We start from the raw sequence: 113,554 nt of genomic DNA, 5'->3' as shown, positions 1-113,554 counted from the left end.
CTCCAGGCGTGCGCAAAGACCGTGCGGATCTGGCACTCGAAGAAGTAGCTGCCGTTGGCAGGCATGTCCGGGTTGAAGACATGCTGATACTCCTTGACGGCCTCATTCTGGATGGTTCGCAGGATGAGGTGCCGGCTGGAGTAACCGTACGTGCCCGATTCGATGGAACCGATGTCCTTCTCGCGGTCTCCACGGCAGTCGAAGAGCTGGCGCTGCCTCTTGATGATGTTGGCTACGGCTGCGTTCTCGGCAGGCAATTTGGTGATGACTCGGATGCCCACCATGTCATTCAAGGTGCGGAAAGGGTCCGGGAATTTGAGTACACGTGGGCCGCCCGGCTCCAGAGGATCATCCGTGCGTGAGATTTTTTCGCGGAACGATTCCACTGTTTTGGTCCGCCCGGTAACAAACAGGGGAGTGACCTCGGCGTCGTTGAGCATGTCCCTTAGGGTCAGCAGCACATCCCGCGTGACCCGCTTCAGGGCAGGGCGAACACGCTCATAGAGCGCCACGTTCGCGTCCACTGCATCGCGCTGGTCCTGGTCCAGGCTGTCCCAATTGCTTGCCATGCCCCCAGCTTACGGGGCGGGTCCGACACTGGCGCGGGCCACCCGCCGTCGGGGTGCCCTAGCCAAAGTTGCGGGACGTCACGATAGGCTCGGTACAAAGGAGGGCGCAATGTTGCGGCACAAGTACAGCTACGGCGAACACCCCAGTCAATGGGGCGAACTCTTCATACCCGAACCGAACAACGGGAACCATCGCGGCGCGTCAGCCGTCAAGGGTGGTGTCGCGGTGGTGATCCACGGCGGCTACTGGCGCTCACAGTACGGCGCCGAGCTCGGCGAGCCCCTGGCCCGCGACCTCGCGGCGCATGGAATTACTGCCTGGAACCTTGAATACCGGCGGGCCGGCAACGGCGGTGGTTGGCCCCATACATTCGAAGACATCCTGGCCGGCATTGACCATCTTGCCGAAATCGCCGGAAAGCACGAGCTCCACCTTGGCAAGGTAGTGGCCTTGGGTCACTCCGCCGGCGGTCACCTGGCTGTATGGGCCGCCGGACGGCAGCGCCTCTCGGCCATCGGAACGCCCGACGCCGACCGTCAACTGGTGCGTGCACCGGAGGATAATGCCGTCCACCTGACGGGCGTCGTCAGCCAGTCCGGCTTGCTGAACCTGGCTGCAGCCGAAAAACTGAACCTCAGCAACGGTGCCGTCTGCAACCTCATGGGCGGCGATTCTGCAAGATACCCCAAAAGGCATAAATACGCGGACCCCATGAGTTCCCTGCCTATTGATGTTCCGGTTTTCGCCGTCCACGCTACCGACGACGAGGACGTTCCGGTCAGCCAGTCCGAGGCCTACGTCGCCGCGGCAACAGCAGCGGGCAGCGCAGCGCAATTGCTGCGTGTCCCCGGGGATCACTTCGATCTCATAGATCCAAAGGCCGTGGCTTACAAGAAATGCCGCGAATTGGTACAACGCCTGCTCTCCTGAATCACTGGTAGCGCCCACCCTTCCTCTGGCAGAGTGGTCCCATGCTGACTGTGATTGGCGAGGCCTTGGTTGACGTTGTGCAGCGCCCCAGCGGAATCGAGGCGCACGTTGGCGGCAGTCCGCTCAACGTCGCCGTTGGCTTGGCGCGTTTGGATCACCCCGTGCAGTTCATCGGGCGTTTTGGCCAGGACGCGTACGGCGATTCCGTTGCGGCGCACCTGCGGTCCAGTTCCGTGATGGTCCCCCTTCCGCCCGACGGCAAACCCACGAGCATAGCCACGGCAGTGATCGACGACGACGGCGCCGCCACCTACACTTTCGATCTCACCTGGGATTTGCCGGGCCTCGGAGAGCGGTTGCCGCTCATGCTGCAGGGGGCCACTTTGCTGCATACGGGTTCAATAGCCACGGCTTTGGAGCCCGGTGCCGCGGACGTGCTTGCAGCCGTCGAGCATGCCCACCCGAGCAGCACCATAAGCTTCGATCCCAACTGCCGCCCCAGCATCATTACCGATCGCGATTACGCACGGCGGCAGGCCGAACGCTTCGTGGTGCTCTCCGACGTCGTGAAGGCTTCCGACGAAGATCTTGAGTGGCTCTATCCGGGCATTGATCCGCTGGAATCGGCACGCCGTTGGTTGTCGCTGGGAGGTACGGGAGGACCCGCGCTGGTGGTGGTGACGCGGGGCGCGCGTGGTCCGTGGGGAATCACGGCCATCGGCGAGACCCAGGTCCCGGCGCCTAACGTGACGGTGGTGGATACGGTTGGTGCCGGCGATTCGTTCATGGCGGGGCTGCTGTCAGCAATAGTGGACCGCGGGCTGGACGGTGCGCAAAACCGTGGGGCACTCAGAGCCATGCCGGCTGAAACCCTCGCCGCCATCATGGATCATGCGACCCGTGCCGCCGCGGTCACGGTGTCCCGCGCCGGCGCCAATCCGCCCACACGGGCTGAGCTCAACCACCGGGCTGTTGCCAGCTAAGACTGTTCTCAGCCAGAACATTTGCCGGTGTAGTCCGGCCAAGAGGAGGTGCGCATGCAAGACCATGAATTGCAGGTTGCGAGCGAGTCATTCAACGACGGCGATGCTCTCGGCCCCGATCAGCGGAGCGGGATTCTGGGTGCGGGCGGCCAAGACATATCTCCCCAGCTGAGCTGGAGCGGAGCTCCGGACGGAACCAGGAGTTTCGCGGTCACCATGTGGGATCCCGACGCTCCCGGCCCTGGGGGCTACTGGCATTGGGCCGTACTTAATATTCCTCCTGAGGTATTAAGTCTTCCGGCCGGTTCCGGGGGCAAGGGCGGCCACGCGTTGCCTGCCGGTGCGTTCCAGTTGAAGAACGACGGCGGCCGCAGCGGCTATGTTGGGGCGGCGCCTCCCAGAGGGCATGGACCGCATCGTTACGTAGTGGCTGTACATGCGCTGGACGTGGAGGACCTGGCAATCGAAAAGGATTCCGAGGCGCGCATACTTGCCTCAGTCCTTCCTGCGCATACGTTGGCGCGCGGAACCATCACTGGCATGTTCGAGCGTTAGCTGCGGCAGTTGGGTTCTCAACAGCCACGTAGACTGACATGATGCGCCTCGTAGCAAGTGATATTGACGGCACCATCCTCGGTCATGACGGCAAGATCAGTGATCGGACCGTCAAGGCATTCAAAGCATGCCGGGACGCCGGGGTGGAGCTTGTGTTCGTCACGGGCCGCCCCCCGCGGTGGTTGTACCCGCTTCAGGAACAACTGGGGCACAGCGGTATCGTGATCTGCTCCAACGGCGCGGTGGTCTGGGACCTGGAAACCGAAAAGCCCATTTCTTCCTGCACATTGGATATCACCTCCATTTTTGAAGCGCGACGCATCATCAAGTCCCTCCGGCCGGATGCTTTGTTCGCCGTGGAAACGCTGACTGGTTTCCAACTGGAGCCGGGCTTCCTCGAGAACGAAACAAGCGAGCTGCTTGCGGAGTTCACCCCCGCACCGCTGGACCAGACGCTGACGGCGGATGACGCCGTCGTGAAATTCCTCGCCATAACCCGCAAAGGCACCCCGGACGAATTCCTTGCCGAAGTTCAGCCTGCCGTGGCCCATCTGGTCAGCACGACGCACTCGGCACCGCGCACCGCAATGCTCGAGATGTCCGTGCCCGGCATCAACAAGGCCGTCACCCTCGCGAAGTACGCCGAGTCTCTGGGGATCGACGCCGCCGACGTCGTTGCGTTCGGGGATATGCCCAACGACATCGAGATGCTCCGCTGGGCCGGTCACGGCTACGCGATGGCCAGCGGCCACCCGGAAGCGATCCTCGCTGCGGGGCAGCAGGCGCCCCACTTCGACGACGACGGAGTGGCGCAGATCCTCGAGGCGAAACTAACGGAGCAAACGGTCTAGCTACTTCAGACACGAAAGACACGTGGCTGCGTCACGGGTGGCGCACACCCTGGCCTGCCAGCACGGCGCGGTAGCCCTCAACGTAAGTGGGGAAGGCGAACTCGAAGCCAGTTCCGCGCAGCCTCTGGTTGGAGCAGCGCTTGTCCCCGGGGCCGCCGTGTTGGTCTTCCGACGCCATTGGTGGTTCCGGGTTTCCCATTTCCAAAGCAAGAAACCGCATGACGTCACCCATCTCAGCCGCGTGGTCGTCCACGCCCACGTAGACCTGATAAGGGTCCTGATCCATCGTGGTGAGGTGCACGATCATGGCCGCGGCGTCGTCCCTGTGAACACGGTTGGTGTGCCGGGGCTGCGCCGGAATCACGGCTTGCCCTGACCGGACTTGGTCGATCAGCCGAGTCCGCCCGGGACCGTAAATGCCGCCGAGCCGAAGGACGATGGGTTGAGTTTCCGTTTCCCGACTGCGGGCATGGAGCATATTTTCGGCCTCCACCAGGACTTTGCCACTGAAGCGCGTGGGCTCGGTGGGTGTGGTCTCGTCCACCACCGCTCCGTCGGAGTCCTTGTAGACGGCGGTGGAGGAGACGAACAAGATGCGTTCCGGTTCAACAGAATCACGAACCAAGGCGTCCAGAATATTTCGGAGGCCGTCTATGTACGCGGCCCGGTATGCTTCCTCGGTGGAAGAATCGGCGGCGATGGCGACCACAACGATGTTCACATCTGCTGGGATGACCGGGACTCCACGTGCGAGGTCTGCGCGCATGCCTCGTATCCCCGCCGGGAGCTTTTCCGGGGAACGGCGAAGCCCGATCACGTCATGGCCCAGCTCTGCGAAACGCAGTCCTGCTTCGGTTCCAAGGTCGCCGCACCCGGCAATCAATACAGTCATGCCACTAGTTTGGCAGCCCTGATGCTCCGCAAAGCTGTCACCAACTTCCCAGTCTCCATACAACCCGCGTTCAACTTGCGCCCGTAGGCTCTCAGCCACAGACACGTTTTGCTTGTTGGATGTAGGGGAATCATGGCCAAGCGTAGGATCAACGATTTCAACACCGCTCCGTTGCGGCGGATCGAACCGGACCACCACTGGAGGTCGCTTCGCCAAGGCGACCGCGTGAGCGTGACCCTAACGCCCGGGTACCAATCGGCCGGCATAGTGGACGCCGTTACCGGCGACGCAACGGCAGTTTGGGTGGAGCTCGACGGCGGTCGCGGCCGTACGCTGGTGCACGTCAGCGATGGGGTGGCCGTGGTCCCACTGGAGAAGGTGACGGTCACCGACGAAGCGTAGGTGCCTATGCGCAATGGGCTACGCTTCGGGTGTGACGCTGCCATATTTCCTCCGCAAGGATGGCACTGTGGGCCCGGTGGCCTTTGCCCACCGGGGATTCTCCCTGCATGGGATGGAGAACTCCTTGACTGCGTTTAGGGCCGCGGTTGAGCTGGGCACTTTGCACCTTGAAACCGACGTACACACCACTTCAGACGGCGTCCTGCTCGTTTTCCACGATTCTTCCCTGGACCGGGTCACGGATTCATCCGGGCGGATCGCCGAATTAACGGCAGACGAGGTAGCCAAGGCCCGCATCGGCGGAGTGGAACCTGTGCCGACTTTTGACGAGCTCGTAGCTGCTTTTCCCGATGCCCGCCTGAACCTGGACGTGAAGGACTGGAATTCCGTTAAATCGATGGCCGAAGCCATCGAGAAGCACGGCATCCATGACCGGGTGTTGGTGACGAGTTTCTCCGACCGGCGTCGTCGTGCAGTGTTGAAACTCCTCAGCCAGCGGACCGCTTCTTCGGCTGGAAGCACCCCGACGGCGCTTTTCGTACTTCTTGGATCCGTGCTGCCGGCGGGCCTGGCCCGCAAGGTGCTCACCGGCGTCGACGCTTTCCAGGTGCCGGTCCGATACGGCCGGTTTCCGGTGGTAACTGCCGGTTTTGTTCGTCGCGCGCACCGCGTGGGCGTGCAGGTTCACGTCTGGACCATCAACGATTCCGCCGAGATGGAAAGACTTCTGGACCTTGGCGTTGACGGAATAGTGTCCGACCGGCTGGACCTGCTGAAGGACGTCATGGTGCGCCGGGGGCAGTGGGTTTAGGGCGACGCTTCGCGTCGAAGTGGCATTTGATGACAGTCCCAGGCTGCAACATTGTCATCAAATGCCATCTCGGCGGGCTTCGATGGCTGCCTTACGGACCTGGCTGGCCCGGATCCGCTCGAGATCGAACTTGGCTCCGCGATCGAAAGTGAAGATGCCATTCTTTTCCTGGAAGACATCCGTCAGCTGCGTATAGCAGTAACCAAACATGTCCGGGTTATCCAGGAGCACGCCACATAGTCCGTCGAAACGGGCGTAGAACTCTTCCTCGCTGCTGACGCGCTGGCCGTAACCCCACGACGTCGATACATCCGTTCCGAGGCCGGCTTCTGCCGCGGCTTGGCGAGCCTCCGTTTCGTTCCACCAAGTACCGCCGAATTCGGACACCAAATATGGCTGGCCAGCATAAGGCACGGAGTATTCCTCACCTTGTGGATTCCGGTTTACAAAAGGCTTCCCGTCCGAAAGGCCCTGCTGCTCAATCCGGAACTGCTCCGGATTCTGCTCGTAGGAATGGGAATCGTAAATGTCGGTTTCGCGGATGCGGTGGGAGTATCCGGATGCATCGATGACAGGCCGGGTGGGGTCGGCCAATTTCGCGGCAAGGAACATGGCCTGCGTGACGTCATCCAATACCGTGAGCCGATCGTGCAGGATCTGGTGTGTTTCGTTGAGGGGGCACCATCCGATGATCGAGGGATGGTTGAAGTCGCGTTGAAGCACCTCAAGCCATTGGGCTACGAAACTCGCTGTTGGCTTCTGGTTCTGGCCAATGGTTCCTCCTCCGGAGACGCCCCAGTCGCCGAACTCGCCCCAGACCAGGTAGCCGAGCCGGTCTGCGTGGTAGAGGAAGCGCTCTTCGAACACTTTCTGGTGGAGTCGTGCACCGTTGAATCCTGCCGCCATGGACAACTCGATGTCTTTGACCAACGCAGCGTCATCCGGCGAGGTCATGAGCGACTCCGGCCAATATCCCTGGTCCAGCACCAATCGCTGGAACACGGACTTGCCATTTAGACGAACCACTTTGCCGTCAAGGGCAACTGAACGAACGGCCGCGTAACTGCTGACACGGTCAACGACTGTTCCGGCAGCATCCCGGACTGTCACCTCAAGGTCGTAAAGGAAGGGGTCCTCAATGCACCAAGGGCGCAGGGATCCAGCGGGAATGCCCAGGCACAATGTTGGCGTGAGATCCAAGTCGGCTCTGGCCGTAGATTCCACATTTGTACCGCCCTCATCGCTGAGGACAGCAGTCACCGTGTGCCCTGCGCGGTTCTGGCTGATCGGAACCTCAATCGTGATGCTGGAACCGGCCAGGTTGGGAGTCATTCGGAGGCGCTTAACGTGGACCTCCGGGACAGCTTCCATCCACACCGTCTGCCAGATTCCCGTGGTGCGGGTGTACTGGCAATGAGTGTTGTTGTACCAGGTTGCCTGCTTGCCCCGTGCCTGCATTTCGTGCCGCGAGTCACGTGCACGGACAACGATGACCGCTTCCGTGCCGGGCTCGGCCACTCCACCAAGATCGGCGGTGAAGGGGGTGAAACCACCCCTGTGGCGGGCCACTTCAATGCCGTTGACCCAGACAGTCGCGTCGTGGTCCACGGCGCCGAAGTGCAGGAGGACGTTCTGGCCGGCCCACTCCTGGGGGATGGTCACCGTACGTCGGTACCAAACAGCTTCCATGAAATCCACGTGCTCAATTCCGGAAAGAACCGATTCCGGGGCAAACGGCACCAGGATCTCACTGGTGAGCTCGTGCCTGGCGAGTCCGCGCTCCAAACCCGAGTCGCCGGCGTCGATCTCAAAACCCCAGGTTCCGTTGAGGTTCATCCAGTTCGCGCGGAGAAGCTGGGGACGGGGATGCTCGGGCTTGGGAACGGCTGGCATCATCTTGGGCTCTGTCAACGCATCTCCTTCGGACGGGGAAGGGTTCAATTTCCAGTCAAGCGCATCACCGGAAAATGCGCACCCACCCGCCGGTGCACGTGAGATGGTGTTTCTACCACCAGCCGCCGCGCGAGGAGAATGACGTGACGAGTTACCGCTTGGCCATCATTGATGACTATCAGCAGGTTGCCAGTGACTACGCCCCTTGGGATTCGCTGCTCGACGACGGCGTGAAGGTCAGCGTTTTCAGCGCACCTTTTGTTTCCGAAGAGCAGGCTGTGGCAGCTTTGGCGCCGTTCGACATCATTGTGGCGATGCGCGAACGGACGCGTTTCCCGCGCCGGGTGCTCGAGTCATTGACCAACCTGAAACTGCTTGTGACCACGGGCATGGCCAATGCTGCGATCGACCTTGAGGCTGCGTCGGAGCGTGGCATCCTGGTGTGCGGAACGGGCGGTTCACCGGCAGCGGCACCGGAGATGACGTGGGCGTTGCTGCTCGCTTTTGCCCGCAACCTGGTTGTGGAGGAAAACTCGCTGAGGGCAGGCGACTGGCAGACCGCCGTCGGGTTTGAACTCGAAGGAAAGACGCTGGGAATCGTCGGCCTCGGCAAGATCGGGAAGCGGATTGCAGGCTACGCGAAGGCCTTTGGCATGGATGTTTTGGCGTGGAGCCAGAACCTGACGGCGGAGGCGGCCGAGGCTGCCGGTGCCCGAAGGGTGGGCAAAGAGGAGCTGTTCCGGGAGTCCGACGTCGTGACCTTGCATCTGCGTTTGTCTGAGCGGACGGAAGGCATTGTTGGCGAGGAGGAATTGCGGCTGCTTGGACCTGAGGGCGTTCTGGTCAATACCGCACGGGGGCCGCTGGTGGACGAGGCAGCGCTGATCCGGGCGCTGGAAGAGGGCTGGATTCGTGGCGCTGCAATGGATGTCTTTGACGAGGAGCCCCTGCCCGCCGGACATGCTTTGCTTCATTCGTCGCGAACTGTGCTCTCGCCGCACATCGGATATGTGACGCACGAGAGCTACCGGCAGTTTTATGGCGGGGCATTCGAGGACGTCAAGGGGTGGCTTGAGGGTTCCCCGCTACGCGCCCTGAACGAGTGACGCAATCTTCGTAACCGGCAACCGCTTTCCGGGCAAAGCTGGCAAGATGGACCCATGCGTATCCTCATCGCCCCGGATAAGTTCAAGGGATCCCTCACCGCCGCGGAAGCCGCATCAGCCATGGCCGAGGGCGCACTGCGCGTCTATCCGGACGCCGTAACCACCCAATTTCCCGTAGCTGACGGTGGTGAAGGCACACTCGATGCCGCTATCGCCGCCGGTTACGATGAGCGGAACCACGCCGTTGTGGGTCCAATTCTCAAGCCGGTCGGAGCTTCCTGGGCCATCCGCAAAGATTCTTTCGGCGGAGCCACAGCCGTCATCGAAACCGCCCAGGCTTCCGGCCTTGCCTTCATGGAGCCCACCCCCGAGAATTCTTTGCGGGCCCACAGTTACGGCTGCGGACAGCTCATCGCTGCGGCGCTCGACGCCGGGGCCACCGAGATTGTGCTGGGACTTGGCGGTTCGGCAATGTCCGACGCCGGTAGTGGCGCCTTGCGTGCGCTGGGGCTTAAGCCCTTGGACGCTGCCGGGAATGTGGTGCCTCTTGGCGGAGGTTCGCTCGCCGACGTCGTTGCCCTGGATGTCTCCGGACTGGACCCGCGGCTTTCACAAGCAAAGTTCCGGATCGCCGTCGACGTCCAAAACCCGCTGTTCGGGCCGGAAGGCGCCGCTCATGTTTTCGGCCCCCAGAAGGGAGCCGACGAAGATGCTGTTGAAAGGCTCGACGCCGGCCTCCGCAACTGGGCATCGCTCCTACGGGAAGCCACGGGCCGGGACGTCAACGTTCCGGGAGCCGGAGCGGCCGGCGGGTTCCCGGCGTCGTTCCTTGCCTTTACGGACTCGGCGCTTGAAGGCGGCTTCGCGCTGGTGGCCGGGCTGACCGGCTTGGCTTCGCACCTTAGCGAGGCGGACCTGGTGATTACGGGCGAGGGTTCCATGGATGAGCAGTCGCTCACCGGCAAGGCTCCAATCGCCTTGGCCGACGCCGCAAGCGTCCATGGCATTCCCGTGGTGGCTGTGGCAGGCCGAATCACGGTGACGCCGGAGGATCTCGCCAAACACGGGATAGTAGCTGCGGCCCAGTTGTTGGACGTCGCACAGCGCAAGGATGGCGTTCCGGATGTCGCAGATGCCGTTGCCAACGCGGCCAAGTACGTTGCGTGGGCTACCAGCCAGGTGCTTGAGGGGGCGTAGCTCCTTGTCGTCGGGCGGGACTACTGCCTGTAGCCTTCGACTTCGCTGATGGGACGCGGTTCGGCGTCGTCGGGATTCTCACCAGCACGCTTCTTGGCCCGGCGCTGGCGGAGCAAGTCCCAGCACTGGTCGAGTTGAGCCTCGAGCTGCGCCAGGCGTGCGCGGCTGCCGTCGCCGTCCACGTCGTCCTCAGTTCCCCCGCCCACCGCTGCGTCACGCAGCCGGTGCTCCTCTTCCACGAGTGACTGAATCCGTTCCAGAAGATCCTGCTCGTCCATGGTTCGCGCTCCTCGGTTCACTTGGTAGTTGGTTATACCGAACGTAGTCCGGCTGGCGGGGTGCGTCTACGGGTGGCCGACGGCATACTTGGGACATGAAATTCACCACGACCATCGTCGGCGATGGCAACAAGGCCGGCATTGAGGTTCCTGAGGACGTAGTTAGTGCGCTTGATGCCGGCAAGCGGCCCCCAGTGGTTGTGACCATCAACGGCCAGAGCTATCGCAGCAGCATCGCGGTGATGGGTGGGAAATACATGGTGGGTGTCAGTTCCGCGAACAGGGACCTGACCGGCGCGTCCGCTGGCGACACCGTGGACGTGGACCTGGAAGTGGACACGCAGCCACGTGTGATCGAGGTTCCGGACGATCTTGCTGCGGCCCTTGAGGCTGAGCCCGAGGCCAAGGCCTTCTATGGAACGCTGAACTACAGTGCCCAACGCCGGTACGTGGAACCAATTGGAGACGCCAAGACGGAGGAGACCCGGGCTCGGCGGATCGCGAAGGTTGTTGCGGACTTGAAGGCCCGGAAGAAGTGAAATCAGCTTTGCGGTCCGCGGGATGAAGAGCGCCGGCGGCCGTCTCCTTGCCGGACTCGAGCTCCACCGCGACGCGGCCCAGCCCCTGCATCGGCAACTCTACGGGCAATTGCGCACCCAGATCCTGACAGGATCGCTGCCAAGCGGAACCCGCCTGCCCTCCACCCGCACGCTGGTGGCTGAGCTGGGAGTTTCCAGGATCACGGTGGTCTCGGCGTTCGAGCAACTCACCGCCGAGGGCTTCCTGCGCTCGCGCGCGGGCGACGGCACGTACGTCGACACCTTATGGAGTGACCACGCTCCGCGGCAGCCATTGACCCGGCCACCGCTCTCCGAACGCGGAGCGGCCACCTCTTCACGGGGCGCCGGTCTGTCCGGGGACGCGCCGCACGCCTGGGCACCCACCGAGTCGGAATCATTCGTCGCCAGCCAGGTGGCGGCCTCGGCCTTCCCCGCAGCTACATGGAAGCGCCTCCTGGGGCGCCATGCCGGCAGCACAGAGCAGTTCATGAACGGGTACGGCGATCCGCATGGCCACCGTCCCTTGCGGGAAGCGATCGCGGACTACGTCAACGATGTCAGGGGTCTGGGGTGCACGCCGGAACAGGTCATCGTCACCTCCGGTGCCCAGCAGGCGTTCAATGTGCTCGCGGCGCTCCTCCTGGACGCCGGCGACACCGTCGTCGTCGAGGACCCAGGCCATATTTCCGGACGGCTCGCCTTCCAGTCCCAAGGCTGCCCGGTCCAGGGCGTCCCCATTGACGCGGAGGGGGCGGTCCTTCCGGACGAGTTCGACGGCGGGTCCCCGGCTCGTCTTGCCTGCCTGACTCCAGCGCGGCAGCATCCGCTCGGCACGGCAATGAGTCCGGCACGGCGGGCGGAGTGGATCGCCTGGGCGGAACGAAACGGAAGCTGGATCGTGGAGGATGACTGCGACAGCGAACTTCGCTACCGCGGTAAGGCTCTTCCGACGCTGTTCGGACTGGATCTGAGCAGGCACGTCATCACTGTGGGCTCGTTCAGCAAGGTACTCGCGCCATCCATCCGGCTCGGTTACTGCGTGTTGCCGGAGGATCTGGTGGAGCCGTTCGCCTCCGTATCTTCCATCATTGGCCGGCCGCCCGCGACGGTCCTCCAGGCGGCCCTTACGGACTTCCTCTCAGAAGGGCATTTGCATGCACATCTGCGCCGGACCCGGCGTCTGTATGCGGCTCGCCAGGACGCCCTGCTCGAAGCGATCGATCAGCGATTAAGCCACCGGATCCAAGCAGAACGCGTGGATGCGGGCCTTCACGTCATGGGCTGGCTTCGGGAACCTTCGGACGATATCGAGGTGGCCCGAGGGCTCGCAGCGGGTGGCGTGTACACCTACCCCCTCGGCGAATACCGGGTAACCCGGCGCCTGCCACCGGCGCTGCTGATCGGGTTCGCGGGGACCGCTGAAGATCATATGGCTGAGGCGGCGGGCAGGATGGCCGCAGCGTGGGATCGCTGGGAGAAGCTCGGCGCAACGCCCTGAATGGACTTAACGGCAGTGTCCATAATGGATCTTTTTCGGCGTCCATTACCCACGTACAAATGGTGTGTGACAATCCCCACCGCCCCTCGCACGCCCCCCAAGGAGCCAACCATGCCCCCTGCCGACACTCGATTTCAGGCGCTCCTGAAACCTCGCCTCAATGAAGAGGAGATCGACTCCCTGCCGCGACTGACCGACGAGCTCGCCCGAACCCTGATCGACCGAATCGACGGTGCCCGACTGTTCGGCCATGCGTACGCTCTCCTGGGCAACCTGACTTATGGAAACTTTTCGCCCGACGACGTGCTCGATTTCGCGCATCGCCATGGCCTGGCTGGTGTGTGCATACACGTCCTCGATGGCGAGGAGCGGAGCCTGGGCCGGATGAGCGATGACCGGTTGCGCCAGTTCGCGGACCGCGCCCGCAGCCTGCGTCTCAGTACCCACCTGGAGATCAGCACCACCGCGCGAGCGGACGTCGAGGAGGCAGTCCGCATTGCCGGGATCCTCGGCGTCGAGAATATCCGCATCTACTCGCGCTTCGAAGGCGCACTCTCCGATGTCCTGACCCGGATAGAGGAGGACCTGCGTTGGCTCGCTGAGCTGGCTGACGAGTACGGCCTGCATTTCTCCTTTGAGCAGCACGAGGAGTTGCGATCTACCGAGATTGCGGGGCTGTTGCGCCGCATTTCGCACCCGCGACTTCACGCAATGTTCGATTTCGGGAACATGATCAACGCCTGTGAGAGGCCGATGGACGCCCTGTCAACGCTCGCACCGCACATTCTTCAGGCACACTTGAAAGGTGTTCACATTCTCCCCGAGGGGGACGGGTTTGGCCACCGTGGTGTACTCCAGGGAAGTCCGGACGACGACCTGCCCGGCGCGCGGATGCTCTTCGAGCTCTTGATGCTTGGCGAAGACGAGCCGCAGGTCATCGCCCTGGCTCTGGAGCAGGAGAACCTGTACTACGCGCCTGCATTCCGGCACGCGGGTGAGGGAGAGGACCCCTTCATCCCATATCGCGATTTCAGTACCACCGGAATCCCTGCCGGGTGGACCAAGGAGGAACTGCTCGCTGCCGAACCCGGCTGGGCCGATGACCAGGTGAAGTATGTGAAAGGCCTGCTCGCCTCATTGCGCGATGTTGCTGTGTCGCAGCTGGAATCAAACAAGTCCTTGGAAGGTGAAAGATGAGCGCGATAGCCCCCGGGAAGACCACGAAAAGCACCGACTGGAGCAAGTGGGTCCGCTTTGCCTTGCTCGTCATGGCCGGCGGCACGATCTATAAGCTCTCCAACCTCAAGGACGCGTTCTACGTTCCCATGCAGGAAGCCATGGGCCTCAGCCATACTGAGATCGGGACGCTGCTGAGCGTTAATTCGATCGTCGCAACAGCCCTTTTCGTCGTGGGCGGATACCTCGCGGACCGCTTCTCCACGCGGGTCCTCATCCCCCTCGGACTCGTTGGCTGCGGGGCGCTGGGTCTGTTCCTCAGCACCTTCCCCGGATTCAGCACGCTCCTGGTGGTCTTCGCGCTGCTCGCCGTGTGTTCCGACTGCCTGGTCTGGCCGGCGCTGCTGAAGAGCATCCGCCAGCTCGGTGGTTCCAAAGAACAGGGGCGGCTCTTCGGCCTGCTCGAGGGCGGGCGCGGCGTAGTGGACACTGCAGTGGCCTTCTCCGCCCTGGGAATCTTCGTTTGGCTCGGTTCCGGGATTGGTGGCTTCCGCGCCGCCATCGCCTTCTACGCAATCCTTGATATCGCCGTCGGTGTGCTTCTGTTCCTGCTGCTTCGCAACCAGACAAGTGAGAATCCAGCGCCCAGGAAACAAAAGGCGGGTCTCGCTGAAATCTGGCGCGCGGCGAAGCTGCCCCAGCTCTGGTGGGTGAGCTTCACCGTGTTCATGGTGTACGTCGTCTACTGCGGACTCACGTATTTCATCCCGTATCTGACCTACGTCTACGGACTTCCCGTCGCGCTGGTCGGTGCTTACGGCATCATCAACCAGTACGGCCTGAAGATCATCGGCGGCCCGATCGGCGGCGTCCTGGCGGACAAGGTGTTCAAGGGCGCCAGCCGGTACATCCGCTTGGCGTTCCTGAGCCTGATCCCGGTGGTAGGGGTCCTGCTGCTCCTTCCGTCAGATCCGGGGAGCCAGATTCCGGCGATGATCGTTACACTGCTGTTCTCACTCATCATCTTCACCATGCGCGGCGTGTTCTGGGCCCCGATGGATGAGGTTGGAATCCCCGAGGAGACCAGCGGCACCGCCTTCGGGATCGCATGCCTCGTGGGTTATGCGCCGGGGATGTTCGCTTTCATCGTCTACGGCTCCATCCTGGATGCCAACCCTGGAGCCGCCGGTTACCACATCGTGTTCATCGTCCTTGCGGCGCTTGCCGTCGTGGGGGCGATCGTCTCAAGCGGACTTGTGAGGGCCGCGCGGGCCCGGCGTGCCGCCGTCGAGGTCCCTTCACTTTCCGAGACGCAAACAATTTCCTAAACACACACGACGACGGAACCCCCGCCTGCCGCGGGGGTTCCGTCGTCTCGTTACGACAGCAGCAGGTCAATCCCTTCGCAGGCTGTACGTGCTCACAACGTTGCCCTTGCTCGTGGCGTACTGGTCCTCGAGGACGAGCCTGTTCAGGGGGTCGCCGTCCTCGAAAAGCCGCCGTCCGCTGCCTGCCACCACGGGGTGTGTCATGAGCGTCAGCTCGTCCAGGATCCCTGCGAACAGCAGTTGGCGTACCACGGAGATGCTGCCGCAGACTGCGATCTCTCCGCCGTCACGCCCTTTCAGGTCAGTGATGAACTGCTCCAGCGGCCCATCGATGAGGTGCGAGTTTTCCCATTCGAGAGGCTCGGAGAGAGTGCGGGATGCGACGAACTTCTCCACGGGGTTGATGAAGGCTGCAAAGTCTTCGTCCTGCGACGCATTCGGCCAATATCCGGCCCACTCCTGGTAGCTGACGCGGCCCAGAACCACCGTATCCACGGTGTTGATCATCTTGGTCAGGCCCTTGCCCAGCTCGTCGTCGAAGCTGTCGAACTGGAACTTGAACGGGTCCTGAACTACGCCATCCACGGAGTGGAACAGGCCGGCGGTAACTTTTCGCATACGTGCCTCCAAAGGTTGTCAGGCATCACGCTATGTTGTGTCCTCGTGCTTGGGAAGCCCTCGGGAGTGTGGCGCTAAGCGGTTTGGCCAGCGTGCTGGCCCTCGGAGATTTCCTCTACTACCTTGCTGTTGAACGCCGGGAGGTCGTCCGGGTTCCGGCTGGTGACAAGGCCTTGGTCCACGACGACTTCTTCATCGGTCCAGTTGGCGCCTGCGTTCTTCAGGTCGGTTTGTAGCGTGTGGTACGAGGTGACGTTGCGGCCCTTGACCACGCCCGCATCGATCAGGATCCAGGGTCCGTGGCAGATGGAGGCCACTGGCTTGTGCTGCTCGAAGAAAGCCCGCGTGAAGTTCTGGGCATCCTTGTCCACGCGGAGGTGATCGGCGTTTACCACGCCGCCGGGGAGTACCAGGGCGTCAAAGTCCGATGCGTTGGCATCGGCTACTGCGAGATCGACGTCGAAGGTGTCACCCTTTTCCACGCCGTTGAATCCCTGCAGCTTTCCCTTTGAAAGTGCCACGAGCGTTGGCTGGCCGCCCGCGTCCTTCACGGCTTGCCAGGGGCTGGTGAGTTCAACCTGCTCCACGCCGTCCGTCAACAGAAATGCGACCTTCTTGCCTGTGATGGTGTGTTCTGACATTGTTCCTCCTCCATTGCGCGGCGGATTGCTTTTGAGCGCGGGCCGCCGCTGTGAGAGTTGTTTGTCTGACCTGTTCAAGCCTAGGGAAGGTCATTTTAGTAAGCAAGCTGAGTATTAATTTTGCCGCTGGAGCGATTGATTGATGATCGAATATCGATAGAATCATATTGTTGATCGATAAAGGAGACTCGATGGGAAAGCTGGCAGTCCTTGCACTGCGGGTTGTGATCGCGATGGTTTTGGCGGGCTCACTTTTCGTTCAAGTGTGGATGGTGCCCTTGTTCTCGGCCGACCTCGTTGAGGCTGGCGCCCCTGACGGTCCACGGATCGCGCTGTTGGTGATCGTGGTCCTGGGGATTCTCTGTGTGCAGGTTGTTGCCGTCTGCGTATGGCGTCTGCTCACGATGGTGCGCCGCGGAACGGTCTTTTCCCATGCGGCCTTCCGGTTCGTGGACGTCATCTTCGGGGCTGTTTCCGTTGCTGCTGTGTTGATGTTCGGCATCGCGGTGATCTTGGCTCCGGGCGATATTGCCCCCGGGATTGTGCTGTTGATTTGCGGGGCTGCGCTGATGATCGGCGGTGTGGCACTTCTCGTGCTGGTGCTGCGGGCGCTGCTTGCCCAGGCCGTTGACCGCGACGTCGAAGCTGCCCGCTTGCGCTCCGAGCTCGACGAGGTGATCTGATGCCCATCATCGTGGACATCGACGTCATGCTGGCCAAGCGGAAGATGCCCGTGGGCGTGCTTGCGGAGAAGGTTGGGATTACGCCGGCCAATCTCGCTGTGCTGAAGAACGGGCGGGCAAAGGCGGTGCGGTTTACCACCCTGGAAGCACTCTGCGAAGTCCTTGAATGCCAGCCGGGGGACTTGTTGCGGTGGGAGGCTGGGGTAGAGGAGGGGCGCGGTCAGGTGGAGTTGGAAGACGACGCCGGAAGCGCCCGCCTTGTGGGGGATGGCCCGACGGCCTAGCGTGGCAAACCTGTTACGCGAACCTCTACTTCCCCTTCTTCCCCGTCCTCTTAGCCGCCGCATTCATAGCCGATTTCACCGCAGGCGGCAGGCCCGCCGTCTCCATTTCCGGTTCAGCCACGGTCCCGCGCCAACGGGCCAGGCCCTTCATGCCGTGGTAAATCACCAGCGCCGCAGCAGACCCCAAAGCAATGCCCGTGAACTTCAGCTCGCCAATAGTCCACGTGTAATCCGCAATACCGATAATCAGGGCAACAGCGGCCGTCGTCAGGTTGATCGGATTGGAGAAGTTGACCTTGTTCTGGACCCAGATCTTCACGCCGAGCACGCCGATCATGCCGTACAGCATGGTCGCGGCGCCGCCGAGTACGCCGGGTGGGACGGTCGCGATCAGTTCGCCGAATTTCGGGGAGAAGCTCAGCAGGATGGCGAAGATTCCCGCCACCCAGTAGGCCGCCGTCGAGTAGACCTTGGTCGCGGCCATGACGCCAATGTTCTCCGCGTAAGTCGTCGTACCGGAACCGCCGCCCAGGCCGGCAAGTACGGTCGCGGCGCCGTCAGCCATCAGCGCGCGGCCGGAGACGCCGTCGAGGTTTTGACCGGTCATCGCGGCCACCGACTTTACGTGGCCCACGTTCTCGGCCACCAGCACCAGCACCACTGGCACGAACAGGCCCACCACGCCGAGGTGGAATTCGGGCGTCTGGAACAGGGGCAAGCCCACCCACGCGGCCGCGTCCATCTTTTCGTAGCTGACCTCGCCGCGCATCATCGCCACGAGATAACCCACCACAACGCCCACCAGGATGCTTAGGCGCCCCAGGATTCCGCGGAAGAGGACGCTGACCAGGATGATCGTCACCAGGGTTACCAGCGCGGTGACCGGCGCGGCGTCGAAGTTGTTCTTCGCTGCAGGCGCGAGGTTCAGGCCGATCAACGCCACAATCGCACCGGTGACGATCGGCGGCATGAGCCGGTTGATCCATTCGGCACCAAACTTCTGGACGATCGCCCCAATAAGCGCCAGCACGACGCCGGCAAGCACCACGCCGCCCAGCGCGCCACTAACGCCGTACTGCTGCTGCGACGCCAGGATCGGTGCGATGAACGCGAAGCTCGAACCCAGGTAGCTGGGCACGCGGCCCTTGGTGATGATGAGGAAAAGCAGCGTGCCAAGGCCTGAGAAGAGCAAGGTGGTGGCGGGCGGCATGCCGGTAATGATCGGAACCAGGAACGTCGCGCCGAACATCGCCACGACGTGCTGCATGCCGATGCCAATAGTGAGGGGCCAGGCAAGCCGCTCATCGGGGGAGACTACGTGGCCGGGCCGGATGGACTTCCCGTTGCCGTGGAGCTTCCATTTGGTGCCGAGCATGCTCATGGCGGGGCCTTCCTCAGAAGAGTATTTGGGATTCGGTGCAACATTACCGCCATTGTGGGGCCCGCTCTACGTGCCTCGCGCGCTAAATGGGGCGCAAAACGGGCCTCGCAACGCAATGAATCAGACACGCGGAGTCATGCACTGTGCGCAACGTCACGGGCCGTCATGGGAAGAGGACAAGGGAACTTGAAGTTGCAACCATGGAAAGCAGAAGTGCCCAGCCGCCCCCAAGGCAAGGGCCCAGCGAAAGGTTCACGAATGACGATCGCCCACGAAGAAGCAGTCATTGACGCCGCAGCAGTCGACGCCATTTTTGCCGAAGCCCGTACCGCGAACAGCTTTGCCGGTGAGGTCACCGACGAGCAGGCCCGCGCCATCTACGAGCTCACCAAGTTTGGCCCCACCGCCTTCAACTCCCAGCCCCTCCGCGTGACCTACGTCCGCTCGGACGAGGCCCGCGCCAAACTGGTTGACGCGCTCTCCAAGGGCAACCAGGCCAAGACCGCCTCGGCTCCGCTGGTCGCCATCCTGTCCTACGACACCGATTGGCAGGGTCAGTGGGACAAGTTCCTCCCCGCCTACGGCGCCCCCAAGGCCATGTACGATGCCGACCCCGCCTTCGCCGCAACCACTGGCAACAACAACGCCCACCTGCAGGCCGGCTACTTCATTCTCGCCGTGCGCTCGCTCGGTTTTGCGGCCGGCCCGATGACCGGCGCTGATTTCGCTGCCATTGACGCCGAGTTCTTCCCTGCCGGCGACCAGAAGAGCTTCCTGGTGGTCAACATCGGCCAGCCCGGCCCGGACGCCTGGGGCGAAGCAAAGCCGAAGTTCGCATACGAAGAGGTTGTTCGTACCGTTTAGTCTTTCCTGCTGTTCCGCCGATGCTCTCGCAGGCTGTGATGTGCGAGAGCATCGGCGTTTAATGGCCACGATGTGAGCGAGGATCCGGGGGGTTTGGATGTTCTCTCACTTCCTGCGGCTTTTTCGGCATCCCTCTCGCAGATCCCGTCAGTTCTGACCCGCTGAGTGGCAAACTATGCCTATGCGGAACCTCATCTGGGTGGCATTTACGGAGCCCGTGCGGCCAGGGCTGGTATTTCCGCGCAGCGACTGGCCGCTTCACATCACGTTGTTAAGGTTCGACGTCGGAACTGACGTGAGTGCCGACGTCGCCAATGTCCTCGCTGACTTGGCCGAAGCACCCGTCCAGGGAGCGCTCGGAACGCCACTGATCATTGGCGAAGAAGCGGGCTTCGGCCACATGGGGTCGATTCCCGTGAGCTTGGTGGAACAAAACCCGCTGCTCCAGGGCCTGCACGAGGAACTTTTCGACGCCGTGGTCAGCGTGGGCGGGCGCATCGCTACGCCGAACTACGTCCTCGAACGCTACCGGCCGCACATCTCGCATCACGACGGCAAGCGCCCAAAGCCGGGAGACGTCGTCGTGCTTGACCAAGTGGCACTGGTGGACATGGCGCCGGAAGGCAACCACACCATCCGACGCATCCTCAGGCTCTGGACGCAGGACGCCGCAGAAGCTGAGGACTCGCAAACCGCCTAAGGGGGTTATAGGACAAAACGTGTGTATGGGAGGGGCTTGCATTCCAGTGATCGCGGGGGAAATCCGGGTTAGCTAAGCTTTTGAAGCTTAGGGTGGCTGGGGTGCTTGCATATCTCCGGAGTGTTTGATTTGTGGTCGCGGGCTGGTTCGGAACGGGAAAACAGCTGCCGGGAAGCAGCGGTACCGGTGCCTGGAGTGCGGGGCGAGCCGCTCGGGTGAACGTCCCGATGTGAGCCGCCGGGCTGAATTGGATGCGTTCCTGGGCTGGCTGCTGGGCACGTCAAACCAGTCCGCGGCAACCTCGTTCGGCACCGCCCGTTCCTTCCGGCGCCGAACAGGGTGGTGCTGGAACATCGCCCCGAAGATTCCGGCCACGGGCGAGGTCCATGACCAGGTCCAGGTCGACGGGATTTATGTGGGCTCGTGGTGCTGTTTGATCGCTGTGGCCGGGGATTACGTGCTGGGTTGGCAGTGGTGCGATACCGAGAAGAAGGCCGCGTGGGCTGCCCTGCTCGCACGGTTCCCCGCCCCCACCGTCGTGGTCACCGATGGTGGCTCCGGCATCGCAGCGGCCCTGTCCGAGTGCTGGAGTGAGACCGCGGTTCAGCGGTGCCTGGTCCACGTCCAACGCAACGTCCGCACCTACCTGACCGGCCGGCCCAGGACTGAGGCGGGCAAGGCGTTGCTGCGGCTCGGGCGCGCCCTAACGAGGATCACCACCGCGGCCGAAGCCGCCGCGTGGCTGGGCGGGCTCCATGACTGGCACCAGAGCTACGGGAACCTGGTCAAAGCCCGCACCTATCGCAACGGCAGCGCCGTTGTGCCCGGGTGGGTCAGGGCGAATCAAACCTGGTGGTACACCCACGACAGGCTCCGTAAGGCCTACCGGCTGTTGGAACGGCTCAGCCAGGCCGGGACACTTTTCACCTACCTGCGCGCCGAGTTCGCCGGCCTCCAGATCGCCTCGACCACCAACCGCATTGAAGGCGGCACCAACGCCCAACTCCGGTTACTGCTGCGGGCCCACCGGGGCATGAGCGAAGAGCACCGCAAACGGGCGATCGAGTGGTACCTCTACCTCCACAGCGAACAGCCCCTGCCACCGGCGAAACTCATCAAAGCCCAGCACCACCACCCGGCCAAGACCGAAACCAGGACCCCGATCGAGCAGGAACCCGGGCCCGAGCTCTACAGCACCGGACTCAGCGCCGAGGAAGGCCTCTGGGACCGCAAAGGCTGGGCCGGACGCACATGACACACCCGGGATTTACACACGTTTTGTCCTATAACCCGCCTAAGGACGTGAATCAGAGGCTACGCAATTACCCCATCCACCAAAGCCTTGGCTTCCTCCTGCACCTTGGCCAGGTGATCTGCGCCCTTGAAGGACTCGGCGTAGATCTTGTAGACGTCCTCGGTGCCGGAGGGGCGGGCCGCAAACCATGCGTTTTCGGTAACAACCTTCAGGCCGCCGATTGAAGCTCCATTGCCGGGAGCTTCCGTGAGCTTGGCGATGATGTCTTCGCCGGCAAGGGAAGTAGCGGTGACGTCCGCGGCGGAGAGCTTACCCAGCTTGGCCTTTTGCTCGCGAGTGGCAGCGGCATCGATTCGGGCGTAGACCGGTGCGCCGAACTGGTCCGTGAGTCCCTTGTACAGCTGCGACGGGGATTTACCTGTGACAGCCGTGATTTCCGAGGCCAGCAGGGCCAGGAGGATGCCGTCTTTGTCCGTGGTCCACACACTGCCGTCGCGCTTGTTAAAGGAGGCGCCGGCCGATTCCTCGCCACCGAACGCGCCCTCGCCAGAGAGCAGGCCCGGCACGAACCACTTGAAGCCGACGGGAACTTCAACCAGCTTGCGCCCGAGCCCTGCAGCTACGCGGTCGATGATCGAGGACGAAACCAGCGTCTTACCGACCACGGATTCGGGATTCCAGCCGCTGCGGTTGCGATACAAGTAATCGATGGCGACAGCGAGGTAGTGGTTCGGGTTCATGAGTCCACCGTCCGGCGTGACGATGCCGTGGCGGTCGGCGTCGGCGTCGTTACCCGTGGCGACGTCGTAGGCGGCGGTACCATCCGCACCCAGTGACATGCGCTTGATGAGTGAGGCCATCGCGGAAGGCGAGGAGCAGTCCATGCGGATCTTCTCGTCCCAGTCCAGGGTCATGAAAGCCCACTGTGGGTCCACAGTGGGGTTCACGACCGTCAGGTTGAGCTGGTGGCGCTCACCGATCTCGCCCCAGTAATCAACGGACGCACCGCCCATGGGATCGGCGCCGATGCGGACACCAGCGTTGCGGATGGCGTCAAGGTCAAGGACGGAAGGGAGATCATCAACATAGCTGCTGAGGAAGTCGAACTTTCCGGTGGTGTCCGCGTTCAAAGCATCGTTCAACGGAATGCGCTTGACGCCGCGGAGGCCGTTCTCAAGGAGCTGGTTGGCGCGTTCGGCGATCCAACCTGTGGCGTCGGTGTCGGCCGGTCCGCCATGCGGGGGGTTGTACTTGAAACCACCGTCGCCGGGCGGGTTGTGGCTGGGGGTGACCACGATGCCGTCAGCCTGGGGTGTGCCCGGTGCGGCTTCGCGGTTGTACTTGAGGATCGCGTGGCTCAGCGCCGGCGTCGGGGTGTAACCGTGGCGGGCGTCCACCAGGACGGTCACGCCGTTGGCGGCCAGTACCTCCAGTGCGGAGTTCTGCGCGGGTTCGCTCAGGGCGTGGGTGTCGCGCCCGATGAATAGCGGCCCGGTGATGCCCTGGCGGCCACGGTATTCAACGATTGCCTGCGTGATCGCGAGGATGTGCGGCTCGTTAAACGACGACTTCAAGCTGGATCCGCGGTGGCCCGACGTTCCAAACGCTACGCGCTGCGCGGGATCGCCCAAATCAGGGGTGACGTCGAAGTACGCGTCCAGCAGGGCTGTGATGTCAACAAGGTCCTGGGGAAGGGCAACTGTGCCCGCTCGGCTAGCCATGTCGTCCAGCATGCCAGACCACCGCGCCCCCTGACAGGAAATGTCCCGCGATCCGGCCCCTGTGACGCAGAATGGCGGCGATGTGGCGCCGGATGAGCCAAAGATTTACCTCGCGTTTACGAGCGGCGGCTTTAGTGGGAGGATTCCGCCCCGGTCGCCCGTCCCACACCCCGGGATGCCTGGCCCGACACTGGGCGGAACCGGAAAGCGGGTTGCCTTATGCGGCGCACGTGGCGGCGGTAGGGTGGGAAACAAGGACTTAGCGAGGGGGATTCCCATGTCAGATCAACCATCCAAGGGCAACGAGGACAAACCGGCGGGCTACGAACCGCCGCAGTACATCCCGCCGGCCGAATTCAGCGCGCCGGAGCAGACCTCACAGACTCAGCCGCTTCCGCCGTACGATCAGGGCGCCTACACGCAGAACGCCCAGGGCCAGGACGACTTCTACACGCAGCCGCTGCCGCCCACAAGCCAGGGCGGCGCCAGCCAGAGCCCCGCCAGCCAGAGCGGCGCCAATCAGGGCGCAGCCAGCCAGGGCTCGTACACGCCCGGTGATTACAGCCAGCCGGGCCCATCGCCGTATGGCCAGCCCCCCAGCCCCTATAACCAGAGCCAATACAACCAAGGCCAATACAACCAGAGCCCGTACCAGCAGCAGCCCTATGGCCAGCAGAACCCTTACGGCCAGCCCGCGTATTACGCCATGCCCACGCAGCCCAAGGGCCTGAGCATCGCGAGCATGTGCTGCGGCATTGCCACGTTTGTTGGTTTTGGGTTCTTCATCCTGCCGCAGATCGCAGCTGTGATCCTTGGCCACCTTGCCCTCAACCGCGAACCGGCGGGCAAGGGCATGGCGATTGCCGGCCTGATCATGGGTTACGTCGGCGTGGCGATCACAGTGGTCGTCTTGATCTTCTTCTTCGCCGCGATCGGGGCTTCAAGCAGGTACAACTACTAGCAGGTATAACTACTAGGCAGCAGCTGCCGCTACCAAGCAAACGCGTACGACGGCGACCCTTACGTCAGGTGGGATTCCCACCGAACGTAAGGGTCGCCGTCGTTGTTAAGCGCACACTGGATCGGTCACCCGCCGCCAGCTACCGCACGCCGCCCATCAGCTTCTTGATAGCCGGGGATCCAGCAGCGAGTGCCATAGCCAACACCACGGCCACGCCGCCAATGCCCAGGAAGTACGGGAGTTCGTCGTCGGGGTTGTAGAGGCCGGCAAGGATGCCGGCCAGCGTGGTGCCCAGGGAGACGGACAGGAAGAACAGCGCCACCATTTGGGTGTGGAAAGCCTGCGGGGCGAGCTTGGTGCTCACGGACAGGCCAATGGGGGAGAGGAAGAGTTCTGCCAGGGTAAAGAGGAACAGGATTCCCACAAGCGCCAGCAGCGGGGTCTTGCCGTCGCCAGCCAGCGGGATGAAGCAGAGGAAGGCCAGACCCATGATGAGCAGGCCTGCCGAGAATTTCAGCGGGGAACTTGGCTGTTTGGTGCCCAACTTGGTCCACAGGGCAGCCATGACGCCGGCGAAGATGATGATGAACACCGGGTTGATGGACTGGACCCAGGCCGCCGGCATTTCCCAGCCGAAGAGGTTGCGATCCAGTTTCTCTTCGGAGTACACGGCAATGAAGGTGAACTGCTGCTGGAACAGCGCCCAGAAGGCGGCCGATGCGATGTACAGCGGGATGAACGCCAGCACGCGTTTGCGCTCCAGACCTGTGACTTTGGCGCTGCGGAAGATCAGGAAAAGGTAGATCACCGAGGCACCGATGGCAGCGTAAGCCATGCTGCGAGCCAGGTTGTCGGCGTTAACCGTGCCCGTGCCGAGCAGTACTCCTATGATCACGAGGATGCCCAGGAAAATCAGCCCATACCGTGTGCGGTCAGCAGCCGGGAGCGGGTTGGGAACGCGGTGGGCTTCCTCGGGGAGCTTGCTGCGGCCCAGCGAGTAGATGACAAGCCCGATCGCCATGCCCACGGCTGCTGCGCCGAAGCCCCAGTGGAAGCCGTTGCTTTCCTGGAGCCAGCCTGTGACCAGGGGGCCGATGAGTCCGCCGATGTTGATGCCCATGTAGAAGATGGAGAAGCCGGCGTCGCGGCGTTCGTCCTTCTCGCCGTACAGGCTGCCAACCAGCGCGGTGGCATTGGCTTTCAGGCCGCCGGATCCGATGCCCACCAGCACAAGGCCGGCTATCAGTCCGGGAATACCGGGCAGGAGAGCCAGGGCAATGTGGCCCGCCATGATCATGAAGGCCGAGCCGAAGAGGACCTTTTCGGAACCGAAGATACGGTCTGCGAGCCATGCGCCCAGGATGGTGGACAGGTAGACGCCGCCGCCATAAGCACCAACCAAGCCAGCGGCGAGGCCCTTGTCGATCGACAACCCGCCTTGCTCGGCGCTGAAGTACATGTAGTAAAGCAGGATGCCCTGCATGCCGTAGAAGGAGAATCGCTCCCACATCTCCACGGAGAAGAGGCTGGCCAGCATCTTTGGGTGGCCGAAGAATGACGTATCGCCCGATGGTTTTTGGGGCGTAGCCGTGGTTAGAGGTGTGCTCATTTCCTCAATGCTGGCATTGACTGCGGGCATTGTCACATCGATGGATGCCCATGGCAACCACTTTCCATATGGTAGACAACCACCCAAGCCCGCTTACTGAAAGGCCTCCAAAACCGCCGCGAGCTGAAGAAGCTGCAGTTCAGAACCGGGTTTACCGATCACCTGGATGCCCATCGGAAGGCCGCTCGTTGTCACATGGACGGGGATGCTGATCGCCGGCAATCCACACACATTGACCATGGAGGACCAAGGCGCGTACTCGCATTGTCTTCTGTAATCCTCGTCTGCGTCGCCCGCCCATTCGCTGGGCCAGGGCTCACTGCTGTGGCCGCCGCCCGTGAACCAGCCGATCGGGCGTGGCGTCTGAGCCAGCGTGGGCATGAGGATGACGTCCAACTGCGCATATTGTGCGATCGTGTCGTGCTCGAACTGCCGCAGGAAAACGAGGGCCTCATTGACCTTCAACGCGCTGCGCTGCTGCGCACGACGACGGAACGTCCGGGTGAGCGGGGTCAGGAGCGCCTCGCGCTGGGGTGCTATCCGGGCGCTCCCGACGCCGGCAGTCCAGGCGGCGGTGAACGCCTCCGGGTAGCGGTTGTCGTAGCGCATCTCCGCTTCCGCGACGCGGTGGCCGGCCTCCTCAAGCAGCTTGATTCCCCGCGCAAGGCCGTCCAATGCTTCCTGTTCCACCTCGAAAGGGAAGACTCCGGCCCACGGGCTATCCAGGCTTACGCCCACTTTCAGTGGCGTTGGCGCCTGGCCAACGTTGGCGAGATAACCGCCGTCGGGCGCTTGTTCGCGGGGGACCAGCGCGTCCATCAGCAGGGCAGCGTCCGCCGCCGTACGTGCCAGCGGTCCGGCGACCACCAATTTAGCTGCGTCACCCGCGTTCGCTCCGGATGGCACCATGCCGCGCCCCGGCTTGAGCCCCACCAGGCCACAGGCGCCTGCCGGAATCCGAATGGAACCGCCGCCGTCCGTCCCGGGAGCGAAAGGAACCATGCCTGCCGCCACGGCCGCTGCGCTTCCGCCCGAAGACCCTCCGGAACTTCGGCTTAAGGAGTGGGGATTGCGCGACGGCGGTGCGATGCGGTTTTCGCTGTACGCGGTGAGCCCGAACTCCGGAACCTGGGTTTTGCCCAGCGAGATGGCGCCTTGGCCTTTCAGGGTGGCTGCGAGGGCGCCATCCTCAGGTGCGGGTTTGTGCTCCAGGGCGGCGCTGCCGTGGGTGGTGGGAACGCCGGCTACGTCCGTGAGGTCTTTGAAGGCGAGTGGCATGCCGTGCAGGAGGGGCAACTCGGAAAGGCGGTGCGCGCGGGAGAGCTGCGCGTGCAGGTTGTCCGCCGTGCCGGCGTCGGCCATCGCTTGCTCTGCGGTAATGGTAATGAAGGCGCCCAAGTGCCTGTTGCGGGCCTCGATGACGGACAGGAAATGGCCGGTGGCATCCCTTGCCGACAGCTCGCCGGTCGCGAGGGCATCCCGAAGCGCCACAGCGGTCAGGGCTTGCAGGGAAAGATCAACCAAGGAAACGAGACTCCAACCGTTCCTCCACAGCGATGGCGTCCACGCTCTCGCCAGCACCTGCAGTGACGCGGAAAGCGGCCTTGTTCTTGACTTCGGACACTACCTCCACGAGCTCGGTGCCCTGGTAAACCAGCCCCACGCCGTCGTCCGTGCAATGCGCCTCTCCCAGCGTGCCGTTGGCCACGAGCTTGTGGATGGCAGGAGCGCGGCGGGGTTCGGAGTCATAGTGGACGCCGTTGGCGTAGGGAAGGAAGCCAAGCGCATTGGTCACCGGCTGCAATTCAGGGCCGAAGGAATCCGTCACGCCGCTCTTGAACCAACAGATGGAACCCGCGGAAACCCCGGCCAGGACTACGCCGCTTTCCCAGGCCTTCCGCAAAATGCCATCCAGGCCGTGTGCCCGCCATACGGCAAGCAGGTTGACCACCGAACCACCGTGGACCCACACCACGTCCTGCTCCAGAAGATGCGCTTCAGGGTCCTCAATATTGGGCATGGTGAAGAGATTGAGATGAGCGAAATCAAACCCGGCAATGCGGGCTGCCTGATCCATCTCTGCCGCCCACCAGCGTTGGTCACCTGATGCAGTACCGATGTGGGTCACGCGGGGTGCGCGCCCACTCACCCCGGACAGCTCCACGGCGTAGTGCATGAGGTGGTCGAACTCGATGCGGGTCCGGCTGCCAGGCTTGTAACCGCCGGATGTTGCGAGGATGGTGGGTTGGCCAGCCGCCATGGTCCTGCTCCTAACAGCCGATTCAAGGGAGTCTCTGCGTCCCAGTCTTAGTGCCGCAATCGCGGGGCGCAAGCGACGTCCCGCTTCGCGGCTGCTGCGACTAGGCTGGATGATGATCTGAATCGATGGGAAGGAACCGCCATGAGCGACTTCGAAACCGTGCCTGTGGGCGATATTCCGGCTGATGCCAGCATCCTGGACGTTCGCGAGGACTATGAATGGGTTGCCGGACACGTTGAGGGCGCACGGCATATCCCTATGGACCAACTGCCGGCCCGCTTGGATGAACTTGATCCCGATGACGACCTCTTCGTCATCTGCCGTACCGGTGGCCGTTCCTTCCGCGTAGTCCAGTGGCTGGTGGGCCAGGGCTACTCTGCCGTGAACGTGGCCGGTGGGATGGACATGTGGTTCGAAGCCGGCCGGCCAATGGTGTCGGACAACGGTCTCAAGCCAGTGGTTCTCTAACCTTCGGCAGCCCGACCCGCGCATATAACCAGCAAGGAATATTCAATGTCAGCACCGACCTATACGTTCCTGGGCCCTGAGGGAACGTTCACGGAGACCGCCCTCATGCAGGTCCCTGGCGCCGCTGATGCCTCCCGCATTCCTTGCACCAACGTAAACACGGCCCTCGAGCGGGTTCGCAACGGTGAGGCGGACGCCGCCATGGTTCCCATCGAAAACTCGGTGGAGGGTGGCGTGACTGCGACCCTGGATGCCATTGCCACCGGCCCCGAACTCCGGATCATCCGCGAGGCCCTGGTGCCTATTACGTTCGTGCTGGTGGCGAGGCCCGGCGTCGTGCTTGCCAACATAAAGCGCATCTCCACGCACGGCCACGCATGGGCCCAATGCCGCCTCTGGGTGGAGGAAAATATTCCGAACGCGGATTACGTCCCCGGTTCCTCTACCGCGGCAGCGGCCATGGGACTCCTGGAAGGAGACGCCCATTACGACGCCGCCATTTGCGCACCGTTGATTGCGGGGGAGCAGCCTGGGCTTAACGTTCTGGCCGAAAACATCGGCGACAACCCGGATGCAGTCACCCGCTTTATCCTGGTGAGCCGTCCGGGTCCCTTGCCCGAACGCACGGGTGCGGATAAGACGACGGTTGTTGTCCCGCTGCCGGAGGACCACCCCGGTGCCCTCATGGAAATCCTTGACCAGTTCGCTTCGCGGGGGGTCAACCTGAGCCGGATCGAATCGCGCCCCACCGGCCAGTACCTTGGCCACTATTTCTTCAGCATCGATGCCGACGGTCATGCGTCGGATTCCCGTGTTGCTGATGCTTTGGCAGGTCTCCACAGAATCAGCCCGGCAACCCGTTTCCTTGGCTCATATGCGCGCGCCGACAAGCAGGCTGCGGTGGTTGCCCCGCATACTTCGGACGCTGCCTTCGCCTCCGCTCATGCGTGGGTTCAATCGATTCTTAAGGGCTAGGCTGCGCTGGGTCCGGCGCTAAATTATTGAACCTTCAACCCCTTTCGCGTTGATGCAACTGTGCGTATGCTTGCCTGATCCATAAACGATGGATGAATGCCCAAAAGAAGGGAGCGGTCATGTCTGTCCACCGGGATGACAAAGACGGCCAAGGCATGATCGTCAATCCCAAGCCTTCCGGCGAGAACAAGGACGACTGGGACGGCGACGAAGCTGACCGCGCGGATCGACTCCGTTTTGAAGAAGAACAAGCGATGATCCGTGAGCAGGCCGAGGCACGGGCCGCGGCGAAGGCGGCGGCCGAAGCAGCCGCAGCAAATGCGGCCCAACCCGAAAAGGGTGCAGTCTAGAGGGTTTGAGCTTTCGGTACCCGCACCAATAGCGAACCCGGCTGGACCTGGACGGTGACCTCCGTGGCCTCGCCCGCGGGGTCGCCGTCGAGTTGCGTCGCCATGGGTTCCTGGCTGCGGATGGTGACCTTGCCGGAGCGATAGAAATTCATCACCGGCAAATTCCGTTTGTGCTTGAACAGGATCTTCGCGTACATCGCGATCCATCCGAACGCGCTGCGCGGGCTCATGACGACGATGTCCAGCATGCCGTCGTCGATCATGGCTTCCGGAATGAAATCGATGCCGCCAGGAATCAAGCCGCAATTGGCGAAAAGCACACTCCGGATTTTCCGGGCCTGTTCCGGCTGGTCATCCATGGTGATGGTGACACGCTTGCGGCGGCCGGGCAGATGCCGGACTCCGGCCTCTGTATAGGCCAGCCAACCCACGGTCTTCTTCAGGTCTTCCTTGGTATCGCCCACAACCTCGGCATCCAGGCCCATACCGGCGATCACAAGGAACGTGTGGGTGGACGATTCTCCCGTAATGCCGTTGTCTATGGCCATGCTTGCGGTATCAATAAAGCGCTGGTGCCCAAAGAGGGCGATCTGGATGCAGTCGGCGATGTCGGTGACGTCCAGTTCGACGTTGCGGGCCAGGAGGTTGCCGGTGCCCAGCGGAATGAGGCCCATCGCCACGCCCTTATGCGCCAGCGACTCAGCCACCACACGCACTGTACCGTCGCCGCCGCACGCAAGAACGACGTCGGCCCCGTACTCCAGCGCCTGGCGCGACTGCCCGTAACCAGGGTCCTCCACAGTGGTTTCAAAGAACTTCGGGCTGTCCCAACCGGCGAGGTCGCAGGCATCGATAATCGCTTGGCGGGCCTCGAGAGACTTGTTTTTCACCGGGTTGAGGATGACCGCAACCTTCTGGTGCCCTGGCTCCGGCTTGTGGGTGTCCTCCCGAACCGCGCTCCTGATGTGACGGGCTCTCAACCGGCGCACACCCCACCAACTGGAGACGGCAAACGCCACGCCCCCAGCGAGAATCACGTACAGGATCCAGTCGCTCATGGTGCTCCAACACTATCGTCCTGGGCGTGCACCGCAGATTCGATACTCTTGTGTGGTGATCGACGTAAAAGACCTCAGCGAAAATCCGGACAAGTTCCGTGCCAGCCAGCGCGCCCGTGGCGCCGACGAGTCTGTTGTGGACGCGATCATCTCCGCAGATTCCGATCGCCGTGCGGCGCTGATCCGCCATGAAACCCTCCGCGCCGAGCAGAACGCCTTCGGCAAGAAGGTTGCCCAGGCAAAGGGCGAGGAAAAGCAGGCCCTGCTGGCCGAGGTCAAGGAACTGGCCAACTCGGTGAAGGCCGCTTCCGCTGAAGCTGCTGCCGCCCAGGCCAAGCAGGAAGAGCTGCTCCGCGCCATCCCCAACCTGATCGTCGATGGCGTTCCCGAGGGCGGCGAGGACGACTACGTTGTGGTCAAAACGGTCGGCACGCCGCGCGAATTCACGGATTTCGAGCCGAAGGACCACTTGGAAATCGGCGAACTGATCGGCGCGATCGACATGGAACGCGGCGCCAAGGTCTCGGGCGCGCGCTTCTACTTCCTGCGTGGCGTGGGTGCCCGCTTGGAAATGGCGCTGCTGCAGATGGCCATGGACCAGGCGATCGAGGCTGGCTTCGTCCCGATGATCACCCCCACCCTGGTGCGTCCGGAGACCATGCAGGGTACCGGATTCGATGTAAAGCACGACGCCGAGATCTACCGTCTCGCTGAAGACGACCTTTACCTTGTGGGAACCTCGGAGGTGGCCCTCGCCGGCTACCACGCGGACGAGATCCTGGACCTCTCTTCCGGTCCCATCCGCTACGCGGGCCAAAGCTCCTGCTACCGCCGCGAGGCCGGTTCGCACGGCAAGGACACCCGTGGCATCATCCGCGTACACCAGTTCAACAAAGTGGAGATGTTCATCTACACCACGGTTGAAGAAGCAGCCGCGGAACACGAACGCCTGCTCGCATGGGAAGAGGAAATGCTGGCCAAGTGCGAGCTTCCCTACCGGGTGATCGACACAGCTGCGGGCGACCTCGGCATGTCCGCTGCCCGCAAATTCGATTGCGAAGCCTGGGTTCCTACCCAGAATGCCTACCGCGAGCTCACGTCCACCTCCAACTGCACCACGTTCCAGGCCCGCCGCCTCAACATCCGCGAACGCGTGATCAACGAGGAAGGCGTCGCCAAGGGCACCCGTGCCGTGGCCACCCTGAACGGCACCCTGGCCACCACCCGCTGGATCGTGGCCCTGTTGGAGCACCACCAGAACCCGGACGGCTCGGTCAACGTTCCCAAGGCCCTGCAGAAGTACCTTGGCGGGCTTGAGGTTTTGCCGGTCCTGTAGGTTTCGGCGCGGATCCCCGTCTTACGGACAATTCACCCACGCGCGCGAGGGTGAATTGTCCGTAAGGCGGGGTTTCTTGTCCGAGGAAGACCCGCTGCTTCGAGTTTTGCGAGGATCTTCTCCGGCCTGATTGCTGTTGCCCAGTCCCACCGCACCACCTGGAAACCCATGGCACGGAGCCTGTCTTCTCGTTTCTTCTCTTTGAGCACGGCTTCACGTGCAGTTCCACCGTTGAGGTACTCGTCATTGAGGTACTTTGCATCCCCGTCGAACTCGCCAATAATCTTCAGCTTCCGCCAGTAAAAATCGGGCCGGGCAACGAATCCCAGGGCGTCATGGAATTCGGTCTGAAGCTCGGGGGCTGGAAAACCAAGTAGATGCATCTGGGCACGGCTCAGGGACTCACCGGCTGAGCCCGAGCGAGCGTCGGCGAAGTCCAGTACTGAGCTGACCCACCTTCTCTTGGCGCCGGATGCCAGCCTTCCCCCTGCATGATGCAGCTCTTCGACGCTGGCGGCCGAAGTTCCGAACCTTGCTTGGCTGATGGCATGATCCGCTAGAACCACCGCCCGTGCGAAGGGAAGCCGGGCCATGACGTCAGCCGCTGTTGAGTGAAGGTCCGCGACGGTTAGTCCTTTCAATTGCACTACGCCTACCTGGTAGGCATGGCGATAGAGTCCATAGCTCCTGATGCCTTCCAATCCTGTGCTGCCAGACTTCGCGTCTGCGGCGGCCTTGGTGGTGGGTCGTCTGGAACCAGCGTGGCTGGACGCCGAATTGGCCACGTGGATGTGCGTTGGGATTCCGACGACTTGTAAGCCCCAAAGTACGGCTGCTGTCTCATAGCAGAAATGGGCAGAAGGGAGTTCCAAAGCTACTGCCCTGGCAGTCGCGGAGTAGCGCTCCCAAGGCTTCAGGGAGATCCATCGGCTCTTGTCCATATAGACCCCTTTGCGCACTCTCACCAGTTCACCCTTCGTAAATCGCCTGCTGAGGGAACGGATATCTCCCGTGTTGGCTCTTTGTTGGGCGGACACCAGGAACTCGGTTGTTTCTTTCATGGAAACAACTTTTGACGGCGCAGGGGGTGAGTGGGCCTGACAGGTGGGGCTATGTGGAAAAGCTCATCGCGTTTCACCCTCCACCGGACAATTCACCCACGCGCGCGAGGGTGAATTGTCCGTAAGGCGGGGTCTCGCGAGGAAGGGTGGCGCCCATGGGGTGGCCCGGAGTGTTCACGCGGCGTTAATCCCTTGCTGTGTCCTCGGTCCTAGTGCGGTGTCAGAGGTGTCTGCTCTACTGGAACCATGACTATTTTGACTGACACTCCAGTTGCTGGCATCGATGACCAGCCAAATGACAACAACAAACTCATGATCGCATTGGACGTTGACGGTACGCTCGTGGACCACGATGGCCACATGTCCCCCGAGGTTAGGGCGGCTGCACAGGCGGTGGTCGCGAGCGGGCATGACGTCATGATCGCCACCGGCCGGTCGCTGAATGCCACCTTGCCTATCATCGGGCAAATCGGCTTGGAACGTGGTTACGCGGTGTGCTGCAACGGCGGCGTTACTCTCCGGCTGGATCCCACCCTTGAAACCGGCTATGAGATCATCCACAAGGCAACGTTCGATCCTGCTCCGGCGCTGAAGGCCCTGCGCGAACGCCTGCCCAACGCGAAGTACGCGCTGGAGGATGAAGACGGGAACTTCCTCTCCACGGAGCGCTTCCAGGATGCCAGCTTTGGCGTCGAGGCAATCGGCGTGGACTTCCAGACCATGTTGGAGGCCACGGCGGTACGCGTGGTGGTCTTCAGCAGCGACAACACTTCTGACGACTTCAATCACGCCATCCGCCACATCGGCCTTTCCGGCGTGACGTACTCGGTTGGCTGGACTGCGTGGCTGGACATTGCCGCGGAGGGCGTGACCAAGGCCAGTGCGCTTGAGGCCCTGCGCAAGAGGATCGGCACGCAACAGGCCAACACGGTGGCGGTGGGCGATGGCCGCAACGACATCGAGATGCTCACGTGGGCCGGCAGGGGAGTGGCCATGGGCCAGGCTCCCGAGGAAGTGATCGCCGTTGCGGATGAGGTCACCGCGTCAGTATTCGACGACGGCGCCGCCCTGGTTCTGCGCAGCCTGCTGTAGCAGCCGCACGGCTAAGCCCGGAGGCGGCGCGGGCTAGTCCACCCGCCCCCGCCAGGCACCGGTTTCGTGGCCGCGGTCCTCGATGAATTCCTTGAATTTGTCCAGGTCCGCGGCCACCTGCATTTCGTCGGCGGAGAGCGCTGCGCCGGCCTTCTCCACGAATCCTTCGGGCTCCCATTCCAGTGTCACGTTGACGCCGCAGTGCTGGGGTCCGAGGTTGTCGAAGCGGACTGTGCCGGCGTTGCGCGGTGCGTCGATGCTCTCCCACGCAATGACGGTGTCCGGAACTTGTTGGGTGATGCGGGCATCGTATTCGCGCCGGACTCCGCCGACCTTGGTTGAGAAGTGCAGCGTTGAATCGTTGATCTGGCGGACATTCTCCACGCCGCTCATGAACTCGGGAAACTTTTCGAACTGGGTCCACTGGTTGTAGGCGACCGAAACCGGTACCTCTACCTCGATGGCCTTCGTGACGGTTTGCATCAGTGACACCTCGCTGTGGATTGTTGTGGTTTTGGTGGGGGTTAAGTGAAATGGGTTTGAACAGGGCCGCCGCCGGCTGAGTCGACAATTGCCTGTGCAACGTCCCGGAGCTTGACGTTCCGGTTACTGGAGGCCTTTTTGATGAGCTCAACCGCTTCAGCTTGGCTGCACCTGTTTTGGGCGATGATGATGCCTGTGGCTACGTCGATGACTGTCCGGGATGCCATGGCGGCACGAAGGTTGGCGGCGGTTTGGCTGTGCTGCGCAATCAGCACGGCCAATTGCAGGCCCTTGGATGCCTGCTGAACGTAATCGGTGGCGCGTTGAACGGCGGCCTGCTCGAAGCCGCTGGGGCGTTCGGAGTAGAGGTTCAAGCCTGCCCGTGCGGTGTCATCCGTGAGCGGGAAAGGAACGGCGAGGACAGAATGAACACCGTTCGCCAGGGCTAGCTCGTTGTACTCAGGCCAGGTGTTGTCTTTTTCGAAGTCCGGAACATGCACCAGTGTGCCTTCCCTGCAGCAATGGACACATGGGCCGTCGGCGTACTGGTACTGGAGTTCGTCGAGCATCTGCGCCCGTTCGCTGCTGCTTGCCACTGTGGCCGCGGCCCGATGCCGAAGCAGTGTGATGCCACAAAATACTTCGTTGTCAGGTTTGGTGAACATGGCCGCTGAGTGGCGTGCCAGCTCGGCCAGGAAGGCCTCCACGTCCGGTGTATCCAGAAGCAGGTCCTGGATTTCCGCTGCTACAAGATGCGGTTCGGTGAGTTGTTGGTTTTCCACGTGGATCTCCGATCCCTGGAGGAGGCTACCCTTCGAGCGTAGTCCTGAATACCCGTTGAAAGCTAATAGTAAGTGTGCTTCTCTTTTTAAGGAGTCTTGCCGTGGGCTCACTCACTTCAGCAGGTCTAAGGATTGAAGCCACATGCGACAAACCCGACCACACGACGTCCAAATCCGACCTCCTGCGCCGGAAAGTGCCATCCGTCAAAGCTTCCAGGACGGTTTGGTTTTGGACCATCTCAATCTCGCAAAATCGATTGCCGCCCGGTATTCCGCGCACACGCACGACCTCGACGACGTCCGGCAGGTTGCGTACATGGGCTTGATCAAAGCCGCACGGGGATTTGACGAAAGCAAAGGCGTCAGCTTCCCTGCATACGCCGCCCCGACCATCGCCGGTGAGGTCAAGAGGTATCTCCGCGATCACTGCTGGGTAGTGCGGCCACCGAGGCCCATCCAGGATGTGCGGCGCCAAGTGCTCGCCCGGACCGAGGAACTGACGCAAAGCCTGCAGAGGACTCCGACGCCCGAAGAAGTGGCGGCGGACCTTCGCCTGGAACCTTGCCAAGTCAGGGAAGCCTTGATGGCCGGCACCAGCAAACGGCCGGATTCCCTGGACGCTCCCGCTGCGGAGGGCCGCGACGGACTGCAAGCATGCGTTTCCGCTTTCGGATCTCCGACGGAGCGGCTGGAGGACGTGCTCGCCCTTCGAAACGCAATCCGGGGCCTGAGCGCGGAGGACAGGCACCTCCTCTATCGCCGCTACTACCGCGAGGAAACCCAGTCCACCATCGCGGAGGCACTGGGCATGTCCCAAATGCAGGTCTCGCGACGGCTTTCCAAGATCCTGGTGTCCCTGCAGACACAGCTCCTGGACGAGGAAGCACGCCTCCAGGACGGAACGGCGCCTTAACAAGCGAAAGCAACAGCCGAAACCACCAAGAGCCCAGGACTCAGCAGCCCAACCCGTCCACCGCGTCCAACACATCACGGACGGTCACGGCAAGGAGCGCAGGATCGGGATTGGCGGCGAAAACGTCACCGCGGCGAAGTTCGACGGCGGTAAGGACCACGTGCGGTCCCGGCGGCGGACCCCATTCTTCAGCGGGAGCGGGGCCGAACAGGACCACGGAGGGCCGGGCATACGCGGACGCCAGGTGTGCGGCGCCGGTGTCCGCGGAAACGACGAGCCGGGCATCCGCAATGGTCGCCGCGAACTCTGCGAGGCCCTGCCGCCCGGCCAGCACGCCGCCGTCGAGGTTTGTTCCTTTGAGTTTTGCCAAGGCGGCGGTCTCCACTGCCCGCCCGCGCTCGGATGTGCTCCCGGTCAGCACGACGTCGTGCCCTGCCCGGGCGAGCTCGACGGCCACTTCGGCGAACCGCTCTATGGGCCAGAGCCTGCTGCCATACGCGGCGCCCACATGGATGACCGTGGCGCCAGGCCGGGGCGAGGGAACGCTCGGCCTGTTGAGCCGGTAATCCAAGGGATCGGCGTCGACGCCGTGCCAGTTCAGGAGGCGGGTCCAGCGCTCGCGTTCAGGGATGCCGGTTGTCCATTCAGGTCCGTCGAGCCCGGGAGCTTGGTACGCGAGCACCCGCCTTGCCCGAAGTTCATTGATGCGCTGCCGGCTTTCGGGTCCGTTTCCGTGCAGGTTAACGGCGATGTCGACGGCGCCCGGGGCGACGTTCAGTGGATCATCAAGGCCCGGCGTGGGGAGATGGTCGATGCCGCCCACCAGTTCCAAGGCCTCCGCAATCCAGGCTGGCGCCGCATACAAAATTCGATGCTCGGGGAATGCCCGGCGCAGGCCGCGAAGCGCCGGAACGGCAACAAGCAGGTCCCCTAGTTTCAAGGCGCGCAAGGCCAGCAGCAGGGGTTGTCCGTTCATTTCGGCTGTGTCCATGGTGGCCTCCCGCTAGGAGTCTAGCGGCCAACGCAGGTGCTGGCCCCGCAGGGAAACTTCTCGTCGTCACGCTGTTTAGTGTCGGGAAAACTGGGGAACGTTGCGGGTATGGGAGGAACTGGAACGTTGAAAGCGGTCCTGTTTGACCGCGATGGAACGCTCGTCGTTGACGTGCCCTATAACGGCAACCCGCAACTGGTGCGGCCCATGGATTCTGCCCGTTCGGCTCTTGAGCAGGTACGCCGGGCGGGACTGGCGACAGGGGTGCTGAGCAACCAGTCGGGTGTTGCCCGTGGCCTGCTGACGTTGAATCAGGTCCACGCCGTGAACCGGCGCGTTGAGGAGCTTCTGGGCCCGTTCGATGTGTGGGAAATCTGCCCGCATGGCCCGGCCGATGGCTGTACCTGCCGCAAGCCTGCGCCGGGAATGATTCTCGCCGCATGCAGCACGTTGGGGCTGCACCCGTCCCAGGTGGCCTTCGTTGGGGACATCGGTGCCGACGTCGAAGCAGCGACGGCAGCCGGCTCGCGGTCCGTACTGGTGCCCACCCACGTGACGCGGTCCGAGGAAATTGAGGCGGCGGGGGTGGTCGCGGAGAACCTGTTGGCCGCCGTCGGGCTGTTGCTGGATGCCGCGACAGGCACGACAGGAGGGGAATTCCCGAAACCCGACGCCAGGCAGGATTCACCCGTATGAGCCGCGTCCTGGTGGCCCGACTGGACAGCATGGGCGATGTGCTCCTCGCTGGACCCGCCCTGCGTGCCGTGGCGAATGGAAGCAGGCCGGACGGCAGCAGACGCAACGATGTCGTTCTCCTCTGCGGCCCCGAGGGCGCCGGCGCGGCGGAGATGCTTCCCGGAGTCACCCAGGTCCAGACGTGGCCGTGCCCATGGATCGTGAATCCCGCGCCCGCCGTGACGCCCGAGCTGACCAATGGCCTGATCGAGTTCGTGCGCAGCTCCAGGATTGAGGAAGCCGTGATCCTCACGTCCTTCCATCAGTCCCCGCTTCCGTTGGCACTGTTGCTGCGGCTGGCAGGCGTCAAGCGCATCACGGGTGCCTCCACTGACTACGCCGGCTCCCTGCTGGACGTCCGGTTGAAACCCGGGGAAGACTTCGCCGAGGACCAGCCCGAAGTTGTGCGGGCGCTGGGGATTGCGCAGGCAGCAGGTTTCCAGCTTCCCCGGGGCGACGACGGCAAGCTCCACATCAACCCGCTGGACGAACCCGGGGAGCTGGTGGATGAACTCACCCAAAAGGGTCCGTACATCGTGGTCCACCCGGGCGCAGCTGCTCCGGCGAGGGCGTGGCCTGCACTCCACCACGCTGCCACCGTGGAACTCCTTGAAGCGTATGGGCACCGGGTGGTGGTCACGGGAGGGCCGGGCGAAACATCGCTGACGGCAACCGTGGCAGGACCCTCGGCACACAATCTCGGTGGCACCACAGACTTGCGGACACTGGCAGCGGTACTCGCGGGCGCCGCCGTCGTGGTCACCGGCAACACGGGTCCCGCCCACTTGGCGGCAGCTGTCGGAACTCCGGTGGTGTGCCTGTTTTCCCCTGTGGTTCCTGCGATCCGCTGGGCGCCCTACGGCGTTCCGATGGAATTGCTCGGCGACCAGGAAGCAGCATGCAGGAACACGCGGGCACGCATCTGCCCGGTACCGGGCCACCCGTGCCTTAGCTCAGTTACCCCGGAACAAGTCCTTGAGGCCGTGGAACGGCTGTTGGGGGGAGTGTCCTCGCTCAGCACCCGAAGAAAGGTGTGGAAACCATGAGGATCCTGGTCTGGCATGTCCACGGAGGATGGATGGAGGCCTTCGTCAGGGGCCGGCACGAATACCTCCTTCCGGTAGAGCCCGACGGCGGTGCGTGGGGTTTGGGGCGGGGCGGCAGGGAGTGGCCGCTCGCCGCGCAGGAGATTGACCTGGACACCGTTGATCCGGACAGCGTGGACGTGGTGGTCCTGCAACGTCCGGAGGAGATCGCCGCGGTTGCCCGGAAGCTGGGTCGAAGGCCTGGAGTGGACCTGCCTGCCGTCTTCGTTGAACACAACACGCCCAAAGGCGACGTCCCGTTCACTCTCCATCCACTGGCCGATCAGCACGGTATCCCCGTGGTTCATGTGACGCACTTCAACCAGCTCTTCTGGGACACGGGATCCACGCCAACAGTGGTCATCGAGCACGGCATCCCGGATCCCGGCCGGCTTTATACCGGTGAACGCGAAGAGATGGGGGTGGTGGTCAACGAACCCGTCCGTCGCGGCCGGGTGACGGGCACGGACCTCCTTCCGGGCTTCGCCGGAGTAGGGCCGCTGCGGGTGTTCGGGATGGGGACGGAAGCCCTGCCCGAAGCACTGAACCTGAAGGGGTTCGGCCTGAGCGAGGAGCGCCTGCGGATTTCCGGGGACGTACCCGCGCCCCGGCTGCATCAGGAACTCGCCCGCTGCCGGCTCTACCTGCATCCCCTCCGTTGGACATCCCTCGGGTTGGCCTTGCTCGAAGCCATGCACCTGGGAATGCCGGTCCTGGCACTGGCGACCACTGAGGCGACCCGGGCTATCCCGCCGGGAGCAGGTCTTGTTTCGAACAACGTGGACGAACTCCAACGGTTTGCGCGGTGCCTGCTGGACGAGCCCGGTGACGCCTATGCGATGGGGATGGTGGCCCGGGCCGCAGCCTTGGAACGCTATGGGCTCGGGAAATTCCATCAGGCCTGGGACGAACTCCTGGCGGATCTCCCCACGGCCCGCCCTTCGCTTGCCGATACCGGCCTTCCTGAAAAGCAGATCCCCGAAAAGCAGGTCCCGAATAAACAGCTCCCCGACACGGAACGCCGCCCGCAACCCGGTTCGGAGTCCGTCAGCCATGACACAGAGAGGACGCACCCATGAAAATCTCCATGGTTTCCGAACACGCCAGTCCATTGGCCGCCTTGGGAGGTGTGGACGCCGGGGGGCAAAACGTCCATGTGGCGGCCCTTTCATCAAGTCTTGCCAGCCGTGGCCATCAAGTCACCGTGTACACGCGGCGGGATGACCCGGATCTTCCTGCAAAGGTGCAGGTTGCGCCGGGACTCACCGTGGTCAACGTTGACGCCGGCCCGGCCCGCCACATCCCCAAGGACGAACTGCTTCCTTTCATGGGTGAGCTCGCCGACGGCATCTGCCGGGACTGGGCCGGCTCGGTCCCGGACGTTGTCCACGCGCACTTCTGGATGTCCGGGCTGGCCGCGATCCAGGCTTCCAGGCGGGCCGGTGCCGCCGAGCCCATTGCCGTGGTCCAGACCTTCCACGCACTGGGTTCGGTCAAGCGCAGGCACCAAGGTTCAGCGGACACCAGCCCACCCGCGCGTGCATGGCTGGAACCGTGGGTAGGGCGCACGGCGGACTGGGTGATCGCCACCTGCCCTGACGAGGTCTTTGAGCTCAAGGCGCTGGGCATTGGCAGGTCGAGGATTTCCATCGCACCATGCGGGGTGGACCTCAACCTCTTCCCGGGCACTGGAGAACCAGAGAATAAGTCCCGCACGCACCGCATCCTCAGTGTCGGCCGCCTGGTTCCCAGGAAGGGCGTGGATCTGGTGATCCAGGCACTGCCCCTCCTTGCTGAAGCCGGTTTCGACGACGTCGAGCTCCTCATCGTCGGAGGCTCCGGCGACGCCCTGAACCTGGAAGAGGATCCGGAAGCCCAGAGGCTTCGCGCCTTGACCAAGGAACTCGGCGTGGAGGACAAGGTCACCATGCGGGGACAGGTACCGCGCGACGCCATGCCCGGAATCTTCCGCAGCGCAGACGCCGTGGTCTGCACGCCGTGGTACGAACCGTTCGGCATCGTTCCCCTCGAAGCCATGGCCTGCGGAGTGCCCGTAGTGGCCGCGGCCGTCGGCGGACTCCGGGAGACCGTCGTCGACCAGAAAACCGGACTGCACGTACCGCCGCGGGACCCGGAAGCAATCGCCGACGCCGTGGGGCGGCTCCTCGCCGACCCCGCCTTGCGTGCCGAAATGGGCCGGGCCGGAAACCGCCGCGCCCGCTCGCGCTACTCCTGGGACCGCATCGCCGCGGACACCGAGAAAGCGTACCGGTCCGTCTTGGCCGCGGGGTTGTCCCGGCAAGCCGGAGAAGGCCTGGAACCACTGGAAGGAACAGCGCTGTGACTACAGAATCGACAGTTCCCAAGAGAATCACGCGGAACACGCAGCCCGTCCCGGATACCGTGCCCGCAGGCTGGAGCGGGTCTACAAGCTCAACAAACACCCGTGAACCACAGATCGCCTCAGAGGTCGCCGCACACCTGGACAACGTACTGCCAGCGCTCGAGTCCCTGCGCTCGCAGGCCGCCCGCCTTTCCGAATGGGGAACCGAGCTCGCCCACCGGCTTCTGTCCGGACAACGGCTGCTGGCCGCCGGCAATGGGGGATCAGCGGCCGAAGCCCAGCATCTCACCGCAGAACTCGTAGGCAGGTTCGACGCCGAACGCGCACCCTTCTCCGCAATTTCCCTGCACGCCGAAACCTCCGCCCTCACGGCACTGTCCAACGACTACGGCTACGAGGAAGTCTTCGCCCGCCAGGTCAGGGCACACGGCCGGGCAGGGGACGTCCTCATCCTGCTCTCCACGAGCGGGCGCAGCCCCAACCTCCTGTCCGCCGTCCGGGCAGCAGGAGAACGCGGCATCACCACGTGGGCGCTGACCGGCGCCGGGCCCAACCCCCTGGCCGAAGCCTGCGACCAAGCCATCACAGTGGACGCCATCGCCGCCAACGCCCAGGAAGGCCACCTCATTGCTGTCCACGCTGTATGCCGCGCCTTCGATGCGGAGGTCGCGAGGAGGACGCGTCCGCGCCCGGCCGGGGACGGAGCCCAGCCATGAAAGTGACAGTCGTAGGTGACGTCCTCCTGGACGTGGACATCAACGGCACCGCCACCCGGCTCAGCCCCGACGCGCCCGTACCCGTTGTGGACGTTGCCCATATCCGGCGTCGGGCAGGTGGCGCGGGCCTCGTGGCTACCCTGCTTGCACGCGACGGTCACGACGTCGCCCTGGTCACCGCGGTATCGGACGACGACGGCGCCAGCCACCTCAGGCGCGCCCTGGCCGGTGTCGCCATACTCACCGGAGCCCCGCTCGCCCCAACGCCCACCAAGACCCGCGTGCGTATTGGGACCCACCCCGTGGTCCGGTTCGATGAAGGATGCGCACCTGCCCCTTCCCCGTCATGCACCGCGGAGATGCTCGCTGCCATTGCCTCCGCGGAAGCGGTTATCGTAGCCGACTACGGCCGCGGAATCGCGGCAAACCCCGACATCCGCACTGCGCTCGCCGACTCCGCCCGCCACGTCCCGGTGGTGTGGGATCCGCACCCTGCCGGTTCGGAGCCGGTCCCGGGTACCGCCGTCGTAACGCCCAACCTCGCAGAGGCGCGGGCCGCTGCGAAGGCGGGCGGGCGGCATCCGTCCAAGAGCACTGCGGAGGACGCAGGGAAACATTTGCTGGATCGCTGGGGAAGCCGTGCCGTCCTGGTCACGACCGGCGAAGAGGGCGCGGTTTTGGTGGAAGGTGCGGGGCCGGGCAGGATCATCCCCGCCCCAAAGACAATCGTGGACGATCCTTGCGGAGCCGGAGACCGCCTGGCGGGGAGCCTTGCCGTGTATTTGGGTCTGGGACTCGCGCTGCCTGCCGCTGCGGCCAGGGCTGTCGAGGATGCCTCCGCGTTCCTCGCGAAGGGCGGAGCCTCCTCCCTGGCCATGGATACGAGTACGCCCGACGCAGTAAATGGCAAGCAGCCTGGCAAGGCAAAGGGGAGTCCCGTCGTCGAGCTTTTTGGCCGCTTTCCGGGCGTGGAACCGGGCATCCAAGGCCTGGAACCGGGAATCCAACTCGCGCGGACAATCCGGGCGGGTGGCGGGACCGTCGTCGCGACCGGCGGCTGCTTCGACCTCCTCCATGCCGGTCACGCACGCACGCTGGCCGCGGCCCGGGACATGGGGGACTGCCTCATCGTTTGCTTGAATTCCGATGAGTCCGTCCGGCGTCTGAAGGGCCCGCACCGGCCGATCGTCAGGATGGAGGACCGGGCAGAGCTCTTGCTCGCGTTGTCCTGCGTTGATGCCGTGGTGGTCTTCGACGAGGACACCCCCGAAGCCTGCCTGAACCAACTCAGGCCCGATATTTGGGTCAAAGGCGGAGATTACGAACCCCATGAATTGCCGGAAGCCAGCCTCGTGGCTGCGTGGGGAGGGCGTTGCGTAACGGTGCCCTTCCATCCGGCCCGCTCCACCAGCGGCCTGGCTGAAGCACTCGCCAAAGTCAGCTGAACGGAAGTCTCATCCAAGAATCGACCACCGAAAGGAACCGTATGAACACGCAAACTCCCGGCCGCGTCATCGTCACCGGAGGCGGCTCGGGCCTCGGCGCTGCAATCGTCGATGCCATCCGCGACGCCGAAGGCACTCCCTTCGTCTTCGACCGCAACATCAGCAACGTATCCGGCGCGAAAGCCCTTGAAGTCGACGTCTCCAACCGTGAATCAGTTGAAGCGGCTGTGAAGGAGGCAGCCGAAAGCCTCGGCGGCCTGGATGGGGTGGTGACGGCCGCGGGCATCGACCGCTGTGGCAAACTGGCGGACGTTCCCGCAGCCGAGTGGGAAAAGGTGATTGGAGTGAATCTCCTGGGCACCGTTTCCGTGGTCCGTGCGGCGCTGCCCTATTTGAAGGAATCCCGGGGCCGGGCGATCACCATAGCATCAACCCTCGGCTTGCGTGCACTGCCGGACGCCACGGCGTACTGCGCCTCCAAGTTCGGCGTCATCGGATTCAGCCGGGCACTGGCCGCCGAAACCGGGGGAGTCATTGGTGTCACCACCATCATCCCGGGCGGCATGAAGACACACTTCTTTGATGACCGCGATGAACAATACAAGCCGCAGGACGACTCCAAACTCAACGATCCTGCGAATGTGGCGCAAGCCGTGGTGTTCGCGTTGTCGCAGCCGTTTGGCAGCGAGGTCCGCGAGCTCCTTATTTGCCCCGCAGAAGAAGGCTCGTGGCCATAAGGTCATGCACGTCCTGAACAACGTCGGCCACGGCGATGCCCCGGATCAGGGTGTCGTCGTGGCCGCAGTGCTGTGCAGACCAGCCCACCTGGGTCACATCGGCCCCACACACCGGGCACTCGGTCACCCACGACATGTGGACGCGGTGCAGGCTCCGGCCCCGGGGCCCTGCGTTGAAGACGTTGCCTACCCAGAAGATCCCCACGGTTGGTGTTCCAAGGGCTTGCGCTAAATGCCGGGGACCGCTGTCGCTGGCAAGCATTACGGTGGCCGCGTCCAGGAGCGCGGCGAGTTCGCCGATCTCCAGTTCGCCGGCAACTGAGCGCACGGCATCTTTGTCCTGAACTGTCAGTTGCCTTGCCGCGAGTTCCGCCACTTCCTGGGCCAGCGCCTTTTCGGAGCGGTCACCCACCACCAACACCTGCGCGCCTTCCTGGGCGATGGTCGCGGCAGCTTCAGCAAAGTACGACGCCGGCCATCGCCGCCGCGGATCGGTGGCACCCGGGTGGAGCACCAGGAGGGGACGCCGTTGGTTGAGCAGGCTTTCGACGCTTTGTTGGTGTTCGGGCAGGGGCCGCAAGGGTGGAGAAATGATGGTTGGCACCCCCGCCAAGCCCGCTACCTCAAGCCATCGATCAGGCTCGTTTTGGTAGTAGATGTAATCGAGATTCCGTTCCAGGGGCTCGGCGTCCTTTGTTCGGGTGCCCACCGTGTGCCGCGCCCCCAGACGGAGCAGGAAAGGGTTGGAGTACCGGCCACCGCCATGCATTTGCAGCGCGAGGTCGAACTTGCGGGCGCGCATGGCTGAGCAGAATTCTTCCTGGGCAAGTCTGTCGTCGGTGTCGTCGTTTTGATCGCCGTCTTTGTGGTGGCGGTCGCGGACGCCTTTGGCGAACGGGAGAATTTCCACCTCGTCAATGGGCCCATCCGTCCCGGCCGCCAAAGCCGCATGGATCGGCGTGCCCAGGAGCGTGATCGCGGCTTCAGGATAGGCCGCTTTCAGGGCATAGAGCGCCGGATATGCGTAAATCACATCGCCCAGGCCGCCACCCCTCAGGACCGCAATCCTTTCCACATCCGGGAACTTTTCCAGCACCGGGCCAACGCCCAAATTCGGTTGAACAGCCATCTGGACTTCCCTTCGTCAAAGGTGCTGGAAAACTACCGGACCCGGCGTGTGAACCGCGGGCTGCGGGGTACCTGAGGGGAGCAGGAACATGCCGCCTCTACCGGAAGGTACCCAATGGCACGCCTATCCAATCAAGAAGGTTTGGCCGAATGGCTGCCGCGCCGCCTGGCCGAAGAACGGCCCGTTGTGACAGTTGTCGGCGACGCAATCCTGGACGGTTGGTGGGACGGGCTGATTGAGCGCTTTTGCCGCGAAGCTCCCGCCCCAGTGGTCCAGGTCAAGCGCCGCGACTTCGCCCCCGGAGGAGCGGCCAATACTGCCATGAACCTGGCGGCCCTTGGCGCGGACGTCAGGTTTGTCTCGTTGGTCGGCCAGGATTCTGCGGGTCAGGAACTCCTTGGGAGACTCGCTGCTGCCGGCATCGACATATCCGGCGTGGTGCAGCAGCCCGGCATGGTCACCACCACCAAGTTCCGGATAAGCAGTGCCGGCCAAGTGATGCTTCGCCTGGATGACGCCGCCACAGAGGTCCCTTCGGAGGGCCTTCAGGAGTTGGCGGCCACCATCCCGGGAGCGCTGGCGGGGTCCAACGCCGTGGTGTTGTGCGACTACGAGGCCGGGGCTTTGGAGGGGCCGGTGCGTGCAGCTTTGATGAATGCCCTTGGACCCTCCCGTAGTCTCCGGACTGGTTCCCACCCCGACTTCAGCCACAGGCAAGGCACCCTGCTGGTGGTCGATGCCCACCATCCTGCCCGCTGGGCCGAACTCAAGCCGGATCTTGCCACCCCGAACGCCCAGGAAGCTGCCGGGCTGCTGGGAACTGAACTTCCCGGTGGCGCTGCACGTTGCCCGTTCGTGGAAGCCCACGCGGACCAGCTCATTCGCGCCTCAGGTGCGGGCGCCGTCGTCGTGACTTTGGACCGTGACGGGACGCTGACGCTGCGTTCCAGCGATCCGGACGCAAGCGGTGACGATAATAACGGGTCCCGCGCCAACCACCGAACCTGGGCCAGGCCCGAAGCCGAGAAGCAGGCCTCAGGTGCGGGCGACACGTTCGTTGCCGCGCTGACCTTGGCCCGGGCGGCCGGGCTGCCCCTGACTACCAGCGTTGACCTTGCCCAGGCCGCGGCTGACGTGGTGGTCCACCGGCCTGGCACCTCCGTCTGCACCACCGAGGAACTTGCCCGCCACCTGGGCGGCTTCGCCGATACTGCGTTGACTGCCGATGAATTGGCCAGGCAGGTGGAAGCGCACCGCAGGGAGGGCCGGAGGATCGTTCTGACCAATGGGTGCTTCGATGTCCTGCATCGCGGCCACACCCGCTATCTGAACCAAGCCAAGCAGCTGGGCGATGTCCTGGTGGTGGCCCTCAACAGCGATTCCTCGGTGCGGCAGCTGAAGGGACAGGACCGGCCCGTGAATCCAGAGGCGGACCGTGCCGCCGTGATCGCCGCGCTCAGCTGCGTCGATCACGTCACTGTATTCGACACCCCGACTCCCATCCCGCTCATCGAGATGCTGCAGCCCGATGTGTACGCCAAAGGCGGTGACTACACGCCGGAAATGCTGGCCGAGACCGCGGCCGTGGAACGCTACGGCGGCACGGTGACGATTTTGGATTACGTTCCCGAACACTCCACGACGGCGGTGCTGGAGCGTATCCGGTCCACGGGGGAGAATCCCCATGCCTGACGGGGAATTGCAGGAGGGGGAAGGGAGAAACTCATGCGCATAGTCATCACGGGAGCCACGGGCAACGCAGGTACGGCATTGCTGAAGCGGTTGCAGGCTGCGCGCTCGGAAGAGGGCGCGGATCTTGACCTCGTCGGGATAGCGCGACGCGGACCTGACAAGAATGCAGCCCCGTACAACGCAATGAAGTGGCACACGCTGGACGTCGGGGACTATAAGGACCGGGAAGCACTGGAGAACGCGTTCACAGGTGCCGACGCCGTGGTCCATTTGGCCTGGCAGATCCAGCCAAACCACAATCGCGAACTTCTGCGCCGGACCAACGTGGCGGGAACGGCGCACGTACTTGGCGCCGCCCGGGAGGCCGCCGTGAAGCACGTCGTCTGTGCCTCGTCCGTGGGTGCCTATTCACCAGCCCCCAAGGATCAACGGACCAAGGAAAACTGGCCGGCAGGCGGTATCAGGCGATCCCATTACAGCGTGGACAAGGCAGCTCAAGAGCGGCTTCTGGATGGCTTTGCCAAGGAAAATCCGGACATCGTAGTGGCTCGGCTACGCCCGGCACTGATCTTCAGCGCGGAGGCGGGCAGTGAAGTGGGCCGCTACTTCCTGGGGAGCGTTCTCCCACGGCTCATTCCCCGCAAGCCATGGTTGCCCATTCTCCCCATTCCCAATGAGCTGATATTTCAGGCCGTTCACGCCGACGATGTCGCCGATGCCTACTGGCGTGTGCTGGAACGTCAGGCAGAAGGCGCATTCAACATCGCCGCGGAGCCCGTGCTGGATCCCAACGCCCTCGCCTGGATCCTCAACGCACGGCGGCAGTTGCCCCTACCGCTCCCGGTGCTGCGCGCCGTCGTCGAGGTCAGTTGGCGATTGCGCTTGCAGGTAACCGACGGCGGCTGGGTGGACATGGCGGCGGGCGCACCCATCATGGACACAAGCCGTGCGCATAGTCTGCTTGGGTGGATGCCGCACCGCTCATCATTGGAGGCGCTGACGGAAGTGCTGGAGGGTCTCGGTGCCGGCAAGGGGCAGAAGGCCTCGCCACCGTTGACGCCACGCTGATTCCTGACGTTTGTGGTACTAGTCGGCAGGGGATACCACCGTGATGATCCTGCGCAAACTCATGGCCACAGACGCCGCCGCGTTCACCGAAGCCTGGCCAGCTGCAGCTTCCGTGACTGCATCCCCGAGTTCCGAGACCCGGTGCTTGGCTTCCGCCAAGTGGCTCTCCAATTCCCCGGCTTCCCCATCACGCCACTGATCAATCACGCGGGATACGGCCTCCAGCGCCTCGGACAGGTTGGTCAGGACGCTGTCCGGGATGACGGTTCCCGCGTCCTCCTCCCAGATCACGCTGGCCAGGACGTCGGTGATGTCCTGGACATGGAAGGTCAGCCGTTCCACTATCCGCAAACCAGCCAAATCACTTGGTAGGCGGCCAGCACGACGTCGGGACCTGGGGTTCGCTTTTGCACTCAGTTCCGCTTCATGAACGGCAGTACGCACGGCTGCGGCCGTTGCTGAGAGTTCGCCGCTGCGGCTCGCCCAGGCTTCGTGGTTGGGCGGCCAGGATTCCTCCATCGCGCGCGCCATGTCTTTCAACTGTTGGGACAAAGCCCGTTGATGTCCGGCCAAGGCGGGGTCAATTCCCTCAAGATGCAGCGGCGGAAACACCAGCCAGTTCACGGCGAAGCCAACGGCAACGCCCATGGCCATCTGCAGGACGTAGGCAAAGGAGAAGCCCTCCGCATTGGAATCCCCGAGGACGAGTACGAACAAAGCAGCCATGGGAACCCATTCGGAGGCGGTGCCCAGCCGGGGGAGCCCGCCGATGATCACGCCCAATCCCACCACCACGGCAACGGCCAACGCAGTGGGCGCTGCCACCGTGGTCACCGCAAAAGCCATGCCTATACCCAAGGCCAAGCCCATGAGGCTCTGCAGGCCATGTCTGGCGGAGTCTGCCACCGTGGGATGCATGCTCACGAGGGCGCCGAGCGGTGCGTAGTAGGGGTAGGAGGCAGCAGGACCCGGCATGAAGGGTGCGAGATACCAAGCGACGCCTGCCGCCGCGGCAGTTTTGGCCGCAAACAGGAGTCGGTGACGGGTCACAGTTTTTCGGAGCGCGGGAATCAGCCGCCGCCTGGTGGGCTTGTGGCTCATTGATCCAAGGTAGGCGGGTCATACGCTGCGTGTCGAGCTGGGATTTCGATCAGTATGTGGCGATTGAACCACCGGCAAGCGGGTACACACACATTGATAGTAACGATACTTACTATCCCGGCTGCTGTCCGCAGCCTGCCAACTGTGGAAAGAGAGCGACAATGACTGAGAGCCAATCGCCGCAGGACGGAAGCTTCGCGGCGCCACGGACTGGGGTCCCCGCCGGGACCGAGCCTTACACGGGAAGTTACCTGGACTCACCGGTCGAAACCGACACCACCGGCATGGAAACAGATGCCGGCGCCGGAACTACCGGTTACGGGAGCACTACCACGGGATCCGGAACGACGTCCGGCACGGGAAGCGTCGAATCGGCCAAGCACGAAGCCGCCGAAGTGGCCGGCACAGCCCGCGATGCTGCTGGCGGTGTGGTTGAAACAGCCAAGGCCGAAGCCGGAAACGTGGCGCAAGAGGTCAAAATGAACGCCCGGCAATTGCTGACGCAAACCAAGGGCGAGTTGACCGATCAGGCCGCTACCCAGCAACAGAGGGTCGCCGAGGGCTTGCGGTCCATCTCCGACGAGCTATCCACCATGGCCAATGCCAGCCAGGACGGCGGAGTCGCCACGGACCTGGTCCAGCAAGCGGCCCAGCGCTCCTCCTCGATTGCCCACTGGTTGGAAAACCGGGATCCGGGTTCACTCCTGGATGAGGTAAAGAGCTTTGCCCGGCGTAAGCCCGGCACGTTCTTGCTGCTGGCTGCCGGTGCCGGCGTCCTCGCCGGACGTTTGGGCCGGGGAATGGCGGACAACTCGCCCATGACGGGAACGGGCACCTCGGATACCACCACCCGGACCCCGCGCGCCCAGTACTACCCAACCCAGGGTGGCGCTGTGTCACCTCCGGCAGTTGATCTGCCAGGGCCCCAGACGACAACCGCTGGATACGGAACGACGGGTGCCGGGTATGGAACGACAGCTGCTGGAACGGGTGCTGGATACGGAACGACAGCTGCTGGAACGGGAGCTGGAACCGACACGGGATACGGCGCGGGCACCACGGGTGGCCTTGAAGGATCAACCATGCCCTACCCGGAAACCGATGCCGGTGGCGTGAAGGCCCAAGGAGATCCGCTCGCACGTCCCGATGCTCCCAGCGATCCCGATGATCCCGTCTATGGAGGTCCCCGATGAGTAGTCCTGCCGACCTTCCTCCCACCGAAGCCCATCTCAAAGCCGAATCCGTACCCCTCGGCGAGTTGCTGAGCGATCTGACACGCGACGTCTCCACGTTGATGCGGCAGGAAGTTGAGCTGGCCAAGGTAGAGCTCAAGGAATCGGCCACCAAGGCCGGAAAGGGTGCAGGGATGATGGCCGGAGCCGCTTGGGCCGGGCATCTGACCGTGCTTTTCCTTTCCCTGGCTCTTTGGTGGGCCTTGGGTCAGCTCATAGGCCTGGGATGGTCCGCCGTTGTTGTAGCGGTCATCTGGGGCATAGTCGCAGCGGTGCTGGCCTCGATGGGGCGAAAGGAATTGAACGCCATCAAAGGCATGCCGCGCACCACCGAGACAGTCAAGGAAATACCTCCAACCTTCAAACCGAATACTGAGGAGACACGATGACGCAGAATCCCGACGCCCTGCGCGCCGACATCGAACAAACTCGCAGGCGGCTCAGTACCAACGTTGACGCCGTAGCTGACAAGGTCACGCCCTCGCACATCGTCAACCGGAGGGTAGACAGGATCAAGACGGCCGTGTTTGGCGCCCGCGACGATGTTCAGGACAGGGCGGGCCATGTTGCCCATCAGGCCCAGGACGCTGTTTCCGGTGTGGTCTCGGACATTGGCGACGCACCGCAGGTGATCACACGAAAAGCCCAAGGCAACCCCATTGCTGCCGGCTTGATCGCCTTCGGCGCAGGTCTGCTGGTTTCGGCCCTCATCCCACCGTCGGACAAGGAACGCGAGGCTGCCCAGGCAGTTAAGGAAGCAGCCCAGCCGCTGACCGAGGAACTGGGCCACGCCGCCCAGGAGATGGCCGAACACCTCAAGGAGCCGGCGCAGGACGCTGTCCAGAACGTCAAAGACAGCGCCACGGAAGCTGCTGCCAACGTCAAGGACGAGGGCCAGGCGGCTGCTGCAGATGTGCAGGACCGCGCCGCGATGGCCAAGGACAACCTCGGCAACCAGTAATCGCGTTACCCACCCAACTAATACGAAAGTAGGGGTGGATTAGGCTGCGGTGACCGGGGTGATGGTGACGTTGTAGCCGAGGTTGTTGAGTTGTTTGATGGCGCGGTTCATGGCTTTGGTCGGGTTGATCCTGTTGAAGTGGTCGGCGCCGGGGTCGTTGTAGATTTCGCCGGTGCTGAGCATGTGCCAGGCTGCGGTGAGGATGGAATGTTCGACGGCGACAAGGGCTTTATTGCCTCCAGCACGGGCTGTGATGCGCCGGTATTTCGCGGCGAGGTAGGTGTTCTTGGACCGTGTGGCGGACATGGCCGCGGTGCCGAGTGCTGCTTTGAGGTATTTGTTGCCGGGCAGGATGTGTGTGGATTTGAGGTGTCCGGCGGATTCGTTGGCGCTGGGGCAGACCCCGGCCCAGGATGCGAGCCTGCCCGGGGTTTCGAAGACGGTCATGTTCGCGCCGGTTTCGGCGATGATCACTTCGGCGATCCGGTGGGAGACTCCGTGGATGGTGGCCAGGGCTTCCCTGGCGCCACGAAAGGGTTCCATCGCCTCCTCGATCCGGCCAGTGAGCGCTTCGATGGTGCGGGTGTGGGCATCGATCTGGTCCAGGTGCAGCCGTGCCATGAACGCGTGGTGGGGTTTGAACCTGCCGGTGAGGGCATCGACTAGGGCCGGGATTTTCGAACGCATCGCCCCGCGGGCCATTCCTGCCAGAACGTTGGGGTTCCGTTCGCCGTTGATGAGGGCTTCGAGCATGTCCCGGGAGGAGACCCCGGTCAGGTCCGAGACGACGGAGGAGAGTTTGATCCCGGAACTTTCCAGGAACTTCTCCAGCCGTTGGATTTCCCGGGCCCGGTCCCTGGTGGCGATGGCCCTGGCCCGGGTCAGGTCCCGCAGATCGCGGATTGGTTCCGGTGGCACGAACGAGGCCCGTAAGAGCCCGTGCGCGGCCAGCTGGGCGAGCCACGCAGCGTCGGAGACATCGGTTTTGCGTCCCGGGATGTTCCGGGCGGCTTTGGCGTTGACGAGCATCACCGGCAGGGTTTCTTCGAGTAGGTAGAAGAACGGTTTCCAGTAATCGCTAGTCGCTTCCATCACGACAACGGTGACATGTTCGCGTTCGAGGAACTCCCGCAGTTCCAAGATCGCGTTCGTGGTCGCACCCCAAGTGGTTATCTTCGACGTATAGGTCCCGACCCGGGACCCGGGCACGCGCAGGCAGACCTTCGCGTCGCGTTTGGAGATATCCATCCCCGCGGTGCGTTCGTGAACAATGTCCATCTTCTTCCCTCCAACACAGCGCATTCGGTCATGGATGTGTCTGTCTCGGGGAGGACTGGGGAATATTCAGGAATCTAATACTCGTGCTCGACGGCAACAATCCACGGTTCCCGTGGACGCCCTCCACACCAAGCTGAGTCACGGGCTCAAGGCACCAAGTTGGCCCGGCATCGACCGAGACGGACACCATCTATGATCCGCCCACTACACCCGCCCTGACCACAGCCACGGCGCGTCGAACGCATACTTTCCTACTGCACGGCGCGCCAGCGGCGCCCACACGCTGAGTCGCAGCAGATGCCGTTTTGAGGGCCCAAAAGGGCATTAGCTGCGACTCAGTTGGGTTCGCGTTGCTGCGCGCCGTGGGACCGCGAAAGTATGCGGGGTTGGCTCGCCAGGGCTCTGGAGGGCTTTGGCCTTCCGGATAGATCATTGGACTGTCCGTCTCGGTGAACGCCGACCCAACTATGAGCAACCCTCTTAGGGCCATGCTCGACCCTAGAGAAGCGATAGCCTCCAGCCGGTCACCTCGTCCTGGGGTAACCAGCCCGCGCATATTAGTCTGACAACGCCGTCGCCAACGACACGCCGCCCCTCCCGAGGCCGAGACCCGGACCAAAAGGAAGCGACCCCGGAAACCAAACCGGGATCGCTTCCCCACGCCGTTGACAAAACGAACTACATATTAGTTGGGTTAGTGTGTGCGTCAGGGGACCATTCTTACCGTGCCGCCGATGGTTAGCACAGCTGATCCGGCGCGACCCCCGATGAGGACCCTGAAGGAAAGCTGATCTCCATAGGTAACTGTTTCATAGTTCCTGACGTTGCTAGTGCTCTTGCCGGCAAGCATTCTTGAGATCTGATAGCTCTAATTTGCATTGTTGTAAAAGCAGTTATTCCTGATCTGGAACGCGTCGTTTGTATCTGAGAACCGATAATTGCCCATCCTGCAGCTGATGTTCTGATTAATGGTCGGACCGTACACGAACGGCGGTGTAACGGCCCCTCGCGGCTCTATCAATTGCGTATCACCTAATGTGGACTTGACCTGACGGGCGGCATTCTCCGAGAGGGGCGCATCGAACTCGATCCTCAGAGTTGAGTCGGCGGCCGCATTGGTGTCATTGAAGATGACGACCTGTGAGACCGTAGTGTCGTCCGCCGAGGCGCTGGGCACGGCTCCTAGAAGCAGCAGGAGCACTGCTGCGACCAATCCAAAGAATGTCTGCTTGAACTTAGTGCTTTGATAGCGCATATTTCCCCCAAACTAAGTGATTATCACCGATGTCACTCGAATCACCCGACGTAGTAGGTAACACCGCGCGGATGTAATCTAATGACAGAACACCCCGTTACGGCAGAAGTGTTCACAAGGGAGTGGCGCCAGGAGGCTTTTTATGACGGTCAAGATTGTCGAAATTATTAATCACGTCTTGCGCGACGTTGTCTCCAGCGGGTTTGAGCCGCCCCGCATTCATGACGTGGATTGGTACGACGACCCGCGGGTGCTTTCAGTCATGATTTACAGCGCCCGTGATTCCACAGGACGAGGCATTTCAGTCTTGGGTGAACTTTCGCGCGCTGGTCAGCTCGCGTCCGTGGCCGATCAGATTCAGGAGTGGGTCATTGAAGAGAATAGAGCGACTTGCAGCAACTGGCCCCAGTGCCCTCAACACCCAAATAACCACCCCCTAACGCCCCGCGTGGTCAGTGATCAGGGTGTCTGGACCTGCCCGGCATCGAATAGGCCGGTCGCCGCAATCGGTGAGCTGTTTACAGGCAGCACTAAGCCGGGGCTGTAGTCAGTTACCGCACTTCGAGGATCATCTGCAGCAGACGGGCTGCCGCCGGACGGGCAGCGTGTTCCTCCACCCACTGCGCACGGGCAAGTGCTTTGCTGACAGCCTGCGTCGTGATGCCGAGTTCCTGGGCCACGGCCTTTTGCTGGCCACGCACTCCGGGGGTGAGGAGGTCCAGCACCCGCCACTCCGCCGCGCTTCGGTGCTGCACAATATGCCCGAGAAGTCGCAATACTGCTTCGGCTTCTGCCGCCAAAGCTGTGAAGGGACCATCAACGGCAACAGGGACACGTTCCTTCCCGTTGCGGAGGCGGTCAACAGCCCGCCGGGCATAGACAAGACCGTGCCCGGAAGCGTCCTTGACAAGGTTGGGAAGGGGCTCGTTGATGGGCCCCACTCCGATTCCTACATACCATTGGCCGGTCCGGAGGGCGATCAGTGCTGTGTCAACAGCTTGGTGGCCGGACTCGACGATGCCTTGCACCTCATCCTCAACCGAACGGTCGAAGTCGAGCCGTGCCGGAATATGCCGCAGGTCCTTGAGGAGCCCTGGCACGAGATCGCCGTCGCGGCGGCTGTCGCGTTGGTTGATGGTCAGAGTGAACATAGTGGATCACATGCTACCGGCTGGTAGCCGCTCTGCAAGGGCTTGTTTTCCTTAAAATTTTTCTGTCGAGGATGCCCGCTCTGCGGCCGCCACTTTGGGGTCCGGGACCGGCTGCCGGCCCTCCGCCACACCGGATCGGCGATCAAGAGCAGCAAACTTCGGATCCCACGTATCGTCCGAGCTCCCGCTGAACGCCGCAAGAATCAGCATCACCACGAAGAACGGGAAGAAGGACCAGCAGATAGCGCGCCACCCGCCCAACCAGGCACCCGCCGTCGTGCCGTCCTTGATACGTACCGAGCGCATGCCCGCGGCAGCATCGCCGACGCTGCCGGCAGTACCCCAGATCATGCCGTAAACGAACAAACCAACGAACCAGAGAACAACGTAGAGCGTCAACCAGAAGCCGTCGTTGAAGGCCAGAAGTGAGCCACTGTTCATCATGGCATTGCGTGCAACTGCCACTATTGCAGCCAGGATGCCATAGCCTGCAAGGAACACGATCGCGTCAAGGATGCGACCCCAGAAGTGGGCCCCTCCGGATGCTTTCACGAAGTAGGCGCCGGTCCCGGGATGGCGGCGTACAGGGCGGCCGTTGAGGGCATCAACCAAGCCAGTAGCGGTCTGGGACTTCGAATTGCTCATGCGTCAGGCCAGCCCAGCCAGCCCACCGAGGACGCGGGCAAGCGTCGGCGCGGATGTCTCTTTCAGCTCAAGGGAGACAGATTCGCCTTCCACCCGCGGAGTAAGCACGTGCACGCTGCTGGGGCCGGTGTAGACGGTGACAGTTGGAAAGTCGTTCGTATCAGAATTGAAGACCACCACGTTGCTGGCCGCCTGCGTATCGGCCAGGGCCGTTGCGGCATATTCTTCGAACCCGGCCTCAGAGTAAACAGTGGGATCGGTGTCGCGGTTGGCCGCTGTGTTCGGGTCAACGAATTCCGCCAGGCGCGGAGCCAACTGGTCCCGGGTGACAACAGTGAAGCCGTGCAGCCCGCCTTCATCCACTTCTTCCAGCAGCACGCCGTCGTCGTGGATGTAGCCGTAGAGCCAGCGCTTGCCGGTGGAAACGGTGCGTTCCACTGAGACCACGCTGCTGCCACTGCGACGCAGTGTCAGGGCGCCTGTGATTTCCTCCGTGGCGTGCAGACGGGTGGGTTCGGTCTCGCCTTCAAAGATCACAGGGTAGACGAGTTCCTTGGCGAGCAGCCCACGAAGGGCCACGGCGCACATCAGCTCCTTGCTGGCATCCTGCGAAGTGAGCCACGGAAGGGCCACGATTTGCTCGTGCTGGACGCCGTCCAAGGCAACAACCTCTTCATCTGTCAGCGTCGGCAAGGCCTTGCCGGTGGCGCTTGCCGAGGCCAGGACTTTCGCTGCAGCCTGTACGTCCCGCTCGGTCCAATTCATGGTGCTGGTGGTCATCCGAATATCCCTCCGACAAAGTTTCCGACTGACTTGGCGGCATTACCGACCCCGTCTGCCACCTTACTGCCTACATCCTTGGCGAAATTGCCTACTTCCCGGGCGCCGTCGGCGATATAACTGCCAGGGTTCCGGGCGAAGTTGCTGATGGAATCCCAGTTGTCCGCCACCAGGTTCCCCAGCGCCCAGGCGCCGGCAACGATGCCCGCGCCGATCACGATTGGCGCGCCAATGGGCCCCAGCAAAGCTGCGCCGCCGGCCGTCATGAGCATGATGCTGCCCACCCCGCCCACTACGGACAGGCCGCCGGCTACCCGGTCTCCGGTACCGCGCCAGCCGTCGTGCTCCGGACTGATCATGTCGCTGATACCGCCAACAATGTTCAGCGGGGCCGCCAGGGCCCCGGCGACGCGCAGGCCTTTCGAGAACTTGCTGGCATCCTGGAACGCTTGGCTGTAGGGAATGTTGGCCTTCAGGTCCGTGATGACATCAGTGACCTTCTCGCCGCTGCGCAAAGCGCTCAAAGCATCCCGCAGCACCGTACCGCCAGCCCGCCAATTGGTGAGTACCTCGCGGGTCTTGACCCATTCGGCATGTCCGAGCTTCCCGTACTTGTAGGCGGTCCAGAGCTGCGCGCCCAGTTCCTTGACGCCCGTTGCGGTTTCGTAGACATCCGTCAGGACGCCCACCGACGTACCCGAACCGTCATTGTGGCTGGCAAATTCCTGCTGGTTGGCGTGCTTCTTGAGCTGGCTCGCATTGTCCCTGAGCATGTTGGCGGCCTTCACCAGGCTCTGCCTGTGCTGGCTGTTCCAATCGCTCTTGAAGACCGTGGCGTCGCGGCCCTGCCACGCCGTTGCGGAGTTGATGGCGTTGGATAACTGCGCGCTCTGCAGATTGATGGCATCGGCAGCCTTGCCCATGACGCCGGCCAGACTGCGAAGCTGCGCAATGTCCGCGCCGTAGAACCCAGCCATGTGGTACCCCCTGTTACATGCGTCGTAAAGTCTCGTCCCAGCCTAGGCGGACCCCGAAGATGCCGCGATGGGGAGCAGTGCCCATCAAAGCAACGCGGGGTCACTTAGGGCCCATGCTTTAGCCAATAATGGGCCGTATCTGACCCCGCGTTGCTTAAAGCACGACGGCGGCTGGTGCTGTTCACAGGGAACAGCACCAGCCGCCGTCGTAAGTGTTGCTAGTGGCCTTCGGCCGAGAAGCGCTTGATGGAGGCTTCCAGCTCGGCTTCGGCAGCGGCGCGGTCGCCCCAGCCTTCAGCCTTGACCCACTTGCCGGGCTCCAGGTCCTTGTAACGGGTAAAGAAGTGCTCGATTTCCTTGATCAGGAATTCGCTGACGTCGCTCACTTCCTGGATGTGGTCGAAGCGTGCATCCACCGGGACGCAGAGGACCTTGGCGTCTCCGCCGCCGTCGTCAGTCATGTTGAAAACACCGATGGGGCGGGACTCAACGATGACGCCGGGGTGGAGGTCGAAGTCCTGCAGGAGCACCAGTGCGTCCAGGGGGTCGCCGTCTTCGCCCAGCGTGTTCTCGAAGAAACCGTAGTGCGTGGGGTACTGCATGGAGGTGAAGAGGACGCGGTCCAGGCGGACGCGGCCGGTTTCGTGGTCAACTTCGTACTTGACGCGCGATCCCTTGGGGATCTCGATGGTCACGTCGTGCTTCATGGCGTGCTCCTTGACGGGTGTGGGTGGGGCGCGGCAGGCGAAAGTGCAGCCAGCGCCGCCGACTACTATTGAGGATATAGCGAGAGGCCCGGGTTTCTTGAACCGGCGGCGACATTTTCAGGACTGACAGGACCAAGCAACTTCCATGATGGGCGTTAAAAACGGGGGTGCCCGGAAGTGGGTGTCCACGGCGTGGGGGCGCTTGAAGTGGCCGATGCTGTTGACGTTGGTCCTGCTCTGCCTGGGGGCGATCGTGGTGGCCGGCATGGTGCCGGGACTCCTCACCGCACCCAAGCCGTCACCCTCCGCGCCATCATGGCAGCAGGAGCCGGACCGGCTGTCCGAGGCCAATGGCGTGCTTCCTTTGGACCCCGATGCCCCCGTGCCCGTCCCGGCTGAGCTTTCGCGCCTTGTGAATGACGCCCTGAAACCCGTCGGCGCCGGCAGCATTACGGGCATTGTCATGGACGCCTCCACAGGCACGGTCCTGTTCGACCGCGATGCCAACGCCAACCGAATCCCGGCGTCGAACATGAAGCTTTTGACCGCCGTCGCTGCCTTGAAGGCGCTCCGTCCCGAATCACGCTTTACCACCCGTGTGCTGGCCGGTAGTGAACCCTCGACCGTTGTGCTGACGGGGGGAGGGGACGTGCTGCTCGGCGGAGGCGCCTCGGATCCAGAGGCCGTGATGGGCCGGGCGGGACTTGCAACCCTGGCCTCCGATACTGCCGCTTCCTTGGCTACCGCCGGGGTCAAAGGGCCTGTGACCGTGCAGGTTGATGATTCGCTGTTCAGCGGCGCGCCCCTCAATCCTGCGTGGAGCCTGGACGACGTCGCGGCTGGCGAAACCGCCCCCTTGTTTTCCCTCGCCCTGAACTCCGGGCGCTACTCACCAACAGTCACCACCGGGCCGCGCCCCCAGGATTCGGCCGTCACCACCGCCCAGGCTTTCGCCGAACAATTGGTGGCTGCCGGCGTCCAGGTGAGTCCCGGCGTCGAACGTGGCAAGGGCGTCCCGGCCAAAGTGTTGGCTGCAGCTGAGTCCGCCACTGTGGGCGAGCAGGTGGACCTCATGCTGGAGACCTCGGACAACTTCCTGGCAGAGGCGCTTGGGCGGATGACCGCCATTGCGTCCGGACAGGAAGCGACGTACGACGGCGCCACTTCAGCCGTGCGCCAACGGCTGGGGGAGTTGGGAATCGCCACTGATCCCAAGCAGTTGCAGTTGGCCGATGTTTCCGGCCTTGCCTTGGAGAACCAGGTGTCTGCCCGCCAGTTTGCCGAGGTAGTCCGTGCCATTACCAGCGGACCGGACCTGAGCCTTCGGACCGCCCTGGATGGATTCCCGGTGGCGGGCCTGACGGGCACCCTGGATGACAGGTATGTGGATCCGAGCACAGCCCAGGGTGCGGGCCTTGTCCGCGCTAAAACCGGGACGCTGAACACTGTCATCGCGCTGAGCGGGTACGTGGTGGATGCTGATGGACGCCTGCTGGTGTTCTCGTTCATCGGCAATGGGCTGGACCCGGGCGCGGCTGGAAACAAGGAGGCGATGGACCGTTCGGCCTCGGTGCTGGCCTCGTGCGGCTGCCGCTAGCACCGCTGGGGAACAGCAAAATCCCGCCGCTCCGCGCGGAGCGAACTTAAGGGCCCTTTGTCAGGGTCATGTGGTGTGATGGACCGTATGGTGTCATCTGCCCGAGATTCGTCAGCAGGGGCCCCGTCCCTGATCAATTGGGACCTGGCCGCCTCGACGGCTGCCCGGCTTACCCCGCCCGGCCCGGCACTGAGCGCTGGGGAAATCGGCAAGGCGGTGGAGAACCTGCGCTTCAATGCCGATATCTCCGTGCCTCATGTCCACGACATCACGGGGCTTGAAGCGGCGCGGGACCTGCGGGATTCGCACGTTCTCGTGGTGGACCGTGCCTCGTGGTCCAAGGCCAACACCCAGAGCTTCTCCGTCATGCTCCAGCCTGTTCTGGCGAAAATGCTGGAGTCCCGCAACAGCCTGTCCCTGACACCTGCTGCCGCTGCGGCCAGCGGCGCCATCACCGGCAGCCAACTCGGCGCCATCCTTGCTTTCCTGTCCAGTAAAGTCCTGGGCCAATACGATCCGTTCGCGGCCTTGGCCCCGGAAGCCCACGTTCCTTCGGGCGGGCGGCTACTCCTTGTTGCACCCAACATCATCTCCGTTGAACGCGAACTCAACGTGCACCCGGACGACTTCAGGCTCTGGGTATGCCTCCACGAGCAAACGCACCGCGTCCAGTTCGCCGCAGCACCGTGGCTGCGGGACCACATGCTCGCCGAAATCGAAAAGCTCAGCGGTCACCTTCTGGGCAACATGGATTCCCTGGTTGAGCGGGCAGCCGCCGTAGCCAAGTCCCTGAAGGACCGCGCTGCATCCGGGAACGTGCCAAGCCGGGGCGCAATTCTGGACCTGCTGCAGGATCCAGAGGAGAAGGCTTCCCTGTCCCACATCACTGCCGTCATGAGCCTCCTCGAAGGCCATGCCAACGTGGTGATGGATGCCGTGGACTCCAGCATCGTCCCGTCCGTTAAGACGATTCGCCAGCGCTTCAATGATCGCGGCAAGGACCGAGGCATCATCGAGAAGTTCATCCGGAACCTCCTCGGTCTCGACGCCAAGATGCGCCAGTACACAGACGGCGCAAAGTTCGTGCGCGAAGTTGTTGAGGTGGGCGGCATGGAAGGCTTCAACCGGGTGTGGAACTCGGCCGAAAACCTCCCCACCGAGGAAGAGATCCACAATTCCAGGATGTGGCTCGAGCGGATGGGGCTTTGAGCAGTTCCCCAAGCGCTGCATCCGTTTCCCCAGGCAAGGGCCGACGCCGGCCGGGCCGTTTGGCGCCCGTCGTTGGCAAGGCACGGAAACAGTTGCAGAACGCCCTGGCCGCTGCGGGATACCCGCAACGTGTGCTCGTAGCCTGCAGCGGAGGGCCGGATTCACTTGCGCTGGCCGCGGTGGCTGGATACTTCGCCCGGCGCGGCCATGTGGACGGGCATCCCATTTCCGTGGCCGGCGTGGTTGTCGACCACCAGCTCCAGGCCGGCTCGGCAGACGTAGCTTCCCGAACGGCAGCTGTCTTGAGGGAACTGGGCCTATCACCTGTGGAAGTGCGTACGGTTGAGGTCGCGTCCACCGGATTCGGGCCCGAAGCTGCGGCCCGCGATGCCCGGCACGCGGCACTCGAAGCCGCAGCAGATGATCTTGGTTGCGATCGAATCCTCCTGGGCCACACCTTGGATGACCAAGCCGAACAGGTGCTCCTTGGCCTGGCCCGTGGCTCGGGTACCCGTTCTTTGGCGGGCATGAGGCCGGTCCGGGGACGCCTGCTCCGGCCCTTCCTTGGCCTGCGGCGAGAAGAGACCCTGGAAATCTGCGAGGTCGAGGAACTGCAGCCGTGGCATGATCCGAGCAACAGTGACTCTGCCTTCGCGCGCTCGCGAACACGCGTGGAGGTCATGCCGGTCCTCGAAGAAAAACTGGGGCCCGGCGTTGCTGAATCCTTGGCGCGGACAGCCGCAATTCTGCAGCAGGACGCCGATTTCCTTGAGAATCTTGCAAACGAGACGTATCTCTCGCTCGTGCAGCGAACCGACGACGGCGCGTGGCTGCCAGAGGATGCCGTCCGCGGACTTCCCGCAGCGCTGAGGTTCCGGGTCATCGCGAAGGCGGCTGCCGACGTCGGGGGCCAACAACCCGGGTACGGACGGCTCCAAGCCGCGGAAGCGCTGCTTCGCCGCAAAGGTTCTGCCGGCCCTGTGGAACTTCCTGGCCACGTGAGTGTCTACCGCCTGTCCCTCAGCGATTTGGAGCAGGAACGGGCTGGTGGTTCCGTTGTCTCGGCTGCTGCCGGGACGGGTGATTCGGCCACCGGCGGTCCCCGGGAGGCCGCACGCTGTGGGAAGCTAGTATTCCGGCATCAGAAATCGCCCCAACAGTAGCCGAACCCGAGCATCAAAACAGGAGCCATTGGTGGATTCAAACGACGTCCAGGCAGATCTCAAGCACGTTCTTTACACCAAAGAGCAAATCCAAACGCGCATCGCTGAACTGGCGGCGCAGATCGACAAGGACTACGAAGGCCGCGAACTGCTGATCGTCGGTGTCCTCAAGGGTGCCGTGATGGTCATGGCGGACCTGGCCCGTGCCTTGCACAGCCACGTCAGCATGGACTGGATGGCCGTTTCTTCCTACGGCTCCGGCACCCAGTCCTCGGGTGTTGTACGGATCCTCAAGGACCTCGATACCGACCTCATGGGCAAGGACGTGCTGATCGTGGAGGACATCATCGACTCCGGCCTGACACTGTCATGGCTCAAGTCCAACCTTGAATCCCGCGGTACGGCCAGCGTTGAGATCTGCACCGCTTTCCGTAAGCCGACCGCCGCCAAGGTGGAGATCGACGTCAAATACGTCGGCTACGACATCCCCAACGAATTCGTTGTGGGCTATGGCCTGGACTACGCCGAGAAGTACCGCAACCTGGACTTCGTGGGCACCCTGGCCCCGCACGTTTACGAGTAACCACCCTTACTTACGCCCTTCACCGGACCATAAGGACGTGGGAACCCGTTGACGAACAAAAGCATTGGCATCAAGGACGTAGCAGTTGCCGCCGGCGTGTCTGTCACCACTGTTTCCCACGTCCTGAATGACGTCGCTTACGCTCGCATCAGCGTGGAAACACGGGAAAAGGTCAAAGCCACGGCGGAACGTCTCGGCTACGGCCCAAACCGGCTGGCCCAGGCCCTGCGCACGCAACGGACCGGGATGCTGGGTCTCGTCAGTGAGGAAATCGCCACCACGCCACACGCAGGGCGGATTATCCTGGGTGCGGATGAGGCCGCCAGGGCGCGGGGCTACAACCTGATGATCATCAACACCTCAGGTGCAGCAAGTGACGAGTCCAGGCAGGCCGATGTCGAAGCCCTCCTGGAGCGGCGCGTGGATGGCATCCTGTACGCCACGATGTACCACCGCGAGGTCACCTTGCCGGAAAACCTGAGTTCGATTCCAGCGGTGCTCGTGGACTCCGAGAGCTTGGCCGGGAGCGTCGCTTCGGTAGTCCCCGATGAAGAGGGCGGGGCCAGGGTAGCCGTGCAAAGCCTGCTAGATGCCGGCCACCGCCGGATCGGTTTCCTGAACAACACCGACGACGTCCCGGCTACGCGTGACCGATTGCGTGGCTTCCGGAACGCCTTGGACGAAGCAGGGCTCGACGGCGCGGCTGCACCGGTGGAGTCCGAACTCTCGGAGGTGCTGGGCGGCTATGTTGCCGCCTTGCGGATGTTCAAGCGGAAGGACCGGCCCACGGGCTTGTTCTGCTACAACGACCGCATGGCCATGGGCGCCTACCGGGCAGCGGCTGAGTTGGGAATCAGCATTCCCAACGAACTGTCCGTGGTGGGTTTCGACGATCAGGAACTCATCGCGGCCAACCTCTACCCTGGCCTGACAACAGTGGCATTGCCCCACTATGAGATGGGCGCCTGGGCCACCGAACGGCTGATCGATGCCATCGAGGGCAAGGCAGACCTCGCCGTCCTGGCAGCGAAACCGACGATTCTGGAGTGTCCCCTGGTGACCCGGGAATCCATTACGAATCCCCAGGCAGGGCTGTCCTAGCGCGACGGAGGCGAGTATCCTGTGTACGCCCAGAGGGAACTTTTGAGCATTCCAGTGCGTGAATAACTGGGAACGGTGTATAGCTAGAAACTGAAGCAGCACCATTCGCGCGCAGAAGTTGCGCCTCGCAGCACTACCAGGAGGGACGGGGCGAAACCCCGATCAGATGAAAGCTAAGAGTTTCTTCAAGGGCCCGGGCATCTGGATTGTTGTCGTCGTCGGCTTGCTCCTGGTGGCATTCGCAACGCTGGCTCCGGGCGGTTCCACACGTATTGACACCAAGGACGGCCTGGAACTCCTCGCGCAAAGCGGCAAGGTGGAGCAGGCCAAGATTTTCGACGCCGAGAACCGCGTTGACTTGGTACTGAAAGACAACCTGAATATTGATGGCCAGGACAAAGGCAAGAACGTCCAGTTCTTCTACGTCACGGACCGTGGCCCGGACGTCGTCAAGGCTGTCACCAGCGCCAACCCCGACAAGGGCTTCACTGACCAGCCGATCGAGAACAATTGGTTCTCCGGACTGTTCTCCTTGCTCATCCCCGTGCTGTTGCTTGGTGTGCTGTTCTGGTTCCTGCTCTCCCGGATGCAGGGTGGCGGCTCCAAGGTGATGCAGTTCGGCAAGTCCAAGGCCAAGCTGGTCAACAAGGACATGCCGCAGGTGACCTTCTCCGACGTCGCCGGTGCTGACGAAGCCGTGGAAGAGCTCCAGGAAATCAAGGAATTCCTCCAGGAACCGGCAAAGTTCCAGGCGGTTGGCGCCAAGATCCCCAAGGGTGTGCTGCTGTACGGCCCTCCAGGCACTGGTAAGACACTGCTGGCCCGCGCCGTTGCGGGTGAGGCAGGGGTTCCCTTCTTCTCCATCTCCGGCTCGGACTTCGTTGAAATGTTCGTGGGCGTTGGCGCTTCGCGTGTCCGCGACCTTTTTGAACAAGCCAAGGCGAGTTCCCCCGCCATCATCTTCGTGGACGAAATCGACGCCGTAGGCCGCCATCGTGGCGCAGGCATCGGTGGCGGCAACGATGAACGCGAACAGACTTTGAACCAGCTCCTGGTGGAGATGGACGGCTTCGACGTCAAGACGAACGTCATCCTCATCGCAGCTACCAACCGTCCGGACGTGCTGGACCCGGCACTCCTTCGCCCGGGCCGTTTCGACCGCCAGATCACCGTTGAGGCCCCGGATATGGTGGGCCGCGAGCAAATCCTGAACGTCCACGCCAAGGGCAAGCCGATGGCCCAGGGCATCGACCTCCGGGCTGTTGCCAAGAAGACCCCGGGGTACACCGGTGCTGACCTGGCCAACGTCCTCAACGAGGCCGCCTTGCTGACGGCACGTTCAAACGCCAACCTGATTGATGACCGCGCACTGGACGAGGCAATCGACCGCGTCATGGCAGGCCCGCAGAAGCGCAGCCGTGTCATGAAGGAACTCGAGCGCAAGATCACCGCGTACCACGAAGGTGGCCACGCGCTGGTTGCAGCTGCCTTGCGGAATTCAGCTCCGGTCACCAAGATCACCATCCTTCCCCGTGGCCGCGCCCTTGGGTACACCATGGTGATTCCCGAGGACGACAAGTACTCGGTAACCCGCAACGAACTGCTGGACCAGATGGCCTACGCCATGGGTGGCCGTGTTGCTGAGGAAATCGTGTTCCATGACCCCTCCACCGGCGCGTCCAACGACATCGAGAAGGCCACGTCAACGGCCCGGAAGATGGTCACGCAGTACGGCATGAGCGAACGGGTTGGTGCAGTGAAGCTCGGCCAGGGCGGCGGCGAGCCGTTCCTTGGACGCGACGCCGCGCAGGAGCGTAACTTCTCGGACCAGATCGCGTACGTTGTGGACGAGGAAGTGCGTCGCCTGATCGACCAGGCGCACGACGAGGCTTACGCCATCCTCACCGAAAACCGCGATGTCCTCGATCGGCTGGCACTGGAACTGCTTGAGCGCGAAACCCTCAACCAGGCCGAAATCGCCGAGATCTTCCACGACATCCGCAAGCGTGATTTCCGTGAGATCTGGCTGTCCAAGGAGTCCCGTCCTGTCCAGTCGATTCCGCCTGTTGAGTCGCGCGCCGAGAAAGCCGAGCGTGAGGCCCAGGAAGAGGCCAAGAAGGCCCGTCTGGACGAGCCGCTGGATGCCGTAGCCCCGCACTCCCAGGGCGTCAGCAGCCAGGAGTCATTCCAGTCACCGGGACCCGACGGCGGCAACGACTCTCCGCTTCACGGCTAAGCTTTCTGCTGTGACTCATTTCGACGACGACGACCTCGCCGCCGCCCACGGCTCAGCCACGGACGGCAAGCGGGGCAATAAAGTGGACCGCCCGCGCATTGAAGCAGCAGTACGTGAAATCCTGCTCGCCATTGGTGAAGACCCTGACCGCGGCGGCCTGCAGGACACACCCAAGCGGGTTGCCAAGGCATATGCGGAGGTCTTCGCGGGCCTTCACCAGCACCCGGCGGATGTCCTCTCAACCACGTTTGACCTCGACCATGAAGAGCTTGTCCTCGTGAAGGATATTCCCTTCTATTCGACGTGCGAACACCACCTGGTCCCGTTCCACGGTGTGGCCCATGTTGGTTATATTCCGTCACATGACGGCAAGGTGACAGGCCTGAGCAAGCTGGCCCGCTTGGTGGATATCTATGCGCGCCGGCCGCAGGTGCAGGAGCGGCTCACCACGCAGATCGTCGAGGCACTGGTAAAGCACCTCAACCCCCGCGGGGCGATCGTCGTCGTCGAATGCGAACACATGTGCATGTCCATGCGCGGCATCCGCAAGCCCGGCGCCAAGACCGTCACCAGTGCGGTGCGCGGTCAGCTCCATGACCCGGCCACCCGCGCCGAGGCCATGAGCCTCATCATCGGAAGGTAAGCAATATATGGATTCCCTCGCTGCAGCACCCGGAACCGGCCCGGCCACAAGCCCCCTGCCGATTCTCCGCAAGCCGCGGCCTGCGGCCAGGTTCGAGGACCTGCCAACGGACCGCACGCTCGTCATGGGAATTCTCAATGTCACCCCGGATTCCTTTAGCGACGGCGGCACCCACCGTACGCCGGACACCGCAATCGCACTTGGCCTGCGTATGTTCTACGCCGGCGCGGACATCATCGACGTCGGTGGCGAGTCCACCCGCTCCGGCGCTGAACCCGTTTCCCCCGAAGAAGAGCAGCGCCGGGTTCTCCCCGTGATCCAGGCGCTGGTCAAGGCTGGCGCACTCGTGAGCATCGACACGATGCACACGTCAACGGCGGCTGCTGCGGTGGAAGCCGGCGCCGCGATCATCAACGACGTCTCAGGTTTGACCATCGAGCCGGACATGCCCGAACTCGTGGCGCGCACCAAGGTTCCGTACATCCTCACGCATCGTCGTGGCGATGCCCGCACCATGGACAGCCTCACCGAGTACAACGACGTCACGGAAGACGTCGTGGCCGAGCTCAGCGGTGTTCGCGACAAACTCTATGCAGCGGGCGTTGCTCCCGGCCAGATCATCGTTGACCCCGGGATCGGCTTCTCCAAGAACGAGGACCAGAACTGGGAAATCCTCAAGAACCTGGACAAGCTGTTCACGCTCGGCCACAAGGTCATGGTGGCTGCGTCGCGCAAGCGGTTCCTCGGCTCGCTCCTCACTGTTGCCGGCAAGTCTGCCGCACCGCTGGAGCGGGATGCCGCCACGGCAGCCATCACTGCCTTGAGCGCCGCGAAGGGCGCCTGGGCTGTCCGCGTCCACGACGTCGGTCCCAGCCTTGACGCCGTCAAGGTTGCCGCTCGAATCGCCCGCTGACCGGAGGACCTTGTGGACAGGATCACGCTGACCGGTGTCACCGCCGTCGGCCATCACGGAGTGTTCGATTTCGAGCGCCGGGACGGCCAGCCGTTCGTCGTGGACGCCGTCCTTCATACTGACTTCAGCAAGGCTGCGGAGACGGATGACCTCCAGTACACCGCGCACTACGGCGAGGTGGCTGAGCTTATTACCTCGCACATTGAGGGCGAGCCGCTGAACCTGATTGAGGGTCTGGCCGTGAGGATCGCCGAAGGCATCCTCGCCAATTACAACGTGGCGGCAGTCGATGTCACCGTCCACAAGCCGAAGGCGCCCATCGAGGTTCCGTTTGGCGATGTCACCGTGAGTGTCCACAGGGAGCGGTCATGAACTCCGGATACACCAAAGCGATCCTGGCGCTCGGCAGCAACCTTGGTGAGCGGAACGACACCCTGTCCACAGCCGTCGCCGATCTCGTGGACCCACCGGAAGTAAGGCTCCTTGGAGTGTCGCCGGTGGTCCAGACCAAGGCGGTCGGCGGCCCGGAAGGCCAACCGGATTTCCTGAACATGGTCATGGCAGTCGAAACAACTCTCAGTCCCCTTGAGCTGCTGCAGCACTGCCACGACGTCGAACAGAAGCACCACCGCACCCGTGAAGTGCGTTGGGGTCCGCGGACGCTGGATGTGGACATCATCGTTTTCGGTGATGTGGTCAGCGACGACCCCGTCCTGACCCTGCCTCATCCGAGGGCGGCCGAACGGGCCTTTGTCCTGTACCCGTGGTCGCTGCTGGAGCCGAACGCCCAACTGAACGGGTACAGCGTGGCAGAGTTGGCGGCCGCAGCTGATGACATGCCCGGCATCCGTCGCTTCGACGGCTACGGGGACGTCGCCGGTGTTCCTGCGACGGGAGCGGTGGAGTAGCAGTGAAGCCCATGCGCCCCGCGGTCCTGGTCATCATCGCCATCATCGCTGCCGCCATCGGTTGGCTGGCCACGGCGGCAACGAACCGCTTCAGCATGCCCACTCCCGTGCTTCCGGTCTCCGCACTGGTCACCATGGGCGTCATCGCCGTGCTCACCCTGATCATGGGAATCCGGGTGCTGCGGTGGCGCAACGGCAAGAAGAAGAACCTGCTCAACCCGATCCTGGCTGCCAGGACACTGATTCTTGCCCAGGCCTGCGCATATGCAGGGACGCTCCTTCTGGGCTGGCATGCTGGCATCTCCTTTGACCTTCTGCGAATCGGAACCTTGCGCAGTGGTGAAGGCATCCTGTGGAACGCCGTCCTGATGGGCGGTGGTGGCGTGGTGATGGTCGTCGTCGGCCTGGTGGTGGAGAGGTTCTGCCGGATCCCACCCGAAGACCTCGAAGGTGGCACTCCTGGACCGGAAACCCGCCGCGGGGAAGCAAAAGGCGAAGGCGAGTATGCATACCGAGGCGATTGACCCTCCCGGCGTCCAGTGGCTGCGGGTCTCCCCGAAGTACGTCACGGTCCGCCTGGTGGAGTGGGCCATCGGAAACCTGCTGATGGTGGCAATCCTCAGCCTTCCCCTCGTGTTTGTGCAGCTGGGATTGTGGCGTTGGCCTCCGCTGTGGCTCGCCATCACGGTACCTGCGGTGATGCTCGTCCTGGCGTTGTGGCGGCTCGTGCTGATTCCGCGCCAGGTCCGCGCAATCGGCTATGCGGAGCGCGATGACGATCTCCTCATCCGCCGCGGCATCTTTTTCCAGCGCACCATGGTGGTCCCGTATGGACGCATGCAGTACGTGGATGTGTCTGTCGGTCCGGTGGAACGTGGACTGGGACTCTGTACGTTGAAGCTCCACACGGCGTCCGCCGGTACCAGCGCATACCTGCCCGGGCTTCCTGCCGGGGAAGGCGCACGGCTGCGTGAACAGCTCTCGGCACGTGGAGAAGCCAGGCTGGCCGGGCTGTGAGCCCGGACGGTAGCGCCCCCGTAGGCCTCCCGGCTAAAGCCGACGACGGCGATTGGCGGCGCGTGCATCCAGCATCGCCGTTCGTGCGCGGCTGGGTGGCGCTTGCCGCCGTCGGCTACTTTTTCGGTCGCGACGCCTTTGAACGGATACTGCAGGGGCGTGACATCCTCGATCCCAACCTCAATGGAAGGGTGCCCTGGCTGCTGGCCGGCGGGGGCATTGTGCTTCTCCTGACCGTGGGTGGATTCATCCTGAGTTGGTACTTCACGCGTTATCAGGTGGCCGGGGGCTATGTCCGGGTCAACACCGGTTTCGTGTTCAAGCAGCAGCGGCAGGCGCGGTTGGACCGTGTCCAGGCGATCGACATCGTGCAACCCCTTTTGGCGAGGATTTTTGGCCTCGCTGAACTCAAGTTTGAAGTCGCCGACGCCGGCGAATCGGCCGTGCGGCTCGCTTACCTTCCGCTGGCCCAGGCCAAACAGCTGCGCGCCACTATCCTTGCCCGTGCCGCCGGAGTGGTGAGTGGACCGGAGACTCCACAGGAAATCCCAGAAGCGCCCGAGCACGTTGTCTTGTCCGTGCCACCTTCCCGGCTTATTGGCTCGCTCCTGCTCAGCGAACAAACTGTGGGTATCCTGCTCGGTGCCGTGGCATCCATAGCCATCTCCGTGTACACCGAAAACAGCGCCATCTTCCTGGCGCTGATCCCGGCCGTGCTGGGCATTGGTGCTGCTTATTGGAGCTCATTCAACAAGGGCTACAACTTCACCGCAGCGATCTCCCCTGATGGCATCCGGCTCCGCTACGGGCTCCTGGACACCCAAGCCCAGACCTTGCCCCCGGGCCGGATCCAGGCGCTGAAAGTCACCCAGCCGCCCATCTGGAGGATCTTCGGCTGGTACCGGATGCAAGTCAACGTGGCCGGCTACGGTGGTGCCGCAGGCAATGAGAACGCTGCCCGGACCACCTTGCTACCGGTGGGCATGAAGCCGGACGTCATGCGGATGCTGTCCCTCGTGCTGCCGGACCCGGGCGTTGAGTATCCGGAACGGGTTTTCACGTCCGGGCTGGAGGGGTTGGCCGGGCTTACCTCCGGGGATGCGTTCGTCACTACTCCGCGCCGCGCCCGGCTCCTGGCCCCGCTGGGATGGCGGCGCAACGGGTTCCTGGCCACGCGAACGGCACTGTTGATTCGATCCGGCCGATGGTGGCGCACTTTGGTCCTGGTTCCCCATCAGCGCACGCAGTCCATGGCCCTGCAGCAAGGTCCGCTGGCGCGGCGTTTCGGTGTCGCGGACCTTGTCCTCCACACGACGGCGGGACCTGTGGTGCCACGCCTCTATCAGGCCGACGTCGAGGTGGCGGTGCAGTTATTCGACCAGCAGGCTGCCCGTGCCCGCGAGGCGAGAAAGCGGCAGACCAGCGAGCAATGGCTTGCGGAGGTAAGCGGCCAGGTTCCACCCCAATCACCAACACAATCTCTACCCCAAGCACCAACTCAGGAGGACCCCCAGCATGGTTAGGCCAGGAAGACTCGGAGTCGGCATCATCGGCGCCGGCAAGGTGGGTGCCGTCCTTGGTGCCGCTTTGCGCGCGGCCGAGCACGCCGTCGTCGGGGTTTCTGCGGTATCCGAAGCGAGCCGCGAGCGGGCAGAGACGCTGCTTCCGGGAGTCCCGATCCTTGGGATCCAGGACATCGTGGAGCGCTCGGAACTGGTGCTCCTTGCCGTTCCTGACGATGCCCTCGGCGAACTTGTTGCTGGACTCGCGAAGCTCGGTGCGTGGCAACCGGGCCAACTGGTGGCCCACACGTCCGGCCGCTTCGGCGTCGGGATCCTGCAGCCGATCCGCACGGCCGGTGCAATTCCGCTGGCACTGCATCCTGCCATGACTTTCACAGGTATGAGCCTTGACCTGACCCGCCTGATGGATTGCACGTTCGGAATCACCGCCGACGCCGCTATGCTGCCGATTGCCCAGGCACTGGTCGTGGAGATGGGCGCCGAGCCGGTAGCGATTGCCGAAGCAGACCGCACCCTGTACCACGCGGCCCTCGCGCACAGTTCCAACCACATGGTGACGCTTGTTGCGCAGGCGTCGCAGTTGCTGCGGGAAATCGGCGTCGAATCACCGGAGTCCATGCTGGGCCCATTGCTGCGGGCCACACTCGAGAACGCTCTTGCGAGCGGGGAATCCGCATTGACCGGCCCCGTCGCGCGAGGCGACGTAGGCACCGTTGCTGCGCACGCCCAAGCGCTGAAAGAATACGACGGCGGAGCGGGCGGCGACGTGCTCGCGGCCTACCAGGCCATGGCCCGGGCGACGGCCCGGCGCGCCGGAAACCGCGGACTGCTGCGTCCTGAACAACTGACTGACATTGGCGAGGCCTTGGGAACAGAGCCCACCGCGCCGGAAGGAATCTGAACAGCATGGCCATCAAACTCGTGACCACCACGGCCGAACTGCGCACTGAAAGCGCACGGCTCCTGGCTTCAAAACGAGGAACTTCCCAGGGCCTGGTGCCGACAATGGGGGCCCTGCACTCAGGCCATGCCGCCTTGGCGAGGACCGCCGTGGCAGAGAACGACGTCGTGGTGGCCACCATTTTCGTGAATCCCCTCCAGTTCGGCGACGCCGTGGACCTCGACCGCTATCCACGCACGCTTGAGGCCGATATGGCCATCCTTGATGCCGAAGGAGTGGACCTTGTCTTCGCGCCCGCCGTGGACGAGGTGTATCCCGGCGGGCAGCCGCTGGTCCGTATCACGGCCGGTCCGCTGGGCGGGAAATGGGAAGGTGCCTCACGTCCGGGACACTTCGACGGTGCCCTGACCGTGGTAGCCAAGTTGCTGCACTACGGACTTCCGGGCGGGGCAGCTGCGGACGGTTCCATCCCCGTCTACCGTGCCTACTTTGGCCAGAAGGACGCCCAGCAGCTTGCCCTCGTGAAGCGGATGGTCGTGGATCTGAACTTCCCCGTGGAGATCGTGCCTGTGCCAACCGTCCGTGATGACGACGGGCTGGCGCTTTCAAGCCGGAACCGCTTCCTCTCGGACGAAGAACGCGGGGCAGCGCTGGTGCTCTCACGGGCTCTGCGCCTCATCGAGTCCCGCGCGAACGCACATGAACCGCTGGACCTGGATTCCGCCGTCGCGCTTGTCCAGTCCCAGCCACTGGTGGAACTGGACTATTTCGACGTCGTGGATCCCGCCACCCTTGAGCCGCTGGCGGAGAACTGCAAGGAAACTCCGTTCCGCGGCGAAGGGCTGGCAATCATTGCCGCCAAGGTAGGTCCGGTGCGGTTGATAGACAACGTTCCGCTTAATTCCTGAGGTTGAATACCCAACGTTTGGATTTTCTGCTGACGGGAATCCCTTGGGCGTCTAGACTGTTCCTGTCTTTACCGGCACCGATCGCCGGACTCCAAGCCCAAACCTGAGGAATCCTCATGTCTACCGACGTCACATCCGACGCCAACAGCGAGCCCGGTTCCGGCGCGTCCGCAAGTGCGCCCTCCACAGAGGAAGTACTCGCCCAGGCTCCTGTATCCGGGAAGATGTCCCGTGAATCCGTCACGGTCATTGTCACGTTGTTGGTTGCCACTTTTGTGGTGATCCTCAACGAAACCATCATGAACGTGGCGCTCCAGCGGCTGATGACCGATCTCAAGGTGGACGCGCCCACGGTCCAGTGGCTCGCCACCGGGTTCATGCTGACCATGGCGGTCGTCATTCCCACTACCGGGTTCATCCTGCAGCGATTGACCACCCGGGGCTCGTTCATGCTGGCGATGGGACTCTTCAGCGGTGGAACTCTGCTCGCCGCCCTGGCGCCCGGCTTTCCCGTGCTGCTCCTTGCGCGAATCGTCCAGGCCGGCGGCACGGCGATCATGCTGCCCTTGCTGATGACCACAATCCTCACCCTTGTCCCGATGTCCCGGCGCGGAGCCGTCATGGGCAACGTCAGCATCGCCATCTCGGTCGCTCCCGCAATGGGCCCCACCGTTTCAGGCATCATCCTGGACCACTTCTCGTGGCGCTTCATGTTTGTGTTCGTCCTCCCTGTAGCACTGGCTGCCTTGGCGATTGGTGCCAAGTACCTCACCAACGTGGGGGAGCGCGGGAAGACTGGTTTGGACTTCACTTCGGTGGTCCTCACGGTGCCTGCCTTCGGTGGCCTTGTCTATGGCCTCAGCCAGATTGGTGGTGCAAACGCCGGGGTGGTCCCGGTCGTCGCACTCGTAGTGGGACTCGTGTGCCTGGCGCTGTTCGTCTTCCGCCAGCTCAAACTGCAGAAGTCCGACTCGCCACTACTGGATCTCCGGGCCTTCAACTTCCGAATGTTCACAGTGTCCACGCTGCTGATGGTCGTGGCGATGATGGCCCTGTTCGGCGGAGTCATCCTGCTCCCGCTCTACCTGCAGAACACACTGCACCTCCAGCCGATGGAAACCGGCCTTGCCCTCCTGCCCGGCGGTTTGGCCATGGGTCTGTTGGGGCCCGTGATCGGGCGGATCTTCGACAAAGTGGGTCCGCTGCCCCTGACCGTATCCGGTTCAGTCCTCATGGTCCTGACCCTCTGGCAGTTCTCGCGGCTCGATCAGGCCAGCGCCCTCGGATGGGTCATTGCGCTGCACGTAACGTTGAGCCTCGGCCTGGCACTACTCTTTACGCCCGCCTTCACCACTGGCCTGAACCCGCTGCCTCCGCACCTGTACTCCCACGGATCGGCCATCATGAGCACGGCCCAGCAAGTGGCCGGTGCCGCTGGCACTGCGCTGCTCGTGTCCATCTTCGCCGTGGTGTCCGCATCGTCCGGCCTGGTAGCCGGCATGCAAGCCGCCTTCCTGGCGGCAACCATCATTGCCGGAGCTGCAGTGGTGCTCGGTTCGATGATGCGCAAAACCGAAGGCGCAGGCCACGGCGGCCACTGACCCTTGACCGGGCACTGACCTTTGACCGGGCACTGACCTTGACCGGGCACTGACCCTTGACCGGGCGCTGAGTCTTGACCGGGCACGGCCGGGCCGTTTGGGTGCGGGCCGTTGGGGTTCGGCTGTTTGGGGGGTTCGGCTGTTTGTCGGCTCATCCTCTACGCGCTCGCTCGTGCCCCGCTCGGACGCGCGCCGCCTTCTTCGGATGTTCTCTCAGATAATCGGTGTTTTCGAGCGTCGTTCTCTCACATCCTGACGCGTTTGGCGTGTCGTTCTCTCACGTCCTGAAGCGTAGTGCCGGTTGCTCTTGAGTTCATCGCCCGGTGGCTTGGCCGATATCGACCGCTGATGAGGCCCGACGGCGGATCCTTGGTGCCGCTTGAAAGAGCGGCTATTGCCGCTGCTTCTTCGTGTGACGGGCTTCACGAACAACGGTTTTGCGGTTATTGAGGTGTTTCTGGGCCGTTTCCCCAGTGTTTACGGGGATTTGGGCGGCGTCTGGGCGGATTTGTTCGGACGGTATGGCACGTGTAAAGTTATCTGAGTCGCCGCCGCTGATGCGGAAATAATGGTGACGAAATCCCCTTCAAATTACCGGTTTCCGGTGGTGCTTTTTGTGCCTCCGATCTGGCTTGGGGGCCTGAGTGCGGTTTGCTTCATGCGATCGAATCGGGTAAGTTTGAAAAGTTGCTCCGGAGCGATCCTGTGGCCCTGTAGGGGTTGTGGGTGGTGCCGGTAAGTGTCTGTTGTTTGAGAACTCAATAGTGTGCCAAGTTTGTTGATGCCGATTGTTTTTTGATTGGTTGAAATTATGGCCAGGTTGCTGCGCACCCCCGTGTGTGGTGGTTTGGTTTTCAGCTGGTTTCGAATTTTGTGCAGCCGTGTTCGCCGTTATTTCCGGTGGGTGTGGTTGTGTCTGTTTGATTTTTTGTTTTCAACGGAGAGTTTGATCCTGGCTCAGGATGAACGCTGGCGGCGTGCTTAACACATGCAAGTCGAACGATGATCCCTGGCTTGCTGGGGGGATTAGTGGCGAACGGGTGAGTAACACGTGAGTAACCTGCCCTTGACTCTGGGATAAGCCTGGGAAACTGGGTCTAATACCGGATATGACCATCTGGCGCATGTCATGGTGGTGGAAAGCTTTTGTGGTTTTGGATGGACTCGCGGCCTATCAGCTTGTTGGTGGGGTAATGGCCTACCAAGGCGACGACGGGTAGCCGGCCTGAGAGGGTGACCGGCCACACTGGGACTGAGACACGGCCCAGACTCCTACGGGAGGCAGCAGTGGGGAATATTGCACAATGGGCGAAAGCCTGATGCAGCGACGCCGCGTGAGGGATGACGGCCTTCGGGTTGTAAACCTCTTTCAGTAGGGAAGAAGCGAAAGTGACGGTACCTGCAGAAGAAGCGCCGGCTAACTACGTGCCAGCAGCCGCGGTAATACGTAGGGCGCAAGCGTTATCCGGAATTATTGGGCGTAAAGAGCTCGTAGGCGGTTTGTCGCGTCTGCTGTGAAAGACCGGGGCTCAACTCCGGTTCTGCAGTGGGTACGGGCAGACTAGAGTGCAGTAGGGGAGACTGGAATTCCTGGTGTAGCGGTGAAATGCGCAGATATCAGGAGGAACACCGATGGCGAAGGCAGGTCTCTGGGCTGTAACTGACGCTGAGGAGCGAAAGCATGGGGAGCGAACAGGATTAGATACCCTGGTAGTCCATGCCGTAAACGTTGGGCACTAGGTGTGGGGGACATTCCACGTTTTCCGCGCCGTAGCTAACGCATTAAGTGCCCCGCCTGGGGAGTACGGCCGCAAGGCTAAAACTCAAAGGAATTGACGGGGGCCCGCACAAGCGGCGGAGCATGCGGATTAATTCGATGCAACGCGAAGAACCTTACCAAGGCTTGACATGAACCGGAAAGACCTGGAAACAGGTGCCCCGCTTGCGGTCGGTTTACAGGTGGTGCATGGTTGTCGTCAGCTCGTGTCGTGAGATGTTGGGTTAAGTCCCGCAACGAGCGCAACCCTCGTTCTATGTTGCCAGCGCGTTATGGCGGGGACTCATAGGAGACTGCCGGGGTCAACTCGGAGGAAGGTGGGGACGACGTCAAATCATCATGCCCCTTATGTCTTGGGCTTCACGCATGCTACAATGGCCGGTACAAAGGGTTGCGATACTGTGAGGTGGAGCTAATCCCAAAAAGCCGGTCTCAGTTCGGATTGGGGTCTGCAACTCGACCCCATGAAGTCGGAGTCGCTAGTAATCGCAGATCAGCAACGCTGCGGTGAATACGTTCCCGGGCCTTGTACACACCGCCCGTCAAGTCACGAAAGTTGGTAACACCCGAAGCCGGTGGCCTAACCCTTGTGGGGGGAGCCGTCGAAGGTGGGACCGGCGATTGGGACTAAGTCGTAACAAGGTAGCCGTACCGGAAGGTGCGGCTGGATCACCTCCTTTCTAAGGAGCTGCTAACAACCGTGTCGGTTCCCGTGCATGCGGGGGCTGGTGGTTGTCAGTGTTGCCCATTGCGCAGGCGTATGTTCTGCGGTGGGTGCTCATGGGTGGAATATCAACGAATCAAACGTTTGTTTGGCATGGCCTGACCGGTTGTGTCCTGGTGTTAGTACGGCAGTGCGTGCCCCTTTTTTGGGGGTGTGTGGTGTTGGGAACGTGCCGGGGCGTGGTTTGTGTGGGTTGTGTTTGGCGCACTGTTGGGTCCTGAGGCAACAGGACCTTTTTGCAGCAATGCAGGGGGACACAGTTCTGGTGTTTCTTTTGTTCCTGCTTCCGGTTCGTACCGGCACCCGTGTGGGTGTTGGGGGTCTGGTTGACGGGGTTGTTGTTTGAGAACTACATAGTGGACGCGAGCATCTAGGACATGCATGGTGCCGGCTCTTCGGGGTTGGTGGGTGTGTGTTCTTACAGCAATTTCTTATGAATGAACCTGGCCTTTTGTGGTCGTGGTTCTCTCGAATAGATGATGCATCGTGAACCGGTGGGCCCCTTTGTTGTGGGTTTGCTGGTTTGTGTGTGGTCAAGTTTTTAAGGGCACACGGTGGATGCCTTGGCATTAGGAGCCGAAGAAGGACGTAGGAATCTGCGATAAGCCTGGGGGAGTTGATAACCGAGCGTTGATCCCAGGATGTCCGAATGGGGAAACCCCGCACAACGCTTTTGGGTGATTGTGTGACCCGCATCTGAACACATAGGGTGCGTGGGGGGAACGCGGGGAAGTGAAACATCTCAGTACCCGCAGGAAGAGAAAACAAGAGTGATTCCGTTAGTAGTGGCGAGCGAACGCGGATCAGGCTAAACCGTTTCCATGTGTGATAGCCGGCGGGCGTTGCATGGGCGGGGTTGTGGGACTTTCCGTACTGGTTCTGCCGGACCGGTGGGGTGTGTAGTGCAGGCATAGGTGAACGGTCTTGAAAGGCCGGCCAGAGAGGGTGTGAGCCCCGTAACCGTAATGTTGTGTACCGCCTGGAGAGGATCCCAAGTAGCACGGGGCCCGAGAAATCCCGTGCGAATCTGTCAGGACCACCTGATAAGCCTAAATACTTCCTAATGACCGATAGCGGACCAGTACCGTGAGGGAAAGGTGAAAAGTACCCCGGGAGGGGAGTGAAACAGTACCTGAAACCGTGTGCTTACAATCCGTCGGAGCAGTCGTGAGTAATCACTAGTAACTGTGACGGCGTGCCTTTTGAAGAATGAGCCTGCGAGTTAGTGTTACGTCGCGAGGTTAACCCGTGTGGGGTAGCCGTAGCGAAAGCGAGTCTGAACAGGGCGAGTGTAGTGGCGTGATCTAGACCCGAAGCGGAGTGATCTACCCATGGCCAGGTTGAAGCGACGGTAAGACGTCGTGGAGGACCGAACCCACTTCAGTTGAAAATGGAGGGGATGAGCTGTGGGTAGGGGTGAAAGGCCAATCAAACTCCGTGATAGCTGGTTCTCCCCGAAATGCATTTAGGTGCAGCGTTGCGTGTTTCTTGCCGGAGGTAGAGCTACTGGATGGCCGATGGGCCCTACAAGGTTACTGACGTCAGCCAAACTCCGAATGCCGGTAAGTGAGAGCGCAGCAGTGAGACTGTGGGGGATAAGCTTCATAGTCGAGAGGGAAACAGCCCAGACCACCAACTAAGGCCCCTAAGCGTGTGCTAAGTGGGAAAGGATGTGGAGTTGCGAAGACAACCAGGAGGTTGGCTTAGAAGCAGCCATCCTTGAAAGAGTGCGTAATAGCTCACTGGTCAAGTGATTCCGCGCCGACAATGTAGCGGGGCTCAAGTACACCGCCGAAGTTGTGGATTTCACACGGTACCCTAGCCTTCGTGGTTCAGGGGTGTGGAGTGGTAGGGGAGCGTCGTGTGGGCAGTGAAGTCGCGGTGGAAACCAGCGGTGGAGCCTACACGAGTGAGAATGCAGGCATGAGTAGCGAAAGACGGGTGAGAAACCCGTCCGCCGAATGATCAAGGGTTCCAGGGTCAAGCTAATCTGCCCTGGGTAAGTCGGGACCTAAGGCGAGGCCGACAGGCGTAGTCGATGGACAACGGGTTGATATTCCCGTACCGGCGAAAAACCGCCCATGCCAAGCGGGGGATACTAACCGCCCGGAGCCTGCCCGCCCACCCTTGTGGTGTGTGGGTTTTGGCCGAGCGCGGGACCTGATCCCGGGAGGTAAGCGTATTAACAGGTGTGACGCAGGAAGGTAGCCGGGCCGGGCGATGGTTGCCCCGGTCCAAGGATGTAGGGTCAGGGATAGGCAAATCCGTTCCTGTGTGTTTCGAGCACGATCCTGAGATCTGATGGGACTCCCGTTCGGGGGGATCCGGTGATCCTATGCTGCCTAGAAAAGCATCGACGCGAGGTTTTAGCCGCCCGTACCCCAAACCGACACAGGTGATCAGGTAGAGAATACCAAGGCGATCGAGAGAATTATGGTTAAGGAACTCGGCAAAATGCCCCCGTAACTTCGGGAGAAGGGGGGCCTGCCCCGTGATACAGACTTGCTCTGTGGAGCGGGTGTGGGCCGCAGAGACCAGGGGGAAGCGACTGTTTACTAAAAACACAGGTCCGTGCGAAGTCGCAAGACGATGTATACGGACTGACTCCTGCCCGGTGCTGGAAGGTTAAGAGGACCGGTTAGCCCCTTGTGGGCGAAGCTGAGAATTTAAGCCCCAGTAAACGGCGGTGGTAACTATAACCATCCTAAGGTAGCGAAATTCCTTGTCGGGTAAGTTCCGACCTGCACGAATGGAGTAACGACTTCCCCGCTGTCTCAACCATAAACTCGGCGAAATTGCAGTACGAGTAAAGATGCTCGTTACGCGCAGCAGGACGGAAAGACCCCGAGACCTTTACTATAGTTTGGTATTGGTGTTCGGAGTGGCTTGTGTAGGATAGGTGGGAGACGTTGAAGCCCGGACGCCAGTTCGGGTGGAGTCATCGTTGAAATACCACTCTGGTCACTTTGGACATCTAACTTCGGCCCGTGATCCGGGTCAGGGACAGTGCCTGATGGGTAGTTTAACTGGGGCGGTTGCCTCCTAAAAAGTAACGGAGGCGCCCAAAGGTTCCCTCAGCCTGGTTGGCAATCAGGTGTCGAGTGTAAGTGCACAAGGGAGCTTGACTGTGAGAGAGACATCTCAAGCAGGGACGAAAGTCGGGACTAGTGATCCGGCGGTACATTGTGGAATGGCCGTCGCTCAACGGATAAAAGGTACCTCGGGGATAACAGGCTGATCTTGCCCAAGAGTCCATATCGACGGCATGGTTTGGCACCTCGATGTCGGCTCGTCGCATCCTGGGGCTGGAGTAGGTCCCAAGGGTTGGGCTGTTCGCCCATTAAAGCGGTACGCGAGCTGGGTTTAGAACGTCGTGAGACAGTTCGGTCCCTATCCGCTGCGCGCGCAGGAAATTTGAGAAGGGCTGTCCTTAGTACGAGAGGACCGGGACGGACGAACCTCTGGTGTGTCAGTTGTACTGCCAAGTGCACCGCTGATTAGCTACGTTCGGATGGGATAACCGCTGAAAGCATCTAAGCGGGAAGCTCGCTTCAAGATGAGATTTCCATACACAATACGTGTGAGAGGCCCCCAGCCAGACCACTGGGTTGATAGGCCGGATGTGGAAGCGAGGACCAAAGACTCGTGAAGCTGACCGGTACTAATAGGCCAACAACTTACACCACACACAACACACTGCACGCGTCCACTATGTGGTTCCCGAACAACAACCGTTCCAGGAACCAACAACTAAATACACAACACCACAGTTGTAACCACACAGTCTTCCCACCCCACACCACAAAACCGGTGCGCGGGACGGGTAACAAGGTTACGGCGGTCATAGCGTGGGGGAAACGCCCGGTCCCATTCCGAACCCGGAAGCTAAGACCCACAGCGCCGATGGTACTGCACCCGGGAGGGTGTGGGAGAGTAGGACACCGCCGGACAAACATTAACGGGAAGCCCCGACCACCACGGTCGGGGCTTCCCCACTTTAACCACACCTAACAACCGAACCAGGCGCCTGCCAACCCTGAACCCAAGACAAAGGCCTCCATCATCATGGAGGCCTTCACTCGTTAACTGCCCCCAAATCATCGCGACGAGCCCGTTGCCGCCGATGCCGAAACTGACGTTCGACCGTCCGGCACTTCATGTCGCAGCGGCCGCATTCGCCGGTAAAGGTGGGGCTTTGGATTGGTAGGTGTGGCCGGTGGGGGTGCTGATTTCGAGGTGATGTCGGCTGCCGGGGATTGTTTTGGCGTTGCGGCCGGGGTTTTCTTTGGTGTGGTTGCAGGCTTCGCAGAGCCCTGCGCCGTTTGCGAGGCTGGTGGGTCCGCCGTTGTGCCACGGGATGGTGGCCCGCCATTCGTTCAGTTGTCCGGTTTCCAGGGCGGCCATGGTGCGGGGCATCTCGGACACGAGGGCCTTGGCGAGTCCGAGGAGGCGGGAACCGCGGTTGGGGTCATTCCCGCCGGGCGAGGGCGATCTGCGCGCCGACACCGTGACCGAGATCCGGGTTGGGGACGCCGGTGGAGGTTTGTTCGCGGCGCTGGGCCAGGTCAAACGCTACCGCTGCCCGCGCCTGCAACGCCACGATCGCTGACTTTACGTCTTCCAGGCCCCGAATCTGATCGATCACGCCGGAGCTGTCCGCCCCGACACGGAAAGAGCACAACACGGCCAGCAGCTCCTGAACCCCAGAGCCCCCAGGCACAGGCACGCCCGAAACCTCAGTAGCCTCAGCCCGCTCCAGAACGCCGTCCATGGAAACTACTCTTCCAGCACGACCAATGTCACATCAGACCTACATGCGCCTATGTGGATAAAGCTGGAAAGTGCGGAAAGCCATGAGGGACCATGCGTCAGGTGCCCGTCGACGCGGGAGTGATTAGCCGCCCGTTGCCTTGGAAGCCTTTGCAGCCGCCTTGGCCGCTTGTTTGCTGGCGCGAACTTTGACCAAAGAGTCGGGGTCCACGATGTCAGCAACAGAGAGGTATGAGCCCTCTTCGCCGTAGTGCCCCGCTGCTTCCCGCCATCCATTGGCTTGAAGGCCGCATTGCTTACCAAGCAGGGCCAGGAAGATTTTCGCTTTCTGCTCTCCGAATCCAGGCAATGCCTTAAGCCGGCGCAGTACCTCAGCGCCGTCGGGATTGCCGCTGGTCCAGATTGCCGCAGCGTCTCCGTTCCAATCCCGGTGTACCGTTTCGGCCAGGGCTTGGACTCTGCCAGCCATGGAGCCTGGGAAACGATGCACGGCAGGGCGTTCCTTGAATACCTCCACGAAGCCTGCGGGGTCGTAGTCTGCGATCGTGCCAGGATCCAGTGACCCAAGGCGGGCACGGATCTTCTCTGGACCGGCAAATGCCGACTCCATGGTCACCTGTTGATCGAGCAACATTCCGGTCAGCAATGCGAAGGCATCGTCACTCAATAGCTGGTCGGCGGCGGCATCTCCTGTGATGTGCAGTTCCATGCGTCCCATCCTCCCACTAGTGCACACGGTCGTCAGCGGAAGTGGTCACGTTGGCCAGGCTGATGACGCGTCCGGAGTAGTGCTCGACGGCGGTGCTGGCGCGGGTTTTTGGGGGTGTGTTTGGGTGTGTTGGGGTGGATTTGCGTTGGGGGTGTGGGGCGTGTATTGTTTTCTGAGTCGCCGGGTGCGAAACGGAAAGCCGGAAGGTGTGTACGGTTCGGTAGGCGGCCAAAAATAACTCTTCTTTTCCAATGGCCCTGTTGGGTGTGCTGCTTTTGTGGTGCGCTGTCCGGGGTGATGTTTTGGAGGGTCTGTTGTTTGAGAACTCAATAGTGTGCCAAGTTTGTTGATGCCGATTGTTTTTTTGATTGGTTGAAATTATATGCCGGATCGTCATGCACCCCCGTGTGTGGTGGTTTGGTTTTCAGCTGGTTTCGAATTTTGTGCAGCCGTGTTCGCCGTTATTTCCGGTGGGTGTGGTTGTGTCTGTTTGATTTTTTTTGTTTTCAACGGAGAGTTTGATCCTGGCTCAGGATGAACGCTGGCGGCGTGCTTAACACATGCAAGTCGAACGATGATCCCTGGCTTGCTGGGGGGATTAGTGGCGAACGGGTGAGTAACACGTGAGTAACCTGCCCTTGACTCTGGGATAAGCCTGGGAAACTGGGTCTAATACCGGATATGACCATCTGGCGCATGTCATGGTGGTGGAAAGCTTTTGTGGTTTTGGATGGACTCGCGGCCTATCAGCTTGTTGGTGGGGTAATGGCCTACCAAGGCGACGACGGGTAGCCGGCCTGAGAGGGTGACCGGCCACACTGGGACTGAGACACGGCCCAGACTCCTACGGGAGGCAGCAGTGGGGAATATTGCACAATGGGCGAAAGCCTGATGCAGCGACGCCGCGTGAGGGATGACGGCCTTCGGGTTGTAAACCTCTTTCAGTAGGGAAGAAGCGAAAGTGACGGTACCTGCAGAAGAAGCGCCGGCTAACTACGTGCCAGCAGCCGCGGTAATACGTAGGGCGCAAGCGTTATCCGGAATTATTGGGCGTAAAGAGCTCGTAGGCGGTTTGTCGCGTCTGCTGTGAAAGACCGGGGCTCAACTCCGGTTCTGCAGTGGGTACGGGCAGACTAGAGTGCAGTAGGGGAGACTGGAATTCCTGGTGTAGCGGTGAAATGCGCAGATATCAGGAGGAACACCGATGGCGAAGGCAGGTCTCTGGGCTGTAACTGACGCTGAGGAGCGAAAGCATGGGGAGCGAACAGGATTAGATACCCTGGTAGTCCATGCCGTAAACGTTGGGCACTAGGTGTGGGGGACATTCCACGTTTTCCGCGCCGTAGCTAACGCATTAAGTGCCCCGCCTGGGGAGTACGGCCGCAAGGCTAAAACTCAAAGGAATTGACGGGGGCCCGCACAAGCGGCGGAGCATGCGGATTAATTCGATGCAACGCGAAGAACCTTACCAAGGCTTGACATGAACCGGAAAGACCTGGAAACAGGTGCCCCGCTTGCGGTCGGTTTACAGGTGGTGCATGGTTGTCGTCAGCTCGTGTCGTGAGATGTTGGGTTAAGTCCCGCAACGAGCGCAACCCTCGTTCTATGTTGCCAGCGCGTTATGGCGGGGACTCATAGGAGACTGCCGGGGTCAACTCGGAGGAAGGTGGGGACGACGTCAAATCATCATGCCCCTTATGTCTTGGGCTTCACGCATGCTACAATGGCCGGTACAAAGGGTTGCGATACTGTGAGGTGGAGCTAATCCCAAAAAGCCGGTCTCAGTTCGGATTGGGGTCTGCAACTCGACCCCATGAAGTCGGAGTCGCTAGTAATCGCAGATCAGCAACGCTGCGGTGAATACGTTCCCGGGCCTTGTACACACCGCCCGTCAAGTCACGAAAGTTGGTAACACCCGAAGCCGGTGGCCTAACCCTTGTGGGGGGAGCCGTCGAAGGTGGGACCGGCGATTGGGACTAAGTCGTAACAAGGTAGCCGTACCGGAAGGTGCGGCTGGATCACCTCCTTTCTAAGGAGCTGCTAACAACCGTGTCGGTTCCCGTGCATGCGGGGGCTGGTGGTTGTCAGTGTTGCCCATTGCGCAGGCGTATGTTCTGCGGTGGGTGCTCATGGGTGGAATATCAACGAATCAAACGTTTGTTTGGCATGGCCTGACCGGTTGTGTCCTGGTGTTAGTACGGCAGTGCGTGCCCCTTTTTTGGGGGTGTGTGGTGTTGGGAACGTGCCGGGGCGTGGTTTGTGTGGGTTGTGTTTGGCGCACTGTTGGGTCCTGAGGCAACAGGACCTTTTTGCAGCAATGCAGGGGGACACAGTTCTGGTGTTTCTTTTGTTCCTGCTTCCGGTTCGTACCGGCACCCGTGTGGGTGTTGGGGGTCTGGTTGACGGGGTTGTTGTTTGAGAACTACATAGTGGACGCGAGCATCTAGAACATGCATGGTGCCGGCTCTTCGGGGTTGGTGGGTGTGTGTTCTTACAGCAATTTCTTATGAATGAACCTGGCCTTTTGTGGTCGTGGTTCTCTCGAATAGATGATGCATCGTGAACCGGTGGGCCCCTTTGTTGTGGGTTTGCTGGTTTGTGTGTGGTCAAGTTTTTAAGGGCACACGGTGGATGCCTTGGCATTAGGAGCCGAAGAAGGACGTAGGAATCTGCGATAAGCCTGGGGGAGTTGATAACCGAGCGTTGATCCCAGGATGTCCGAATGGGGAAACCCCGCACAACGCTTTTGGGTGATTGTGTGACCCGCATCTGAACACATAGGGTGCGTGGGGGGAACGCGGGGAAGTGAAACATCTCAGTACCCGCAGGAAGAGAAAACAAGAGTGATTCCGTTAGTAGTGGCGAGCGAACGCGGATCAGGCTAAACCGTTTCCATGTGTGATAGCCGGCGGGCGTTGCATGGGCGGGGTTGTGGGACTTTCCGTACTGGTTCTGCCGGACCGGTGGGGTGAGGTGCAGGCATAGGTGAACGGTCTTGAAAGGCCGGCCAGAGAGGGTGTGAGCCCCGTAACCGTAATGTTGTGTACCGCCTGGAGAGGATCCCAAGTAGCACGGGGCCCGAGAAATCCCGTGCGAATCTGTCAGGACCACCTGATAAGCCTAAATACTTCCTAATGACCGATAGCGGACCAGTACCGTGAGGGAAAGGTGAAAAGTACCCCGGGAGGGGAGTGAAACAGTACCTGAAACCGTGTGCTTACAATCCGTCGGAGCAGTCGTGAGTAATCACTAGTAACTGTGACGGCGTGCCTTTTGAAGAATGAGCCTGCGAGTTAGTGTTACGTCGCGAGGTTAACCCGTGTGGGGTAGCCGTAGCGAAAGCGAGTCTGAACAGGGCGAGTGTAGTGGCGTGATCTAGACCCGAAGCGGAGTGATCTACCCATGGCCAGGTTGAAGCGACGGTAAGACGTCGTGGAGGACCGAACCCACTTCAGTTGAAAATGGAGGGGATGAGCTGTGGGTAGGGGTGAAAGGCCAATCAAACTCCGTGATAGCTGGTTCTCCCCGAAATGCATTTAGGTGCAGCGTTGCGTGTTTCTTGCCGGAGGTAGAGCTACTGGATGGCCGATGGGCCCTACAAGGTTACTGACGTCAGCCAAACTCCGAATGCCGGTAAGTGAGAGCGCAGCAGTGAGACTGTGGGGGATAAGCTTCATAGTCGAGAGGGAAACAGCCCAGACCACCAACTAAGGCCCCTAAGCGTGTGCTAAGTGGGAAAGGATGTGGAGTTGCGAAGACAACCAGGAGGTTGGCTTAGAAGCAGCCATCCTTGAAAGAGTGCGTAATAGCTCACTGGTCAAGTGATTCCGCGCCGACAATGTAGCGGGGCTCAAGTACACCGCCGAAGTTGTGGATTTCACACAGTACCCTAGCCTTCGTGGTTCAGGGGTGTGGAGTGGTAGGGGAGCGTCGTGTGGGCAGTGAAGTCGCGGTGGAAACCAGCGGTGGAGCCTACACGAGTGAGAATGCAGGCATGAGTAGCGAAAGACGGGTGAGAAACCCGTCCGCCGAATGATCAAGGGTTCCAGGGTCAAGCTAATCTGCCCTGGGTAAGTCGGGACCTAAGGCGAGGCCGACAGGCGTAGTCGATGGACAACGGGTTGATATTCCCGTACCGGCGAAAAACCGCCCATGCCAAGCGGGGGATACTAACCGCCCGGAGCCTGCCCGCCCACCCTTGTGGTGTGTGGGTTTTGGCCGAGCGCGGGACCTGATCCCGGGAGGTAAGCGTATTAACAGGTGTGACGCAGGAAGGTAGCCGGGCCGGGCGATGGTTGCCCCGGTCCAAGGATGTAGGGTCAGGGATAGGCAAATCCGTTCCTGTGTGTTTCGAGCACGATCCTGAGATCTGATGGGACTCCCGTTCGGGGGGATCCGGTGATCCTATGCTGCCTAGAAAAGCATCGACGCGAGGTTTTAGCCGCCCGTACCCCAAACCGACACAGGTGATCAGGTAGAGAATACCAAGGCGATCGAGAGAATTATGGTTAAGGAACTCGGCAAAATGCCCCCGTAACTTCGGGAGAAGGGGGGCCTGCCCCGTGATGGAGACTTGCTCTCCGTGAGCGGGTGTGGGCCGCAGAGACCAGGGGGAAGCGACTGTTTACTAAAAACACAGGTCCGTGCGAAGTCGCAAGACGATGTATACGGACTGACTCCTGCCCGGTGCTGGAAGGTTAAGAGGACCGGTTAGCCCCTTGTGGGCGAAGCTGAGAATTTAAGCCCCAGTAAACGGCGGTGGTAACTATAACCATCCTAAGGTAGCGAAATTCCTTGTCGGGTAAGTTCCGACCTGCACGAATGGAGTAACGACTTCCCCGCTGTCTCAACCATAAACTCGGCGAAATTGCAGTACGAGTAAAGATGCTCGTTACGCGCAGCAGGACGGAAAGACCCCGAGACCTTTACTATAGTTTGGTATTGGTGTTCGGAGTGGCTTGTGTAGGATAGGTGGGAGACGTTGAAGCCCGGACGCCAGTTCGGGTGGAGTCATCGTTGAAATACCACTCTGGTCACTTTGGACATCTAACTTCGGCCCGTGATCCGGGTCAGGGACAGTGCCTGATGGGTAGTTTAACTGGGGCGGTTGCCTCCTAAAAAGTAACGGAGGCGCCCAAAGGTTCCCTCAGCCTGGTTGGCAATCAGGTGTCGAGTGTAAGTGCACAAGGGAGCTTGACTGTGAGAGAGACATCTCAAGCAGGGACGAAAGTCGGGACTAGTGATCCGGCGGTACATTGTGGAATGGCCGTCGCTCAACGGATAAAAGGTACCTCGGGGATAACAGGCTGATCTTGCCCAAGAGTCCATATCGACGGCATGGTTTGGCACCTCGATGTCGGCTCGTCGCATCCTGGGGCTGGAGTAGGTCCCAAGGGTTGGGCTGTTCGCCCATTAAAGCGGTACGCGAGCTGGGTTTAGAACGTCGTGAGACAGTTCGGTCCCTATCCGCTGCGCGCGCAGGAAATTTGAGAAGGGCTGTCCTTAGTACGAGAGGACCGGGACGGACGAACCTCTGGTGTGTCAGTTGTACTGCCAAGTGCACCGCTGATTAGCTACGTTCGGATGGGATAACCGCTGAAAGCATCTAAGCGGGAAGCTCGCTTCAAGATGAGATTTCCATACACAATACGTGTGAGAGGCCCCCAGCCAGACCACTGGGTTGATAGGCCGGATGTGGAAGCGAGGACCAAAGACTCGTGAAGCTGACCGGTACTAATAGGCCAACAACTTACACCACACACAACACACTGCACGCGTCCACTATGTGGTTCCCGAACAACAACCGTTCCAGGAACCAACAACTAAATACACAACACCACAGTTGTAACCACACACAGTCTTCCCACCCCACACCACAAAACAGGTGCGCGGGACGGGTAACAAGGTTACGGCGGTCATAGCGTGGGGGAAACGCCCGGTCCCATTCCGAACCCGGAAGCTAAGACCCACAGCGCCGATGGTACTGCACCCGGGAGGGTGTGGGAGAGTAGGACACCGCCGGACAAACATTAACGGGAAGCCCCGACCACCACGGTCGGGGCTTCCCCACTTTAACCACACAATTCACAGCGAGCGTGGGAACGCCCACGCGGATGTGAAACTCCCTAGCCCGAGAAGAACCCAGACAATTCTGCGATGAGCTTGTCGGGCGCTTTGTTGGGGCCATCGTGCCCGAACCCGGGGAGGATGGTGTAGCTCGAGCCGGATAGGACGTCGTGGATCTGGCCGCACGCCACCCCGAAGTAAGCGGGGCTTTTCTCGCCCACCACGATCAGCGTTTCAAGGGGCAGCTCCAGGAACGGCTCGGCGGGCATGTCCGCAGCTATCACAGCCTTGATTTCACGGACTCCGCACGTCATCAGTTCCCGCATCTGCTTGCCCATGGGTGTTCCGGCGGTCAGCTTGGTGGCGAGCGTCAACATGGAGAGGGGCATGCGCGCGAAGGCCCCACCGGTCTCTACTCCCTTGATGAGTACGGCGAGGCCGCGATCGTAGTCTCCTGCCGCCGTCGCGCGTTCATATTCCGGCGTCCAGTCGGCTTTGACGCTGTGGTTGACCGAGACGGCGGGATCGTAAACGGCGAGTCGCTCAACCGGTAAAGTGCGTGCCGCATGCAGTGCGACGGCGCCGCCGAAGCTGTGCCCGAATACGTCCGTGCTGGATGTGTGTTTCATGACTGAGTCAAGATCGCGGATGTCGGCTTCGAGGGTATAGTCCTCGGGCTGCGGAGAGGATTCACCGCGTCCACGGCGGTTAAAGGTATGGACGGGCCGGCCCAGGGACTCGCTAAGTTTCTGCGCGAAACGTGTGTAATCGGTGGCCGTGACCATTGAGGCAGGCACCACCACGATACCGGAGCCTGCAGCTGCCAGGTCACCGCCCGTAGTCAGTACCTCGAGGTGTCCGCCGTCCTTTGTGGTGATGATCTCGCGCGTCATGTCTTGAGCCTAACCGAGCCACCTGAACGCAGGCAGCATGCCGGACGCTATGTGGATAACAATCAGCTTCTGAAGTAGTCCGAGATGTCCATCACGAGTTCGTTCACGGCGGCTGGAACGGAACCGTGGAAGCCCTTTGGCGATATCTCGAGGGTGCTTCCGGGAACAGCGGCGTGCAAACGCGCTGCGGTCACTTTGTAGTACTGCGGGCTCTTCTTGCCCACCATGAAGTGGGTGTTGGGAGGTAGGGCGGAGAAGTCACGCGGAGTTTCCGTGGCGTCAAATGCGGCCTTAAGTTCTCCCACCCCGGATGGCATGAGTTCACGGAACATCTTGTTGACTTTGGTTCGCGAAACCACGGCCATGAGGCCCACGAGCAGAGGTTCAGGGATCCGGGCCAGGGCACTTCCGGGATGCATTCCCCGCCTCATGCGGGCCAGTGCAAGGTTGATATTGCCTTTGTTCACGGAGTCTTCGAAACCGGCCATCCAATCCGTATCCATGCTTCCGTCGATGTTCACGGCGGCGTCGTAGACGGCGAGCCGGTCCGGTTGGTGGTGCGTGCCGGCAAACGCCTGCGCAGCGTTGAGGGCCACCGACCCGCCCAGGCTGTGGCCGAGGATGTTCCTTGCATCGGTAGCATCCATGATGGTGCGCACGTCCGCAATTTCCGTGACCATGGAGTAGTTGTGTGGTTGATCGCTTGAGTTGCCGCGGCCCCTGCGATCGTAGACGTCCACGGCCCACCCCTCGCCGAGGCCTTTCGCGAGGGCGATGGAAAAGGGCCGATAGATCAAGGCTGTGAGGAATGCGCCGCCGATCAGGACCACGCGGCGCTCCCCGGGTGCGTCTTCCGCGCCGTAGCTGTACAAGGCGAGCTTGCCGCCGTCGTGCGTTTTGATGGTGCGTTCCCTCACCGGCTTATCCTTGGACGCGCTGGCATCGGGGCGGTGCCTCCTGAAAGGAAGCGGGCGATTCGGGCTGCAAGCCGCCTGCCGGGCCGCAGGGGACCTTCATGGAACTGCAAGGGGACAATAGCGAAATCGATGGCTGGAACCGCTCCGGCAAGGGTGCGGCCGGTTTCTGCGAAGTAGGACGGACTCCAGCCGCCGCTAAGCATGAGTGTTGGGGTCGCGAGCGAGGTGAAATCGTGAAGATGCGCGTCGGCGTCCAGGACCGCGCGCATTTCGGCGACGGCGGTGGGCAACAGGGAGCGCATCTCCGAACCCAGCCGGGTCTGCGCTGAGAGGATGCTCAGCATCCGTAATGCCCCCATGGGCAGGTATGAGATGGGGCCGGCGGTTCCCAAACCCTGCACCAGATGGGCCCACGCGTGGTCCAGTTGGCCTGCGGTGACTGCGGCTTCCAATTCCGGACGCCACCGGCCATGGAGGTTTCCTGATAACGAGACGGCAGCATCGTAGGTGACCAAGCGGTTGATCTTCGTGCTGCGAGCAGCCTGAAGGGCTACGAAACCGCCATAACTGTGCGCCACGACATCCGTTGAACCGGTCCTGCGCATCACCGTCCGGAGGTCTGCGATCTCAGTGCTGGCGGAGTAGCCCGGCGGCTGTGGCGCCGAACGGCCGCGGCCCCGGCGGTTATAGCAATGGACAGGCCGTCCCAGCATGATGCCCAAGGTCCGCGCGAAGGGCCAGTACAGGGAATCGGTCACCAAAGTCCCATGGACCACGACGACGCCGGACGGTTCCGCAGGTGCGTGCGAACCGGGAATCGAGGCCTCCGACGCCGGCCGGAACGTGTGCACCTCAAGCTGCCCGCCGCCGTCGTCCGTTTCAACTGTCCACGTCTCCACAGCCCGAGTCTATGTCCCGGAAATAGAGGCCCGTAATCACCGGTAAACTTAAGGACTGTGACTTCCGCAAACACCCCAGCCCTGAACACCTCCGCAGAGCCCATCGATGCCAGCGAGCAGATGCGTATCCGGATGGACAAGCGCGCCAAACTGATCGAACGTGGCACAGAGGCCTATCCTGTGGGCGTTGAGCGGACGCATTCGTTGAGCGAGATCCGCGAAAAGTATGCGCATCTGGAAGCCGACGAAACCACTGGCGACATCGTAGGCGTCACCGGCCGCGTCGTGTTCGTACGAAACACCGGCAAGCTCTGCTTTGCCACCCTCCAGGAAGGTGGCGTTGACGGCAAGGGCGTTCGTCTCCAGGCGATGCTGAGCCTGGCCAATGTGGGCGAGGAAGGGCTGGCCGATTGGAAAGCCCTGGTTGACCTGGGCGACCACGTTTTCATCAAGGGTGAAGTCATTTCCTCCCGCCGTGGTGAACTCTCCGTCATGGCCGATTCCTGGTCCATGGCCTCCAAGGCCCTGCGCCCGCTCCCGGTCCTGCACGCGGAGCTTAACGAAGAAACCCGTGTTCGCCAGCGCTACGTGGACCTCATCGTCCGCGATGAAGCGCGCGAGATGGTCTATAAGCGTGCTGCCATCACGAGGTCTGTCCGCGAGACCCTTGACCGCCACGGCTACGTCGAGGTGGAGACTCCCATCCTGCAGCTGGTCCACGGTGGTGCTACGGCCCGTCCGTTCGAGACGCACATGAACGCGTTCGATCAGAAGATGACCCTGCGCATCGCCACGGAACTCTTCCTGAAGCGCGCGGTAGTGGGTGGCATCGACCGTGTCTACGACATGGGCCGCGTGTTCCGGAACGAAGGCGTGGACTCCACGCACAGCCCCGAATTCACCACCCTTGAGTGCTACGAAGCCTGGGCTGACCAGTTCGTCATGGCCGAGCGCATGAAGGAAATCATCCTGAACGTCGCGGACGTGGTTGGCACCCGCACCATCCAGACGGATGCAGGCGAGATCAACCTCGACGGCGAATGGGCCTGGGTTGCGGTGTACCCGGGGCTTTCTGAAGCGGTTGGCGTTGAAGTCACTCCCGACACCACTGTGGATGAACTGCTGGCCATCGCTGCCAAGCACGAGATCAAGGTGGACCCGCAGTGGGACGCGGAGAAGATCGTGGTTGAGCTCTTTGGCGAGATTGTGGAACCCACACTGCTGAACCCGACGTTCGTTTACAACTACCCTCCGTCCGCTCAACCGCTTGCGCGTCCGCATCGCGAAGACGGCCGGCTCATCGAGGCATGGGACCTGATTATCGGGGGCATGGAGCGTGGCACGGCCTTCTCCGAACTCATTGATCCCGTTATCCAGCGCGAACGGCTTACGGAGCAGTCACGCCGTTCTGCTGCCGGCGACGTAGAGGCCATGCAACTGGACGAAGACTTCCTTCGCGCCCTTGAATACGGTGCCCCGCCCATGGGTGGTATCGGGCTCGGCATCGATCGCCTCGTCATGTTGTTCACTGGCGCAGGTATCCGCGAAACCATTCTGTTCCCTTTGCTGAAGCCTGAAGGACACTGATCATGGAATACATCGCAGTCCTGGCGCCATCGATCGTTGTTGGGTTGATCTTCTGGTTTGCCATGAAGTCGATCTTCAATGCGGACAAATCCGAGCGGCAGGCGGAAGCCCGGGCCCAAGCCGAGGCCAATTTGCGGAATTCCGGCCCTGAGGGTGAAGGCCCGGCGGCTAAATAGCCTGCAAATTGGGTGGCCTTAGCAGGAAACCCAAAAGTGCCTTTGACGTGCGTGCTTGGCGTGAACGATAATCAGGAATAGGAACCCTCAAATTTCTGATTATCCAACCCTCCAAAAGAGAGGCTACTCATGGCACAGAAAGTTAAAATCATCCTCGTCGATGACCTGGATGAAGGGTCAGCGGACGAAACTGTCCGTTTCGGGCTGGACGGCGTTAGCTACGAGATGGACTTGTCCACGGCTAACGCAGAATCTCTGCGCAAAGCACTGGAGCCCTACGTAGCCAAGGCCAGGAAAACCTCTTCGGGCCGTGCAACACGTGGCCGTGCGACTGCAACCCGAAACCAGGATTCGGCACAGATCCGTCAATGGGCTCGTGACAACGGTTACACCGTAAACAGCCGCGGACGTATTCAGGCTGAAATTCAGGAAGCGTACCAGAAGGCCAATTCCTGATTCACCCGCCTTCAATGCCCCGGCAGCTTCTGCCGGGGCATTGGCTTTTAAGCCCATAGTTTGTTCTCAGGCCTTCCGGGGCGTGCCTGGACCGGGCCTTGGAATATTCCGTGAATCGTTCCGGGGCCCACGGTTGGCATTATGCGACCTTTTGGAACCGGTCAAAACGACTGGTCAAAGCCGCCTCGTCAAAGTGACAGGTCAAAGCGCCCTGCTCAAAACGACTGGTCAAAGCGCCCTCGCCAATGCGTCTCGTCAGCGGGCGGCAGGCGTTCCCCGGCCTACCGCTGTCCTGGATGGCTGACCACGTCCTCCCCGAGGCCGGCACGGGCGTGGGACAGGCGTTCCGCCGGGCAGGCCTCGGTGCCGCGAAGGGGGTGCCGGGTTTATTCCACTGGGCGTCATGTTTCCCCTGTGGCGAACACGCTCCAAAAGTCGGGCTTCGGCACGTAGCATCAAAGTACGTCGTAGCTAGGAGTGTGGCGAAATGTTTGAGAGATTTACGGACCGTGCCCGTCGCGTGGTTGTCCTTGCCCAAGAAGAGGCACGGATGCTCAACCACAATTACATTGGTACCGAGCACATCCTCTTGGGTCTGATCCACGAGGGTGAAGGCGTTGCCGCAAAGGCGCTTGAATCCCTGAGCATTTCGCTCGATGGCGTCCGCGAACAGGTGCAGGAGATCATCGGCCAGGGCCAGCAGGCTCCGTCCGGGCACATCCCCTTCACCCCGCGCGCCAAGAAGGTGCTTGAGCTTTCGCTCCGCGAAGCACTGCAGCTCGGCCACAATTACATTGGTACCGAGCACATCCTGCTCGGCCTCATCCGCGAGGGCGAAGGCGTTGCTGCCCAGGTACTGGTCAAGCTTGGCGCGGACCTCAACAGGGTCCGCCAGCAGGTCATCCAGCTGCTTTCCGGCTACCAGGGCAAGGAAACCGCGGGTTCGGGTTCCAGCCAGGGCCAGCCGGAGGGAACCCCTGCAGGTTCGGTGGTTCTGGACCAGTTCGGACGCAACCTCACCCAGGCTGCCCGCGAGAACAAGCTCGATCCCGTGATCGGCCGCGAGCAGGAGATGGAACGCGTCATGCAGGTCCTCTCCCGCCGCACCAAGAACAACCCAGTGCTGATCGGTGAGCCCGGCGTCGGTAAGACGGCCGTCGTCGAGGGCCTTGCCCAGGCGATTGTCCGCGGCGACGTCCCGGAGACCATCAAGGACAAGCAGCTGTACACGCTGGACCTTGGTTCACTGGTTGCCGGCTCCCGTTACCGTGGTGACTTCGAAGAGCGCCTGAAGAAGGTCCTCAAGGAGATCCGCACGCGCGGCGACATCATCCTCTTCATTGACGAGATCCACACCCTCGTTGGTGCCGGTGCTGCTGAAGGCGCCATCGATGCTGCATCCATCCTGAAGCCGATGCTTGCCCGTGGTGAACTCCAGACAATTGGTGCCACCACGCTGGATGAGTACCGCAAGCACATTGAGAAGGACGCTGCCCTTGAGCGCCGCTTCCAGCCGATCCAGGTCAAGGAGCCTTCCGTCGCCCACGCGATCGAGATCCTCAAGGGCCTGCGGGACCGCTACGAGGCACACCACCGCGTAACGATTACCGACGGCGCCCTCGCCTCAGCCGCGCAGCTGGCCGAACGCTACATCTCGGACCGCTTCCTGCCGGACAAGGCGATCGACCTCATCGATGAAGCCGGTGCACGCCTGCGTATCCGCCGCATGACCGCTCCGCCGGAGCTCAAGGCCATGGACGAGCGCATTGCCGACGTCAAGATGGAGAAGGAATCCGCCATCGACGCCCAGGACTTTGAGGGTGCCGCTTCGCTGCGCGACAAAGAGCAGAAACTCATTGCCGAACGCGCTGAGAAGGAACGCAACTGGAAGTCCGGCGGCATGGATGACATCTCCGAGGTTGATGAAGACCTGATCGCCGAGGTCCTCGCGAACTCCACCGGCATTCCCGTCTTCAAGCTCACCGAGGAAGAGTCTTCGCGCCTCCTCAAGATGGAAGACGAACTGCACAAGCGCGTCGTCGGCCAGGACGAGGCCATCAAGGCCCTGTCGCAGGCTATCCGCCGCACACGTGCAGGCCTGAAGGACCCCAAGCGTCCCGGTGGCTCGTTCATCTTCGCCGGGCCTACGGGTGTCGGCAAGACCGAGCTCGCCAAGGCCCTTGCCGAGTTCCTGTTCGGTGAAGAGGATGCCCTCATCACGCTGGACATGTCCGAGTACTCCGAGAAGCACACGGTTTCGCGTCTCTTCGGTGCACCTCCGGGCTATGTCGGCTACGAAGAAGGCGGCCAGCTGACCGAAAAGGTTCGTCGCCGTCCATTCTCCGTGGTCCTGTTCGACGAAGTTGAGAAGGCCCACGCGGACCTCTTCAACTCGCTCCTGCAGATCCTGGAAGATGGCCGACTGACCGACTCCCAGGGCCGCGTGGTGGACTTCAAGAACACCGTGATCATCATGACCACCAACCTGGGTACCCGCGATATCTCAAAGAGCGTCGCTACGGGCTTCCAGTCCGGCACGGATACCCAGACTGGCTACAACCGGATGCGCGCCCGGGTCACGGAGGAGCTCAAGCAGCACTTCCGCCCCGAGTTCCTCAACCGTGTTGACGACGTCGTGGTGTTCCCGCAGCTCACCCAGGACGAGATCATCGAGATCGTGGACATGTTCGTTACCCGCCTGGAGCGCCGCCTTAAGGACAAGGACATGGGCATCGAGCTCACCACGGCAGCAAAGGTTCTTCTGGCCACCCGTGGCTACGATCCCGCAATGGGTGCCCGGCCGCTGCGCCGCACCATCCAGCGCGAGATCGAGGACCAGCTCTCCGAGAAGATCCTCTTCGGCGAATTGCACTCCGGTGACATCGTTGTGGTGGATGTGGACGGCGAAGGTGACGACGCCAAGTTCACGTTTGCAGGCAACGCCAAGCCGCGGATCCCGGAGATCGCTCCTACCGCATAAGGCGTACGCAACGTAAGCCAACTGCCCCGTCCATTCCGAAAGGAGTGGGCGGGGCATTTGCGTTGGCGCCCCGAGTGCGTTGGTGCCCCGAGTGCGTTGGTCCCCGGGGTTTTGTGTGCCCTTAGGGTGGCTATGGACAGTCAAGAACTGCAATGGAGGGGTGCATGCGAGTATTGATGATTTGTCCGGGGACGCGCGGAGATGTCGCCCCCATGGCAGGGCTCGGCAGTCGTCTGCAAAAGCTGGGCTACGAGGTGTCCATCGCTGCCAACCCCTCGTACGCGCACCTCGTGGTCAGGTCCGGGTGTGAGTATCGTCCTCTTCCCGGCGACCTTGCCAGGATCATCAAGCGTGCCACACCGGGTGGAGCAAAGTCGTCCGGCGGCATGCTCACCACCTGGCGGGAGCTGAGCGAGTACATGAATCAAGCGGCCACCGGGACCCTGGCTGCGGTTGAGGCGGATGCGGACGTCATCCTGGCTAATTCCGTGGCGCCATATGCCTACGACGTCGCTGAAGCGGTTGGAATTCCAGCGGTGGGCGCGCATCTGCAGCCGGTGGAACCCAGCGCAGACTACCCTCCTGTGCTGCTGGGGTCCGCCCGGAACCTGGGCGGGCTGGGCAACCGGATTATTGGCGAGCGGGTCCTGGCCGGACCTGCCCCCTTTGACGCCCCGAGTGCAAGGCTTCGCCTTGAGTTGGGCCTGCCGAAGCTGTCACGCCAAGCTGCCGAGCGACGTCGAGCCAGGGCGAGCAGCACGGTCCTCCATGGGATCAGCCCCACAGTTCTACCGCGACCGGCGGACTGGCGCCCTGGGTTGGTCATGGCGGGGTACTGGTGGCCGGCGCCCGAGCCGGAATGGAGTCCGTCCGCGGAACTGGAGGACTTTCTGTCCGCAGGGCCACCGCCGGTGTTCGTCGGGTTTGGAAGCAGCGCTGCGCTGGAGGCCGGTTTCGTTCTTGAGGCCATTAGGCGGGCGGGCGTCAGGGCGGTGCTGCAGGGTGCGGGGGACCTCTTGGACGATGATGCGATCGGCATCGGTGCGGTCCCGCACGAATGGTTGTTTCCGAGGATGGCGGCAGTCGCGCACCATGCGGGCTCCGGCACCACCGCTGCCGGCCTCCGCGCTGGTGTCCCCACGGTCTGCGTCCCGGTGTATACGGACCAACCGCTGTGGGCTGCCCGGGTTGCTGCCCTCGGCGCAGGGCCCCGGCCGGTTCCCTACAAGGGGCTCACCGTTGAGCGATTGGCGTACGCCATGCGGGAAGCTGTCAGCACCCCGTCCTACGCAGCCCGGGCAAAAATCCTCGCAGCGCGGATCGGGAACGAAGACGGGACCGCCGCCGTGCTCCAGACGCTCCGCAACCTCCCAACTGGGTCGCAGTTAAGCGCGTTATGAGCACCCATAACGCGCTTAAATGCGACCTAGTTGGGAGCGGCGGGCGAATATCTGAAAGTAGTGTTTCACTAAGAGTGAACTACCCTGTGATCCGCGACACAATGCGTGTTGAATCGGAGCATGGATTCCACTGACACCCCAAGCCCAGGCACGGCATCACCTGAAACTCCATTCCACGACATCGATCACTACCTCTCCATCCCCCGGGTCAGTGGTCTCACGCTCAGCCCGGACGGCAAGCGCCTGGTCACTACCGTTTCAACCCTCAATGGCAAAGGCACTGAGTTCGTCACCGCATTATGGGAGATGGACCCCACCGGTCAGGGCCATGCCCGTCGGATCACCCGGAGTGCCAAGGGTGAGGCCGGTGCCGCCTTCGCCGCGAACGGCGACCTCTACTTCACGTCCTCCCGCCCCGACCCCGAGAGCGCAGATCCCGACGCCGATCCGGTGAACGCATTGTGGTTGCTCCCCGCCGATGGCGGCGAGGCCCGGGTTGTGCACTCGCGCGCCGGCGGGATCAGTTCCGTCATGGCCGCAAAGAATGCGGATGCCATATTCGTCAACGCCGAGGTTTTGGCAGGCTCCAGCAATGAGGAGAACGACGAGGAGCGCCGCAAGGCCCGCAAAGACAACAAAGTGTCCGCCATCCTGCACAGTGGCTACCCGATCCGCTATTGGGACGCGGACCTGGGTCCTGCCGAACCGCGTTTGTTCGCCGTGGAGCCGGGCGAGGCGAAGGAGCACGGCAAGCCAACAACCATTGACGCGCCAACGCCGCTCAAACTGAGGAACCTGACGCCCGGCGTCGGAGGCTCGCTGCGGGAAGCCAAAACTGTGGTGAGTCCGGACGGCAAGACCATCTACACGAGCCTCACGAAAGCCCTCGCCAAGGCCAACAGCCGTGAGGTGCTGGCCGCCGTCGACGTTGCCACGGGAACAGTAAAGGTGCTCCTGGACCGCGAGGGAATGAGCTACTTCCCTGGTCCCGTCAGCCCGGACAACCGCACGCTGGTAGTGGAGAGTGAGAGTGACACCACGCCCACGCAAGCGCCGCAGGTCAAGCTGCACCTGCTGGACGTATCAGGCAGTGAAACGACTGACCTGGAGCCGCTCGCGCACCAGTGGGACCGTTGGCCTTCTGCCTTGGCCTGGCTGCCGGACGGCAGTGCCATCCTGGCGAAAGCGGACGACGACGGCGCGTCGCCGCTTTTCCGGATCGACGTCGCCGACGGGCGGGTCACACGGGTGACGAAAGACGCTGCAGCGTATTCCGACGTCGTGGTTTCGCCGGACGGAACCACAGCCTACGCGCTGCGGAGCTCCTACGGGTTTCCCCCTGAAGCTGTACGGATCGACCTCGCTTCCGGAGAAGTGGTGAGGTTGCAGGCACCCGCGGAACGGCCAAGGTACAAGGGGCGCCTCGAACGCGTGGAAACGACGGCGGAGGATGGCTCCCGCGTGCCAGCGTACCTGGCGCTCCCTGAAGGGGCTTCCGATGACAAGCCGGCTCCCCTCCTGCTGTGGATCCACGGTGGACCGCTGGGCTCATGGAACGCCTGGACCTGGCGTTGGAATCCCTGGCTGCTGGTCGCAAAGGGCTATGCCGTGCTGCTGCCTGACCCTGCGCTGTCCACAGGTTACGGCCAGGAGTTCATCCAGCGCGGCTGGGGTGAATGGGGCAAGAAGCCCTTCTCGGACCTCATGGCCATCACCGATGCCGTAGTTGAGCGGGCGGACATCGACGGGTCAAGGACTGCGGCGATGGGCGGGTCCTTCGGCGGCTATATGGCAAACTGGGTTGCCGGCCAGACCGACCGTTTCAAGGCCATCGTGACCCACGCGAGTTTGTGGGCCCTGGACCAGTTCGGCCCCACCACCGACGCCGCACAATACTGGCTGAAGGAAATGACGGTGGAGATGGCGATGGAGAACTCGCCACACCTCAACGTACGCAACATCAAGACACCAATGCTCGTGATCCATGGAGACAAGGATTATCGCGTCCCGATCGGCGAGGGCTTGCGGCTTTGGTACGAACTGCTGTCCTCGTCGCAGTTGCCCGCGGACGACAACGGCCAGAGCCCGCACCGGTTCCTTTACTTCCCCGACGAAAACCACTGGGTACTGCAGCCGCAGCACGCGAAGGTTTGGTACGGAGTCGTGGAGCACTTCCTGGCAAAGCAGGTGCTGGGCGAGGACGTGGCGCTGCCGGAGGAGTTGGGGATCTAGAGACCGGAACGGGCGGCGGCGGATCAGCCTGCGGACATACGGCTAATTCCGGCGGCGTAGGCGTCGAGGACTTCGAATATCCCGCGGTGCTGCCACACGCGGTTGCGGCGGCGGCCTGACGCTTCCGTCAGTACGCCGCGGTCCGTCAGGGCATCGAGTGCGCGCAACGCCGCCATCCCGCCAAGTCCGAGCTCGGTCACAAGGTACTTCGTGTTCACTGCAGGCTGGCCGATCAGTGCGGGCAACACCCGCCAGGCCGCCGCGTCCGCGCGCAGCCCCGTCATCTTCGCGCGGGACTCCTCGAGTTGTGCGACAAGGTCGTCGACCAGCCGCGATCCGGTAGTTGCGGCGATCCGGCTCGCCATGGCGAACTCGCGGACGATCGGGCCGGCATCGCCCTCCCGAAATGCGCCCAGTGCTGCGAAGTAGCGTGCGGTATCCACCAGGAGGCCCGCGGAGATCGGCACGGCGGTTGAGTCCACCAGGCCCTTGTTACGGAGAACCGACTGCGCCAGTGCGCGCCCTGTGCGGCCGTTCCCGTCCGGGAAGGGGTGGATCGTTTCGAACTGGGCATGGCTGATCGCCACTTGGACGAGTACGGAGACATCATGGCGATCGATGAACTTAACCAGGTCCGTGATCGCACCGGGAATGCGGTCGTGGTGCGGAGCGACGAACTCGGCCACCCGTGGCCCTGCCTGACCCGGGCCGATCCATACCTGCTCGTCCCGGAAACGGCCGGCGCCGGGAGGATCGAAGCCGCGCTTGTGGAGCATCAGTGCCTTGTGCATTGCGAGGATGGACTCCTCGCTGATGTCGTCGGCCAGTTGGAGGGCCGCCTCCATGGCTCGAACGTTGCCGATGACGGTGAGGGCGTTGGATTTGCCGCCCTCGTCGATCTCGGCAAGAGCGAGCTGCTTGGCGGACGTCGTCAACTGTTCTATCTGCGAGCTGGAGGCAGACTCCGTGCGCAGCAGGATCGCCGTCATTGGCCCGAGCGCGGGATTCTCTCTACCAAGGAGCCGCTGCGCGTGCTTGTCGAACCCGACCAGCTGTCGAGTGGCGTCCTCGATATCGGCGGAATCTTCGCTGGAGATGATGGGAGTCCAGTCGGCTATCGGCGCCGTGACGGCAGCCTGGTAAGGACCGGTTTGGCGCTCCACCTCCGCGCGGGAGTACATCTCCGGCGCTCGCGGCTTCCAGTCGAAGGTCTCGAAGGAGACCGGATCGACCGGAATACCAACGCGCGGATGTGTTGCCATGCACCCAGCTTACCAACACTTAACATACTAAGTGTTGGTAAGGGCTTCCAGTCCACCAGATAGGCCTCCTGAAGCTTGGCCACGACAGCCCTTTGCCAACAGATGGACCCATAAATGTTGGTAACCGCCCCTCTTTCTCGGTCACGAATCCGCGGCCAGGTCCCACGTGGCTAGGATGGGGGAGTGAATTCGACCTTTAGCCTTCGTCCTGCCCGCACCAGTGATGTGGCGGCGATTAAGAGGCTGGTCGCGCCCTTGGCGGAGCAGCGGATTTTGATGGCCAAGGAAACTGTGGCGTACTACGAGAGCCTCCAGGAATTCCGGATTGCCGAATCCCAGGATGGCGACGTGATTGGCTGCGGCGCCCTGCACGTTATGTGGGAAGACCTGGCCGAGATTCGTACCCTCGCGGCTGCGGACACGTGGCGGGGGCGCGGTGTGGGGCACGTGCTGGTGGAGGATCTCCTTGAAAAGGCCAAGGAGCTTGGCGTTAGCCGCGTCTTCTGCCTGACGTTTGAGGTGGACTTCTTCAAGCGCCATGGCTTCGAGGTCATGGAGGACCAGTCGGCCGTGGATCCGCAGGTGTACTCGGAGCTGCTGCGCTCGCATGACGAAGGCGTGGCGGAATTCCTGGATCTGGCCCGCGTAAAGCCCAACACCCTGGGCAATACACGCATGATCAAGCACCTCTGAGAACCCACAACAAGACCCGACTGATGCGGGGTTCAACCCTGCCCGGATTATGCGTGATTTAAAACCCTTCTCTTATCTAAAGTTGATGGATAAACTGATCGAGGCTTGCTGGGGAGCTTCCGCCATTCGGTCAATCGAGAGAAGATCATGCAGTCCCACGCGTCCTTTTCAGGTAATGCAAGCATTTCAGAACTCCAACTCAGCGTGCGCGGTCCCGTGTTCACGCCTGACGATCCCGGCTTCCAATCCGAGGTAGCGGCCTTCAATCTCTCCACTGAACACAAACCGGATCTTGCCTTCGGCGCCCTCGACGCAGAGGACGTTTCGGCGGCTATCAGATGGGCTGCGGAACGGGGAATGCCCGTGGCCGTCCAGTCCACCGGGCATGGTGCAACAAACGCGATAGAAGGCGGGATGCTCATCAGTACCCGCCGCATGCTGGAACTCAGCATCGACCCCCTTGAGAAGACTGCCAGGGTGGGTGCCGGTGTTCGATGGAAGGCTGTGGTTGAGCTTGCTGCAACCTTCGGTTTGATGGGCCTCTGTGGTTCAACCACTGACGTCGGCGTGGTGGGATACACCTTGGGCGGTGGCCTGCCCATCCTGGGCCGTAAGTACGGCTTCGCCTCGGATCATGTCATCGCTTTCGAGCTGGTCACATCGGATGGCACCCAGCTACGGGTTACCAAGGACGAGAATCCTGAGCTGTTCTTCCTCCTGCGAGGCGGCAAGGGCAACCTGGGCATTGTGACGGCCATGGAATTCCACCTCTTCCCAGCCGCCGATCTCTACGCAGGCGGTGTGTACTTCGACGGCGGGCACGCCCCGGAAGTCCTGGAGGCGTTTAGGGAGTGGGTGCCATCGCTGCCGGCGGAGGCATCGGCGTCATTGGCGTTTTTGCGTCTCCCGGAGATGGAAATGATTCCGGAGCCGTTGAGGGGAAAGTTTGTGATCCACCTCCGCTACGCCTACCAGGGTGACCTGGCTGCTGCGGCGGAGCTGCTGGAGCCCATGCGCCGAAGCGCGCCGTTCATGATGGACGCCACCGGCCCTTTGGAAGCAAGCCAGTTCGACACAGTCCACCAGGATCCGGACCAGCCAGTCCCCGTTCGCGAGCGTGGCTTCCTGCTTGACCGTTTGGACGAGGAGGCGTCCGAGGCAATTCTGCGGCACTTCGGTCCGGGCGTTGAGAGTCCGGTGTTGCTGGCCGAACTACGACTGCTGGGCGGCGCCCTTGCCAAGAGCTCGGAGGGCGAGGATATTGTGGGCGGCCGTGACGCGGCGTTCAGCTTCTACATGGTTGCCATTGCCGCGCCTCCTGTTGTCGGGGTGCTGCCGGCAGTTTTCGATGCCGTGCACGCAGACCTTCGTCCGGCTGCCAATGCAGGCACATTTGTAAACCTCCATGGGCACTTTGTGGATGCCGAGGACAGGGAGCGGGCATGGGGTCCCAGCGCACGGGAGCGGCTGAAGAAGGCGAAGGCGGAACTGGATCCGAAGAACATGTTCAGCTTTGGGCACGTAGTCGGGCTTCCCGTCGCGGAGCAGCCGGTGGTTATGGATCAGGCCGTGCTGCTCGACGACGTCGTCACGGCCGGCGGCGACGCCGTACTGAACAGTTGAGGGGGCGGACCGTGCAAGATCGTGTCACGTTTCCGGACTTTTCAGCTTTCCAGATAGACATCCCCCACGGCTCCTGGCCGAATGAATCCTTCTGGCCGGGGACAGCCCATTCCAACCCGGACCTGTACTCGGCATTTTGGCTCGATTTCCACGCCCGGGGCGAGGCGGAGATCAGTCCTCCATCCACCAGCGCGGAGCCTGGGCATCACCCGGATCAAGCATGACATTCCGGCAGGGACGGGCCTTTGGTGCCGTCCCTGCCTGTCTTTTAATGGGTGTCGGCTAACAGGTGTGGGCGTCCTCGCGCCGCCGAGGCCTACCGTGTGCCCGGGCGCCGGTAGTAGGGTCAGAGCACCAGCCACAGCACGCCCAGGAGCATCCCATGAAAAAGCTCATAAATGATCCACGCGCCGTGGTGGACGAGTCCGTCGAGGGGTTCGGCATGGCCCATGCCGACATCGTGGACGTCCATCCCGAGCCCAAGTACGTCATCCGGAAAGGTGCACCTGTTGCGGGCAAGGTTGCCCTGGTATCCGGCGGGGGCAGCGGCCACGAGCCACTGCACGCTGGTTTCGTGGGCCTCGGCATGCTCGACGCCGCGGTGCCCGGTGCCGTCTTTACCTCGCCCACGCCCGACCAGATCATACCGGCGACCGTCGCCGTGGACTCAGGTGCCGGCGTCGTGCATATCGTCAAGAACTACACCGGGGACGTCCTGAACTTTGAGACTGCCGCGGAGATGGCACAGGTAGAAGGCGTGCACGTGCGTTCGGTGCTGGTCAACGACGACGTCGCCGTGGAGGACTCGCTGTATACGGCGGGCCGCCGTGGAGTGGGCGGGACGGTCCTCGTGGAGAAGATTGCCGGTGCCGCCGCTGAACGCGGAGACGGTCTTGAAGCCGTCGCCGCCATCGCGGAGCGGGTCGCTGCCAACGTGAGGACCATGGGAGTGGCGCTTTCCGGCTGCACGGTTCCGCACGCGGGTACGCCGAGCTTCGAGCTGGCGGAGGACGAGATCGAGATCGGTATCGGCATCCATGGCGAGCCTGGACGCCACAGGATCGCCATGGAAAGCGCCGACGCGATCACCGACCGTCTCTTGGAACCCGTGCTTGAGGATCTCGCCATCTCGTCCGGGGACAGGGTGCTGCTGTTCGTCAACGGCATGGGCGGCACGCCGCAGAGCGAGCTCTACATCGTCTACCGAAGGGCCGCCCAGGTGCTCGCGGAGCGCGGGGCATCCGTGGAACGCTCACTCGTGGGGAACTACGTGACTTCACTTGAAATGCAGGGGTGCTCGGTGTCCGTGCTGCGCCTGGACGACGAGCTGGTGCAGTTGTGGGATGCTCCCGTCCACACGGCTGCCCTCCGTTGGGGAGCGTGAGCATGAGACTGGGCGTCGATTGGGCAGTGGACTGGCTGAAGCTTTCGGCGAAGGCTATGGCAGAACACCGAACGGAATTGATTGAACTGGACCGCGCAATCGGCGACTCCGACCACGGCGAGAACATGGACCGTGGATTCCAGGCCGTCCTGCAGAAGCTGGACGAGACGCCGCCGGAAACTGCGGGAGCTGCCCTCAAAGCGGCGGCGATGGCCTTGATGTCCAAGGTGGGCGGAGCTGCGGGGCCGCTGTATGGGACGGCATATCTGCGGGCGGCCACATCGCTCGGCGATTCCACTGACATCGACGCCGATGCTTTGGCTTCCGCGCTCGCGGCTGCCCGCGACGGAGTGGTGGCGCGCGGCAAAGCCGAAACAGGGGACAAGACCATGGTTGACGCGTGGACGCCCGCAGTTGAGGCAGCCAAGAACGCGGCGTCCGATGGCGGCGATGTACTCGCCGTCCTGCAGGCTGCTGCCGAGGCGGCCGAAGTGGGGGCCGTGGCCACTGATCCGTTGGTGGCCCGCAAGGGCCGCGCAAGTTACCTCGGGGAGCGGAGCGCGGGGCATCGTGATCCAGGAGCGGCCTCAACGGCGTTGCTCTTGCGCGCCGCGGCAGCAGCAGCGGCCGGCTCCGCAGGAAACACGGGAACCGACGCCGTATGACGGTTGGGATTGTGGTTGTCTCCCACAGCAGCAAGATCGCTGAGGGCGCTGTGGAACTCGCCGCCCAGATGGCGCCCGACGTCGAACTCGTCGCCGCCGGGGGCACTGACGACGAACGCATTGGCACCAGCCTCGAGAAGGTGCTTGCCGCCGTCGAGCAGTCACTGATTGATGCCGGAGGAGAGGGCGTGGTGGTGCTGACGGATCTGGGCTCGGCAGTAATGACAGCTGAGTCTGCGATCGAGTTCGCCAGCGACCCCGACGCTATCTTGCTCGCCGACGCGCCTTTGGTTGAAGGGCTTGTGGCCGCGGCAGTCGCGGCGCAGGGCGGGGCGGGCGCCGAAGACGTGCGTAAGGCTGCCGAAGCGGTGGGATTCCGGGCTTCTGCCGGCACGGAAGCGCCGGACAATCTTTCGGAGTCCCGGGAACCGGATGCTGCAGGCGACTTCGAGCTCATTAATCCCATGGGCATCCACGCGCGGCCTGCGGCCAAGATAGCCGGTGGACTGTCCGGCCTTGACGCTGAGGTGACGATCAACGACGTCGACGGAACGTCCATGATGGCGCTCATGGCGCTCGCCGCCGGCCAGGGTGCAACCCTGCGCGTGGAGGCCCGTGGCAAGGACGCCGCAAAGGCAGTTCAGTATGTTGGGCGGTTGGTGGGCGAAGGTTTCGGGGAGATCTGACCCGCCTTCGTCAGGAGCAAATATTGCTAAGTACACTGATTAGTGATGTTGTAGAGGTACAGGTTCACTACAAGGAAGAGGTGCGGGCATGGGTGCTGACGACAAGATGGAGAACGCTGGCGAGAAGATCGCAGGCAAGGCCAAGGAAGCTGCCGGAAAGCTCACTGACAACGAGCGCCTGGAAGCCGAAGGCAAGGGCGAGCAGGTCAAGAGCGACCTCAAGGGCGCCGGCGAAAAGGTAAAGGACGCTTTCAAGCACGACTAGGAATTCGGGCAGGGCCGTTGCGGTTGCAGCGGCCCTGCCTTCCTTTGTGTTTGGCAGGGCAAACCCGCGCGATCAGATGGAGGATTCTTTCGTGAATTTGCTGGTGAAATTGTTCGGCCTGGCAGTCAGCCTTGGAGCTGGAGTGCTGGCAAACAAGACGCTTGAAGGACTCTGGGAGAAAAAGACAGGCAAACCTGCCCCCAAGGACGGAACCAATCTGAACGATTCCTTGCCGGGAGTGCTCATGTTCGCTGTGGTTTCCGCGGGCGTTGGCGCCGTAGTTCACGTTCTTACCCAAAGGGGCACCAAGAGTGCGCTGGCCCGAATGAAGAAAACGGCAGACGAGGTTTAGCAAAATGGCAATAGCCCGATACCCGAGTGTTGTTATCGATTGTCCGGATGCGCCCGCCCTTGCCGCCTTTTATGGCGAACTGCTGGGCTGGGAGGTCAAAGGCGAAACTGATTGGTTCGAGATCCGTCCCAGCGATGGGAACAACTGCATTGCTTTCCAACAGGTCCAGTCGTATCACGCACCGGAATGGCCGGGGCAAACGGTACCCCAGCAGATGCACCTTGATCTGATGGTGGAAGATCTGGACAAGGGTGAGGAAGTGGCTCTTTCGTTGGGTGCAAGCAAGGCGGAGCACCAGCCGGGGACCACCTTCAGGGTGTTCCTTGACCCGGCCGGACATCCGTTCTGCCTGTGTCTTTCCTAACCTGCCTGTGCCTCTCTAACCCTGCTGGGCCGCCCACTCCTCGACTCGACGGTTGCTCTCCTCTTCGGATAGATCTTCCACCCGCGTCATGATGGACCAGCGGACACCGAACGGATCGCGGATGCTGGCATATCGGTCCCCTGAAACGAACGTGTTCAGTGGTTCGCGGATGAGGGCCCCGGCTTGTTCCGCCCGTTGCACGAGTGCGTCTGCGTCCGGGCAGTAAAAGCCCAGGGAATAGCAGTCATCATCGCCGTCGGGCGCCGGGACCAAGTGGTATTCCGGGTTGGGTTCCCCGAGTTGAAGGTGACCGTTCCCGAGGTCGAGTTCGGCATGGACCACAACCCCGCCCATCTCCGTGACGCCAACAACACGTGCGCCGAAAACGTCCGTATAGAACGTGATCGCATCTTTGGCATTGGGTACGGCAAGGAACGGCGTGAGGCTGGTCAGCCCGTTAGGGACTCCGTGGGTGGTGTACTTTCCATGGGCGGCCATGGTTGGCTCAGTGCTTGTAGTATCTGTCATGTCCTTGACGCTACGGGCCGGGCTGTCCCCGGCGCTTGGAGATTCGCGACAGACTTTGTTGGGGAGGAGGCTCGTGGACAGTTCCTTCAAGGGCATTCTGTACCCGGCACGGCTTCCCACTTTCAACCGTTTGGCGGCACCGGAGTCTGTTGCGGAGCTGGTCCAATGGTTCTGGATTCCTGAATGGGACATCGAGCCAGGCCGCATGTCCCGTCAACACCTGATCGCCTACCCCGCGTCCAATCTCGTTGTGCAGTTGGATGACGTGGTCTTCTCGGGTCCCACAACCCGGGCCGCTTATCGAGACTTGAATGGCCGTGGCTGGGCAGTGGGAGCGCTGTTGCGCCCTGCGGCTGTTCCGGTGTTCACCGACGATCCGGGCAGCTTGCGTGATGCCGAGGTGGTGTTGCCGTTTGAGGACCTTCACCGTTCTGTCGTACGGGCCATGAACGCTCCCGACGGCGGTGCCCGCCGCGGGCTGGCAGTGGACGCCTTTGCGTCGTGGCTGGGTGCCCTGAACTACTTCCCTTCCGAAGAGGCCTTACTGGCGAACCGGATGATGGACGTTATTGGGGCCGACCCGGAGGTGACACGGATTGAGGACGTGGCGGCCCGGCTCGCTGTCTCGGGGCGGACGCTCCAGCGAATTGCCAGGAAATACATCGGGCTCAGCCCGTCGGCGCTCATACGTCGACGTCGACTGCAGGATGCCGCGGAGAGGGCACGTCTGGACCCTTCCGCTGATCTTGCGGGCATCGCGGCCGAACTTGGCTATGCCGATCACGCACATTTGACGAACGACTTCCAGAAATACCTGGGGTTCACGCCGAGCACCTATCGGCGTGTGGTTGGGGGTTAGTCGTCGGCCGATCCCGGCTCGCTCAAATGCCGGTTGAACTCCGCCCCTGCGGCGTCCGGCATGACGTTGCTGCCGAGCCCCATGAGGCGGGACTTCAAGGAGCCGCCCAGCACGTTTCCCTCACCTTTCATCTCTGTGGGCTCATCGATCATCCCTTTCGGTTCGCTATGGAGATTCCAGCGCGAAGCGCGCCCGGAGGAAGACTGTAACTGACAGGTTACTTAGTATTTTCGCGCCCGGCGCCAATAGGGACAAAGCTGCTGACTACACCGAAGCAGGCACCGGTGGTTCCGTAACCTCTTTGGTGGGTTCCGGCGTCGTGGTTTCCCCGCGGAAGACGGCCAGCATCGCCTCCCGATCGAATTGCCCCTCCCATTTGGACACCACAAACGTGGCAACGCAGTTGCCGAGCAGGTTGACCACGACGCGCATTGAGTCCATCAGCCTGTCGGCTCCGAGGAGCAACGCAACGCCCGCAACGGGGAAGATTCCCAAAGCGCCGGCAGTAGCGGAAAGGGCCAGGAAGGCCGAACCCGGAACGCCTGCCATCCCTTTGGAGGTCAACATCAGGATCCCGAGGGCGGCCAGCTGCTGGCCCAAATCGAGGTTATGCCCGAAGGCCTGGGCAAGGAACAGCAGCGAGATCGAAAGGTAGAGGGCGGCGCCGTCGAGGTTGAAAGAGTAGCCCGTGGGAACCACCAAGCCCGTGGTTGCGCGGGAGCAGCCTGCGTTGGTCAGCTTGGTCATGATCCGTGGCAGCACTGATTCTGTGGATGCCGTGCCCAGCGCCAGCATGAACTCTTCGCGGGAGTACTTGATGAACTGCCACAGTGGAACGCGTGGATAAACCCACGCCACGATGAACAGCAATCCGATGAAGACCAGTGCCGAACCGTAGCACGCAGCCACCAGCAAGGCGTATGTGCTCAAAGAGCTGAGCCCGTACTGGCCGATGATGAATGCCATGGCCCCGAAGGCGCCTACAGGGGCAACACGCATCACCCAGGACATGATCTTGAAGAAGAGTTCGAGGGTGGTCTCCATGAGGTCGATGACGGGCTTGCACTTCTCCCGTCCCACCACCACGATGGCCGCCCCGAAGAAGACCGCGAAACACAGGACCTGCAGCAACGTGTTGGATGCGAAGGCTCCAACCACGCTGGTGGGAATGATGCCCAGCAGGAACTGTCCTGCATCCTTTGGTGGCGCCGTGGTGGTCTTGGCGTTGACAGCTTCCGCTGACAGGGAGGTGGGATCGATGTTCAGGCCAGCTCCCGGCTGGACGATGTTGGCCACGAGCAGCCCGAACGCAAGCGCGAACAGTGTGGCGGCGGTGAAGTAGATGAGGGCTTTGACGCCCACCCGGCCAACGGACCTCACGTCGCCCACGGCCGAGATGCCGGTGACGATGACCAGGAATATCAGGGGCGCAATGATCATCTTGATGAGTTGGATGAAGCCATCGCCGAGGGGGCGAAGCGCGGACCCGACGCCCGGCCAGAAGTAGCCAATGGCGACCCCCAGCACCACGGCCACCAGGATCTGGAAAAACAGGGATCTATAGAGTGGCTTCTTGGCCGCTGGGCTCACAGCCATAGCGGGTGCGGGAATCTTCATGGCGCCTATCTGTGCGGGGCCATGCAGGGTCACGGCCGGGGATCACACATGACGCTATGAGGGGCGTGTTTCGGAAATGCTAATTTCAAAGCCTCTTTGTGTTTAATATCGGAATCAAGATTTCACGATACGAAAAGGCCTACTGCGGTTGAAGGGGTTGGCAGCCTTCCGCGAGCACCTCCGGCGGCTTTGGAGCCGGCTTATGGAGCGCATCAAGAAACAACCTGTAGGAGACCACCCCCGCATTTGCGGACCCGGTGGAGCAGCAGCATCGGTAAACGTGCGTCATACACGGACCGGGCAGGAGGGCTCGAAGCCACGAGTCGCACTCGGTCAACGAGAGCGGGGCTTGGATTCCACTGTCCCTGCGATGAGCAGCAATGGATACAGTGACACATGTTCCTGCTGGCGCTGGGCCCGTAGCGAACCATCCCCATTCCACGGTTTCGACGACGATCGTCACATTGACGGTCTCGTCCTCAAATGATGGGGTGGGGCTCATTCGATAGTGGCGTCGGCCGCGGTGGCGTGAGCCGCGTTGCGAGGACCCACTTAGTGCCTCGCGAAGTTCGTTCAGTTCAGTGCCATGTTTGTGGCGGATCCTCGCGCTGAGGTCCGTGACCAGGTTTCCCTCTGCTGCGGCAGGCGCTGGGGCGCCGACGGCGGCGCGGGTGGGTGCCGTAACAGAAAACGTGTCACGGATGGGCTGCTCAGACCGGTGCACAACACCCCCAGGACTTGACCATCAGGCAGGTGAGATGAGGATACCCGCCCAAAAATCAAATCGCTAGAGGAACCGTTCGATTATCCCGACCCTGATCTAAAAGCCGGAGAGAATGGTTACCGCGCCGGGCGTTCCCACTGGCTGTTGGACTGCATCCTGTTGGACTCCACCCTGTTGGACTCCACCCTGTTGGGTTGGGGCCGGATGGCCACTCGTGAGCTTGCGATACGGTCGGTGAGGGCAGCGGCCGAGTCCCTGACCACGCGTACCAGTTCGGATTCAGTGCCCAAATCGAAGCGGCTCTCGGGAATCGTGATGCCGACATCGCCGACGACGATGGTGCCCGAGAGCCCGAAGACCGGGGCGGCGATGGAGATCGCGCCCTCGATCCGCTCTCCGTGCGAGATGGCGTAGCCATCCCGGCGGATCTCGTCCAGTCGCGCGCTTAGCTTATCTGGGTCAACGCGGGTGCGGGTGGTCAGGGCGGGGAGCGGGCCGTGGACGATCTCCTGCCGCGCCTCATCCGGTAGGAAGGCGAGGATCGCGAGTCCGCTGGCACCTGCGTGCAGAGGCAGCCAGGTGTGCATCGGCAGCACATAGCGCAGGGGGTGCGGAGATTCGACTGTGTGGGTGAACATCATCTGCTGGCGCTGTTCGTTGTAGACGCCGAAGAACGAAGACTCGCCCGTGCGCTCGGTGAGTTGACCGAGGATGTCCGTGGCCGCCTCCTCGAGTGGGAGGCGGGCAGTCGTGGCCCAGGCAAGCCGCAGAAACTCGAGTCCGAGTCGATAGGCGCCGTCGCGTGTCCGCCCGACCATCCCGAGCTTCTCCAGGTCCCCGAGCAGCCTGTGGGCCGTACTCGCGCTGACACCCATAAGGGAGCCCAATTCGCGAACGCCGTAAGAGTCCTCCCCAGTGTCGACCATAAGGGTCAGCAGTTCGATCCCTCGCGCCAGCGGATGCCGCTGCCTGTCTGGCGACGGCTCTGAACCAGCAGCCGTTTCGTTTGTACTCATTGCCCCTCCGAGACTCTCCGACGACGCGTTGCGACCATTTCTTGAAATGGTCGCAACGCGAAGTGGTACTGGATGAGTCTATTCAACAGGACACGCCTTGGGATGAAGAATCGACGCGGTGGGCGCGGGTGCGTCAGCGATGGGCGGGTTCTTCCAGCTTTTGGGCTTCTTGTTCGCTCTGGACCGCCTCGATGATTGCCCCGCGCTGATTCATGGGTGTCGATTTCTTGATGGCCATGGTTGCAGCGAACGCGGCCGCGCCTGTGACGACGATGAAAATGATGCCGGCGTTCCATGAAGAAATGGTCGGTGCTGTGGTGCCGGGCACTGTAGCGGACGCCAGCACAACGCCGATGATGGCGGTGCCGATCGCGCTGAAGAGCGTGCGTCCTACAGTAAAGATCAGGCCGACGGCTTCACTTGTGTCGCGGGCGGAAACATTCTCCACGATGACAATCGGAATGCTGATGGTGAGGAGCACTGTTCCCACCGAGCCGATCACCACTGCGACGATCGAAAGCGGGAGGTTATGGGTCGAGAAGAAGAAGCCGGAGTATCCCAGTATTCCGAGTGCGGCGCCGCCGGCGACTATCACCTTCCCGCCGAATCTTCCGGCGATTCTCCCTGCCACCGGCGACAGGGCGAACGCGATCGCTCCCGAGATCAGCCCATACAGGCCGGCTTGGGTCGGAGTCAGGCCGAGTCCTACAGGCAAATTCTCTGGGCTTTGCTGAAGGATGGGCGTGAGCAGGCCGGGCGCCGCAAGGATGCCGAGCGAGACAAAAGCAGTGACGACGAGAGCAAGAACCAATGAACGCTCACGGAACAGTCGTAGGTTGAACATCGGCTTCTTTATCCGCAGTTCCCAGATGATCCAGAACGTGAAGAGCAGCACCCCGATAACAATGAGGACGACCACCAGCGGGCTGGCGCCCTGGGTGCGTGACGTCGTGAACCCGTAAAGAATGGCTGCAATTGCTGGCGCCATCAAAATGCCGCCCAGCACATCCAGCCGGCCACGCTCAGTCACTGTGCCCACCGATTTGGGCAATGCGAGTGCGACCAGAATGGCC

General features: G+C 62.2%; 103 protein-coding genes, 6 rRNA genes and 1 pseudogene (2 of these 110 cut by a window edge). 74 read left to right on the top strand and 36 right to left on the bottom strand.

The window, feature by feature from the left end; genetic code table 11:
* Positions 1-569, bottom strand: the 5' portion of a protein-coding gene (locus AC6I97_RS01950) for a GTP pyrophosphokinase (RefSeq protein WP_216924310.1). The gene continues 538 nt to the left of window position 1, outside the view; only the first 569 of its 1,107 coding nucleotides appear in the window; the start codon lies at positions 567-569; its stop codon lies beyond the left edge, outside the window.
* Positions 570-678: 109 nt separating this feature from the next.
* Between AC6I97_RS01950 and AC6I97_RS01945 the strand changes: the two genes are divergently transcribed.
* From AC6I97_RS01945 to AC6I97_RS01930, 4 genes are read left to right on the top strand one after another with little or no spacing between them, the layout of a single operon-like run.
* On the top strand, positions 679-1,500 hold the full coding sequence (locus AC6I97_RS01945; RefSeq protein ID WP_224094542.1) for an alpha/beta hydrolase: 822 nt from the start codon (positions 679-681) through the stop codon (positions 1,498-1,500).
* Between the two features lie 41 nt (positions 1,501-1,541).
* Positions 1,542-2,483, top strand: coding sequence for a carbohydrate kinase family protein (locus AC6I97_RS01940; protein ID WP_497943945.1), 942 nt, complete (start codon positions 1,542-1,544; stop codon positions 2,481-2,483).
* Between the two features lie 54 nt (positions 2,484-2,537).
* Complete coding sequence (locus AC6I97_RS01935; RefSeq protein ID WP_497943944.1) at positions 2,538-3,038, top strand: YbhB/YbcL family Raf kinase inhibitor-like protein; 501 nt, start codon at positions 2,538-2,540, stop codon at positions 3,036-3,038.
* A gap of 41 nt (positions 3,039-3,079) precedes the next feature.
* Positions 3,080-3,889, top strand: coding sequence for an HAD family hydrolase (locus tag AC6I97_RS01930; RefSeq protein ID WP_224095161.1), 810 nt, complete (start codon positions 3,080-3,082; stop codon positions 3,887-3,889).
* Between the two features lie 31 nt (positions 3,890-3,920).
* Here the strand turns inward: AC6I97_RS01930 and AC6I97_RS01925 are convergent, their stop codons facing one another.
* A complete protein-coding gene (locus tag AC6I97_RS01925; protein ID WP_497943943.1) occupies positions 3,921-4,781 on the bottom strand; it encodes an SDR family oxidoreductase in 861 nt (286 codons plus the stop codon).
* A 132-nt stretch (positions 4,782-4,913) separates the two neighbouring features.
* On the opposite strand from AC6I97_RS01925, the gene AC6I97_RS01920 reads away from it, so the two are divergent.
* Positions 4,914-5,183, top strand: coding sequence for a hypothetical protein (locus tag AC6I97_RS01920; RefSeq protein ID WP_497943942.1), 270 nt, complete (start codon positions 4,914-4,916; stop codon positions 5,181-5,183).
* 13 nt (positions 5,184-5,196) lie between these two features.
* Positions 5,197-5,994, top strand: coding sequence for a glycerophosphodiester phosphodiesterase family protein (locus AC6I97_RS01915; protein ID WP_497943941.1), 798 nt, complete (start codon positions 5,197-5,199; stop codon positions 5,992-5,994).
* A gap of 57 nt (positions 5,995-6,051) precedes the next feature.
* Here the strand turns inward: AC6I97_RS01915 and AC6I97_RS01910 are convergent, their stop codons facing one another.
* Positions 6,052-7,890, bottom strand: a complete 1,839-nt coding sequence (locus AC6I97_RS01910) for a glycoside hydrolase family 2 protein (RefSeq protein ID WP_497946873.1) — start codon at positions 7,888-7,890, stop codon at positions 6,052-6,054.
* Between the two features lie 140 nt (positions 7,891-8,030).
* Between AC6I97_RS01910 and AC6I97_RS01905 the strand changes: the two genes are divergently transcribed.
* Together AC6I97_RS01905 and AC6I97_RS01900 are read left to right on the top strand one after the other, a co-directional pair.
* A complete protein-coding gene (locus AC6I97_RS01905) occupies positions 8,031-8,993 on the top strand; it encodes a D-2-hydroxyacid dehydrogenase family protein (protein WP_309930337.1) in 963 nt (320 codons plus the stop codon).
* A gap of 54 nt (positions 8,994-9,047) precedes the next feature.
* Positions 9,048-10,190 carry a glycerate kinase gene (locus AC6I97_RS01900; protein ID WP_224094553.1) on the top strand — a complete coding sequence of 381 codons (1,143 nt, stop codon included), beginning with the start codon at positions 9,048-9,050 and terminating at the stop codon, positions 10,188-10,190.
* A gap of 20 nt (positions 10,191-10,210) precedes the next feature.
* On the opposite strand, the gene AC6I97_RS01895 is transcribed toward AC6I97_RS01900, so the two are convergent.
* Entirely contained in the window at positions 10,211-10,468 is a 258-nt protein-coding gene (locus tag AC6I97_RS01895) for a DUF2630 family protein (protein ID WP_224094554.1), read from the bottom strand.
* Positions 10,469-10,563: 95 nt separating this feature from the next.
* On the opposite strand from AC6I97_RS01895, the gene AC6I97_RS01890 reads away from it, so the two are divergent.
* From AC6I97_RS01890 to AC6I97_RS01875, 4 genes are all read left to right on the top strand, one after another.
* The gene (locus AC6I97_RS01890) at positions 10,564-11,007 is read left to right on the top strand and encodes a YdeI/OmpD-associated family protein (RefSeq protein ID WP_497943940.1); all 444 of its coding nucleotides are present in this window, start codon (positions 10,564-10,566) and stop codon (positions 11,005-11,007) included.
* 22 nt (positions 11,008-11,029) lie between these two features.
* The gene (pdxR, locus tag AC6I97_RS01885; RefSeq protein WP_497943939.1) at positions 11,030-12,526 is read left to right on the top strand and encodes a MocR-like pyridoxine biosynthesis transcription factor PdxR; all 1,497 of its coding nucleotides are present in this window, start codon (positions 11,030-11,032) and stop codon (positions 12,524-12,526) included.
* A 111-nt stretch (positions 12,527-12,637) separates the two neighbouring features.
* Entirely contained in the window at positions 12,638-13,723 is a 1,086-nt protein-coding gene (locus AC6I97_RS01880; RefSeq protein ID WP_497943938.1) for a sugar phosphate isomerase/epimerase family protein, read from the top strand.
* Positions 13,720-15,030, top strand: a complete 1,311-nt coding sequence (locus AC6I97_RS01875; RefSeq protein ID WP_497943937.1) for an MFS transporter — start codon at positions 13,720-13,722, stop codon at positions 15,028-15,030. The genes AC6I97_RS01880 and AC6I97_RS01875 overlap by 4 nt, the downstream gene beginning before the upstream one ends.
* Positions 15,031-15,096: 66 nt before the next feature.
* Here the strand turns inward: AC6I97_RS01875 and AC6I97_RS01870 are convergent, their stop codons facing one another.
* Together AC6I97_RS01870 and AC6I97_RS01865 are read right to left on the bottom strand one after the other, a co-directional pair.
* Complete coding sequence (locus AC6I97_RS01870; RefSeq protein ID WP_224165972.1) at positions 15,097-15,648, bottom strand: dihydrofolate reductase family protein; 552 nt, start codon at positions 15,646-15,648, stop codon at positions 15,097-15,099.
* A gap of 74 nt (positions 15,649-15,722) precedes the next feature.
* Positions 15,723-16,289, bottom strand: a complete 567-nt coding sequence (locus tag AC6I97_RS01865) for a type 1 glutamine amidotransferase domain-containing protein (protein WP_224094558.1) — start codon at positions 16,287-16,289, stop codon at positions 15,723-15,725.
* Positions 16,290-16,480: 191 nt separating this feature from the next.
* On the opposite strand from AC6I97_RS01865, the gene AC6I97_RS01860 reads away from it, so the two are divergent.
* Positions 16,481-16,972 carry a DUF2975 domain-containing protein gene (locus tag AC6I97_RS01860; RefSeq protein ID WP_497943936.1) on the top strand — a complete coding sequence of 164 codons (492 nt, stop codon included), beginning with the start codon at positions 16,481-16,483 and terminating at the stop codon, positions 16,970-16,972.
* On the top strand, positions 16,972-17,256 hold the full coding sequence (locus AC6I97_RS01855) for a helix-turn-helix domain-containing protein (RefSeq protein ID WP_497943935.1): 285 nt from the start codon (positions 16,972-16,974) through the stop codon (positions 17,254-17,256). Before AC6I97_RS01860 ends, AC6I97_RS01855 begins: the two co-directional genes overlap by 1 nt.
* 25 nt (positions 17,257-17,281) lie before the next feature.
* Here the strand turns inward: AC6I97_RS01855 and AC6I97_RS01850 are convergent, their stop codons facing one another.
* Complete coding sequence (locus tag AC6I97_RS01850) at positions 17,282-18,637, bottom strand: uracil-xanthine permease family protein (RefSeq protein WP_497943934.1); 1,356 nt, start codon at positions 18,635-18,637, stop codon at positions 17,282-17,284.
* Between the two features lie 258 nt (positions 18,638-18,895).
* Here AC6I97_RS01850 and AC6I97_RS01845 point away from each other — a divergent pair, with 258 nt between their 5' ends.
* The 3 genes from AC6I97_RS01845 to AC6I97_RS01835 all read left to right on the top strand — a co-directional run bounded on the left by AC6I97_RS01845 (position 18,896) and on the right by AC6I97_RS01835 (position 21,456).
* Positions 18,896-19,501 (top strand): malonic semialdehyde reductase, encoded by a 606-nt coding sequence (locus AC6I97_RS01845; protein ID WP_224094562.1) that lies wholly within the window; start codon positions 18,896-18,898, stop codon positions 19,499-19,501.
* A 181-nt stretch (positions 19,502-19,682) separates the two neighbouring features.
* On the top strand, positions 19,683-20,201 hold the full coding sequence (locus AC6I97_RS01840) for a 2'-5' RNA ligase family protein (protein WP_224094564.1): 519 nt from the start codon (positions 19,683-19,685) through the stop codon (positions 20,199-20,201).
* 124 nt (positions 20,202-20,325) lie between these two features.
* Positions 20,326-21,456, top strand: a complete 1,131-nt coding sequence (locus AC6I97_RS01835; RefSeq protein WP_497943933.1) for an IS1249 family transposase — start codon at positions 20,326-20,328, stop codon at positions 21,454-21,456.
* Between the two features lie 59 nt (positions 21,457-21,515).
* On the opposite strand, the gene pgm is transcribed toward AC6I97_RS01835, so the two are convergent.
* A complete protein-coding gene (pgm, locus tag AC6I97_RS01830; protein WP_497943932.1) occupies positions 21,516-23,177 on the bottom strand; it encodes a phosphoglucomutase (alpha-D-glucose-1,6-bisphosphate-dependent) in 1,662 nt (553 codons plus the stop codon).
* Positions 23,178-23,454: 277 nt separating this feature from the next.
* Between pgm and AC6I97_RS01825 the strand changes: the two genes are divergently transcribed.
* Positions 23,455-24,138 carry a DUF4190 domain-containing protein gene (locus tag AC6I97_RS01825; protein WP_497943931.1) on the top strand — a complete coding sequence of 228 codons (684 nt, stop codon included), beginning with the start codon at positions 23,455-23,457 and terminating at the stop codon, positions 24,136-24,138.
* A gap of 139 nt (positions 24,139-24,277) precedes the next feature.
* Here the strand turns inward: AC6I97_RS01825 and AC6I97_RS01820 are convergent, their stop codons facing one another.
* From AC6I97_RS01820 to AC6I97_RS01810, 3 genes are all read right to left on the bottom strand, one after another.
* Positions 24,278-25,777 carry a peptide MFS transporter gene (locus tag AC6I97_RS01820; RefSeq protein WP_497943930.1) on the bottom strand — a complete coding sequence of 500 codons (1,500 nt, stop codon included), beginning with the start codon at positions 25,775-25,777 and terminating at the stop codon, positions 24,278-24,280.
* Between the two features lie 63 nt (positions 25,778-25,840).
* The gene (locus AC6I97_RS01815) at positions 25,841-27,271 is read right to left on the bottom strand and encodes an amidase (protein ID WP_497943929.1); all 1,431 of its coding nucleotides are present in this window, start codon (positions 27,269-27,271) and stop codon (positions 25,841-25,843) included.
* Positions 27,264-28,007 (bottom strand): Type 1 glutamine amidotransferase-like domain-containing protein, encoded by a 744-nt coding sequence (locus tag AC6I97_RS01810; protein ID WP_224094569.1) that lies wholly within the window; start codon positions 28,005-28,007, stop codon positions 27,264-27,266. Before AC6I97_RS01810 ends, AC6I97_RS01815 begins: the two co-directional genes overlap by 8 nt.
* A 141-nt stretch (positions 28,008-28,148) precedes the next feature.
* On the opposite strand from AC6I97_RS01810, the gene AC6I97_RS01805 reads away from it, so the two are divergent.
* The 3 genes from AC6I97_RS01805 to AC6I97_RS01795 all read left to right on the top strand — a co-directional run bounded on the left by AC6I97_RS01805 (position 28,149) and on the right by AC6I97_RS01795 (position 29,800).
* Complete coding sequence (locus AC6I97_RS01805; protein WP_224094571.1) at positions 28,149-28,475, top strand: rhodanese-like domain-containing protein; 327 nt, start codon at positions 28,149-28,151, stop codon at positions 28,473-28,475.
* Positions 28,476-28,520: 45 nt separating this feature from the next.
* A complete protein-coding gene (gene pheA, locus AC6I97_RS01800) occupies positions 28,521-29,450 on the top strand; it encodes a prephenate dehydratase (RefSeq protein WP_224165981.1) in 930 nt (309 codons plus the stop codon).
* A 119-nt stretch (positions 29,451-29,569) separates the two neighbouring features.
* Positions 29,570-29,800, top strand: coding sequence for a hypothetical protein (locus AC6I97_RS01795; protein ID WP_216924263.1), 231 nt, complete (start codon positions 29,570-29,572; stop codon positions 29,798-29,800).
* Here AC6I97_RS01795 and AC6I97_RS01790 read toward each other — a convergent pair.
* Positions 29,797-30,858, bottom strand: coding sequence for a diacylglycerol/lipid kinase family protein (locus AC6I97_RS01790; protein ID WP_224094573.1), 1,062 nt, complete (start codon positions 30,856-30,858; stop codon positions 29,797-29,799). The genes AC6I97_RS01795 and AC6I97_RS01790 overlap by 4 nt on opposite strands.
* 55 nt (positions 30,859-30,913) lie before the next feature.
* Between AC6I97_RS01790 and serS the strand changes: the two genes are divergently transcribed.
* Positions 30,914-32,194: a serine--tRNA ligase gene (serS, locus tag AC6I97_RS01785; protein WP_224094574.1), complete on the top strand. Its 1,281-nt coding sequence runs from the start codon at positions 30,914-30,916 to the stop codon at positions 32,192-32,194.
* A 32-nt stretch (positions 32,195-32,226) separates the two neighbouring features.
* Here serS and AC6I97_RS01780 read toward each other — a convergent pair whose 3' ends face one another.
* Positions 32,227-33,255, bottom strand: coding sequence for a hypothetical protein (locus AC6I97_RS01780; protein ID WP_497943928.1), 1,029 nt, complete (start codon positions 33,253-33,255; stop codon positions 32,227-32,229).
* Positions 33,256-33,501: 246 nt separating this feature from the next.
* Between AC6I97_RS01780 and AC6I97_RS01775 the strand changes: the two genes are divergently transcribed.
* Positions 33,502-34,347 carry an HAD family hydrolase gene (locus AC6I97_RS01775; RefSeq protein WP_309930306.1) on the top strand — a complete coding sequence of 282 codons (846 nt, stop codon included), beginning with the start codon at positions 33,502-33,504 and terminating at the stop codon, positions 34,345-34,347.
* 33 nt (positions 34,348-34,380) lie between these two features.
* Here AC6I97_RS01775 and AC6I97_RS01770 read toward each other — a convergent pair whose 3' ends face one another.
* Positions 34,381-34,830, bottom strand: a complete 450-nt coding sequence (locus AC6I97_RS01770) for an SRPBCC family protein (protein ID WP_224094576.1) — start codon at positions 34,828-34,830, stop codon at positions 34,381-34,383.
* 41 nt (positions 34,831-34,871) lie between these two features.
* On the bottom strand, positions 34,872-35,612 hold the full coding sequence (locus AC6I97_RS01765; protein WP_497943927.1) for an ANTAR domain-containing protein: 741 nt from the start codon (positions 35,610-35,612) through the stop codon (positions 34,872-34,874).
* 142 nt (positions 35,613-35,754) lie between these two features.
* Here AC6I97_RS01765 and AC6I97_RS01760 point away from each other — a divergent pair, with 142 nt between their 5' ends.
* Entirely contained in the window at positions 35,755-36,525 is a 771-nt protein-coding gene (locus AC6I97_RS01760) for a sigma-70 family RNA polymerase sigma factor (RefSeq protein WP_497943926.1), read from the top strand.
* Between the two features lie 40 nt (positions 36,526-36,565).
* On the opposite strand, the gene AC6I97_RS01755 is transcribed toward AC6I97_RS01760, so the two are convergent.
* Positions 36,566-37,516: a glycosyltransferase family 9 protein gene (locus tag AC6I97_RS01755; RefSeq protein ID WP_497943925.1), complete on the bottom strand. Its 951-nt coding sequence runs from the start codon at positions 37,514-37,516 to the stop codon at positions 36,566-36,568.
* A gap of 108 nt (positions 37,517-37,624) precedes the next feature.
* Here AC6I97_RS01755 and AC6I97_RS01750 point away from each other — a divergent pair, with 108 nt between their 5' ends.
* The 7 genes from AC6I97_RS01750 to AC6I97_RS01720 are packed head-to-tail and all read left to right on the top strand — an operon-like array spanning position 37,625 to position 44,578.
* Positions 37,625-38,212, top strand: coding sequence for a D-glycero-alpha-D-manno-heptose-1,7-bisphosphate 7-phosphatase (locus AC6I97_RS01750; protein WP_224165985.1), 588 nt, complete (start codon positions 37,625-37,627; stop codon positions 38,210-38,212).
* The gene (locus AC6I97_RS01745) at positions 38,209-39,297 is read left to right on the top strand and encodes a glycosyltransferase family 9 protein (RefSeq protein WP_497943924.1); all 1,089 of its coding nucleotides are present in this window, start codon (positions 38,209-38,211) and stop codon (positions 39,295-39,297) included. The genes AC6I97_RS01750 and AC6I97_RS01745 overlap by 4 nt, the downstream gene beginning before the upstream one ends.
* Positions 39,294-40,415 (top strand): glycosyltransferase, encoded by a 1,122-nt coding sequence (locus tag AC6I97_RS01740; protein WP_497943923.1) that lies wholly within the window; start codon positions 39,294-39,296, stop codon positions 40,413-40,415. The genes AC6I97_RS01745 and AC6I97_RS01740 overlap by 4 nt, the downstream gene beginning before the upstream one ends.
* Entirely contained in the window at positions 40,412-41,680 is a 1,269-nt protein-coding gene (locus AC6I97_RS01735; RefSeq protein WP_497943922.1) for a glycosyltransferase, read from the top strand. The genes AC6I97_RS01740 and AC6I97_RS01735 overlap by 4 nt, the downstream gene beginning before the upstream one ends.
* A complete protein-coding gene (locus AC6I97_RS01730) occupies positions 41,677-42,396 on the top strand; it encodes a D-sedoheptulose-7-phosphate isomerase (protein ID WP_497943921.1) in 720 nt (239 codons plus the stop codon). Before AC6I97_RS01735 ends, AC6I97_RS01730 begins: the two co-directional genes overlap by 4 nt.
* A complete protein-coding gene (locus AC6I97_RS01725; protein ID WP_497943920.1) occupies positions 42,393-43,841 on the top strand; it encodes a PfkB family carbohydrate kinase in 1,449 nt (482 codons plus the stop codon). Before AC6I97_RS01730 ends, AC6I97_RS01725 begins: the two co-directional genes overlap by 4 nt.
* Positions 43,842-43,882: 41 nt before the next feature.
* On the top strand, positions 43,883-44,578 hold the full coding sequence (locus tag AC6I97_RS01720) for an SDR family oxidoreductase (RefSeq protein WP_497943919.1): 696 nt from the start codon (positions 43,883-43,885) through the stop codon (positions 44,576-44,578).
* Here AC6I97_RS01720 and AC6I97_RS01715 read toward each other — a convergent pair.
* Positions 44,544-45,707 carry a glycosyltransferase family 9 protein gene (locus tag AC6I97_RS01715; protein ID WP_497943918.1) on the bottom strand — a complete coding sequence of 388 codons (1,164 nt, stop codon included), beginning with the start codon at positions 45,705-45,707 and terminating at the stop codon, positions 44,544-44,546. The two genes, AC6I97_RS01720 and AC6I97_RS01715, sit on opposite strands and share 35 nt — an antisense overlap.
* 114 nt (positions 45,708-45,821) lie before the next feature.
* Here AC6I97_RS01715 and rfaE2 point away from each other — a divergent pair, with 114 nt between their 5' ends.
* Both rfaE2 and AC6I97_RS01705 read left to right on the top strand, forming a co-directional pair.
* A complete protein-coding gene (rfaE2, locus tag AC6I97_RS01710; protein ID WP_497943917.1) occupies positions 45,822-47,399 on the top strand; it encodes a D-glycero-beta-D-manno-heptose 1-phosphate adenylyltransferase in 1,578 nt (525 codons plus the stop codon).
* Between the two features lie 33 nt (positions 47,400-47,432).
* On the top strand, positions 47,433-48,467 hold the full coding sequence (locus AC6I97_RS01705) for an NAD-dependent epimerase/dehydratase family protein (RefSeq protein ID WP_497943916.1): 1,035 nt from the start codon (positions 47,433-47,435) through the stop codon (positions 48,465-48,467).
* A gap of 18 nt (positions 48,468-48,485) precedes the next feature.
* Here the strand turns inward: AC6I97_RS01705 and AC6I97_RS01700 are convergent, their stop codons facing one another.
* Positions 48,486-49,568: an FUSC family protein gene (locus AC6I97_RS01700; RefSeq protein ID WP_497943915.1), complete on the bottom strand. Its 1,083-nt coding sequence runs from the start codon at positions 49,566-49,568 to the stop codon at positions 48,486-48,488.
* Positions 49,569-49,729: 161 nt separating this feature from the next.
* On the opposite strand from AC6I97_RS01700, the gene AC6I97_RS01695 reads away from it, so the two are divergent.
* The 3 genes from AC6I97_RS01695 to AC6I97_RS01685 are packed head-to-tail and all read left to right on the top strand — an operon-like array spanning position 49,730 to position 51,761.
* Positions 49,730-50,761 (top strand): hypothetical protein, encoded by a 1,032-nt coding sequence (locus AC6I97_RS01695; RefSeq protein WP_497943914.1) that lies wholly within the window; start codon positions 49,730-49,732, stop codon positions 50,759-50,761.
* On the top strand, positions 50,758-51,189 hold the full coding sequence (locus tag AC6I97_RS01690) for a phage holin family protein (RefSeq protein WP_224165994.1): 432 nt from the start codon (positions 50,758-50,760) through the stop codon (positions 51,187-51,189). The genes AC6I97_RS01695 and AC6I97_RS01690 overlap by 4 nt, the downstream gene beginning before the upstream one ends.
* Entirely contained in the window at positions 51,186-51,761 is a 576-nt protein-coding gene (locus tag AC6I97_RS01685) for a DUF3618 domain-containing protein (RefSeq protein WP_224094596.1), read from the top strand. Before AC6I97_RS01690 ends, AC6I97_RS01685 begins: the two co-directional genes overlap by 4 nt.
* A gap of 39 nt (positions 51,762-51,800) precedes the next feature.
* Here the strand turns inward: AC6I97_RS01685 and AC6I97_RS01680 are convergent, their stop codons facing one another.
* Both AC6I97_RS01680 and AC6I97_RS01675 read right to left on the bottom strand, forming a co-directional pair.
* A complete protein-coding gene (locus tag AC6I97_RS01680; RefSeq protein WP_497943715.1) occupies positions 51,801-53,039 on the bottom strand; it encodes an IS110 family RNA-guided transposase in 1,239 nt (412 codons plus the stop codon).
* 868 nt (positions 53,040-53,907) lie between these two features.
* Complete coding sequence (locus AC6I97_RS01675) at positions 53,908-54,294, bottom strand: hypothetical protein (RefSeq protein WP_497943913.1); 387 nt, start codon at positions 54,292-54,294, stop codon at positions 53,908-53,910.
* 142 nt (positions 54,295-54,436) lie between these two features.
* Here AC6I97_RS01675 and AC6I97_RS01670 point away from each other — a divergent pair, with 142 nt between their 5' ends.
* Positions 54,437-54,841: a hypothetical protein gene (locus AC6I97_RS01670; protein ID WP_497943912.1), complete on the top strand. Its 405-nt coding sequence runs from the start codon at positions 54,437-54,439 to the stop codon at positions 54,839-54,841.
* A gap of 4 nt (positions 54,842-54,845) precedes the next feature.
* Here AC6I97_RS01670 and AC6I97_RS01665 read toward each other — a convergent pair whose 3' ends face one another.
* The 5 genes from AC6I97_RS01665 to AC6I97_RS01645 form a co-directional block, all read right to left on the bottom strand.
* The gene (locus AC6I97_RS01665) at positions 54,846-55,445 is read right to left on the bottom strand and encodes a hypothetical protein (protein ID WP_224094599.1); all 600 of its coding nucleotides are present in this window, start codon (positions 55,443-55,445) and stop codon (positions 54,846-54,848) included.
* Positions 55,446-55,496: 51 nt separating this feature from the next.
* Positions 55,497-56,090: an RDD family protein gene (locus AC6I97_RS01660; protein ID WP_497943911.1), complete on the bottom strand. Its 594-nt coding sequence runs from the start codon at positions 56,088-56,090 to the stop codon at positions 55,497-55,499.
* Positions 56,091-56,093: 3 nt separating this feature from the next.
* On the bottom strand, positions 56,094-56,870 hold the full coding sequence (locus AC6I97_RS01655) for a hypothetical protein (protein ID WP_224165998.1): 777 nt from the start codon (positions 56,868-56,870) through the stop codon (positions 56,094-56,096).
* A complete protein-coding gene (locus AC6I97_RS01650; RefSeq protein ID WP_497943910.1) occupies positions 56,867-57,847 on the bottom strand; it encodes a hypothetical protein in 981 nt (326 codons plus the stop codon). Before AC6I97_RS01650 ends, AC6I97_RS01655 begins: the two co-directional genes overlap by 4 nt.
* 218 nt (positions 57,848-58,065) lie before the next feature.
* Entirely contained in the window at positions 58,066-58,554 is a 489-nt protein-coding gene (locus tag AC6I97_RS01645; RefSeq protein ID WP_144663396.1) for an inorganic diphosphatase, read from the bottom strand.
* A gap of 148 nt (positions 58,555-58,702) precedes the next feature.
* On the opposite strand from AC6I97_RS01645, the gene dacB reads away from it, so the two are divergent.
* The 19 genes from dacB to rrf (AC6I97_RS01550) all read left to right on the top strand — a co-directional run bounded on the left by dacB (position 58,703) and on the right by rrf (AC6I97_RS01550) (position 81,308).
* Positions 58,703-60,151: a D-alanyl-D-alanine carboxypeptidase/D-alanyl-D-alanine endopeptidase gene (gene dacB, locus AC6I97_RS01640; protein ID WP_497946869.1), complete on the top strand. Its 1,449-nt coding sequence runs from the start codon at positions 58,703-58,705 to the stop codon at positions 60,149-60,151.
* Between the two features lie 87 nt (positions 60,152-60,238).
* Positions 60,239-61,360: a zinc-dependent metalloprotease gene (locus AC6I97_RS01635; RefSeq protein WP_309930270.1), complete on the top strand. Its 1,122-nt coding sequence runs from the start codon at positions 60,239-60,241 to the stop codon at positions 61,358-61,360.
* 92 nt (positions 61,361-61,452) lie between these two features.
* The gene (tilS, locus tag AC6I97_RS01630; RefSeq protein WP_497946864.1) at positions 61,453-62,523 is read left to right on the top strand and encodes a tRNA lysidine(34) synthetase TilS; all 1,071 of its coding nucleotides are present in this window, start codon (positions 61,453-61,455) and stop codon (positions 62,521-62,523) included.
* A 31-nt stretch (positions 62,524-62,554) separates the two neighbouring features.
* A complete protein-coding gene (gene hpt / locus AC6I97_RS01625; RefSeq protein WP_216924216.1) occupies positions 62,555-63,106 on the top strand; it encodes a hypoxanthine phosphoribosyltransferase in 552 nt (183 codons plus the stop codon).
* Positions 63,107-63,154: 48 nt separating this feature from the next.
* Entirely contained in the window at positions 63,155-64,207 is a 1,053-nt protein-coding gene (locus tag AC6I97_RS01620; RefSeq protein ID WP_497943909.1) for a LacI family DNA-binding transcriptional regulator, read from the top strand.
* Positions 64,208-64,373: 166 nt separating this feature from the next.
* Positions 64,374-66,443 (top strand): ATP-dependent zinc metalloprotease FtsH, encoded by a 2,070-nt coding sequence (ftsH, locus tag AC6I97_RS01615; RefSeq protein WP_224094605.1) that lies wholly within the window; start codon positions 64,374-64,376, stop codon positions 66,441-66,443.
* Between the two features lie 10 nt (positions 66,444-66,453).
* Positions 66,454-67,086 carry a GTP cyclohydrolase I FolE gene (gene folE, locus AC6I97_RS01610; RefSeq protein ID WP_224094607.1) on the top strand — a complete coding sequence of 211 codons (633 nt, stop codon included), beginning with the start codon at positions 66,454-66,456 and terminating at the stop codon, positions 67,084-67,086.
* Positions 67,087-67,093: 7 nt separating this feature from the next.
* On the top strand, positions 67,094-67,999 hold the full coding sequence (folP, locus tag AC6I97_RS01605; protein WP_224094609.1) for a dihydropteroate synthase: 906 nt from the start codon (positions 67,094-67,096) through the stop codon (positions 67,997-67,999).
* A gap of 12 nt (positions 68,000-68,011) precedes the next feature.
* Entirely contained in the window at positions 68,012-68,371 is a 360-nt protein-coding gene (gene folB, locus AC6I97_RS01600) for a dihydroneopterin aldolase (protein WP_224094611.1), read from the top strand.
* Positions 68,368-68,907 carry a 2-amino-4-hydroxy-6-hydroxymethyldihydropteridine diphosphokinase gene (gene folK, locus AC6I97_RS01595; RefSeq protein WP_497943908.1) on the top strand — a complete coding sequence of 180 codons (540 nt, stop codon included), beginning with the start codon at positions 68,368-68,370 and terminating at the stop codon, positions 68,905-68,907. Before folB ends, folK begins: the two co-directional genes overlap by 4 nt.
* Positions 68,908-68,909: 2 nt before the next feature.
* Complete coding sequence (locus AC6I97_RS01590; RefSeq protein ID WP_224166000.1) at positions 68,910-69,431, top strand: DUF3180 domain-containing protein; 522 nt, start codon at positions 68,910-68,912, stop codon at positions 69,429-69,431.
* The gene (locus AC6I97_RS01585) at positions 69,412-69,924 is read left to right on the top strand and encodes a PH domain-containing protein (protein ID WP_497943907.1); all 513 of its coding nucleotides are present in this window, start codon (positions 69,412-69,414) and stop codon (positions 69,922-69,924) included. Before AC6I97_RS01590 ends, AC6I97_RS01585 begins: the two co-directional genes overlap by 20 nt.
* Positions 69,921-71,447 (top strand): PH domain-containing protein, encoded by a 1,527-nt coding sequence (locus AC6I97_RS01580; RefSeq protein ID WP_497943906.1) that lies wholly within the window; start codon positions 69,921-69,923, stop codon positions 71,445-71,447. Before AC6I97_RS01585 ends, AC6I97_RS01580 begins: the two co-directional genes overlap by 4 nt.
* On the top strand, positions 71,440-72,348 hold the full coding sequence (locus tag AC6I97_RS01575) for a Rossmann-like and DUF2520 domain-containing protein (protein WP_224166001.1): 909 nt from the start codon (positions 71,440-71,442) through the stop codon (positions 72,346-72,348). Before AC6I97_RS01580 ends, AC6I97_RS01575 begins: the two co-directional genes overlap by 8 nt.
* Positions 72,349-72,353: 5 nt before the next feature.
* Positions 72,354-73,256: a pantoate--beta-alanine ligase gene (gene panC, locus AC6I97_RS01570; protein ID WP_497943905.1), complete on the top strand. Its 903-nt coding sequence runs from the start codon at positions 72,354-72,356 to the stop codon at positions 73,254-73,256.
* A 116-nt stretch (positions 73,257-73,372) separates the two neighbouring features.
* Complete coding sequence (locus AC6I97_RS01565) at positions 73,373-74,857, top strand: MDR family MFS transporter (protein WP_497943904.1); 1,485 nt, start codon at positions 73,373-73,375, stop codon at positions 74,855-74,857.
* A 934-nt stretch (positions 74,858-75,791) separates the two neighbouring features.
* A 16S ribosomal RNA gene (locus tag AC6I97_RS01560) occupies positions 75,792-77,314 on the top strand.
* Between the two features lie 575 nt (positions 77,315-77,889).
* Positions 77,890-81,044 (top strand): 23S ribosomal RNA (locus AC6I97_RS01555).
* A 147-nt stretch (positions 81,045-81,191) separates the two neighbouring features.
* Positions 81,192-81,308, top strand: a 5S ribosomal RNA gene (gene rrf / locus AC6I97_RS01550).
* The 16S, 23S and 5S rRNA genes sit together here, the layout of an rRNA operon.
* A 406-nt stretch (positions 81,309-81,714) precedes the next feature.
* Here rrf (AC6I97_RS01550) and AC6I97_RS01545 read toward each other — a convergent pair.
* Positions 81,715-82,129, bottom strand: a pseudogene (locus AC6I97_RS01545) (HNH endonuclease); the annotation flags it as partial.
* A 123-nt stretch (positions 82,130-82,252) separates the two neighbouring features.
* Positions 82,253-82,846, bottom strand: coding sequence for an HhH-GPD-type base excision DNA repair protein (locus AC6I97_RS01540; RefSeq protein ID WP_497943903.1), 594 nt, complete (start codon positions 82,844-82,846; stop codon positions 82,253-82,255).
* Between the two features lie 497 nt (positions 82,847-83,343).
* On the opposite strand from AC6I97_RS01540, the gene AC6I97_RS01535 reads away from it, so the two are divergent.
* The 3 genes from AC6I97_RS01535 (at position 83,344) to rrf (AC6I97_RS01525) (ending at position 88,861) form a co-directional block, all read left to right on the top strand.
* A 16S ribosomal RNA gene (locus tag AC6I97_RS01535) occupies positions 83,344-84,866 on the top strand.
* 575 nt (positions 84,867-85,441) lie between these two features.
* Positions 85,442-88,595 (top strand): 23S ribosomal RNA (locus tag AC6I97_RS01530).
* Between the two features lie 149 nt (positions 88,596-88,744).
* Positions 88,745-88,861, top strand: a 5S ribosomal RNA gene (gene rrf, locus AC6I97_RS01525).
* A gap of 101 nt (positions 88,862-88,962) precedes the next feature.
* Here rrf (AC6I97_RS01525) and AC6I97_RS01520 read toward each other — a convergent pair.
* The 3 genes from AC6I97_RS01520 to AC6I97_RS01510 all read right to left on the bottom strand — a co-directional run bounded on the left by AC6I97_RS01520 (position 88,963) and on the right by AC6I97_RS01510 (position 91,612).
* Positions 88,963-89,796, bottom strand: a complete 834-nt coding sequence (locus AC6I97_RS01520) for an alpha/beta fold hydrolase (RefSeq protein WP_224094620.1) — start codon at positions 89,794-89,796, stop codon at positions 88,963-88,965.
* Positions 89,797-89,858: 62 nt separating this feature from the next.
* Positions 89,859-90,713: an alpha/beta fold hydrolase gene (locus AC6I97_RS01515; protein WP_497943902.1), complete on the bottom strand. Its 855-nt coding sequence runs from the start codon at positions 90,711-90,713 to the stop codon at positions 89,859-89,861.
* Complete coding sequence (locus AC6I97_RS01510; protein ID WP_497943901.1) at positions 90,710-91,612, bottom strand: alpha/beta fold hydrolase; 903 nt, start codon at positions 91,610-91,612, stop codon at positions 90,710-90,712. The genes AC6I97_RS01515 and AC6I97_RS01510 overlap by 4 nt, the downstream gene beginning before the upstream one ends.
* A gap of 57 nt (positions 91,613-91,669) precedes the next feature.
* Between AC6I97_RS01510 and lysS the strand changes: the two genes are divergently transcribed.
* From lysS to AC6I97_RS01480, 6 genes are all read left to right on the top strand, one after another.
* Positions 91,670-93,199: a lysine--tRNA ligase gene (lysS, locus tag AC6I97_RS01505; RefSeq protein WP_497943900.1), complete on the top strand. Its 1,530-nt coding sequence runs from the start codon at positions 91,670-91,672 to the stop codon at positions 93,197-93,199.
* 2 nt (positions 93,200-93,201) lie between these two features.
* Positions 93,202-93,375 (top strand): hypothetical protein, encoded by a 174-nt coding sequence (locus AC6I97_RS01500; RefSeq protein WP_216922753.1) that lies wholly within the window; start codon positions 93,202-93,204, stop codon positions 93,373-93,375.
* Positions 93,376-93,504: 129 nt separating this feature from the next.
* Positions 93,505-93,831 carry a histone-like nucleoid-structuring protein Lsr2 gene (locus AC6I97_RS01495; protein WP_223947524.1) on the top strand — a complete coding sequence of 109 codons (327 nt, stop codon included), beginning with the start codon at positions 93,505-93,507 and terminating at the stop codon, positions 93,829-93,831.
* A 487-nt stretch (positions 93,832-94,318) separates the two neighbouring features.
* Positions 94,319-96,811 carry an ATP-dependent Clp protease ATP-binding subunit gene (locus AC6I97_RS01490; protein ID WP_224094623.1) on the top strand — a complete coding sequence of 831 codons (2,493 nt, stop codon included), beginning with the start codon at positions 94,319-94,321 and terminating at the stop codon, positions 96,809-96,811.
* A gap of 164 nt (positions 96,812-96,975) precedes the next feature.
* The gene (locus tag AC6I97_RS01485; RefSeq protein WP_497943899.1) at positions 96,976-98,211 is read left to right on the top strand and encodes a glycosyltransferase; all 1,236 of its coding nucleotides are present in this window, start codon (positions 96,976-96,978) and stop codon (positions 98,209-98,211) included.
* Positions 98,212-98,331: 120 nt separating this feature from the next.
* The gene (locus tag AC6I97_RS01480) at positions 98,332-100,443 is read left to right on the top strand and encodes a S9 family peptidase (RefSeq protein WP_497943898.1); all 2,112 of its coding nucleotides are present in this window, start codon (positions 98,332-98,334) and stop codon (positions 100,441-100,443) included.
* 23 nt (positions 100,444-100,466) lie between these two features.
* Here AC6I97_RS01480 and AC6I97_RS01475 read toward each other — a convergent pair whose 3' ends face one another.
* Positions 100,467-101,705 carry a Fic family protein gene (locus tag AC6I97_RS01475; RefSeq protein WP_497943897.1) on the bottom strand — a complete coding sequence of 413 codons (1,239 nt, stop codon included), beginning with the start codon at positions 101,703-101,705 and terminating at the stop codon, positions 100,467-100,469.
* A 183-nt stretch (positions 101,706-101,888) separates the two neighbouring features.
* On the opposite strand from AC6I97_RS01475, the gene AC6I97_RS01470 reads away from it, so the two are divergent.
* From AC6I97_RS01470 to AC6I97_RS01435, 8 genes are all read left to right on the top strand, one after another.
* Complete coding sequence (locus tag AC6I97_RS01470) at positions 101,889-102,398, top strand: amino-acid N-acetyltransferase (RefSeq protein WP_497943896.1); 510 nt, start codon at positions 101,889-101,891, stop codon at positions 102,396-102,398.
* Between the two features lie 147 nt (positions 102,399-102,545).
* Positions 102,546-104,021, top strand: a complete 1,476-nt coding sequence (locus AC6I97_RS01465) for an FAD-binding oxidoreductase (RefSeq protein ID WP_497943895.1) — start codon at positions 102,546-102,548, stop codon at positions 104,019-104,021.
* A gap of 382 nt (positions 104,022-104,403) precedes the next feature.
* Positions 104,404-105,405: a dihydroxyacetone kinase subunit DhaK gene (gene dhaK, locus AC6I97_RS01460; RefSeq protein ID WP_224094629.1), complete on the top strand. Its 1,002-nt coding sequence runs from the start codon at positions 104,404-104,406 to the stop codon at positions 105,403-105,405.
* A gap of 2 nt (positions 105,406-105,407) precedes the next feature.
* The gene (dhaL, locus tag AC6I97_RS01455) at positions 105,408-106,070 is read left to right on the top strand and encodes a dihydroxyacetone kinase subunit DhaL (protein ID WP_497943894.1); all 663 of its coding nucleotides are present in this window, start codon (positions 105,408-105,410) and stop codon (positions 106,068-106,070) included.
* A complete protein-coding gene (dhaM, locus tag AC6I97_RS01450) occupies positions 106,067-106,756 on the top strand; it encodes a dihydroxyacetone kinase phosphoryl donor subunit DhaM (protein WP_497943893.1) in 690 nt (229 codons plus the stop codon). The genes dhaL and dhaM overlap by 4 nt, the downstream gene beginning before the upstream one ends.
* An 88-nt stretch (positions 106,757-106,844) precedes the next feature.
* Positions 106,845-107,021 carry a CsbD family protein gene (locus tag AC6I97_RS01445; RefSeq protein WP_224094634.1) on the top strand — a complete coding sequence of 59 codons (177 nt, stop codon included), beginning with the start codon at positions 106,845-106,847 and terminating at the stop codon, positions 107,019-107,021.
* 91 nt (positions 107,022-107,112) lie between these two features.
* On the top strand, positions 107,113-107,373 hold the full coding sequence (locus AC6I97_RS01440; RefSeq protein WP_224094636.1) for a DUF4235 domain-containing protein: 261 nt from the start codon (positions 107,113-107,115) through the stop codon (positions 107,371-107,373).
* 4 nt (positions 107,374-107,377) lie between these two features.
* A complete protein-coding gene (locus AC6I97_RS01435) occupies positions 107,378-107,737 on the top strand; it encodes a VOC family protein (RefSeq protein WP_309931589.1) in 360 nt (119 codons plus the stop codon).
* Positions 107,738-107,752: 15 nt separating this feature from the next.
* Here AC6I97_RS01435 and AC6I97_RS01430 read toward each other — a convergent pair whose 3' ends face one another.
* The gene (locus tag AC6I97_RS01430; RefSeq protein ID WP_497943892.1) at positions 107,753-108,265 is read right to left on the bottom strand and encodes a VOC family protein; all 513 of its coding nucleotides are present in this window, start codon (positions 108,263-108,265) and stop codon (positions 107,753-107,755) included.
* Positions 108,266-108,338: 73 nt separating this feature from the next.
* On the opposite strand from AC6I97_RS01430, the gene AC6I97_RS01425 reads away from it, so the two are divergent.
* Positions 108,339-109,124, top strand: a complete 786-nt coding sequence (locus AC6I97_RS01425; RefSeq protein WP_309931584.1) for a helix-turn-helix transcriptional regulator — start codon at positions 108,339-108,341, stop codon at positions 109,122-109,124.
* Here the strand turns inward: AC6I97_RS01425 and AC6I97_RS01420 are convergent.
* The 4 genes from AC6I97_RS01420 to AC6I97_RS01405 form a co-directional block, all read right to left on the bottom strand.
* Positions 109,121-109,276, bottom strand: coding sequence for a hypothetical protein (locus AC6I97_RS01420; RefSeq protein WP_309931582.1), 156 nt, complete (start codon positions 109,274-109,276; stop codon positions 109,121-109,123). The two genes, AC6I97_RS01425 and AC6I97_RS01420, sit on opposite strands and share 4 nt — an antisense overlap.
* 112 nt (positions 109,277-109,388) lie before the next feature.
* Positions 109,389-110,741, bottom strand: a complete 1,353-nt coding sequence (locus tag AC6I97_RS01415) for a cation:dicarboxylate symporter family transporter (protein WP_497943891.1) — start codon at positions 110,739-110,741, stop codon at positions 109,389-109,391.
* Positions 110,742-111,581: 840 nt separating this feature from the next.
* Positions 111,582-112,481, bottom strand: coding sequence for an IclR family transcriptional regulator (locus AC6I97_RS01410; protein WP_309931578.1), 900 nt, complete (start codon positions 112,479-112,481; stop codon positions 111,582-111,584).
* Positions 112,482-112,614: 133 nt separating this feature from the next.
* On the bottom strand, positions 112,615-113,554 hold the 3' portion of the coding sequence (locus AC6I97_RS01405; protein ID WP_497943890.1) for an MFS transporter. The gene runs 545 nt beyond the window's last position; 940 of the gene's 1,485 nt are visible here — the last part of the coding sequence; its start codon lies off the right edge, out of view; its stop codon occupies positions 112,615-112,617.

It is taken from the genome of Arthrobacter sp. TmtSoilC48 (genome assembly GCF_059739425.1).
Note: the sequence above shows the minus strand (reverse complement) of the source record. Positions and strands in the feature narration are given on the sequence as shown.

Excerpts from the sequence above, each read along its gene's own strand:
- AC6I97_RS01680 (WP_497943715.1), bottom strand. The coding sequence starts at position 53,039 with ATGGACATTGTTCACGAACGCACCGCGGGGATGGATATCTCCAAACGC.
- AC6I97_RS01760 (WP_497943926.1), top strand. The coding sequence starts at position 35,755 with ATGCGACAAACCCGACCACACGACGTCCAAATCCGACCTCCTGCGCCG.
- AC6I97_RS01665 (WP_224094599.1), bottom strand. The coding sequence starts at position 55,445 with ATGTTCACTCTGACCATCAACCAACGCGACAGCCGCCGCGACGGCGAT.
- AC6I97_RS01930 (WP_224095161.1), top strand. The coding sequence starts at position 3,080 with ATGCGCCTCGTAGCAAGTGATATTGACGGCACCATCCTCGGTCATGAC.
- AC6I97_RS01880 (WP_497943938.1), top strand. The coding sequence starts at position 12,638 with ATGCCCCCTGCCGACACTCGATTTCAGGCGCTCCTGAAACCTCGCCTC.
- AC6I97_RS01485 (WP_497943899.1), top strand. The coding sequence starts at position 96,976 with ATGCGAGTATTGATGATTTGTCCGGGGACGCGCGGAGATGTCGCCCCC.
- AC6I97_RS01645 (WP_144663396.1), bottom strand. The coding sequence starts at position 58,554 with ATGAAGCACGACGTGACCATCGAGATCCCCAAGGGATCGCGCGTCAAG.
- pgm (WP_497943932.1), bottom strand. The coding sequence starts at position 23,177 with ATGGCTAGCCGAGCGGGCACAGTTGCCCTTCCCCAGGACCTTGTTGAC.
- folK (WP_497943908.1), top strand. The coding sequence starts at position 68,368 with ATGAACTCCGGATACACCAAAGCGATCCTGGCGCTCGGCAGCAACCTT.
- AC6I97_RS01670 (WP_497943912.1), top strand. The coding sequence starts at position 54,437 with ATGACGGTCAAGATTGTCGAAATTATTAATCACGTCTTGCGCGACGTT.
- AC6I97_RS01740 (WP_497943923.1), top strand. The coding sequence starts at position 39,294 with ATGAGGATCCTGGTCTGGCATGTCCACGGAGGATGGATGGAGGCCTTC.
- folP (WP_224094609.1), top strand. The coding sequence starts at position 67,094 with ATGGATTCCCTCGCTGCAGCACCCGGAACCGGCCCGGCCACAAGCCCC.
- AC6I97_RS01770 (WP_224094576.1), bottom strand. The coding sequence starts at position 34,830 with ATGCAAACCGTCACGAAGGCCATCGAGGTAGAGGTACCGGTTTCGGTC.
- AC6I97_RS01445 (WP_224094634.1), top strand. The coding sequence starts at position 106,845 with ATGGGTGCTGACGACAAGATGGAGAACGCTGGCGAGAAGATCGCAGGC.
- AC6I97_RS01585 (WP_497943907.1), top strand. The coding sequence starts at position 69,412 with ATGCATACCGAGGCGATTGACCCTCCCGGCGTCCAGTGGCTGCGGGTC.
- AC6I97_RS01715 (WP_497943918.1), bottom strand. The coding sequence starts at position 45,707 with ATGGCTGTTCAACCGAATTTGGGCGTTGGCCCGGTGCTGGAAAAGTTC.
- AC6I97_RS01840 (WP_224094564.1), top strand. The coding sequence starts at position 19,683 with ATGCGGAACCTCATCTGGGTGGCATTTACGGAGCCCGTGCGGCCAGGG.
- rfaE2 (WP_497943917.1), top strand. The coding sequence starts at position 45,822 with ATGGCACGCCTATCCAATCAAGAAGGTTTGGCCGAATGGCTGCCGCGC.
- AC6I97_RS01900 (WP_224094553.1), top strand. The coding sequence starts at position 9,048 with ATGCGTATCCTCATCGCCCCGGATAAGTTCAAGGGATCCCTCACCGCC.
- AC6I97_RS01825 (WP_497943931.1), top strand. The coding sequence starts at position 23,455 with ATGTCAGATCAACCATCCAAGGGCAACGAGGACAAACCGGCGGGCTAC.
- AC6I97_RS01465 (WP_497943895.1), top strand. The coding sequence starts at position 102,546 with ATGCAGTCCCACGCGTCCTTTTCAGGTAATGCAAGCATTTCAGAACTC.
- AC6I97_RS01675 (WP_497943913.1), bottom strand. The coding sequence starts at position 54,294 with ATGCGCTATCAAAGCACTAAGTTCAAGCAGACATTCTTTGGATTGGTC.
- AC6I97_RS01660 (WP_497943911.1), bottom strand. The coding sequence starts at position 56,090 with ATGAGCAATTCGAAGTCCCAGACCGCTACTGGCTTGGTTGATGCCCTC.
- AC6I97_RS01695 (WP_497943914.1), top strand. The coding sequence starts at position 49,730 with ATGACTGAGAGCCAATCGCCGCAGGACGGAAGCTTCGCGGCGCCACGG.
- AC6I97_RS01685 (WP_224094596.1), top strand. The coding sequence starts at position 51,186 with ATGACGCAGAATCCCGACGCCCTGCGCGCCGACATCGAACAAACTCGC.
- dhaL (WP_497943894.1), top strand. The coding sequence starts at position 105,408 with ATGAGACTGGGCGTCGATTGGGCAGTGGACTGGCTGAAGCTTTCGGCG.
- pheA (WP_224165981.1), top strand. The coding sequence starts at position 28,521 with ATGTCAGCACCGACCTATACGTTCCTGGGCCCTGAGGGAACGTTCACG.
- AC6I97_RS01845 (WP_224094562.1), top strand. The coding sequence starts at position 18,896 with ATGACGATCGCCCACGAAGAAGCAGTCATTGACGCCGCAGCAGTCGAC.
- AC6I97_RS01855 (WP_497943935.1), top strand. The coding sequence starts at position 16,972 with ATGCCCATCATCGTGGACATCGACGTCATGCTGGCCAAGCGGAAGATG.
- AC6I97_RS01490 (WP_224094623.1), top strand. The coding sequence starts at position 94,319 with ATGTTTGAGAGATTTACGGACCGTGCCCGTCGCGTGGTTGTCCTTGCC.
- AC6I97_RS01875 (WP_497943937.1), top strand. The coding sequence starts at position 13,720 with ATGAGCGCGATAGCCCCCGGGAAGACCACGAAAAGCACCGACTGGAGC.
- AC6I97_RS01480 (WP_497943898.1), top strand. The coding sequence starts at position 98,332 with ATGGATTCCACTGACACCCCAAGCCCAGGCACGGCATCACCTGAAACT.
- AC6I97_RS01780 (WP_497943928.1), bottom strand. The coding sequence starts at position 33,255 with ATGAAAGAAACAACCGAGTTCCTGGTGTCCGCCCAACAAAGAGCCAAC.
- AC6I97_RS01690 (WP_224165994.1), top strand. The coding sequence starts at position 50,758 with ATGAGTAGTCCTGCCGACCTTCCTCCCACCGAAGCCCATCTCAAAGCC.
- panC (WP_497943905.1), top strand. The coding sequence starts at position 72,354 with ATGGCCATCAAACTCGTGACCACCACGGCCGAACTGCGCACTGAAAGC.
- AC6I97_RS01820 (WP_497943930.1), bottom strand. The coding sequence starts at position 25,777 with ATGCCCGCAGTCAATGCCAGCATTGAGGAAATGAGCACACCTCTAACC.
- AC6I97_RS01635 (WP_309930270.1), top strand. The coding sequence starts at position 60,239 with ATGGTGTCATCTGCCCGAGATTCGTCAGCAGGGGCCCCGTCCCTGATC.
- AC6I97_RS01935 (WP_497943944.1), top strand. The coding sequence starts at position 2,538 with ATGCAAGACCATGAATTGCAGGTTGCGAGCGAGTCATTCAACGACGGC.
- AC6I97_RS01775 (WP_309930306.1), top strand. The coding sequence starts at position 33,502 with ATGACTATTTTGACTGACACTCCAGTTGCTGGCATCGATGACCAGCCA.
- AC6I97_RS01810 (WP_224094569.1), bottom strand. The coding sequence starts at position 28,007 with ATGGCGGCTGGCCAACCCACCATCCTCGCAACATCCGGCGGTTACAAG.
- AC6I97_RS01650 (WP_497943910.1), bottom strand. The coding sequence starts at position 57,847 with ATGGCTGGGTTCTACGGCGCGGACATTGCGCAGCTTCGCAGTCTGGCC.
- AC6I97_RS01795 (WP_216924263.1), top strand. The coding sequence starts at position 29,570 with ATGTCTGTCCACCGGGATGACAAAGACGGCCAAGGCATGATCGTCAAT.
- AC6I97_RS01725 (WP_497943920.1), top strand. The coding sequence starts at position 42,393 with ATGAAAGTGACAGTCGTAGGTGACGTCCTCCTGGACGTGGACATCAAC.
- AC6I97_RS01495 (WP_223947524.1), top strand. The coding sequence starts at position 93,505 with ATGGCACAGAAAGTTAAAATCATCCTCGTCGATGACCTGGATGAAGGG.
- pdxR (WP_497943939.1), top strand. The coding sequence starts at position 11,030 with ATGAAGAGCGCCGGCGGCCGTCTCCTTGCCGGACTCGAGCTCCACCGC.
- AC6I97_RS01805 (WP_224094571.1), top strand. The coding sequence starts at position 28,149 with ATGAGCGACTTCGAAACCGTGCCTGTGGGCGATATTCCGGCTGATGCC.
- AC6I97_RS01920 (WP_497943942.1), top strand. The coding sequence starts at position 4,914 with ATGGCCAAGCGTAGGATCAACGATTTCAACACCGCTCCGTTGCGGCGG.
- AC6I97_RS01790 (WP_224094573.1), bottom strand. The coding sequence starts at position 30,858 with ATGAGCGACTGGATCCTGTACGTGATTCTCGCTGGGGGCGTGGCGTTT.
- dacB (WP_497946869.1), top strand. The coding sequence starts at position 58,703 with ATGGGCGTTAAAAACGGGGGTGCCCGGAAGTGGGTGTCCACGGCGTGG.
- AC6I97_RS01475 (WP_497943897.1), bottom strand. The coding sequence starts at position 101,705 with ATGGCAACACATCCGCGCGTTGGTATTCCGGTCGATCCGGTCTCCTTC.
- AC6I97_RS01430 (WP_497943892.1), bottom strand. The coding sequence starts at position 108,265 with ATGACAGATACTACAAGCACTGAGCCAACCATGGCCGCCCATGGAAAG.
- AC6I97_RS01420 (WP_309931582.1), bottom strand. The coding sequence starts at position 109,276 with ATGATCGATGAGCCCACAGAGATGAAAGGTGAGGGAAACGTGCTGGGC.
- dhaK (WP_224094629.1), top strand. The coding sequence starts at position 104,404 with ATGAAAAAGCTCATAAATGATCCACGCGCCGTGGTGGACGAGTCCGTC.
- AC6I97_RS01910 (WP_497946873.1), bottom strand. The coding sequence starts at position 7,890 with ATGATGCCAGCCGTTCCCAAGCCCGAGCATCCCCGTCCCCAGCTTCTC.
- AC6I97_RS01755 (WP_497943925.1), bottom strand. The coding sequence starts at position 37,516 with ATGGACACAGCCGAAATGAACGGACAACCCCTGCTGCTGGCCTTGCGC.
- AC6I97_RS01940 (WP_497943945.1), top strand. The coding sequence starts at position 1,542 with ATGCTGACTGTGATTGGCGAGGCCTTGGTTGACGTTGTGCAGCGCCCC.
- AC6I97_RS01860 (WP_497943936.1), top strand. The coding sequence starts at position 16,481 with ATGGGAAAGCTGGCAGTCCTTGCACTGCGGGTTGTGATCGCGATGGTT.
- AC6I97_RS01540 (WP_497943903.1), bottom strand. The coding sequence starts at position 82,846 with ATGGGACGCATGGAACTGCACATCACAGGAGATGCCGCCGCCGACCAG.
- AC6I97_RS01565 (WP_497943904.1), top strand. The coding sequence starts at position 73,373 with ATGTCTACCGACGTCACATCCGACGCCAACAGCGAGCCCGGTTCCGGC.
- AC6I97_RS01945 (WP_224094542.1), top strand. The coding sequence starts at position 679 with ATGTTGCGGCACAAGTACAGCTACGGCGAACACCCCAGTCAATGGGGC.
- AC6I97_RS01415 (WP_497943891.1), bottom strand. The coding sequence starts at position 110,741 with ATGAAGATTCCCGCACCCGCTATGGCTGTGAGCCCAGCGGCCAAGAAG.
- AC6I97_RS01410 (WP_309931578.1), bottom strand. The coding sequence starts at position 112,481 with ATGAGTACAAACGAAACGGCTGCTGGTTCAGAGCCGTCGCCAGACAGG.
- AC6I97_RS01895 (WP_224094554.1), bottom strand. The coding sequence starts at position 10,468 with ATGGACGAGCAGGATCTTCTGGAACGGATTCAGTCACTCGTGGAAGAG.
- AC6I97_RS01735 (WP_497943922.1), top strand. The coding sequence starts at position 40,412 with ATGAAAATCTCCATGGTTTCCGAACACGCCAGTCCATTGGCCGCCTTG.
- AC6I97_RS01500 (WP_216922753.1), top strand. The coding sequence starts at position 93,202 with ATGGAATACATCGCAGTCCTGGCGCCATCGATCGTTGTTGGGTTGATC.
- AC6I97_RS01915 (WP_497943941.1), top strand. The coding sequence starts at position 5,197 with ATGGGCTACGCTTCGGGTGTGACGCTGCCATATTTCCTCCGCAAGGAT.
- AC6I97_RS01705 (WP_497943916.1), top strand. The coding sequence starts at position 47,433 with ATGCGCATAGTCATCACGGGAGCCACGGGCAACGCAGGTACGGCATTG.
- AC6I97_RS01700 (WP_497943915.1), bottom strand. The coding sequence starts at position 49,568 with ATGAGCCACAAGCCCACCAGGCGGCGGCTGATTCCCGCGCTCCGAAAA.
- dhaM (WP_497943893.1), top strand. The coding sequence starts at position 106,067 with ATGACGGTTGGGATTGTGGTTGTCTCCCACAGCAGCAAGATCGCTGAG.
- AC6I97_RS01435 (WP_309931589.1), top strand. The coding sequence starts at position 107,378 with ATGGCAATAGCCCGATACCCGAGTGTTGTTATCGATTGTCCGGATGCG.
- AC6I97_RS01870 (WP_224165972.1), bottom strand. The coding sequence starts at position 15,648 with ATGCGAAAAGTTACCGCCGGCCTGTTCCACTCCGTGGATGGCGTAGTT.
- AC6I97_RS01865 (WP_224094558.1), bottom strand. The coding sequence starts at position 16,289 with ATGTCAGAACACACCATCACAGGCAAGAAGGTCGCATTTCTGTTGACG.
- AC6I97_RS01925 (WP_497943943.1), bottom strand. The coding sequence starts at position 4,781 with ATGACTGTATTGATTGCCGGGTGCGGCGACCTTGGAACCGAAGCAGGA.
- AC6I97_RS01890 (WP_497943940.1), top strand. The coding sequence starts at position 10,564 with ATGAAATTCACCACGACCATCGTCGGCGATGGCAACAAGGCCGGCATT.
- ftsH (WP_224094605.1), top strand. The coding sequence starts at position 64,374 with ATGAAAGCTAAGAGTTTCTTCAAGGGCCCGGGCATCTGGATTGTTGTC.
- AC6I97_RS01720 (WP_497943919.1), top strand. The coding sequence starts at position 43,883 with ATGAACACGCAAACTCCCGGCCGCGTCATCGTCACCGGAGGCGGCTCG.
- AC6I97_RS01520 (WP_224094620.1), bottom strand. The coding sequence starts at position 89,796 with ATGACGCGCGAGATCATCACCACAAAGGACGGCGGACACCTCGAGGTA.
- AC6I97_RS01655 (WP_224165998.1), bottom strand. The coding sequence starts at position 56,870 with ATGACCACCAGCACCATGAATTGGACCGAGCGGGACGTACAGGCTGCA.
- AC6I97_RS01750 (WP_224165985.1), top strand. The coding sequence starts at position 37,625 with ATGGGAGGAACTGGAACGTTGAAAGCGGTCCTGTTTGACCGCGATGGA.
- AC6I97_RS01745 (WP_497943924.1), top strand. The coding sequence starts at position 38,209 with ATGAGCCGCGTCCTGGTGGCCCGACTGGACAGCATGGGCGATGTGCTC.
- AC6I97_RS01575 (WP_224166001.1), top strand. The coding sequence starts at position 71,440 with ATGGTTAGGCCAGGAAGACTCGGAGTCGGCATCATCGGCGCCGGCAAG.
- AC6I97_RS01850 (WP_497943934.1), bottom strand. The coding sequence starts at position 18,637 with ATGAGCATGCTCGGCACCAAATGGAAGCTCCACGGCAACGGGAAGTCC.